This is a genomic window from Arthrobacter sp. 10T419, assembly GCF_056394105.1.
This window is the reverse complement of the sequence record NZ_JBFTHF010000008.1, coordinates 1-112,136: the sequence shown is the minus strand read 5'-3', so window position 1 is coordinate 112,136 and position 112,136 is coordinate 1. Positions and strand designations below refer to the sequence as shown.

Genomic DNA, 112,136 nt, shown 5'->3' with positions numbered 1-112,136 from the left:
CCGCGGCAAGCAGCGCAAGTCGAAGCGTGCCAAGCGCCAGGAGCTCGAGCAGATGAGTGCCCCGTCGCTGGGTGGCGTGAGCGTACCCCGCGGCGACGGCAACACCATTGTCCGGCTCCGCCGCGGCTCGTCCATCACGGACTTCGCCGACAAGATCGAGGCAAACCCCGCCGCACTGGTGACGGTCCTGTTCCACCTCGGCGAAATGGCCACGGCCACGCAGTCGCTGGACGAGGAAACCTTCGCCCTGCTGGGCGAGGAGCTTGGCTACAAGCTCCAGGTCGTCTCGCCGGAGGACGAGGAGCGCGAGCTGCTCTCCGGCTTCGACATTGACTTCGAAGCGGAGCTGGAAGCCGAAGGCGACGAGGAGCTCGAGGCTCGTCCGCCGGTAGTTACCGTCATGGGCCACGTTGACCACGGTAAGACCCGGCTGCTCGATGCCATCCGCAAGTCCGACGTTATGGCGGGCGAGCACGGCGGCATCACGCAGCACATCGGTGCGTACCAGGTCACGCACAACCACGAGGGCACCGATCGCAAGATCACCTTCATCGATACTCCGGGCCACGAGGCGTTCACCGCCATGCGTGCCCGTGGTGCGAAGGTCACCGATATTGCCATCCTCGTGGTGGCAGCGGACGACGGCGTTATGCCGCAGACCATCGAAGCGCTCAACCACGCCCAGGCGGCCAACGTGCCGATCGTCGTGGCCGTGAACAAGATCGACAAGGAAGGCGCCAACCCGGAAAAGGTCCGCGGCCAGCTGACCGAGTACGGCCTGGTTCCGGAAGAGTACGGTGGCGACACCATGTTCGTTGAGGTCTCTGCCCGCCAGAACCTCAACATCGACGAGCTGCTCGAGGCAGTCCTGCTCACCGCGGACGCCGCCCTCGACATGCGCGCCAACCCGAACAAGGACGCCCGCGGTATCGCGATCGAAGCCAACCTGGACAAGGGCCGCGGTGCGGTCGCTACCGTCCTGGTCCAGTCCGGTACGCTGCACGTCGGCGACACGATCGTGGCAGGCACGGCCCACGGCCGCGTCCGCGCCATGTTCGACGACGACGGCAGCGCGCTGACCGAGGCCGGCCCGTCCCGCCCCGTTCAGGTGCTGGGTCTGTCCAACGTCCCGCGCGCCGGTGACACCTTCTTCGTGACCGCTGACGAGCGCACCGCCCGCCAGATCGCCGAGAAGCGTGAAGCCGCAGACCGCAACGCCGCCCTGGCCAAGCGCCGCAAGCGCATCAGCCTGGAAGACTTCGACCAGGCCGTCGCCGAAGGCAAGATCGACACCCTCAACCTCATCCTCAAGGGTGACGTGTCCGGTGCGGTTGAAGCCCTCGAAGACGCGCTGCTCAAGATCGATGTCGGCGAAGGTGTCCAGCTCCGCGTTATCCACCGCGGTGTCGGTGCGATCACGCAGAACGACGTCAACCTGGCAACGGTCGACTCCGCCGTCATCATCGGCTTCAACGTCAAGCCCGCCGAGCGTGTTGCCGAACTGGCAGACCGCGAAGGCGTGGACATGCGCTTCTACTCCGTCATCTACGCAGCAATCGATGACATCGAAGCAGCCCTCAAGGGCATGCTCAAGCCGGAGTACGAAGAGGTCCAGCTTGGTACCGCCGAGGTCCGCGAAGTGTTCCGTTCTTCCAAGTTCGGCAACATTGCAGGCTCGATCGTCCGCTCCGGTGTCATCCGGCGCAACGCGAAGGCCCGCATCACCCGCGACGGCAAGATCATCGGCGACAACCTCACCGTTGAGACGCTCAAGCGCTTCAAGGACGACGCAACCGAGGTCCGCACGGACTTCGAGTGTGGTATCGGCCTTGGCTCGTACAACGACATCAACGAAGGTGACATCATCGAGACCTTCGAGATGCGCGAAAAGCCGCGCGTCTAAGTCGGTCCGCCTGATGGCGAGTCAGCAGTAACAGGTGCGGGGCCGTTGGATTCTTTCCGGCGGCCCCGCCCCTGCGCTGGGCGGCCAACGTCTGACGACGTCGGCCGCCCAGCTCCGGCAGGCCCGATGCCACTCCCAGGCCGCCGGAAAAAATCCAACGGGAGTCCGTCGTAGGCTTGACTTAGGCGCGTGGCACCAAACTTACCAATGTGCGGCATTCGTTTCGGCGTCGTCGTATATCCAAATTTTTTAGGAGTGGAAATGGCTGATCCCGCACGGGCTGCCAAGTTGGCGCAGCGGATTAAGGTTGTCGTCGCTGAGGCTTTGGGCCGGAGGGTGAAGGATCCCCGGTTGGAAGGCGTGACCGTAACCGACGCGCGTGTGACCAATGATCTGCAGCACGCGACCGTCTACTACACCGTCTTCGGCGACGAGGTGGCCCAGGCCGACGCGGCCAAGGGCCTGGAGAAGGCCAAGGGTGTGCTGCGCCAGGAAGTCGGCCGCAACGTCACCGTCCGGTTGACGCCGACGCTGGAATTCGTGGCCGACCAGATCCCCGTGGTGGCCTCGAACCTTGAGGAACTGCTGCGTGAGGCCAAGAAGCGCGACGCCGAGGTTGCGGCCCTGGCCGCCAGCGCCAAGCACGCCGGCGAGGCCGATCCGTACAAGAGCGACATCCCGGAGGACGTCGAGCTCGACGAAGACGACTTCGACGAAGAGGACACTGACCTCACCGCCGACGGCGACGTCGACGAGGACAGCAACAAGTAACCCCAGCACCGTCAGAACTGGCCGGACCCGGAAACGGGCCCGGCCAGTTCTGTGTCCGCCGGGGCTCCGGAGGACTTTGGACTCTATGCCCGGTCCCGGCCCGAGCGTCCCATGGAGGCATGACTGCGGGCAAGTGGAACGGCGGCGACCGGCCGTGACGACGACGCTGCTCAAGTGCCCCCAGTGCGGCACGACCAACCGCATACCGGCCGCTGCGGCCGGGCACCCGCGCTGCGGCAAGTGCCGCCGGGACCTGCCGTGGATTGTCGAGGCCGGCGACGCAGACTTTGCCGCCGTCGCGGAGCGGTCCCCGGTGCCCGCCCTGGTGGACTTCTGGGCGGCGTGGTGCGGCCCATGCCGGATGGTCAGCCCGGTACTGGACAAACTGGCGCAGGAACGGGCCGGCCGGGTCAAACTCGTCAAGGTGGATGTGGACAAGTCTCCGGAGCTTTCCCGGCGCTTCGATGTGCAGGCGATTCCCACCATGCTGGTGATCGCCAACGGCAAGGTCGTGGCACGGCAGGCGGGAGCCCCGCCGGCTGCTGCCCTGCGCAGTTGGCTGGACGGTGCGCTGGCAGCCCGGCCCGAAGGGAGCAAGCAATGACTGAAATCCTGCGCTACGAGGTCGGGTCGGGAACGGTGCTGGTGGAGGTCGAGGAAGGCAGCTTCGGCGTCGAACGGCCGGCGCGAAACGAACTCGGCATCCTCGACGCCGGCCGGCGGCTTGAAGACGCCCTTGCCGCGGTGAGGCCGGCAGCCAGGGCCGCTGCCGACGTGATGAGGGAGCTCGCTCCCGAACATCTCGAACTTCAATTCGGGGTGAAGCTGGCCGGCGAAGCGGGGGCCATCATCGCGAGGAACTGCTCCGAGGGACACTTCATCGTCAAGATGTCCTTCAGCGCGGCGCAGGCGCCGCTGCCGTTGCCGGAAGACGAAATCCGGCTTTGAGCCGGTAACCCTGATCCGGATCGGCCGGCGTCGCTGCCTCAGCGCCGCCGTCGGGCGCCCAGACCGCCCAGCAGCGGGGAGCCCATCCCCAGCAGGAAGCCGAAGTCATACCAGTTGCCGGCCCGCCCCATGTTGTAGAAGGGGAACTCCCGCCAGGCCCCGAAGACGTGGGCGATCAGCACAATCCAGGCCGTGAGCCCGTTCCAGATGCCCCACAACAAGTCCTGCCACCACATGAGGTCCTCCTCCCGGGCCAGCCGCGCACCCGCCGTGAATCCGCCCGCACCCGCGTTTGGTCAGGCTACTGCCTGGCGCGCCCGGGCGGTAGGACTAGACGGCCGGGTCGCGGGCAGGGAGCCGGCCCAGGCCTTCCACAAGCTCCGCCTGGCTGCCGCACAGGGCAATCCGGATCCAGCCTTCGCCGATGGAGCCGAATGCGGTGCCCGGGGCGAAGGACACTCCGGAGTCCGCGAGGAAGCGCCGCACCCAGGCCCGTACGTCGCCGCCGCTGACGTGCGAGACGTCGGCCCAGAGGTAGAAGGCGCCCTGCGCGGTAAGGAACGGGATGCCCTTGGACTCCAGCACGGCGGAGGCGGCGTCCCGATTGGCCCGGTAATGCGCGTGGGCGTGGCTGACGTAGTCCTGCGGGCCGGTCAGGGCTGCCAGCGCGGCATACTGCGAGGGCGACGCGACGCAGGAAACGATCGCCTCCATCACGTTGTTCATCTGCTGCTCGATCCCCGGCGGGCAGATCAGCGCACCGATGCGCAGCCCCGTAAGCCCGTAGGTCTTGGACAGGGTGAGGGAGGTGAACACCCTGGCCTCGCCGGGAACGTCGCTGTCGAAGCGGGCCGGGCTGACGTGCGGTACGTCATAGGTGAAGGCCTCGTAGCACTCGTCCGAGATTATCCAGAGATCGTGCCGCCGGGCCAGCTCCACAAGGCTGCGGGTGAGTTCCTCGCCCAGCACGGCCCCGAGCGGGTTGGACGGGGAATTGAGGATCAGAACCTTGGTCCGCGGCGTGATCAGTGCTTCGATGTCTTCGATCCGCGGCTGGAAGTCGTGGTCCGGGTAGAGCGGGTATCCGATCGGGACGGCATGCAGCAGGCTGGCCGTCATCGCAAAGGTCGGGTAACCCGGATTGGGGATCAGGATTTCGTCGCCGGGGGAGAGCAACAAGGTCATGGCAAAGTGCAGGCCCTGCTGCGCGCCGTCGACGACGTACACCCGTTCGGCGCCGACCGGCGTCGCATTGTGCTCGCGGAATCTGGCTGCGAAGGCTTCCCGCAGCGCCGGAATGCCGGCATTGGGGGTGTAGTTGGTCTCGTCACGGTCCAGGCAGGCCATCCCGGCCTCGAGGATGTGCCGGGGGAGGGCGAAGCCCGGCTCGCCGATGCTCAGCACGATCGCGCCGGGCGTGTGCCAGGCGGCCTCGGTGATTTCGCGGATCTGGTTGACGGGAACGTCGCGGACGTGGGCTGCAAGCTCGGGCATGTCTGCCATCCTAGCCGTGGCCGGCTGCCAGGCCCGGGCGTCCGCGCCGGGGGCCGTCCCGGCGCGGATATACTGGGAGGCGTGCTTTCTGGACTGGTAATAGTGGATAAGCCGCAAGGCTGGACCAGCCACGACGTGGTTGGACGGATGCGGCGGATCGCCGGTACCCGAAAGGTGGGCCACGCCGGAACCCTGGACCCCATGGCAACCGGGGTGCTGGTGCTCGGCATCAACAAGGCGACCCGCCTGCTGACCTACATCGTGGGCACCTCCAAGACCTACACCGCCACCATCCGCCTTGGCGAGTCGACTGTCACGGACGACGCCGAAGGCGAGGTCACCGCAACCCGCAGTGCCGCCGCGGTCACCGAGGAAGGCGTCCGGGCCGGCGTCGCCGCCCTGACCGGCGAGATCCAGCAGGTTCCCAGCAGCGTCAGTGCCATCAAGGTCAACGGTGAGCGTGCCTACGCCCGCGTCCGTTCCGGCGAAGATGTGAAGCTCGCCGCACGGCCTGTGACGATCTACCGCTTCGACATCCACGAACTCCGCCGCACGCAGGACGGCGAAGCCCTGGACTTGGACGTGACCGTGGAGTGTTCCTCCGGCACGTACATTCGTGCCCTCGCCCGGGATCTCGGCGAGGCCCTCGGTGTTGGAGGCCACCTCACCGCCCTGCGCCGGACCCAGGTTGGCCCCTACAGCCTGGAGCAGGCGCGCACCCTGGAGCAGCTGGCCGAGGAATTGGACGTCCTGGAGATGTCTCAGGCAGCCCGGGCGCTCATGCCCAACCGGGAGCTCACGGCGGAAGAAACCACGGAACTGTCCTTCGGCCGCAGGATCGCGGCGGGTGCCGCTGCCGGCACGCCGGACGCCGCAACGCCGGAGAAGCCCGCGGCCGCGTTCGCGCCGGACGGCTCACTCGTGGCGCTGCTGGCCGACGCCGGAAGCTATGCCAAGCCCGTGCTGGTCTTCGCGCCGGACAATGAAAAACCGGCCGCCGGGAAGACTGCCTCCGTGACGCCTTCCTCCGCGCCTTGCTCGGCGCCTTCCTCCGTGACGCCTTCCTCCGCAGAGCCGGCGGGCTAGCCGTGGACGCGTATTTCTACATCATCCTGGTGGTAGGGCTGCTCTCCACCCTCCTTTGCGTCGGTGCCGGCATCCTGAAGAAGGCCCCGAACGATGCGACAATCCTCTCGGTGGCCGCCGTCGAACTGTCCCTGCTGGTCTATCTGGTGGGTTCGATTGTCCGGGTCGCGTCGGGGGAGCACATCGCGGGGGAGCCCTGGGAGTTTTGGGGCTACTTGGTCACAGCGCTGATGCTCCCGGTCGGCGCGGTGTACTGGGCCATCCTGGAACGCACCCGGTGGAGCAATTTCGTGCTGGCGGCTGTCGGCGTCACCGCGCTGGTGATGGCGGCCCGAATGAACCAGATCTGGTACTGACGTGGAAGAGGCAAATAAGAACATGACGGCTTCACAGCACACTGGCGGCGACGCAGGGACCACCGCCGGGCAGCCGAGCGAAACCGCCGCCGGGACCGCCCGCCCGGCGTCGAAGGATACCCGCAACACCGGACCGGGCCGGCTGCTGATTGCTGTCTATGCGGTGTTCGCGCTCTCGGCAACCGCCCGGGCCGGGTACCAGATCCTCACCAAGTTCTCCGAGGCGCCGCTTGCCTACCTGCTGTCCGCCTTCGCCGCCGTCGTCTACATCGTGGCGACCGTGTCCCTCGCGAAGGCCGGCCGGACCTGGTTCAAGGTGTCCGTGACCGCCGTCCTGGTCGAGCTGATCGGGGTTCTGGTGGTCGGAGCGCTCAGTCTTTTCGACGCGGTCAACTTCCCGCACGAGACGGTTTGGTCCTTGTTTGGCCGCGGCTACGGCTTCATCCCGCTGCTGCTGCCGATCCTTGGCCTCATCTGGCTTTACCGCCGCCGCCCGGCGCCCAAGCAGGCCTGACCCGGTTTTCCGCCCAACCGATGGAGCCCCCGACGTGGGGCTACTTGCCGTGCCCCGGCGCCGCCGAATAGTAAGCAGACTTGCCAAATACATAGTAAGCATGCTTATGGTAGAACCGGAGTGCGGCGTGTGATAGCCGCGCACCTTAAGTTTGTCCACCGGAGCGAGGGAGGCATCATGAGCATTGTGAACGCCGTTCCCCGAGCAACATGGGAACCGAAAAGAGCAGGCAAAGGGCGCCGGTCCGGGTGCCGCGGATGAGCGAGAGCGCGGACAATAATCCGGCCACTAAGAGGTGGCGGACGGATCAGCTCTTGTCCATGGCCGCACGGGTGGTAGAGCGGCGCAAGGACCAGGCCCTGGCGGCGCTGGGCCTGTCGCACGCCGCCGTGATAGCCCTCCAGGGTTTGGCCGGGGGGCCGTTGAACCAGGAGCAGCTGGCGCGCCGGATCGCGGTCCAGAGCCAGTCCTTGGGGAAGGTGCTCGGCCGGCTCGAAGAGTCCGGCCTCGTCACCCGAACCAGGGACCAGCGCGACCGCAGGCAGTTCTCTGTGGCCCTGACGACGTCGGGTATCGCCGCGCTGGCGACTGCGCATCGGATCGAGCGCGACGCGCTTCCCGAGGACCTGGAGGGCTGGACCACGCTGCAGCAGGATCTTGCCAGGATACTGGCCGCCTTCGAGGTCCCGGGCCGGTACTGAGCGCTGCTCTTTCCTGCGGGAACACCCTGCTGTGATTGGCTGAGAGTCTTACTGGCCAGCTGCACGGCCCAGACGTCCGTTCGACGGCGGAGCCGCTGGCCTTAGCGCCACGTGGCGCCGCCGTCGTCGCTGGCGTTACTTGCCTGACGTGCCGGCTCCGTCACTATCGCGTCGGTCATCTTCGCGGGGAGCCTGAAGCCTGCGACGCAGCGCGGGCCACGCGGCCGCAAACCCCGGGTGAAGCTCTTTGTCGTCCACACCGTCAAGGCTGACCCACTGCAATTCAAGGCTTTCCGGGTCGCTAATGGCCGGTTCGAAGGGCTCGACGACCTGGGCGGCCACGGTCGTGTAGGACCAGTACCCGACGTCGAACACCGAGGTGAACAGCACGCGGACGGATTCGGGCGGTACCGCGGCCTCCTCGTTGGCCTCCCTGAGCGCGCCGTTGACGGCGTCCTCACCCTGATGCAGGGCGCCGCCGGGAAGTCCCCACGTTCCGCCCTGGTCGCTCCAGGTGGCGCGGTGCTGCAGCAGCACACCCTTAGCAGCATCATGGACGAGCAGTCCCGCGGAGCCGAAGCGGCCCCAGAAGCGGCCGTGTTCGCCTTCCACCCAGGCATCGCCGGGGTCCCGCGGGCCGAACGGCCGGCGAGGCTCGAGGTACGGGTTGCGCGCGGGCGTTTCCTGCTCTTCCGGCTCTGCGCTTGCGGCCGACAGATCTTCAGCGGGGTCCTGTTGGGCTGGCTGCGGGGAGACTGAGCTGTCCATCCGGCTAGTCTGTCATGCCGCCGTCTGGCGGATCCGGGCCGCGTGTGAGCTGTTTCAAATGTGTCCTACCCTCCTGCTTGGATTGGTCCATGGGAATCAGTGCAGCGGTCACCTTTGCTCCAGGCGGCCGGGTGGTGATGTCCGGGGGTTTTGCGTGGCCGGTCCCGTGCAGGTTCCGCGCCGCTGCCGCCCCCGTCCTAAGAGGGCGACGGCTGTTCCGGTGCGGGCAATAATGTCGTAGGTCCACGGCAGAATTGATTCATGGGAACCAGTGCAGCCCTCATTGCTCGGCCGGCCGGCCGGCCGGGGGATGGTGTCCGCCTTTTGTCAGTGGCCGGTCCCGCGCACGCCCGGTCCGATGCCGGCACTGGCTGTTTCGGTGCGGGCAATAATGTCGTAGGTCCACGGCAGGATTGATTCATGGGAACCAGTGCAGCGGTCACCTTATTTCCGGCCAGCCGGCCGGGTGATGATGTCCGCCGGGTTCCGTCACTGCGTAGCGTTCTGGGACAGTTACGGGAGTTGACCGCGACGGCGGTCGGGGATGCGGCGCTGTTCGGGTTCGGGGAGGCCGTGGAGTTCGCTGCCGGGGTTGAGGAGGCTGCCCGGGCCTTGGAGTACCTGCAGGTTGTTGCTGCCGGGGCGGTGGACCGGACCCGCAAGGAGGCCGCCGCCGAGAACGCCCCGGTCCTCGATGACGGTTACCGCAAGACCGGGGAGTTCCTGCGGGACCGGCTCCAGATCACCGCCGTCGAGGCCCACCGCCGGCTGGCCCTGGCCGGGGACGTGTTGCCGCGGACCGGGATCACCGGCCAGCCGCTCCCGCCCCTGCGCGAGGAGCTCGCCGCGGCCGTGGCCGCCGGTACGGTCCCGTCGCGGTCCGCGACCATCATCACCCTCGCCCTGGCCCGGGTCCGGCCACTGTGCGATGCGGAGACGGCCGCCCGGATGGAACATGCCCTGACCCGGACCGCAGTGGAGCACGACCCGGATTTCCTGGCCCGGGTCGCGAGGCGCTGGACGGACGCGATCGACCAGGACGGGGCCGAACCCTCCGAGGAGGTCCTCCGCCAGTTACAGGGCGCGTTCATCCGCAAACCCCGCCATGGCCTGCAGCATCTGGAAATCTTCGCCACGACCGAACAGTTCGAACACCTGCTGACCGTGATGAACACCGCCACCAACCCCCGCACCGGCACCCAAGCTCCCGGTGATGCGGCAACCGGGAGCGCGGGCAGCGAATCAGGCGGCGAGCCACGCGGCACGGCAGGCACCGAAGGAACACTGCTCGACCGGCGGTCGAGGCCGCAGAAATCCCTCGACGGCCTGGTCGGGGCCTGCAAAGTGGCCCTGGCTTGCGGCGCACTGCCCGCCACCGGAGGGCTCCGGCCCCAGGTCATGGTCACCATCGATTACCGCGACCTCCTCGAACGCCTCCAACGAGACACCGGCACGGCCGCCGACGGGGCCGGCCAGGTCAGCGGCGCCGGCCAGTTCGAGCGGGCCGGAACCACCGGACCGGGCCAGTTCGGCCGTGCGGGAGAAGCCACCGGACACGGCCCCGGGGCGGGATCGCTCGGGTTCACCGGCACCGGGACGCTGGCCTTCACCGGCCCCGTCACCGCCGCGACCATCCGCAAAATCGCCTGCGACGCGGACATCATCCCCGTCCTGCTCGGATCCCAGGGCCGGATCCTGGACATCGGCCGCACCACCCGGGTCTTCCCGCCCCACCTCCGCAAAGCCATCACCGCCCGCGACCAGGGCTGCGCCTTCCCCGGCTGCACCATCCCCGCACCCTGGTGCGAAGCCCACCACATCAACTACTGGTCCACAGGCGGCACCACATCCACCGACAACGGAACGCTCCTCTGCTCCCACCATCACCACCTGACCCACAAAGAACAATGGACCATCCAGATCCGTGCCGGGATCCCCTGGTTCATCCCGCCACCCCACCTCGACCCACGCCAAACACCCCGAAGAAACCACTACTTCAGAAGCTGAACGGCGCACCCGGAGTTGCTGAACGGCGCACCCGGCCGACCGGAATCCGAACAGTCACACGATAGGGGAGTCCAGCAGGACCGCCGCGTCCGGCCGTGACTGCAGCGAAGGTGTCATGCCGCTTGGGCTCCGAGACCGACGACCCGAGACCGAAGTCCGAGACGGAAGTCCGAGAGGGAAGGCCGACGGCCGAAGGTCTGCGGCCGGGTTCGAGTTGGAATCCAGGTGGGCGGACTGGGATGGCAGCGAGTTCACCGGAGAATCCCGCAGCCACGTCTCGGTGTACCGGCTTACTTCACCCTGAAGGACCGCTCAGCCGGTCTTGAAGGGGATCGGGGTGCCCGGCGGGAACGGGACAGTGCCCTGGTCCGGCGTCATCGTAAACCAACCGTCGTTTTGCTCGGTCAGGAAGAAGAGATGCCGGCCGCCGACGTCGAGCGGGTCGCCGTCGGGATAGGACTTTCCGCAAGTCACCGGCATGGACGCGATACGGACCGGGCCCTTGCCCAGGCTGCCTTTGAGCACTTTCTCCACTTCCACCACGTGGACATTGGCCTGGTAACCGTAGATCCGGATCTCACCGTCTCTCTGGAGGGGCGTGCCGACCAGGACCGCGCCGGCGTGGTCGAAGCGTTGTTGCATGGTCTCGAAGCGGACCCAGTCAACGCAGGCGTCCGTGCGGGTGACAGGCACCAGCCAACAGCCGCAAAGCAGCACGCCCAACACGACGCCGATCGTCGCTGTCCCCGCCAGTCTCCGCATGCTCGAACCTTAGCCGCCACGGGGAGTGCAGTCCATGAAAAGCGTTCTCCCAAGCGCCGCGACGGCAAGGGGCAATAGCCGCAGACCGGTGCTAGCGGATCAACGCGAAAACCCGCAACGGCTCAGGGCTGAAGTCAGCGCCTTCGGTGAAACCCAGGGCTTCGTAGAAGGCTCGCTGGCCCGGCTCGTTGTCGGTGAGGAGGACCGTCTGCCGGACGTGCCCGTACCGCGCCTGGACGGCTTCCAGCAGCGTCCTTCCCACACCGGTTCCTTGGAACGCCGGGTCCACGAGGATGTCCTGCAAGTAGCAGATGGTCGCATCGTCGGAGACGGCCCGGGCAAGCCCAACCAGTTCCCCTCCGACACTCCGGGCAGTGACCACAAACGAAGAATTCCGGATGGCCCGCACGAGCAGTCCCAGGTCCCGGGAGTAGGCGGCCCACCCGACGGATTCATAAAGCGCCAGCGCCTCGGCGTCGGTCACGTCGGCGCTGGCGGAGATAGAGAACTGGGGCATCGCACCAGTGTGGCATGCTGAACTTCGTGCACCCCCGGAATCCAACCGCTGCCCCCTCGCGAGTCCTCTTCTACGGCGTCACCGGGAGCGGGAAGTCCTCCGCCGCCCGTGCCTATGCGGCGAGAACGGGGCTCCCGGAGTTCTCTGCCGACGACGACATTGGCTGGCTTCCGGGCTGGCGGCAGCCGGACACCGCCGTGCAGCGGGAGCTCGCGGCGCGCATCGCCGGCCAGGATGAGTGGGTCCTGGACAGCGCCTATGGAGTGTGGCGTGACCTTGTTGTGCCGCGAGCGGAGCTGATTGTCGGACTGGACTATCCGCGCTGGCTTTCGCTGCTCCGGCTGCTCCGCCGCTCCTTTCGCCGGGTCATCGCCCGAGAGGAAGTCTGCAACGGGAACCGGGAAACGTTCGGCCGCCTGTTCGCCCTGGACTCGATCATCGGGTGGCATTTCCGCTCGTTCAGCCGCAAGCGACGGGTCATGCGCGAACTGGAGAGCAACCCTGGCACCGCCGAGGTCCGCATCTTCCGCCATCCGCGGGAACTCGAGGCGTGGCTCCAAGGGCTCCCGACAGCAGGCCCGCACCCAGCCGGGTAGTGCCAGCCCCGCTCCTGGAGGCCCAATCCAGCGTCAGCGGACGCTATTTCTTCCCGAACAGTCCGCCCAACAGTCCGCCGAGGCCGCCGTCGTTCTTCCGGGGCTCAGCGTCCTGCGGCGCCTCTTCCTGAGGCTGGCCCGGGAGGTCAATGTCGATCAGCTCACCCGGTCGCGGCTCACTGCCGGACGGCTGGACCTGCGGGACAGCCTGCGGCTGGAGCTCGGGCTCGGGGGCATTGCCGGCGTCCGGGGCTACAGCTTCATTGGCCGTCCGCTGCTGCCCGCCGCCAAGCATGCCCCCGAGGATGTCGCCCAGGCCGCCGCCGGCTGCGCCCCCGCCGCCGCCGAGAATTCCACCGAGGATGCCGCCCAGGTCAATGCCTCCGGCTCCGGCCCCGGTTCCGCCGCCGGCCTGGCCGCGACCGCCCAGGACCTTGTTGGCGAGGTAGGACATGACGATCGGCGCGAGCAGCGGCAGGAGCTTGCGGACCAGGTCCCCGCCCATGCCGCCGAGCTGCGCGGTTCCCGCCAGCTGGTTGGCGACCTGGTCCTGCCGGCCGCCAAAAACATGGTTGACGATCTTTTCGCCGTCGGCAGTGTCCACCTGCGCCGCATCGACGCCGCCGTCGACCAGCCCGTCGCGGTGCTGGCCGAGCGCGGACTCCAGCGAGGCCGCGCCCTCCGGAGCCTGTGCGTTGTTATGCAGTCCGGCGAGGAGCGTGGGCACGGCAGCCTCCACCGCGGCCTGGGCGGTCTGCCGGTCAGTCCCGAGCATGGCGGCAATTTGGTCTACCGGGATCTGCCCGAGGATGTCCTGAAGCTCAGTCATGGCGTTCTCCTTCAGCCGCGGGCCGGGCCGCGGACATTGTTGGCGGCGCCGGCAGCGTTGCCGTGGCCGAACTGGTGCCCTTGCATCGTAGCCCGGGGCGGGGGAGGCGGAAAGGCGTCCGCCGGGGCCCCGGGTGCCGTCCAAGAACCGGGGCGATAGCGGGTAATCTTAGAGAGTTCCGGAGCCGGTCCCAACCCTCCGGAGGAGTCAATGGCAGGCAGCAAAAGGCGAGGTAGATGGTCCACATCTGGAACGATCCGTCCGAAGTCCCGGCGGACTTCGGCCCGTCCGTGGTCACGTTCGGCAACTTCGACGGCGTGCACCGCGGCCACCAGCAGGTGCTCTCGCAGCTCATCCGTACCGCCCGCCTGAACCATGCCCGCGCCGTCGCCATCACCTTTGACCCGCACCCGGCGCAGGTCCACCGCCCCGAATCCGCCCCCGAGCTGATCATGGGCCTGGAGGACAAGCTCGTCGCCCTCGGCGAGGTGGGCCTCGACGCCGTCCTGGTGATGAAGTACTCGCTCGAACTGGCCAGCCTCACGCCGGAAGAGTTCGTCTCCTCCGTGCTGGTCGATGCGCTCAAGGCCAGCCACGTGGTGATCGGCCACGACGCCCGCTTCGGCCGCGGCAACTCCGGGGACCTGGACACCATGAAGGAACTGGGGGAGAAGCTCGGCTTCGAGGTCCAGGTCATCAGCGAGTTCGGTTCCGAAGGCTACCCGTTGCACGGACACCACGGCGACGACGACGGCGGCGCGAGCGACCGCCGTTGTTCCTCCACCTGGGTCCGGGAAGCGCTGCGGGAGGGCGACGTCGCCACCGCCGCCGCCGTCCTGGGCCGGCCGCACCGGATGCGCGGCGAGGTGGTCCATGGGGCAGCTCGAGGCCGCGACCTCGGTTTCCCTACGGCCAACCTCTCCTCCGATGCCAGCGGCTACATCCCCGCGGACGGCATTTACGCCGGCTGGCTCGTGGACCAGGCCGGCACGCGGTGGCCCGCCGCCATTTCCGTGGGCTCCAACCCGACCTTCGACGGCGTTAGCCGGCAGGTCGAGGCGCACGTGATCGACCGCCCGGAAGAGGCCGTCGAGGACTTCGATCTGTACGGCCAGACAGTGGTGGTCGAGTTCGTGGCCCGTTTGCGCGGCATGGTCGCGTACCGTGGCCCTGAGGCGCTGGTTGAGCAGATGCGGCTGGACGTCGTGCAGGCGCACGACATCCTTTTCACCGGCTAGCGCGCCCCGTTTGGCAAGGAAGGCAAGACGTGACGATTGAGAAGAACACGCGGGAGCTGGACAAGGACATAGTCCGCGACTTCAGCGCCCGGATGAGCTACGCCTCGTACCTGCAGTTGCCGACGCTGCTCAGTGCCCAGCAGCCGGTCAGCGAGCCGGAGCACCACGACGAGATGCTGTTCATCATCCAGCACCAGACCACGGAACTGTGGCTCAAGCTCGTGCTGCACGAACTCCGCAGCGCGGCCGCCTGGCTGCGGGCGGACGACCTCGGCTCCGCGCTCAAGGCGATCGCCCGGGTCAAACACATCCAGAAAACCCTGACCGAGCAGTGGTCCGTGCTGGCCACGCTCACACCCACCGAGTACTCCCAGTTCCGCGGCTTCCTCGGCAACTCGTCCGGGTTCCAGTCCAGCCAGTACCGGGCGGTGGAATTCCTGCTCGGCAACAAGAACCGCAAAATGTTGCCGGTGTTCGAATCGGACCCCGAAGCCCACCTGATGCTCCAGGAACTCCTCGAAGCCCCGAGCATCTACGACGACTTCCTCGCCTACCTCAAGCGCCAGGGCTTCGACGTGCCGGCCTCGGTGCTCAACCGGGACGCGAGCCAGGCCCACGAGTTCTGCCCCGAGCTCGTCCCGGTGTTCAAGTACATCTACGAAAACGCCGCGAGCAACTGGGGCGCCTACGAAGCCTGCGAAGAACTCGTGGACCTGGAAGACAATTTCCAGCTCTGGCGCTTCCGGCACCTGCGCACCGTGCAGCGCACCATCGGCATGAAGGCCGGCACCGGCGGATCCAGCGGCGCCGCGTTCCTGCAAAAAGCCCTCGAACTGACCTTCTTCCCCGAGCTGTTCGCGGTCCGCACGGAGATCGGCCAGTGAGCGCCGAACCGGCGGCCCAGTCCGGCACCGATGCTCTCTGGCAGCGCGCCCTCGACCTCGACGCCGCGGATCCCCTTGCCTCCTACCGCGAGCACTTCCTCGGCACCGATTCGGAGCTGTCCTATCTCGACGGCAACTCACTGGGCCGTCCGCTCAAACGGACCGTCACGGACATCAGCAGCTTCATCCAGGACAGCTGGGGCGGGCGCCTGATCCGCGGCTGGGACGAGGAATGGCTGGAGCTCCCGCAAGCAATCGGAGACCAGCTCGGCCGCGCCGTGCTCGGCGCCGCCCCTGGGCAGACCATCATCGCGGATTCCACCACGGTGGTGCTCTACAAGCTGATCCGCGCCGCGCTGGCCGCCGTCACCGACCCCAGCCGCACCGAGATCGTGCTGGATACGGACAACTTCCCGACCGACCGCTACCTCGTCGAAGGCATCGCGCGCGAAGAGGGCCTCACCCTGCGCTGGATCGAGGCGGACCCGGCCTCCGGCGTGACCGTGGAGCAGGTGCGCGCCGCCACCGGCCCGGCCACCGCCGTCGTGGTCCTGAGCCAGATCGCCTACCGCTCCGGATTCCTCGCGGACCTTCCGGGCATAACCGCCGCCGTGCACGACGCCGGCGCGCTTGTCGTGTGGGACCTGTGCCACTCCGCCGGTTCGGTGGAGATCGGCCTGGACGCCGCGGACGTGGACTTCGCCGCGGGTTGCACCTACAAATACCTGAACGGGGGACCCGGCTCGCCCGCGTTCGCCTACGTCAACGCCCGGCACCTGCCCGGGCTGCAGCAGCCGATCTGGGGCTGGATGGGGCGCAAGGACGCCTTCGAAATGGGGCCCGGCTATGAGGCCGCTGCCGGCATCCGGGGTTTCCTCAGCGGCACCCCGGCCGTCTTCGGCATGCTCGCCATGCGCGGCACGCTGGACCTGCTCGAGGAAGTCGGCATGGCCGCCGTGCGGGAGAAGTCCCGGCTGCTGACCGCGTTCGCCGTCGAACTCCATGACGCCTGGCTGGAACCGGCCGGCGTGCGGCTGGCAACTCCGCGGGACCCGGAGCTGCGCGGCAGCCACATCACCGTGGACCACCCGGCCTTCCGGGAGATGACGGCGGTGCTGTGGGAGCAGGACGTGATCCCCGACTTCCGTGCACCGCAGGGCATCCGGATCGGTCTGTCGCCGCTGAGCACCTCGTTCGCCGAGCTGTACCGGGGCGTCGCGGCGATCCGCGGGCTGCTGGCAGACTCCGAGTAACGGTGGACGGCCCGCGGACTGTTTAGACAACTTCGACGGCGTGCCAGTAAACTAAACGTTGGATCCGGCTGCAGTCCGTGGCGGCTGGCTCTTGTTGTGCTGTGGAAGCCTTCCCAAGGGCGGGGATTTCCGGCGCGGCACACCCGGCAGTGAATTACTGATTCGGGCCTCACGGCACATCTCTAGGAGTTAACGTGGCACTTGAAGCCGCTGTAAAGCAGTCCATCATGAAGGATTTCGCAACGTCTGAGGGCGACACCGGCTCGCCGGAGGTCCAGGTTGCAGTCCTGACCCAGCGGATCAAGGATCTGACGGAGCACATGAAGGTGCACAAGCACGATTACCACACCCAGCGCGGTCTGCTGGCCATGGTTGGTCGTCGCAAGCGCATGCTCACCTACCTCAAGAACACTGACATCAACCGCTACCGTGCGCTCATCGAGCGCCTCGGCCTGCGCCGCTAGTCAGCTCTAGGGGGCGGCCCTTTCCATCGGAAGGGGCCGCCTTCTGCAAAAAAACTCAACAGGAGGATCAACCGCATCACGCATTCGCGGTCCTCGGTAGTGATCTCCGGGAAAGGCTTCAAGGACTGAAGCCTTGGCCCGTGGGTCTCGATCGATGACCGGGTGCAGTGCAGTCCAGTAGACAGATGCTGGACTGGGTTGATGCGGCTGGACTCCGTAAATCAAGAAACGGAGGTGACTCTCTTGGAGGGTCCCGAAATCCAGTTCTCAGAAGCCGTCATTGACAATGGCCGCTTCGGCAAGCGGGTTATCCGCTTTGAAACCGGCCGTCTTGCCAAGCAGGCAGCCGGCGCAGCAATGGTCTACATCGATGAAGAGACCGCGCTGCTGTCCGCAACGACCGCCGGCAAGCACCCGCGCGAAGGTTTTGACTTCTTCCCGCTGACCGTCGACGTCGAAGAGCGCATGTACGCCGCGGGCCGCATCCCGGGCTCGTTCTTCCGCCGAGAAGGCCGTCCCTCGACGGAAGCCATCCTGGCCTGCCGCCTGATGGACCGCCCGCTGCGCCCCGCGTTCGTGAAGGGCCTCCGCAACGAGGTCCAGATCGTCGTCACCGTGCTGTCCATCAACCCGGACGAGCTGTACGACGTCGTCGCTATCAACGCGTCCTCGATGTCCACCCAGCTCTCCGGCCTGCCCTTCTCCGGCCCGATCGGCGGCGTCCGCGTTGCCCTCGTCGCCGACGAGCACGGCTCGCAGTGGGTTGCCTTCCCGAAGCACTCGCAGCTGGAGAACGCCGTCTTCAACATGGTTGTTGCCGGCCGCATCGCGGGCGACGACGTTGCGATCATGATGGTCGAAGCCGAAGCCACGGACAACTCCTGGAACCTGATCAAGGAACAGGGCGCCACCGCCCCGACCGAAGAGGTTGTTTCCGAGGGCCTCGAGGCCGCCAAGCCGTTCATCAAGGCTCTCTGCGAAGCGCAGTCCGACCTGGCAGCCCGCGCCGCCAAGCCGACCGTCGAGTTCCCGGTCTTCCTGGACTACCAGGACGACGTCTACGCCGCCGTCGAGTCCGCTGCCGCCGAGAAGCTGGCCGCTGTCTTCCAGATCGCCGACAAGCAGGAGCGCGACACCGCCTCCGACGAGCTGAAGGACGAGGTCACCTCTTCCCTGGCCGGCCAGTTCGAGGGCCGCGAGAAGGAACTGTCCGCAGCCTTCCGCTCCGTCACCAAGCAGGTCGTGCGCCAGCGCATCCTCAAGGACCAGATCCGCATCGACGGCCGCGGCCTGACGGACATCCGCCAGCTCACCGCCGAGGTCGAGGTCCTGCCCCGCGTCCACGGCTCGGCCATCTTCGAACGCGGCGAGACCCAGATCATGGGTGTCACCACGCTGAACATGCTCAAGATGGAACAGCAGATCGACTCGCTGTCTCCCGTGACGCGCAAGCGCTACATGCACAACTACAACTTCCCGCCGTACTCCACCGGCGAGACCGGCCGCGTCGGTTCGCCGAAGCGCCGCGAAATCGGCCACGGTGCCCTCGCAGAGCGCGCCATCATGCCGGTGCTGCCGTCCCGCGAGGAATTCCCCTACGCGATCCGCCAGGTATCTGAGGCTCTCAGCTCCAATGGTTCGACGTCGATGGGTTCCGTCTGCGCCTCCACGCTGTCCCTGCTGAACGCAGGCGTGCCGCTGAAGGCCGCCGTTGCCGGTATCGCCATGGGCCTGGTCTCCGACCAGGTTGACGGCCAGACCCGCTACGCAGCCCTGACCGATATCCTCGGCGCCGAAGATGCCTTCGGCGACATGGACTTCAAGGTTGCCGGTACCTCCGAGTTCGTCACGGCCATCCAGCTGGACACCAAGCTCGACGGTATTCCGGCGTCGGTCCTGGCCGCCGCCCTGAAGCAGGCCCGCGAGGCCCGCCTGCACATCCTGGACGTGCTGAACTCCGCGATCGACACCCCGGACGAGCTCTCCGAGTTCGCGCCGCGCGTCATCGCGGTCAAGATCCCGGTAGACAAGATCGGCGAGGTCATCGGCCCGAAGGGCAAGATGATCAACCAGATCCAGGAAGACACCGGAGCCGACATCTCGATCGAGGACGACGGAACTGTCTACATTGGCGCCACGAACGGCCCGTCTGCCGATGCAGCACGGTCCGCGATCAACGCCATCGCCAACCCGCAGGTCCCGGAAATCGGCGAGCGTTACCTGGGCACGGTCGTCAAGACCACGACCTTCGGCGCCTTCGTTTCCCTGACCCCGGGCAAGGACGGCCTGCTGCACATCTCCGAGCTGCGCAAGATCGCCGGCGGCAAGCGCGTGGACAACGTTGAAGACGTTGTTTCCGTTGGACAGAAGATTCAGGTGGAAATCACCAAGATCGACGACCGCGGAAAGCTCTCCCTCTCGCCCGTCGTGGCCGATGAGGAAGGGTCTGCGGACGCTGCCAACACTGAGGTCTCCGAGGAGTCTGCAGAGTAGTCTTTCCTGACCCAAGCAGCGGGGCCGGTGGATTCGTCCACCGGCCCCGCTGCCGTTAAAGGCAGGTAGGATTGCAGGCAGATTTGGCACGTTTCCGTGACGGTTTTATTGAAAGGCCTTAATGACTGTCGTACCCCTGCCGCTTGAGCAGAACCAGCACGCTGACACCCTCATCCACGGAGCCGACGGCGGCTCGCAGGTGCGTCGGTCGGTACTGCCCGGCGGCGTCCGGGTGCTGACCGAGGCAATGCCGGGGCAGCGCTCCGCGACCATCGGTTTCTGGGTCGGCGTCGGCTCGCGTGATGAGGCCCCCGGACAGCACGGCTCCACCCACTTCCTGGAGCACCTGCTGTTCAAGGGCACCAAGCGGCGCACCGCGCTGGAAATCGCCTCCGCCTTCGACGAGGTGGGCGGGGAATCGAACGCCGCCACCGCCAAGGAGAGCACCTGCTACTTCGCCCGGGTGCTGGACACGGACCTTCCGATGGCCATCGACGTCATCGCGGACATGATCACCGGCGCCGTGCTGGACCCGCAGGAGATGGAGCAGGAGCGCGACGTCATCCTTGAGGAAATCGCCATGGACAGCGACGATCCCACCGACGTCGCGCACGAACACTTCGTCGCCGCGGTCCTCGGCACGCACCCGCTCGGCCGCCCGATCGGCGGCACGCCGGATGCCATCCGCGCCGTTGCCCGCGACTCGGTCTGGGACCACTACCGCCGCTACTACCGACCGGACGAGCTGGTCATCACCGCCGCCGGGGGACTGGACCACGACGTCGTCTGCGAACTCGTGGTGCACGCTCTGCACTCCGCCGGCTGGGAACTCGAACACGACGCCGCCCCCGTGCAGCGCCGCTCCACCGAACGCGCCTCGATCACCGGCACCGCGGGATTGCACGTGGTCAAGCGCCCGGTGGAACAGGCCAACATCATCATGGGCTGCCCGTCCCTGGTAGCCACCGATGACCGGCGCTTCGTGATGAGCGTGCTCAACGCCGTGCTGGGCGGCGGCATGTCATCGCGGCTGTTCCAGGAGGTCCGCGAGAAGCGCGGCCTGGTGTACTCGACCTACTCCTTCGCCTCCTCCTACGCCGACGCCGGCTACTTCGGCATGTACGCCGGGTGCACGCCGTCAAAGGTCCGGCAGGTCCTGGAGCTCCTCGGCGCCGAGCTGGACAAACTGGCCGAGGGCGGCATCTCCGAAGAGGAACTGCGCAAGGCCGTCGGCCAGCTCAGCGGTGGCATCGTCCTGGCCCTGGAAGACACCGGTTCGCGGATGTCCCGGCTGGGCCGCGCCGAACTGGTCTCCGGCGAGTACCAGGACATCGATGAGACCCTGCGGCAGATCAAAGCTGTCACCGCGGCCGAGGTCCAGGAGCTGGCGCGCGAACTCGCGGCCGCCCCGCGGACCGTCACGGTGGTAGGTCCCTTCGAGGAAACCGAGACGTTCGGCCTCTAAGCCGGTCCTCCCGCAGCTCGGGAGGGGTAATTGCCGATCCTCCCGCAGCTCAGGCGGCGACGGGCGCGGGCTCCGGGACGCGGCGGCACACCGTGGTCATGAAAGGGCTGAAGTCGCTCGCGCTCCCTAGCCGCAGCCCGGCGGAGTGCGTCAGCTGGCCGTTCTCAACCCGCAGGGTGTGCCGGGCGGTACCGCGGTCGCTGCGCCGTTCGATGGTCAGGGTGCCGTCGTGCCAGCTGGCCCGGGCGGGCGCCTCCGGGGGCAGGCCCATGCTGTTGACGTGGTACCAAAGCGTATCGGGATGGTCGGGGTCCATGGTGAACACCCCGACGCCCTCGGTCTTGGCGCCGTCGGCGCCGGTATGGCGGTAGCTCATGGTCACAGCCAGGCCGGCTGCGGCGCGGGCGAAAACGACCTCGGCCGCGGCGGCCCGGGCGGGACCCCAGGCGGTGGCTTCCCACTGGGTGGTGCCGCTCCATTGCCCCAGGAATGCCTCAAGGGCCTCGTGTGCGCTGCCTGGCAGCGGTCGATCCATGCTTCCTCCGACTGGGCTTCGCTTCGGCTGGCCCCGCCACCATCATCACGCCGTGCCCCGCGGCTGTAAAGGATCGGACCCGATTGGGATCCGGGGGAGGGCTCGACGGTCCCGCTCCGGATCCGGGGGAGTGGCGGATGTTCCGCACCCTTCTGCGGGAGGGCCGTTGACGCACGCGGCGCCGGAAAGTTGCCGTTTCGTTACCGGGGCTGCCCCGAATCCCATTGACATGGTGTGAGCCGCATCATAGGTTTGCCGTAATCTGAATCACCTTTCAGGTTCAGCTGCTACCTCCTGTCGGATCTCCTGCTGAGATTCCGCGGATTCTCAACGAAAGGCATCCCGTGACGGATACAAAGAAGTTCCTGATGGCCGCCGTGATGGCCACGGGGCTCGCCCTCAGCGCCTGTGCGCCCACCGCCGGGTCGGCTGCGCCGGCGGGCTCCGGCGGTGCCGGCAAAGCCGAGCCCGTCAACGTCGGCATCATCTATTCCAAGACCGGACCGCTCGCGGCGTACGGGGCGACCTACTACGAGGGCCTCCAGGCCGGCATTGACTACGCGACCGGCGGCACCGGCGAGATCAACGGCGCCAAGATCAACCTGACCTACGCGGACGACGCCGGCGACCCGGACAAGGCCGTCACCGCCGCCAAGGACATGATCGGCAAGGGCTACAAGATTATTGGCGGCACCGCGTCGTCAGGAATCGCAGTGAAGCTCGCGGAGCAGGCCCAGCAGAACAAGGTGCTATACATCTCCGGGGCAGCGGCCACCGACGCCATCCAGGGCGTTAACAAGTACACCTTCCGTTCCGGCCGGCAGAGCCTGCAGGACGTCGCCACCGCCGGCACCTTTATCAACACCAACGGCAAGAAGGTCGTCGTCTTTGCACAGGACAACGCGTTCGGCCAGGGCAACGTCGCCGCCGTTAAGGCTGTCCTCGGAGCCAAGGGCGCCACTGTTGGCTCCGTCCTGGTCCCGGAAAACCAGGAATTGACCCCGTTTGCCCGTCAGCTCCTCGACACCAAGCCGGATATGGTTTTCGTGGCCTGGGCCGGGGCAACCACCGGCAGCATGTGGCAGGCACTGAGCCAGCAGGGCGTCTTCGACGCCGCCCCCGTCGTGACCGGCCTGGGAGACGCGTCCAGCTTCGGCGCCTACGGCCCGGCGAGCTCCAAGATCAGCTTCCTCAGCCACTACTTCCCGGGTGCCTCAGGCACCGAGGTGGAAAAGAAGATGATCGCCGCCGTCGAGAAGGCCGGCCACAAGGCCGACCTGTTCACCCCGGACGGCTTCGTCCTTGGCCAGCTGATCGCCCAGGCAATCAAGGAAGGCGGCGGGACGGACCCTGACGCCATGGTCAAGGCTCTCGAAGGCTTCAGCTTCGATGGCCCCAAGGGCAAGGAAACCGTGCGCGCGTCGGACCACGCCCTGGTCCAGGACATGTACCAGGCCAAGCTGGTCCAGAAGGGCGCCACCTGGGCTCCCGAGCTCGTCAAGGTGGTTCCCGGCGACACGGTCGCGCCGCCGGAAAAGAAGTAGCCGCCCGGCCCGTTGGGGCCAGGCACCCTTCCCCGGACCAGACCGCGAGAAACGAAGGAACCGTATGACAACCCCAGCCCTGCCCGCCCTTGCGGTGGATGGCCTTGGTCTGCAGATCGGCGGTGCGCGCATCCTCCAGGATGTGGGCTTCGCCGTCGGCGCCGGCGAGATGATCGGCGTCATCGGCCCCAACGGGGCCGGCAAGACCACCTTGTTCAACCTGATCTCCGGCGTGCTGCGGCCCACCGCGGGCAGCATTACGCTGAACGGCAGGGAGATCACGGCCGCGCCTATCCACCGCCGGGCCAAGGCAGGGCTGGGACGGACCTTCCAGACCTCCAACCTGTTTCCCCGGCTGAGCGTGCTGGAGAACGTCCGGCTCGCGGCCCAGGCGAAACTGGGCGGCAGCTTCAGCGTTCTGCGCTTTCCGTCGGCGTCGGACGAGGCCACCCGGATCGCGCGGGGCACCATCGCGGAGGTCGGCCTCACCGGCAAACTCACGACGGCGGCGGGGGACCTCTCGCACGGCGAGAAGCGCAAGGTCGAAATCGCCGTACTGCTGGCGACGGATCCCGCCGTCGTCCTGCTCGACGAACCGATGGCCGGGGTGGCGTCGGGGGACGTCCCGTCCCTCACCGCGATCATCCGGGGAATGCACCGGGACCGCGGCTGCACCGTGATGATGGTCGAGCACCACATGGACGTCGTGCTGGGCCTGGTGGACAGGGTGGCCGTGATGCACCACGGCAGCCTGTTGGCCCTGGACAGCCCGGCCGCCGTTATGGCCGATCCCACCGTGCAAAGCGCCTACCTCGGAGAACCCGTATGAGCCCCGCCACCGAACGCCCCGCCGCCGAAGCCCCGCCCATCCTGCGGGTCGAGGGCCTCAATGCCAGGATCGCCGGGCAGCAGGTGGTGGAGGATGTGTCCTTCACCGTCCCCGCGACCGGAATCACCGCATTGCTGGGCCGCAACGGCGTCGGGAAAACCAGCACCATCAAGGCCATCATCGGCCTGATCGACCGCGCGGGCATTGTCGAACTGGCCGGCGAACGGATAGAGAAGGAAGCGACCTTCAAGATCATTCAGCGCGGTGTTGGTTACGTCCCGGAGGACCGTGAGGTCTTTTCCGGGCTGACGGTCGCGGAGAACCTCCGGCTCGCCGAACGCGATGCCGCCCCGCGCCGGCAACTGGTAGAGGAACTCTTCCCGGACCTGCTGGCGCGCTCCGCCCAGATGGCCGGGACGCTGTCCGGCGGCCAGCAGCAGATGGTCTCGCTGGCACGGGCCCTGCTGAACACCAACAAGATCCTGCTGGTCGACGAGCCCACCAAGGGCCTCGCGCCCAAGATCGTCGGTGAGGTGGCGGAGACCCTGGCCGAGGCAGCCAGGACCGTCCCGATCCTGCTCGTCGAGCAAAACCTCCACGTGGTCCGCCAGCTGGCCGAGGGCGCCGTCGTGCTCTCCGGCGGACGCGTGGTCCACACCGGCCGCGCCCTCGACTTCCTCGATGACGCGGTGCTGATCCAACGGCATCTGGGTGTCTCCAGCGAGACCGCGTCTCACCGGGACCCCGCCATGGACCCCGCCATGGAACCCGCCGCGGACCCCGCCGAGAAAGGCGCTGCCCTGTGAGCACCCTCGTCCTGCTGTTGTTCACCGGCCTCGGCCTGGGTGCACTGTACTTCCTCGTTGCTGCCGGCCTGTCCCTGATCTACGGGCTAATGGGGGTGCTGAACTTCGCGCACGGCGCCTTCCTGACCCTGGGTGCCTTTACCGGCTGGGAAATGGCCCGCCGCGCCGGCTCTGACAACTGGGGAATCTTCCTGCTGTCACTCGTCGTCGGGGCCGCCGCCGGCGCTGCGTTTGCCGCGTTCACCGAGTTCGTCCTGATCCGCAGGCTCTACCAGCGCCACATCGAGCAGGTGCTCGTCACGCTGGGCCTGTCCCTCGCCGCCGTCGCGCTGTTTGACGGCACGTGGGGAACCGACCCGGTGTACATCCAGGGCCCTGCGTGGTTCAAGGACACTACCGACATCCTTGGCGCGCGGGTCCCCAACGACCGTTTCGTCTGCATCATCGCCGCCCTGTTGGTGCTGCTGGCGCTGGTGTTTTTCCTCAAAAAGACCCGCTACGGCATGATCATCCGCGCAGGCGTCGAAAACCGGTCCATGGTCACCGCCCTCGGCATCGACGTCCGCAAGGCCTTCACCCTCGTCTTCACCATCGGCGGGGCGGCGGCGGGCCTCGGCGGGGTTCTCGCCTCGCACTACTTCGGCTACGTCTCACCGATGCTCGGCGGCTCGCTGCTGATCTTCGCCTTCATCGTCACGGTGATCGGCGGCCTCGGCTCACTGACCGGCGCGGCCATCGCCGCCGTCGCCGTCGCTATCCTGCAGCAGTTCGCCAACTTCTACCTCGGCGGCACCGGTGACTTCGTCGTCGTACTGGCGCTGGCCCTCGTGCTGCTGTTCCGTCCCACCGGCCTGCTTGGGAGAACCGCATGACCACCGAAACTGACCCCAACAGCACCGACGGCACCAACATCGACGGCACCAACCCAGGACAGCCGGCGGCCGACGGCGCCGACGCCCGCCGGAGCCGGAAAGCCGCCGCGCAGGGAGGACCCCGCACCCCTTCCGACGGCGCACGCCCCGTCCCCGCGGGCCGCCGCCTCGCAGCGCGGGCCGCGGGCGCAGCCGGAGTGCTGCTCCTAGTCCTGCTCCCGCTGCTGAACATCTCCCTGCCAGGCGTGCTGCCCGGCCCCAGCTACACGCCCGGGTCCCTGCAGTTGCTGGCCATGTGCATGCTGATGGCAGCCGCCGCCCTGACCTACCACCTGCTCCTCGGCGTTGCCGGGCTGCTGTCCTTCGGGCACGCGCTCTACTTCGGCGCCGGGGTCTATGGCCTGGCGATCATTCTGCAGAACCTGGACATCCCGCTGCTGCCGGCCATGGGGCTCACGCTGCTGATGGTGGTCGTACTGGCCCACGTGGTGGGCAGCATCAGCCTCCGCGTCAGCGGCATCCCCTTCGCCATGGTCACGCTCGCGTTCGCCCAGGCCGGCTCGGTGATCGTCGGCCGTAACCCCGACGGCCGGACCGGCGGCGACGAGGGTATGACGCTGCGCACCGACAACCTGCCGGACTTCCTGGTGGGCGTGGTCAACACCCGCAACCTGTACTGGCTGGCACTGGCCGTGCTGGTTGCCGTGTTCGTCATCGTCACCTGGGTGCAGTCCTCCCGGGCCGGTCACACCGCGGCCGCCGTGCGCGAAAACGAACTGCGCGTCCGGGTCCTGGGCCTGCAGCCATACCTCGTGAAGCTGCTGATCTTCGTTCTCTCCGCGCTCCTGGTCTGCGTGATCGGCATGGTCTTCCTGCTGCTGCAAAGCGGGGCCGTGCCGCGGGCCATCTCCTCGGACCTCACCATCATGCTGCTGGTGATGGTGGTCCTGGGCGGCGTGGGCTCGCGCTGGGGCGCTGTGGTCGGCGGCGTGTTCTACACCATCCTCGACCAGCGGCTTACGACACTCGCCAACTCCGAGGCCGTGAAATCCCTTCCGGACATCCTGCGGGTACCGTTGTCAGAACCGTTGTTCATCCTCGGCACGCTCTTCATCCTGGTGGTGCTCTTCCTCCCCGGCGGCCTCGCCGGAACCGCCGAGCGGCTGGCGCAGCGCCGCAGGGGCACCCGTGCCGGCAGCAGCGGTATCGAGACGCCCCAAAACATCCTGGAGGACGCTGCATGAGCAACCCGACCGGTCCGAACCAGGCCGACGGCCTGCACACCCTGGGCCGCTGGACCACCGACCGCAGCCTTTCCACGCCGCACCGGGTCGCCATCGACGACCGCGGCTGCACCCTGCTCTACAGCGAGCTGGAACGCCGTGCCTCGGCTCTTGCTGCCGGGTTCCGTGCCGCCGGTTACGCGATCGGGGACCGGATCGCGAGCCTCACCGGCAACAGCTCGGACCATGTGGTGGCCTTCTTTGCCTGTGCCAAGGCCGGGCTGGTCCTGGTCCCGCTGTCCTGGCGGCTCTCGCCCCGGGAACTCGCGGCGCAGCTCGAACTCGCCGAGCCCCAGCTGCTGCTGGTGGAAGGCGAGCTCGACTCGCTCGCCGCGGCGGCGTGCGCACTGCTGCCGCACCGGCCGCGGACCGCTGCCCTGGGCCCCGGCGGCGTCGAAAGGGCCGTCCCGCTGCCCTCGCGCGTGCGGCCGGCGCCCTCGGCCGACGCCGGCGCGCCACGCCGCGACGTGCGCGACGACGACGCCCTGCTGATGATTTTCACCTCCGGCACCGAGGGGGCCAGCAAGGCCGCCGTCCTGACCCACGCCAACTGTTTCTGGAACAACCTCTCGCTCTCGCGGACCCTGGACATGGGCAGCAATGACGTGGTGCTGGCCGTGCTCCCGCAGTTCCATGTGGGCGGCTGGAACATCCAGCCGCTGCTGGCGTGGTGGGTCGGCGCCACCGTGGTGCTGGAACGCGGGTTCGATCCGGGCCGCGTGCTGCAGCTCATCGCCGAGCGGGGCGTGACCATGCTGATGGGTGTCCCCACCCAGTACCTGATGCTGGCCGAACACCCGGACTTTGCCCGGGCCGAACTCGGCAGCCTGCGCCACGCCGTGGTGGGCGGGGCGCCGATGCCGGCGCCGCTGCTGCGGATCTGGCACCGCCGGGGAGTGGCCCTGAGCCAGGGCTACGGCCTGACGGAGGCCTCGCCCAATGTGCTGTGCCTGCCGAACGAGGACGCCGAACGGATGGTGGGCTACTCCGGCAAGCCGTATCCGCACGTCGCCGTCGCCGTGGCGGACCCGGTCACCGGAGAAATCCTCGACGGCGCCGCCAGCGGCGAGCTGCTGGTCGGGGGCCCGGGCGTATTTGCCGGCTACTTCCGCGATCCCGCCGCCACGGCTGCCGTCCTCGCCGGCGGCTGGCTGCGCACCGGCGACCTGGTGGAGCGCGACGCCGAGGGGTACATCAAAGTCGTGGACCGGCTCAAGGACATCTACATCTCCGGCGGCGAGAACGTGGCCCCGGCCGAGGTCGAGGCCGCCCTGCTGGGCCACCCGGCGGTGGCGCAGGCCGCCGTCGTCGGGGTGGAGGACGCACGCTGGGGCGAAAGCGGCATGGGCTTCGTCGTGGTCCGTCCCGGGATGGCCACCGACGAGCAGGAGCTGCTGGAACACTGCGCCTCCCAGCTGGCCCGCTTCAAGGTCCCGGCCCGGATCGAGCTGGTCCCAGCGCTGCCACGCACCGCACTGAACAAGGTACTCCGCGCCAAGCTGCGCCAGGACTTGGCCGGTCGCGGCTCCGCGGCAGGGGGACGGGCATGAGCGCCGCGCCGCGCACCGCCCGCGGCACCCGCACCCGGGCCAAGCTGCTCGAGGCCGCGGAGTCCGTCTTCGCCTCAGTGGGCTACCACGAAGCCTCGATCGTCAAGATCACGGAGGCGGCCGGCGTCGGCCTCGGCACGTTTTACCTGTACTTTGACGGCAAACAGGCCATCTTCGACGAAGTGGTCGAGGACCTGAACCGGCGCGTCCGGCACGCCATGACCGATGCGGCCAAGAGCGCAGGTACCCGGCTCGAGGCGGAACGGGCCGGCTTCCGGGCCTTCTTCCGCTTCACCGCACAGCACCCCGCCCTGTACCGGATCATCCGGCAGGCCGAGTTCGTCTCGCCCGGCGCGCTGCGGCTGCACTACACCCGGGTCGTGAACGGCTACATCGAGGGCCTGAAGGCGGCACAGCTCAGCGGCGAGGTCCGGGAGATGGACCCCACCGTCGCGGCCTGGGCCCTGATGGGCATCGGTGAGCTGATCGGCATGCGCTGGGTCCTCTGGGACGAGGAGGGTGCCGAACCCGCCACCGGCGCCCGGCCCGACGTACCCGAAGAAGTCTTCGAGGAGATGATGCAGTTCATCGAACGGGCCCTTGCGCCCTCGCCCGGTTCCGCGCCAGGAACGGCCGCGAACCCCACACCGCCCCAGGAAGGGACAGCCCCATGACCCAGACAGCCAGCAAGGACACGTACCGCACCGCCGAAGTGGAGGTCCGCGGCGGCACGCTGCACACCGCCATCTGGGGCCCGGACGAACCCGACGCCCCGACCATCCTCGCCGTCCATGGGGTCACCGCCTCGCACAAGGCCTGGCCGTACCTGGCCGAGGCGCTGCCCGACGTCCGGATCATCGCCCCGGACCTGCGCGGACGCGGCCGCAGCAACAACTTGCCCGCCCCGTACGGGATGCCCTCGCACGCGGAGGACCTCGCCGCGGTGCTGGCGGCGCTGGCCCCGGGGCCGGTCGTCGTCGTGGGGCATTCGATGGGCGCCTTCGCCTCGCTCGTCCTGGCGAACCTGTTCCCGGAGCGCGTCCGCTCCCTGGTGCTGGTCGACGGCGGACTGCCGCTCCAGGTCCCGGAGGGGATTTCCGACGAGCAGCTCATCTCCTCGGTGCTCGGCCCGGCTGCCGAGCGCCTCAACGCCACGTTCCCTAGCCGCGAGGTGTACCGCTCCTTCTGGCGGCAGCACCCGGCGTTCAGCGCCGGCTGGGGGCCGCTCGTGGAAGCCTACGTTGACTACGACCTCACCGGCGAGGAGCCGGAACTGCGGCCCGCCACGCGCTATCAGGCGATGGCCGAAGACACCGCGGAACTGCACCGGGGCGCCTCGCTGCTCAAGGCGCTGGACGAACTCGCCGTGGACACCGTGGTCCTCCGGGCGCCGCGCGGGCTGCTGAACGAGCCGGCCGCCCTTTACGCGCCCGGCTACCTGGACGACTGGGCCGCGAAGCTACCGTCCCTGCGGGTCCGGGAGGTGCCGGATGTCAACCATTACACGATCGTGATGGGCGAGGCCGGCGCCGCGGCCGTGGCGGAAAGCGTGCGGGAGGCCCTGGCCGGCAGCTGAGGGAGCCTGTGGACGGCGCCTAGCCGCCGGCGAAGGGCGGCAGCCGCGCCTCAGCCGGCGGACTCGAGGATCCGGGTTGTTGGAGTCCCCTGCAGTGCCGGGGCCGCAGCGGGCGAATTCCAGACACGTTCCTGCAAGCTGGCGAGCAGGGCTTCCGCCTGGACCCGCTGCCCGAAGTCGAGCTCCACCACTACATACTGCGGATCGTCCACCGGCCGGCTGATGCGGTGCGCGGTAACCCCCGACTCCGTCCGGTTGACGGGGTCACGGTCGAACGCTGTCTTCCACAGGTCGAAATCCTTGATCTTGTGCTCAATCTGCAAGGTGTACATCTCGAGTCCTCCTAACGTCTCTTCTGTGGCTGCGGGATATTCCACGGTAGGAGCCGCGGGCCGGCCCGCGGTATCCCAGATATCTGGGAGGCCGCCAGGGCCGCGCCGGGGTCCGGAGCGCCCTTGAGCCGGTCGATTCAGAAGGCGATGCCCAAGGTACATACTGATGTCATGACCACCAGCTGGGCGCTGAGCCGGAGTCTGGAACGCATCGGCAACCTCTGCCGGGACGTGCTGGATGACCATGAGCTGCGCCGGGGATTACTGGCTGAACTCGGAAGGACTGTGCCATTCAGCGCCTATGCCTGGCCCTTGTCAGACCCGGAGTCGGCCACCGGTATCTCGCCGATGGCCAGGATTCCCTGCCCGGAAGAACTGCCCGAACTGATCCGGCTTAAATACCTGACGGCGGATGCCCGCTGGACCTCCTTAATGCGTCAGCGCCGGCCGGCGACGACCCTGCTGCTGGCCACGGGAGGGCAGCCGGCGCGGAGCCGGCTCTGGAATGGGCTACTGAGGCGCTACGGCGTGACGGACGTGCTGTCCGTGGTATTCGCCGATAAACAAGGGTGCTGGGGCTGGCTCGACTTGTGGCGTGGCGACGATGAAGGCGCGTTTTCCGAGCCGGAGACCGATTTCCTGGCCACGGCGGCTCCGCTGGTGGCAGCAGGCCTGCGGCGGAGCCGGGCGGCACAATGGCGGCAGGGCGTCGACGTCGGTGCCGCGGCCCGGGCGGGCGTCGCTAAGCCCTTGCCGCCCCAGGCCGTACTCGTCCTCGACGAGCGGCTCGCCGTGCGGGGCCAGACGGCTTCGGCCGCCGACTGGCTGGGGCTGCTGCAGCGCGGGCCCCGGCCCTACGAAGGGATCCCCGCCGAGGTCCTGAATGTCGCCGCCCAACTCCTGGCGGAGGAAGCCGGAGTGGACGACCACCCGGCGATGTCCCGCGTACCGGTGGGGCGCGGCGGCTGGGCTCTTTTGCGCTCCACCCGGATGGACCCCGGGACGGGGGCAACGCCTTCGCTCGCGGTGACCATCCAGGAATGCCCGGCGGCGGACCGACTGGAAGCGTTCGCGCGCTGCTATGCCCTGACGCCGCAGCAGCACCGGCTGCTGGGGCTCTCCGCGGGCGGCCTCAGTACCTCCGAGCTGGCAGCCGCACTGCAGATCCGCCCCTATACCGTGCAGGACCTTTTCAAGGCACTCTTCTTGGCCTGCGGTGTACGGAGCCGGGGCGCCCTGCTGGGGCTGGCCCTTGGAGCGGCGGCCGTGTCGCCTCCGGCTGCGGCAGCAGCTGACGGACAGTGATGACCAGGTGGGGCGCGCCTAGCCGCCGGCGAAGGGCGGCAGCACGTCGACGACGTCGTCCGGGCCCAGGACGGCGGCAGTATTGCGGACAGCCACCTCGTTGAGCAGGAAGCTGGAGCGGGAGAGGATGCGTGCCAGCGGCGGCGTGCCGGCGGGCGGTTCTGGGCGTTCGACGGCGAGGACCGCCTCGACCAGGGTGGCCACTGTGGCGCCGACGGGCAGCTCGAACTTTTCCTCGTCCATGCCGGCGGCAGCGCGCGCGGCAGCGAAGTAGCGTACGTTCACGGGTGGTTCAGCCTCCGATGGCGCTCATGCTGCGGTCCGGCTGGACGAAGTCCGGGGCGTCCAGTCCGACGTGGTCCATGCCGTGGGCCTTGGGCTTGAGCCACATGGCATCCTGCCAGCGCTCGGCGAGCTGTGCGTCGCTGGCACCGCCGCGCAGCAGCCCCAGCAGGTCGGTCTCCTCGCGGGAGAAGAGGCAGCTCATGATCTTGCCCTCCGCGGTGATCCGGGTGCGGCGGCAGTCCGCGCAGAACGGTTCGGTGACCGAGGCGATGATCCCCACGGTGCCCAGCACCGGGCCGGTGGCCTGGTCCGTGCCCGGCACGCGGGCGCGGACTTCGAATCGCTCGGCCGGGGCACCGTCGCGCTCCCGCGGATCGGCGCTGAGCACGTAGTCGACGGAGAGCAGGTCCCGGATCTCCGCGGCCGTGATCATGTTCCGGCGGGTCCAGCCGTGGTCGGCGTCGAGCGGCATCTGTTCGATGAACCGCAGTTCGTAGCCGCGGCCCAGGGCCCAGGCGAGCAGCGCGGGGGACTCGGCGTCGTTGATGCCGCGCATCAGCACGGCGTTGAGCTTCACGGGCCCCAGGCCGGCGGCCCAGGCGGCGTCGACACCGGCGAGGACTCGGCCCAGGAACGGGCGCCGGGTCAGCTGGGTGAAGGTTTCCTCGTGCAGCGAGTCCAGGGAGACGTTGATCCGGGTCAGCCCGGCTGCCTTCAGCCCGGCGGCCTTCTTGTCCAGCCCCACGGCGTTCGTGGTCATCGAGATCGGCAGATCCGGGTGCGCCTGGCGAAGGGCCGAAATGATGTCCAGCAAGTCCGCCCTGACCAGCGGTTCGCCGCCGGTGAGCCGGAGTTCGCGGACCCCCAGCTGTTCGACGCCGATCCGCACGATCCGCACGATTTCCTCCGCCGTCATGACGGCCTGCTTGGACAGCCATTCGAGGCCTTCGGCCGGCATGCAGTAGCTGCAGCGGAGGTTGCATTTGTCCGTCAGCGAGAGCCGCATGTCGGTGGCGCGGCGGCCGTACCGGTCCACCAGCCCGGGAGCCATTCCGGCCGGGCGCCCGGCCGGCTGCGGCGCCGGTACGTTCGGGCCGGGGCCGCTTTCCGCACGGGGCTGGGGCATGCCAAGCTGAACACTCATAAAGTCAGGCTACGCCACTGCGGGCCAGGCATCACGCCCCGGAGCCAACGAACTGACGCCTGCGAACTTATGCTGGAAGCGTGAACACGTCCCAGGCCGTTCCATCTTCGGCCCCCAGCGGAACGCCGCAGCCCGCCCCGCGGCGCACCCCGTGGTGGGCCGCCGCTGCCGGGGTGGCCGCCGTCGGGGCCGGCGTCGTCCTGGGCGAACTCGCGGCCGGGCTGCTCAGCCCCTCGGTTTCGCCGGTCACGGCGGTCGGCGGCGCGGTGATCGACGCCGTCCCGCCGGGCGTCAAGGACTGGGCCATCTCGCTCTTCGGCACGGCCGACAAGCTGGCCCTGCTCGGCGGGATGGCGCTGGTGATCGCGGCGCTGGCCGCACTGGCCGGGGTGCTGGAATGGCGCCGCCGCTTCGCCGGGCTGGCCGTGATCGCCGTCTTCGGCCTGGTGGGCGTCGCGGCCGTGCTGACCCGGGCCGAGGGGAGCGCCAATGCCGTTCCCGTCCCGCTGCTGGCCGCCGCGCTGGGCATGGTGCTGCTGCGGTGGCTGATCCGCCGGCTCAAAGACTGGTTCGACGCCGGCCCCGCAGCGGAAGGCCCCGCTGAGGCAGGCGCCGCAGATGGCGAACCGGCCGAGGTCACCAGGCACGAACCGGCCGGCCGCCCTGCCCGCCGCCGCTTCCTGCAGTCCCTTGCGGTTACGGCGGCGATCGCGGGCGTGGGCGGGGTGCTTGCGTCTACGCTGCGCGGCGCGGCGGCGGCCGTCGTGGAACTGCGCGGCAGGCTGGTCCTGCCCGGCCCGGCGTCCCGTGCGCAGCCGATACCCGCCGGAGCCGAGCTGTCCCTGGCGGGACTGGACCCCCTGGTCACCCCGAACAAGGACTTCTACCGGATCGACACCGCCCTGCGTGTCCCGCTCGTGGATCCGCACGAATGGAAGCTCAAAGTCACCGGCCTGGTGGACCACGAGATCGAGCTGGACTTCGACACCCTGCTGGCCAAGCCGCTGACCGAGCGGTACATCACCATCGCCTGCGTCTCCAACGAGGTGGGCGGTGACCTGATCGGCAACGCGCGCTGGCTCGGCTGGCCGGTCCGGGAACTGCTGGCGCAGGCCGGGCCGAAACCGGGAGCGGACATGGTGCTCTCCCGCAGCGCGGACGGCTGGACCGCCGGCACGCCGCTGGAGGTGCTCACGGACACCCGGGACGCACTGCTGGCGGTGGGCATGAACGGGGAGCCGCTGCCGCTCGAGCACGGCTTCCCGGTCCGGCTCGTCGTGCCGGGGCTCTACGGCTACGTCTCGGCGACCAAGTGGGTCACCGAACTGAAGATCACCCGGTTCGCGGACGACGTCGCCTACTGGACCCCGCGGGGCTGGAGCGAGCGCGGACCGATCAAGACATCGTCGCGGATCGACGTGCCGCGGGCCGGCCGGAGCGTGAACGCGGGGACGGTGGACTTCGGCGGCGTGGCCTGGGCCCAGCACCGCGGCATCGGCAAGGTGGAAGTGCGGGTGAACCGTGGTGAGTGGAAGCAGGCCGAACTGGCACCCGCGATCTCCACAGACACCTGGCGCCAGTGGAAGCTCTCCCTGCCGCTGGGCCCGGGACAGTACGAGGTGCAGGTCCGCGCCACCGACCTCGACGGCGTCCCGCAGGCGGAGGAGCGCGCCCCGGTGGCGCCCAGCGGGGCCACCGGCTACCACACCGTTACAGTGGACGTGAAGTCCTAGCCAGCCGAGCCAAAGGTCAACAACGTATGCGCCGCACCGCCAACAGGCCCGTAACCGTGGAAGCCCACCGGGACAAGGTCCGGGCGCTGCTGGCGCCGCTCTCCGCCCGCGTCGACACCGTGCCGCTCCGGGAGGCGCTGGGCCGCGGACTGGCCCTCGGGATCACTGCCCCGCTGGACCTCCCGCCGTTCGCCAACTCGCAGATGGACGGCTTTGCCATCCGCAGCGCCGACGTGCCCGACGGCGGCGCCGAACTGCGCGTCGCGGATCCCGTCCCGGCCGGCGCACAGCCCGCCGGACTGGCCCCCGGCACAGCCGCGCCCATCATGACCGGAGCCATAATCCCGGCCGGGGCAGACGCCGTCGTGCCCATTGAGCAGGCCGTTCCGGATTCCTTCCCCGCCGCCGGGGAAGCCGCCACCGTCCGCCTGCCCGCGACCCCGGCGGGCACCTTCGTCCGCGACGCCGGCAGCGACATTGCCGCCGGGCAGCCAGCCCTGGCCGCCGGAACCTTCCTGGGCCCCGGCCAGCTGGGACTGCTGGCCGCGTTGGGCCTGAGCCAGGTGCCGGTGCACGCCGTTCCGAGGGTCTTGCTGGTGACGACCGGCGATGAGGTGGTGGAACCGGGCAACCCGCTGCAGCCCGGCAAGATCTACGACGCGAACGGCACCTTGCTCGAGTCCGCCCTCCGCCAGGCCGGCCTCCACGTCACCCGCACCGGCATCTCCGCCGACAACCCCGAGGAGCTGGCATCCCTGCTGCGCCGGCACGCGGCCGAGGTGGATCTGATCATTACCACCGGGGGAGTCAGCAAGGGAGCGTACGAGGTGGTCCGGCAGGCACTGGCGGGCCACGACGTCGAGTTCGGCGGCGTGGCAATGCAGCCGGGCGGCCCGCAGGGCATCGGCACCTTCGAGGGCGTGCCGGTCCTCGGCTTCCCGGGGAACCCGGTGAGCTGCCTCGTCTCCTTCGAAATGTTCCTGCGGCCCGTGCTGGCCGAACTGTTCGGCTCGCCGGCGCCGCGGACCGTGGTCCGGGCCCGGCTGGCCGAAGCACTGACTTCCCCCGAGTCCAAGCACCAGGTCCGGCGTGGCACCCTCGGCGCGGACGGCACCGTCCGCTTGGAAGGCGGCGCGGGATCCCATCTGGTGCACGCCCTGGCACACTCCAATGCCCTCGTTCAGCTTCCGGTGGGAACCGCGGCGCTCGCCGAGGGCGACGAGGTGGAAGTATGGATGCTGTGAACGAAGCAGATACCCCAGACAAGCCCGTGCTGACCCATCTCCGGCAGGACGGCACCGCGCAGATGGTCGACGTGTCCAACAAGGCCGAGACCACGCGGGAGGCCACCGCCACCGCCACGGTCAACAGCACCGCGGAGGTCCTGGCCCTGCTCGGTGCAGGTGAATTGCCCAAGGGGGATGCGCTGGCCGTCGCGCGGGTCGCCGGAATCCTGGCTGCCAAGAAGACCCCGGACCTGATTCCGCTCTGCCACCCGCTGCCGATCACCAAGGTGACCGTCGATTTTGAGCTCGCAGCCGAGTCCGTCACCGTGTTCGCCACGGTCAAGACCCGCGGTGTGACCGGGGTGGAGATGGAAGCCCTCACCGCTGTCTCCGTGGCGGCCCTGAGCGTGTACGACATGATCAAGGCCGTGGACAAGCATGCAGTCCTGACGGACATCAAGGTGCTGGCCAAAAGCGGCGGCAAGAGCAGGGACTGGACACTGTGAGCAGCACCGAACCGCACCGCCACGGCGAAGCCACCGGCCGGAAGGCCGGCATCGTGATCGCCTCCACCCGCGCCGCGGCCGGGATCTATGAAGATCTCACCGGCCCCGTCATCGTCGACTGGCTGACCGAACACGGCTTCGAGACGTTTCCCGCGCTGGTAGTTCCCGACGGCGAGCCCGTCGGTGCAGCCCTGCGGGCGCTGCTGACCCAGCACCCCGCCGTCATCATCACCAGCGGGGGCACCGGCCTCAGCCCCACCGATGCCACCCCGGAACAGACGCTGCCGCTGCTGGACCGGGAGATCCCCGGCATCATGGAAGGCCTGCGGAGCGCGGGCACGGCCAAGACGCCGACCGCCATGCTGAGCCGCGGCCACGCCGGCGCCGCCGGCAGCACCTTCATCGTCAACCTCCCCGGATCCCCGAAGGGCGTCATGGACGGCCTGGGCGTGCTGGACCCGATCATCGGACACCTCTGCGACCAGCTGGAAGGCAGCCATGGACACTGAATCCGCCTTTGAAATCGTGCACGCCGTCCTCAGCGCCGAGCCCATCTCGGTGGACCAGGCCATCGCGGCGGTCGAATCGGACACGGCCGGAGCCGTGGTGAGCTTCAGCGGCGTCGTCCGCAACCACGACGGCGGCAAGCCCGTGCAGCGGCTCAGCTACAGCGCCCATCCCACGGCACACCAGGTGCTGGCCGACGTCGTCGCGCAACTCGTTGCCGAGCAGTCGGCGGCCGGGTCGGGCCAGCCCGGCCAGCCGGGCCAGCCGGTCCGGATCTGGGCCGCGCACCGGACCGGCCCGCTGGAGATCGGCGATCCCGCCCTGGTCTGCGCCGTCTCCGCGGCGCACCGCGGACAAGCCTTCGCGGTCTGCGCCGAACTGGTGGACCGGATCAAGGAGCAGGTTCCGATCTGGAAGGAACAATTCTTCGCCGACGGCACCGTCGAGTGGGTGGGCGCGGGCGGGTAGGAGCCGCGGTCGGGGCGGGTAATGCACGGGTCCCGGTTCCAGCCGGGAAGCGCCACGGCGGTAGGGTTGATGCCATGACCGAACAACTCGCCGTCGCCGTCCTGGGCGCCAACGGGCGCATGGGCGCCGAGGCCGTCAAAGCCGTGGAAACCGCCGAAGACTTGAAGCTCGTCGCCGCCCTGGGCCGCGGCGACTCCCTCGACGCCCTGGTGGACTCCGGCGCCCGCATCGTGATCGACCTGACCGTGCCCGAGAGCACCGAAGCGAACGTCCGCTTCGCCGTCGAACACGGCATGCACGCCGTGGTCGGCACCACCGGCTGGGACGCGGAACGGCTGGCACGGCTGGAAGCGAACCTCGCGGGCCAGCCCGGCGTTGGCGTCCTCATCGCCCCGAACTTCGCCCTCGGCTCGGTCCTGGCGTCCGCGTTCGCCGCGAAGGCGTCCCGCTATTTCGAATCGGTTGAAATCATTGAACTGCACCACCCGGAGAAGGTGGACGCCCCCTCCGGCACCGCCGTCCGCACCGCCCAGCTGATCGCCGCCGAGCGCGCCGGCGCCGGCGTCGCGTCCAGCCCGGATGCCACCACCAGCGAACGCCCTGGCGCGCGCGGCTGCGAGGTCGACGGCGTCCGCGTCCACAGCGTCCGGCTGCGCGGCCTCGTGGCGCACCAGGAGGTCCTGCTGGGCGGGCCGGGGGAGCAGTTGACCTTCCGCCACGACTCCTTCGACCGTGCCTCCTTCATGCCCGGCGTCCTGCTGGGGGTGCGCAACGTCGCGGCGCACCCGGGGCTCACCGTAGGCCTGGACGGCTACCTGGATCTGGGCCTCTGATGGCCAACCTCCTGGCGTCCTTCAAAGCCAACCGCACCAAGATCTGGGTGGGCGCGGTGACGCTCCTGCTGGTGTTCTACCTGGTGGTGTCCCTGCAGCGCTCGGTGCTGCTGCTTTCCGATTCGAACATGGTGGCGAAGGCCCTCGGTCTGGCCTATCTGCTGCTGCCGATCGTCGGGGCCTGGGCGCTGGTACGGGAGCTCTTGTTCGGGGCCCGGACCGAGCGGCTGGCCAAGATCCTGGAAGCCGAAGGCGGCCTGCCGGAGGACACCCTGCCGCGCACGCCTGCCGGCCGGATCATCCGCGAGGCGGCGGATCTGGAGTTCGAGAAATACCGGGCGGAAGCCGAGGCCGCCCCGGGGGACTGGCGTTCCTGGTTCCGGCTCAGCTGCGCCTACGACGCCGCGGGGGACCGCAAGCGCGCCCGCGCCTCGATGCGCGACGCCGTCCGCCTCTTCCGCGCCGGGTCACCGGACAACGGCGCCTAGCCGGGCGGACCTTGGCGGGTCGCTATCGGCCGGCGGACGACGGCGGCTAGCCGTTTCCCGGGCCTAGCGTGACCGTGCCCAGCGGCAGCGGCCCAGCTGGTTCGCGGCGTGGCCCACCCATTCCAGCGGTCCGCGCCAGGCCTGTGCCGCGAAAACGCCGCCAATGACCAGCGCGGCGACCGCCTGGGCCAAGTAAACGCCTTCCGTGCTCCACCCGGCGGGCAGCGGGTGTCCGTGCAGGGACGCCATCAGGCACACATGCGCCGTATACAGACTCAGGGTCAGGGTGCCGGCGCCGCGGAGCGGGAGCAGCGGGTCCAACTGCACCCAGTCGGCGAGCCGTGCCAGCAGCAGGCAGAAACCCACCACCGCGGCGGCGACCCCAGAGGTGTGCAGCAGGTCCAGCGTGGTGCCAGAATGCGGGGCGCTCGACGCCAGCCACCAGACGGAACCAGACTGGTCGATGCCCGCGAGGTTCACCTGCAGCAGGCTCGCCAGCGGATAGGCCGGATCGCCCACCTTCTCCTGCAGCGCCGCCCGGCCGCCCCAGTCCTCCATCAGCACCACGCTCAGCCACTTGGCGAGAACCGCGGCGATGGTTCCGGCGGCCAGCAGCAGCCAGGGAACGGCCGCCTTGGCCAGCGCCAGCCGACCGATCGCCAGGCCGATCAGCAGGTAGGCGAGCCATTGCAGCACAGGGTAGTACCCGGTCAGGAACACGTCGCCGAGCAGCCGCGCCGGAGTGGCCAGATCCTCCCAGCCGGGGTTGTGGCCGAGCCGGAGGGGCGGTTCGGCGGACAACAGCCATGGCCGCAGGAGATAGGCCAGGACCGGGGTTGCCAGCAGCCAGGCCGCCGCCAGGGTCCAGAGGCGTTTCGCGCGGAGGCCGACGAACGGCAGCACACAGAGAAACAGCAGGGCGTAGTTGATCAGGATGACCGCGATGTTGACCTCCAGGCCGCCGAGGGAAAGCCCGACGGCGCCCACGACGAGTGCCCGGAGCGCTATGCCGCGGCGGGCCGCCCATAACTCCGCGCCCTCCAGCGGGCGCTCCTTTCCGGTGGACAGCGCCAGGCCGATCCCCGCGAGCACGGCAAAGAGTGCGGCCGCGCGGCCGGAGAACGTGAGGCCGATCCAGGTGGGGGTGAGCTGCGGATCGGTTTCGAAGGTGGGGAGCACGTGGGTCGCCATCATGCCCAGCAGCGCCAGCCCCCGGGCTGCGTCGACGCCGGTAAGCCGGGGCGCCGCCGCCTTGGCACTGGCGGTCCTTGAAGTCGTAGCCATACCGCGCGAGGTCATCTTCTGATCGTCTCATGTACCGCCGGCCCCGGCCCGTCGCCGGGGCTGCGCCGGCCGGGGCGGCTGTTCGGGTACAGCGGCAAAGCAGTCCTTGTATTCGAATATATGTTCGAATAACATGGCCAGCATGAACAATGCATCAGAGCCGGGCCCCGAAGTCCGCCAGACGGCCGCATTCCACCAGACGGCCGGTTTCCACCAGACGGCCGGTTTCCACCAGACGGCCGGTTTCCACCAGACGGCCGGTTTCCATCAGACTGCCGCTCCTCTCAAGGCAGCTGGCGCCGTAGATACCACCGGCGTCCTCAAGGCCATGAGCCCGGGTGTGGTGGATTTCCTCTTCCGGCGCCTGGTCGCGGGGGAGGCCGCCGAAGACGTCCAGTGGCATCGTGAAGGGACGGCCCTGTCCGCCCAGGCGCCCGGCGCCGAACTGGCCCGCCGGCTCGCCGAGACCGACCTCGAGGCGCTCACCCCTACGGAGCTGTTCCACTACGTCCGTGCCGCGCAGCGGCTCTCGGCCTGGGCTGAGGCGTTGCGCGAGGAGGCTGTGAGCCGCTACTGCGCCGTTCCCCCGGGGCGTCCCGGAACCCCGGCAGACGCGGCGCGGGAGGGCTGAATTTGACGCGCATCACTCCGTCGCCATTGTCCTAACAAGCCACGGACAAGGTAACGTTTTTCCTATGGCTGACTCTGACATTCGCTCTTACACGTTTGGAACCCTTGTGACCGCCATGGTCACTCCGTTCACCAACGACGGTGAGGTCGACTATCAGCAGTCCGCAGAGCTGGCCAACAAGCTCGTCGACGACGGCAACGACGCCCTCGTAATCTCCGGCACCACGGGTGAAACCTCCACGCTGGAAGATGACGAAAAGGAAAAGCTGTTCCGCGTCATCGTCGAGGCCGTGGGGGACCGGGCCAAGGTCATCGCCGGCACCGGCACCAACCACACCTCGCACTCGATCGAGATGGCCAAGCGGGCCGCCAAGGCCGGCGCGCACGGCCAGCTGATCGTCACCCCCTACTACAACAAGCCGAGCCAGGCCGGGATCCAGGCCCACATCGAGGCCGTCGCCGACGCCGCGGACCTGCCCGTTATGGTCTATGACATCCCGGGCCGTGCCGGTGTGCCGATCCTGCCCGAGACTATGATCCGGCTCGCGGACCACCCCCGCATCATCGCCCTCAAGGACGCCAAGGCCGACTTCGCCGCGGTCACGCGCGTGATGGCGAACACCGAACTGGATGTCTACTCCGGAGACGACGGGCTGACCCTGCCGTGGATGGCGGCCGGCGCCGTCGGGCTGGTCAGCGTCTCGGCGCACGTGGCCACCAAGCAGTTCCGTGCGATGATCGATGCCGCACTTGCAGGCGATTTTGCCACCGCCCGCACCATACATTTCGAACTGGACCCAGTGGTCCGTGCAGTGATGACCCATATCCAGGGTGCTGTTGCTGCGAAGCAAGTTCTTAAGTGGCAGGGAGTCCTGCCCAACTCGGTTGTCCGTTTGCCCCTCGTGGAGCCGGGCGAAGCCGAGATCGAAACGATCCGCGAGGACTTGGCGGAAGCAGGACTCGTCTTCTCCTGATCCGGCCCTGCCTGATCGAACAGAAGATCCCTCCTGCTCCGCCTGGAAAGTAGTGCACTATGACCCAAACCGCCCTTCCCGGCCTTGTCACGCCGCCGAAACTGCCCAAGAACACCCTGCGGATCGTTCCGCTTGGCGGCCTCGGGGAGATTGGCCGCAACATGACTGTCTTCGAAATCGACGGCAAGCTGCTCATCGTTGACTGCGGCGTCCTCTTCCCGGAAGAGACCCAGCCCGGTGTTGACCTGATCCTGCCCGATTTCTCCTACATCGAGAACCGCATGGACGACATCGTCGCCGTCATCCTCACGCACGGCCACGAGGACCACATTGGTGCCGTCCCGTACCTGCTGCGCCTGCGCAACGACATCCCCATCGTCGGCTCGCAGTTGACGCTGGCCCTGATCGAGGCGAAGCTCCTGGAACACCGGATCAAGCCGAACACCCAGATCGTGAGTGAGGGCCAGGTCCAGAAGCTCGGGCCCTTCGAGTGCGAATTCGTAGCCGTCAACCACTCGATCCCGGACGCCCTCGCCGTCTTCCTGCGCACCTCCGGCGGCACCGTGCTGCACACCGGCGACTTCAAGATGGACCAGCTTCCCCTCGACGGCCGGATCACCGACCTGCGCCACTTCGCCAAGCTCGGCGAAGAAGGCGTGGATCTGTTCATGTCCGACTCCACGAACGCCGACGTCCCCGGCTTCACCACCGCGGAAAAGGAAATCGGCCCCACGCTGGACCGACTCTTCGGCCAGGCGTCCAAGCGCATCATCGTGGCGTCGTTCTCCTCGCACGTGCACCGCGTCCAGCAAGTCCTCGACGCCGCCGCGAACCACAACCGCAAGGTGGCCTTCGTCGGCCGCTCCATGGTCCGCAACATGGCCATCGCCGCCAAGCTCGGCTACCTCGAGGTGCCGGCGGGCATCCTCGTCGACATCAAGAACATCGACAACCTGCCGGATAACCGCGTGGTCCTGATGTCCACCGGCTCCCAGGGCGAGCCGATGGCGGCGCTGTCCCGCATGGCGAACGGCGACCACCGCGTCATCGTCGGCCAAGGCGACACCGTGATCCTCGCGTCCAGCCTCATCCCGGGCAACGAAAACGCCGTCTTCCGCATCATCAACGGCCTGCTCAAGCTCGGCGCGGACGTCATCCACAAGGGCAACGCCAAGGTACACGTCTCCGGCCACGCGGCCGCGGGCGAGCTTCTTTACTGCTACAACATCCTTGAGCCGCTCAACGCGATGCCGGTGCACGGGGAGACGCGCCACCTGATCGCCAACGGCAAGATCGCCCTCGAGTCGGGCGTCCCGGAGGAGAGCATCCTGCTGGCGGACAACGGCACCGTCATCGACCTCCGCGACCACCAGGCCGACGTCGTCGGCCAGGTCGAGGTCGGCTTTGTCTACGTTGACGGCTCCAGCGTCGGCGAAGTCACCGAAGCGGACCTCAAGGACCGCCAGACCCTGGGCGACGAGGGCTTCATCTCGATCATCACGGTCATCCACCGTGCCACCGGCAAGGTGGTCTCCGGGCCGGAGATCCACGCCCGCGGCGTGGCCGAGGACGATTCCGTTTTCGACGAGATCATCCCTAAGATCAACGCCGCACTCGAGGAAGCCGTGCAGAACCGGGACCACACCTCGCAGCAGCTCCAGCAGGTTGTCCGCCGCGTCGTCGGTACCTGGGTCAACCGCAAGCTGCGCCGCAAGCCCATGATCATCCCGGTGGTCCTGGAGGCGTAGGCCCGCGCCCGGCCAGGCAAAAGCACAGCCCGGCAACGAGCACGGCACACGATCTGCACCGAAACGGCCCTCCCCGCCGGCACCGCCTTCCCGGCGGCGCCGCCGGGGAGGGCCGTTTCCGTTGCCAGGAAGCCCCTTGGGCGCGGTGGCGGCGGGGAAACCAGCCGCCCGGGCGGTTCAACATGATCCCCGCCTGCCCCGGAAATCCGCGGTTTTCCGCCCGGCGTCCGGTACCGTTGCGGGTATGGCGACACGCACCTCCTCCGCGCCTAGAGGCAACTCCAGCGGCAACTCACGCGGCAATTCAAAGAGCACCACCGGCGGCTCTGCGGGCCGGGGCTCGGGCGCAGCTGCGTCCAAGACCAGCCGTCCGCAGGGAACCGCGCGCACCCGGCAGCTTGCCGCCGTCGAACCGCACCAGCCATGGCTGGTGCGGATTGTGGCCGGGGCCTGGCTGGGGGTAGGCCATGTGGTGGGCGCCGGTATCCGCCGGATCGGCCACGATGTCAGCGACCTCGACCCGGCCGACCGCCGCGACGGCGCCGCCCTGTTCAACCTCGCGCTCGGCGTCTTCATTGCCACCTTCGCCTGGTGGGGCTTCCAAGGCTGGCTCCCGGACCTGGTCTTCGGAGTCGTCAACGGCACCTTCGGCTGGATGTCCCTGCTGCTGCCGCTGATGCTCTTCGTCTGCGCCTTCCGGCTGTTTCGCCAGCCGGTCGACGGCCGCGGCAACAACCGGATCGGCATCGGCTTCCTCATCATGACCTTCGCCGGCAGCGGCCTGGCGCACATCATCGGCGGCCAGCCGACCGTCGCCGACGGCTTCGACGGGCTCCGCCGCGCAGGCGGCATGCTCGGCTACCTCGCCGCCGCCCCGCTGGCGACCATCCACGCCGCCGTGCCGGTCGCGCTCTACAGCTTGCTGGCCTTCACCTCGCTGCTCATCGTCACGGCCACACCTTTCGGCGCCATCCCGTCCCGGCTGCGCGGCGCCTACGAGCACCTGATGGGCATCGACCTGCAGGACTACCCGGACGAAGCCGGGAACGACGCCCACGACCGCAGCTACCTGTACGAGAACGACGCCCCCGCACCCAAGAAGAAGCGCAAGCGCCTGTTCGGCAAGGACGACGACGGCGACGCCCGGCTGGAAGGCTACGTCGGCGACGAAGCCTTCGAACACGCCGTCGTCGACGACGACGAAACGACCGCAGGCGCCGCCGGCACAAAGGCAGGCGGCAAGGCCGCCAAGGCCGTGGCGCCCGGCGTCCGGCGGCCCACGCAGGCCGAAATCGCCGTCGAAAAGATCAAGGCGGCCCAGGGCCTCGGCAGCACCGCGGCCGGCGCCGCGGCGGAGAACGCCACCGAGGCGATCCCGCTCGTCACCCCCGGCATGGTCGCCGCCGGATCCCTGAACCCCTCCCCGAACGCCGGCGCCGCCGCTCCCAAGGTCCCCGCGAACCCGGTTGCCCCGGCGCCGCCGCCCACCCCGATCCCGCAACGCACCGAACAGCTCTCGCTCGCCGGCGACGTCACCTACACGCTGCCGGCGTCGGACATGCTCACCCCCGGCTCCATCCCCAAGGAACGCACCGAGGCCAACGACGCGATCGTCGCCTCGCTGACCGAGACGCTCACCCAGTTCAACGTCGATGCCCAGGTCACCGGCTTCAGCCGCGGACCCACCGTGACCCGCTACGAAATCGAACTGTCCCCGGGCACCAAGGTGGAACGCGTCACCGCCCTGTCCAAGAACATCTCCTACGCCGTCGCGAGCTCGGACGTGCGCATCCTGAGCCCCATCCCGGGCAAGTCGGCCATCGGCATCGAGATCCCCAACACGGACCGCGAGACGGTGTCGCTCGGCGATGTGCTGCGCAGCCAGAACGCGCGCCGTACGGACCACCCCATGGTCATGGGCGTCGGCAAGGACGTCGAGGGCGGCTACGTCGTCGCTAACCTCGCGAAGATGCCGCACCTGCTCGTGGCCGGCGCCACCGGTGCCGGTAAGTCCTCGTTCGTGAACTCGATGATCACCTCGATCCTGATGCGCGCCACCCCGGACGAGGTCCGCATGGTCATGGTGGACCCCAAGCGGGTGGAGCTGACCGCCTACGAGGGCGTCCCGCACCTGATCACCCCGATTATCACCAACCCCAAGAAGGCCGCCGAGGCGCTGCAATGGGTGGTCCGAGAAATGGACGCCCGCTACGACGACCTCGCCAACTACGGCTTCAAGCACATCGACGACTTCAACAAGGCGGTCCGGGCCGGAAAGGTGCACCCGCCGGAGGGCTCCAAGCGCGTCATCCGCCCGTACCCGTACCTGCTGGTGATCGTGGACGAACTCGCCGACCTCATGATGGTGGCCCCGCGCGACGTCGAAGACTCCATCGTCCGAATCACCCAGCTCGCCCGCGCCGCCGGCATCCACCTGGTGCTCGCCACGCAGCGGCCCTCCGTCGACGTCGTCACCGGCCTGATCAAGGCCAACGTCCCGTCCCGCATGGCCTTCGCCACCTCCTCCGTGACCGACTCCCGCGTGGTCCTGGACCAGCCGGGCGCCGAGAAGCTGATCGGCCAGGGCGACGCTCTCTTCCTGCCGATGGGTGCCTCCAAGGCGATGCGCGTGCAGGGCGCCTGGGTGACCGAGTCCGAAATCCATAAGGTCGTCGAACACGTCAAGGGCCAGCTCAAGGCCGTCTACCGGGACGACGTTGCCCCCGAGGCGCAGAAGAAGCAGATCGACGACGACATCGGAGACGACCTCGAGGTCCTGCTGCAGGCCACCGAGCTCGTCGTCACCACGCAGTTCGGCTCGACGTCGATGCTGCAGCGCAAGCTCCGGGTCGGCTTCGCCAAGGCCGGCCGCCTGATGGACCTGCTGGAGTCCAGGGGAGTGGTGGGCCCCTCAGAGGGCTCCAAGGCCCGCGACGTCCTGGTCAAGCCGGACGACCTTGCCGCGGTCCTGGCCGCCATGAAGGGCCAGGACGGCCCGGTCGCCACCGATTCGCAGACGGCCGCGCTGAGCGAGAACGCAAACGCCAACATCGCCCAGGGCGGCTACGCGGAGGACCTGGTGGCCGCCGACCTGGACAACCGCACCCAGAGCGTCGACTACTACGACGGCGCCGACGGCCCCGGCGACGACGACGAGGGTTCCGAGGACGCCTGGTCGCTGACCGGACGGTAGCCGGCGGCGAGACGGTAGCCTAGGAAGGTGACTAGCGCCGAAACCAACGCCGGGTCCGCCCCGCGGATCTGGAACCTGCCCAACATCCTCACGATGCTGCGGATCGCGCTGGTGCCGTTTTTCGTCTGGTTCCTCCTCGCCGATGCCCCGGGCCTGGACGCGCAGAACGGCGCGTGGCGCTGGGCCGCCGTCGTCGTCTTCGCGGTGGCGATCTACACGGACAAGCTCGACGGCGACATCGCGCGCAGCCGCGGGCTAATCACCGACTTCGGCAAGATCGCGGACCCGATCGCGGACAAACTGCTGATCGGCTCGGCCCTGGTGATGCTTTCCCTGCTCGGCGAACTGCCCTGGTGGGTCACGGTCCTGATCCTCGTCCGCGAGTGGGGCGTCACGGCGCTGCGCTTCTTCGTGATCCGCTACGGCGTGATCCCGGCATCCCGCGGCGGCAAGCTCAAGACCGTCGTGCAGACCGCGGCGATCTTCCTGTACGTGATGCCGCTGGCCTCGATTGCGCCGTGGCTGGGATTCCTGGCCTTCGCGGTCATGATGGCCGCCCTGGCGATCACGGTCTGGACCGGCGCCGAATATGTCGTTGAAGCCCTCAAGCTGCGCGCCTGCGGCATCCGGGCCAAAAAGCAGCAGGTCCAGGAGGGGACGCCATGAGCAATCCGCAGCCAAACGCCCACCCGGGGCTGCACCCGAATCTGCACCGACTCGCCGAGCAGTCTGTGGCCCGCGCCATTGAGCGCGGGCTGACCGTGGCCACGGCTGAGTCGCTCACCGCCGGAATGGTGGCCGCCGTGCTGGCCGATACCCCCGGTGCGTCCGGCATGCTGCAGGGCGGTGTGGTCGCCTATGCGAACTCGGTCAAGGCCAGCATCCTGGGCGTGTCCCGCGAACTCCTCGACGCCGCCGGGTCGGTGGACGGTCAAGTTGCCGCGGCGATGGCCGCCGGTGCGCGCACCGCGTGCGGTACCGACGTCGCCGTGGCCACCACCGGGGTGGCGGGCCCGGAGGCGCACGACGGCAAGGATGTGGGAACCGTTTTCATCGGACTCGCCACGGCAGAAGGCGCGACGTCGTTCGCGTACCACTTCGAGGGGAGCCGCCAGGAGATCCGGGCTCTGGCGTGCGGCGCCGCCCTGGAGCGCCTGCTCGAAGCCCTATCGCCGGCAAGCTACCGCGGGTAAAGTTGCCGGGAACAAAAGTTGATTCCGAATAGTTGTTACATTGTGTCGCCCCCGAATAAGGGTGGCGCCTAGGATGAAATCATCACAACGTTCGCACTAAACCGCGAACAACACATACGAGGGAGCAAGGCGATACAGATGGTAAAGCAGCCCGTATCCGTAAACGGCGTTGTCCGCTGGAAGGATGTGGGCCTCGCCGATCAGGCAAAGAGCGAACAGAAGGAGCGCAAGATGGTTGTACTTCGTCACGAAATCGGTGATGTCCTGCGCGATGTCCGCCAACGCCAAGGCCGTACCCTCCGCGAAGTCTCGCACAGTGCCCGTGTATCCCTGGGCTACCTGAGTGAAGTGGAACGCGGCCAGAAGGAAGCCTCCTCGGAGCTGCTCTCCTCGATCTGCTCGGCCCTCGACGTCCCGTTGTCCAGCATGCTCCGCGAAGTCAGCGACCGCGTCGCCGTGGCCGAGGGCGTAGCGGTACCGGACACCGTGCCCCAGGAATTTGCGCAGCGCTACGGCCGTGACCTGGACCGTGAACTCAACACCGAGCTGAACGACGAGCTGGCCACAGGCCTGCTCTCCGGGGCCCGCTAGCCCCACTCCATTCGATCCAAAGGAAGGTCCCCGGCGGTGTGCCGGGGACCTTTTCCGTGTCCTGGAGCCATATGTTCTGGCCGGTGCTCCTTCGCCGGAGCGGCTTAGAGGCCTTCGTCGCGCGGGAAGCCGTCGCGTTCGTAGGTGGCGTTGAGCTTCGCCATGTAGCCGGCGAAGGCTTCCAGTTCCCCGGCCGGCCACTCTGCCAGCCGTTCGCGGAAGACCTCGCGGCGCGCATCCTGGACCAGGTGCATCTTCTCCTCGCCCTTGGCCGTCAGGCTGATGGCCTGGGCGCGGCCGTCCAGCGGGTCGGCTTCCTTTGATACCAGGCCGAGGCCTTCCAGGAAGGCGACCTGGCGGCTCACCGAGGGCTTGCCGACGCCGATGCAGGAGGCCAGTTCGGTCAGCCGGATGGGGCCCTTGGTCCGAAGGACCGACAGCAGCCCGTAGGCCGCAGGCTCCATCTCGGGATGGACTTGGCGGGAGAGCTGCTGCGACATGGAACGGGCACGCCGCCACAGCAGGCTCAACTGGCGCTCGACGGCGGCCAGCGCCTCCTCCGCGGCGGGTTCGCCGGTCCCGGAAATTGGCGCCGGATCCGGGGCGGCGTCGCTTGGGTTGCTCATAGCAACCATTCTAGGGTCCGCGCCCGTGAGAGACTTTATCGGTGAGAATCAGCGACTTCTGGCGGCTTATGGACGACGAGTTCGGGGCGGGATATTCCCGGGTCCTCAGCAGCTCCCTGGTGCTGGCGGGTGTGGGCGGACGCACCGCGGACCAGGCGCTGAGCGCGGGCGTACCGCCCAAACAGGTCTGGCTGGCGCTCTGCGATGTCCAGGATGTGCCCGCCGAACGGCGGCTCGGCCGCGACGTTAAGCCGCGCTGACCGGGCCCTCCCCGGCGCCGCGCCGGCACCGGTCCGGCACCGGTCCGGCACCGGACCGGCACCGGTCGTCGGGCATCGGACGACTGACACGCCGCTGCGATTGTTCGAATATCTGTTCGGGTCGGGCTATGCTTTTTTCAGAGCGTTATCCACATACGCGACGGCGGCGGCAACTTTGTCAGTGGCTGCCACTAGCGTCAGGGATGACATAACAACGGCCGCGACGGCCACTCTCCAGCGAGAAAGTATTAGAGGTGTGAATCATGGCCGCAGCCCCGGATCGCCAGAAGGCGCTCGACGCAGCGCTAGCCCAGATTGACAAGCAGTTCGGCAAGGGCTCCGTCATGCGCCTGGGCGACGAAGTCCGCGCACCCATCGAGGTCATCCCCACCGGCTCCATCGCACTGGACGTGGCCCTCGGAATTGGCGGCCTGCCCCGCGGCCGCGTCGTCGAGATTTACGGCCCTGAGTCCTCCGGTAAGACCACCGTCGCGCTGCACGCCGTGGCCAACGCCCAGCGCCAGGGCGGCATCGCCGCATTCATCGACGCCGAGCACGCCCTCGACCCGGAATACGCCGCCAAGCTCGGTGTGGACACCGACGCGCTGCTCGTCTCCCAGCCGGACACGGGTGAGCAGGCGCTTGAAATCATGGACATGCTGATCGGCTCCGGCTCGCTGGACGTGATCGTCATCGACTCCGTCGCCGCTCTGGTACCCCGCGCCGAAATCGAAGGCGACATGGGCGACAGCCACGTCGGCCTGCAGGCGCGGCTGATGAGCCAGGCGCTGCGTAAGATCACCGGCCGGTTGAGCCAGACCAAGACCACGGCAATCTTCATCAACCAGCTGCGCGAGAAGATTGGCGTGTTCTTCGGTTCCCCGGAAACCACCACCGGTGGTAAGGCGCTGAAGTTCTACGCCTCGATCCGCATCGACGTCCGCCGCATCCAGACCCTCAAGGAGGGCGCGGACTCTGTCGGCAACCGGACCAAGGCGAAGATCGTCAAGAACAAGATGGCTCCGCCCTTCAAGATCGCCGAATTCGACATCATCTACGGCCAGGGCATCTCCCGCGAGGGCGGCATCATCGATATGGGTGTCGAGCACGGCCTGATCAAGAAGTCCGGCTCGTGGTTCACCTACGACGGGGACCAGCTGGGCCAGGGCATGGAGAACTCCCGGCGATTCCTGCGGGACAACCCGGAACTCGCCGCCGAACTCGAGCGCCTGATCAAGGAAAAGCTCGGCGTCGGCGTCAAGGCCGCCGACCCGGAGGAATCACCGAAGCTGAAGGCCGTTGACGGCTTCTAACAGCCGGGCCTCCGCCGCACGACGCCGTAAGGGGTCAGGATTCTCTTCCCGGAATCCTGGCCCCGGCGTCGTTGACGGCCCCGGCGACCCGCACCGGACCGTGCAGCCGGCGCCCGAGCAGGATGCCGACGCTGATCCCGCCGCCGTGGCACGCGCCGTCGTGCTGCGGCAGCTGACCAACTCGCCCAAGAGCCGGCTGCAGCTTTCCCGCAAGCTGGCCGAGCGCAACATCCCGGACGACGTGGCCGAGGCCGTCCTTGACCGCTTCGAAGAGGTCCGCCTCATCGACGACGCCGAGTTCGCCGATATGTGGGTGCGGAGCAGGTCCCAGACGCGGAAGCTGGCCAAGGGCGCCCTGCGCCGGGAGCTGGCTGAGAAGGGCATCGACGAGGAGACCGCTGCCGGCGCCCTCGAACAGCTCAGTGACGAGGACGAGGAAACCGCGGCGCGGGAACTCGTGGAACGCAAGGTGCGGAACGCGAGGGGACTGGAAGACCGTGCCGAGCGGGACAAAACGGTGCGTCGGCTGGCCTCCATGCTCGCGCGAAAGGGCTACCAGCCGTCGCAGGCCTTCCGGATCGTGGGGGAGGTCCTGGACGCTGCCCTCGAAGAGCAGGACGGCGGCGCCTGAAGCGAGGTTCTTCGCGGCTTCGAAACGAGGCATCCGCGAATACGGCCACGCCGAACCGGTACCCTTAACAGGTGAGTTTGACCATTCCTTCCCCCGCCGCCGGCGGAGCCCCTTATCCGGATGAGACTGCCCCGGCCCGCACCTACCAGGTGCGGACCTTCGGCTGCCAGATGAACGTGCACGACTCCGAGCGGATGTCCGGAATGCTCGAAGCCGCCGGTTACGTCCGCTCCGAAGGCGAACTGGCCGACGTCGTCGTCTTCAACACCTGCGCGGTGCGGGAAAACGCCGACAACAAGCTCTACGGCAACCTCGGCATCCTCCGCCCGGTCAAGGAAGCCAACCCCGGCATGCAGATCGCCGTTGGCGGCTGCCTGGCGCAGAAGGACCGCGAAACCATCCTCAAGAAGGCGCCCTGGGTCGACGCCGTCTTCGGAACGCACAACGTCGGCGCCTTGCCGGCCCTGCTGGCCCGCGCACGCCACAATGACGAGGCGCAGCTGGAAATCCTGGAATCGCTCGACGTGTTCCCCTCGACGCTGCCCACCAAGCGTGACTCCGTCTATTCCGGCTGGGTCTCCATCTCGGTCGGCTGCAACAACACCTGCACCTTCTGCATCGTCCCCGCGCTGCGCGGCAAGGAAAAGGACCGCCGGCCCGGCGACATCCTCGCCGAAATCCAGGCCCTCGTCGACGACGGCGCCATCGAAGTCACACTGCTGGGCCAGAACGTGAACTCCTACGGCGTCGAGTTCGGCGACCGGCAGGCGTTCTCCAAGCTGCTGCGCGCCTGCGGCGAGATCTCCGGGCTGGAGCGCGTCCGGTTCACCAGCCCGCACCCGGCCGCCTTCACCGACGACGTCATCGACGCCATGGCCGAGACCCCCAATGTCATGCCGCAACTGCACATGCCGCTGCAGTCCGGCTCGGACAAGGTGCTCCGGGAGATGAAGCGGTCCTACCGTTCCACCAAGTTCCTCGGCATCCTGGACAAGGTCCGGGAGAAGATCCCGCATGCCGCCATCTCCACCGACATCATCGTCGGGTTCCCCGGTGAAACCGAGGAGGACTTCCAGGCCACGCTCGACGTCGTGGAGAAGTCCCGCTTCGCCACCGCCTTCACCTTCCAGTACTCCAAGCGGCCCGGCACGCCTGCCGCGGAACTCCCGGACCAGCTGCCCAAGGCCGTGGTCCAGGAACGCTTCGAACGGCTCACCGCCCTGCAGGACCGGATCGCCGCCGAGGAGAACGCCCGCCAGTTGGGCCGCCGCGTCGAGGTCATGGTGACTGCGCAGTCGGGCCGAAAGGCCGGGGAAACCCACCGCCTCTCCGGCCGCGCCCAGGACCAGCGCCTAGTGCACTTCTCCGTGCCGGACGGCGCCGAAGCACCCCGCCCCGGAGACCTCGTCACGGTGACAATCACCGAGGCCGCGGCGTTCCACCTCGTCGCCGACCCGGCCACTGCAGACGACTACAGCCTGCGCCGCTCACGCGCCGGCGACGCCTGGGACCGGTCCCAGGCCGATTCCTGCGGCGCTCCGGCCGCCGGCAGCGGCTCGGGAGGCACATCCGGCGTTTCGCTGGGCATGCCGAGCCTCCCGGTCCGCGGCCGCTAACCCCGTGCCCGCCCCCGCCCCTTACGACGGCCCCGACCCTGCCGGCGCCCCCGACGATTCCGCGGCACCGGGAAACTCCGGCGCCGCGGAACCGACACCGCCGGTCATCGCCGTCGTCGGGCCCACCGGCTCCGGAAAGTCGGATCTGGCTGTCTCGCTGGCACTGGCCCTCGACGGCGAGGTCGTCAACGCCGACGCCATGCAGTTCTACCGCGGCATGGACATCGGTACGGCCAAGATCACCGCCGCCGAACGCCGGGGAGTGCCGCACCACCTGCTGGACATCCTCGATGTGACCGAGGAGGCCAGTGTCTCGGACTTCCAGCAGCAGGCGAGGGCCGTGATTGCGGACATCCACGCCCGGGGCAAACGGGCCATCCTCGCCGGCGGCTCAGGCTTATACGTCCGCGCCGCCCTGGACGTGCTCGAATTCCCCGGAACCGACCCCGCCATCCGGCGCCGCCTGGAAGCGGAGGAAGCAGCGGCCGGCCTCGCGCCGCTGCGTACCCGGCTGGAACTCGTGGATCCGATCTCGGCCGGGCGGCTGGGTGATGCCCGCCGCGTCATCCGGGCACTGGAGGTCTTCGAACTGACCGGGCGGCCCTTCAGCTCCTTCATGCCCACGCGCGAGTACTTCCAGCCGGCCGTGCAGATCGGGCTCCAGGTGGACCGCGAACAGCTGCGGGCACGCCTAGCCGCCCGGGTCCACGCGATGGTGCAGCAGGGGCTGCTGGCGGAGGTCCGGCGCCTCGACGCCGAAGGGCTGCGCCGCGGCAAGACCGCCTCGCGGGCACTGGGCTACGCGCAGTTCCTGAAAGTCGTCGACGGCGCGGCGGACCAGGAGCAGGCCGCCGAAGAGACCATTGTCGCGACCCGGCAGTTCGCCCGGCGCCAGCTCACCTGGTTCCGCGCCGACCCCCGGATCAACTGGCTTGACTGGCAGGACCCCGGACTGCTGGCGAAGGCCGCTGCGCTCTCCCGCTGAAGATCTCCCGCTGAAGATCTCCCGCTGAAGCCACCGCCAAAGATCCATCGCTACGGATCCCGGCGCTGCGGCTTTTGACGGGGTGTCCGGTGTCACGGTTCCGTCCCGGCCTGGCCGGAACGGTAACCTTGGAGCATGGACGAAACCCTTGCCACGGCCGCTGACCACCATGCTGCTTCAGGCACTGCCGCGCTCGGCGGCCTGAAGTTCTCGAAGGGCCACGGAACCGGCAACGACTTCGTCCTGATCGCGGACCCCAACGGTGCCCTCTCCGTCACCCCGGAGCAGGTCGCCGCCCTCTGCGACCGCCACCGCGGCATCGGTGGCGACGGACTCATCCGCGCCGTTCCCTCCCGGCTGCTCGCCGAAGGCCGGGAGCTGCTTGCCGACCACCCCGCGGCCGAATGGTTCATGGACTACCGCAACGGTGACGGCTCGCTGTCGGAAATGTGCGGCAACGGCGTCCGCGTCTTCGTCCACTTCCTCATCAACGAGGGACTGGTCGACCTGCCGGCCGGCGAGTCGCTCACCATCGGAACCCGCGGCGGTGTGAAGACCGTGGTCCGCACCGCGGCCGGCTACGCCGTGGACATGGGCCCCTGGGAGTTCATCTTCCCGGGAGAAGCAACCGCGCGGGCCATGGATTCGCTGGTCAGCGCCGACGGTCTGGAAGTCGCCAGGCCCGCGCTGTCCGTAAGCATGGGGAACCCGCACACCGTGGTCGCGCTGGCGGAACTCGCGGAACTCGACGCCACGGACCTCTTCAGGGCACCCCGCGTCGACCCGGTGCCGCCGCACGGGACCAACGTTGAGTTCGTCGTGCCGTCCGAGCCGCTCGTTCACGACGGTGTCGGGACCATCACCATGCGCGTGCACGAAAGGGGAGTGGGGGAGACCCTGTCCTGCGGGACCGGCGCCTGCGCCGCCGCCGTCGCGATCCGGCACTGGGCCGGCCAGGGCGCCCCGGACACCTGGAACGTTGCGGTTCCCGGCGGCGTCGTCGGCGTGAAATTCTTCCTCGCCGCGGACGGCCACGAGCACGTGGAGCTTAGCGGCCCGGCCGTGATCGTTGCTAGCGGGACGCTTTCCTGACCCGCAGGATCCGGAAGGATTTTGACGTGCTCTCGCGGGTGACGCTGAAGCTGCTGTCGAGCTCCGCCGTCAGCCAGCGCTGAAGCGAATCCGAACCAAGGTTCTTCTGGACCACCAGCCAGGCCGACCCGCCCGGGGCAAGGCGCGGCAGCCAAAGCAGCAGCAGGGCGTGGAGTTCGTCCTTGCCGATCCGGATGGGCGGGTTGGACCAGATCGTGTCGAAGCGCAGTTCCGGGTCGACGTCCCCGGGTGCGCTGGCCGTGACATTCTCCAGCCCCAGCAGGGCTGCATTTTCATTCGTCAGCGCCACGCAGCGCTCATTGACATCCACCGCATAAACCCGGGCATGGGGCGCCCTCAGGGCCATGGTCAGCGCGATCGGCCCCCAGCCGCAGCCGATGTCCAGCAGGTTTCCCTGCGGTGCCGGGGCCGGGACGTCGGCCAGCAGGACGGCGGTCCCTTTATCGATTCCATCCGGGCTGAAGATTCCCGAGGACGTCTGCAGTTGCCGCTGCTCGCCGGCAAGCTCCACGGTCAGTGGCTTGCGGGTGAACGGCCCGGCGGGCTGGGCGCTGAAATAGTGTGCAGACTCCATAACTGGCCAGATTAGTTGGCGGTCCGGCGGTATGGGAAACCGGCCCGGACACGCCAGCGACCGGCACAGCCCCGCCGCGCCGTGGCCACCGCACGGTCTGCTAATCTTAAAAACATGATCCTTAACTTCAAGTAACCGGCACGGGCCTTCGATTCGTTGTCGAATGTCCCGTCCCCGCAGCGACGCAGGTAGTTACCTTCCGCTCAGTGCGCCCCCTCCGTGATGCAAACATCACCCGCTGGCGCCAGACCACTTGGAGTCAAGCCTTGAAGCCAAAGGGCTTTAAACCAAAGCAGTGCCCGGCAGCAGTTGCCGCAGTGCTGAACGGACCGTTTCTCCCCGCCACACGGCGCCATCAGACGCCATTCCCCTCCCATATCCACCGCCCCGCTCCCTTGTTTAGCGCTTTGCCAGGGAGCCCCGCCCGGCCAGCGGCGCCGCAGCCGCCAGGCAACCCAGGAGGCACGGATGACCAATAGTCGTCAGCCCAGCGCGAATACCGCGCCACGAAACACCGAACAGCACTATTCTGAAGTTGTAGACCCTTCAAAGGAGACCATGACCAGTCAGCCCAACACCGGACCCGATTCAGCCGCCCAGGACATGAGCCCTGCGGAAATCCAGGCTGTCATCGACCGGATCCTCTCCAAAGACGCCCCCGCCCCGAAGACCGGAAACAGCGCCGACGCCGGGCACCCCGGCGAGTCCAGGGCGGTGTTCGGCAAGGCCCAGGCGATTTCGCGGCTGGATGAGGAACACAGCAGCTACGACGGCGACCAACAGGACCTCGAGGAGCGCCACGCGCTGCGCCGAACCGCAGGCCTGTCGACGGAACTCGAAGATGTCACCGAAGTCGAGTACCGGCAGCTGCGCCTCGAGCGCGTTGTGCTTGCCGGGCTATGGACAGAAGGCACCCTCGCCGATGCCGAGAACTCCCTGCGCGAACTGGCAGCCCTCGCGGAAACGGCCGGTTCCGAGGTGCTCGACGGGCTCGTCCAGCGCCGCGCCAAGCCCGACCCTGGCACCTTCCTGGGCTCCGGCAAGGCCCAGGAGCTCAAGGACATCGTGATGTCCACCGGCGCCGACACGGTGGTGGTCGACGCCGAACTCGCCCCCTCCCAGCGCCGCAGCCTGGAAGACATCGTCAAGGTCAAAGTCATCGACCGCACGGCCCTGATCCTGGACATCTTCGCCCAGCACGCCAAGAGCCGCGAGGGCAAGGCCCAGGTGGAACTGGCGCAGCTCGAATACCTGCTCCCGCGCCTGCGCGGCTGGGGTGAGTCGATGTCCCGCCAGGCCGGTGGCCAGGTGGGCGGCGCCGGAGCCGGCATGGGTTCGCGCGGCCCCGGTGAAACCAAGATCGAGCTGGACCGCCGCCGGATCCGCACCCGGATGGCCAAGCTGCGGCGCGAAATCGCCGCGATGAAGCCGGCCCGGGAAACGAAGCGGGCCAACCGGCGTCGTAATGCCGTGCCGTCGGTGGCGATCGCCGGCTACACCAACGCCGGTAAGTCCTCGCTGCTGAACCGCCTGACCGACGCCGGCGTCCTGGTGGAGAACGCCCTGTTCGCCACCCTGGACCCGACGGTCCGCAAGGCCGAAACCTCGGACGGCCTGGGGTACACCCTCGCCGACACCGTGGGCTTTGTCCGCTCGCTGCCGACCCAGCTGGTGGAGGCCTTCCGCTCCACCCTGGAGGAGGTCGCCGACTCGGACCTGATCCTGCACGTCGTCGACGTCTCCCACCCAGATCCGGAGGGCCAGATTGCGGCCGTCCGCAAGGTGTTCAGCGAAGTCGACGCCCGCAAGGTGCCGGAAATCATCGTCCTGAACAAGGCCGACGCCGCCGACCCGTTCGTGATCGAACGGCTCAAGCAGCGCGAGCCGCGCCACGTTGTGGTCTCGGCCCGCACCGGGGAAGGCATCCCGGAGCTGCTCAAGGCCATCAGCGAGGGCATTCCGCGGCCCAGCGTCAAGATGGAACTGATGATCCCGTACAACCGCGGGGACCTGCTCAGCAAGCTGCACGAGACCGACGCCGAGATCATCAGCCTCGACCACGAGGAGACCGGCACCCGAGCCGTGGTGATGGTGCGCGAGGGGCTCGCGGCCGAACTGGATTCCTTCGTCAGCAATGACTGAACCAGCGGAGGCTGAAGGGGCGGCCGCGCCGTCCCAAAGCGGCCCGTCCGGCAGCAGCCCGTCCGAAAGCGGCCCGGCTAAAGACAAGGTTAAAAGCGGCCCGTCCGGCGAGCAGTTCGTGGTTGAACTGCTCGACCGGGCGGTCGCCGGCATGGGCGGCCAGAGCCGCGACGGCCAGCACGAAATGGCACGGCAGGTGGCGCGAGCGATCGAGACCGGCGACCACCTGCTGGTCCAGGCCGGCACCGGCACCGGCAAATCCCTGGCCTACCTGATTCCGCTGATCGCCCACTCGCTGGTCAGCGACAAGCCCACCCTTGTCTCCACCGCCACCCTGGCACTTCAGACCCAGATTGTCGGCAGGGACCTGCCCCGGCTGCTCAAGACCATCACCCCGGCCCTGGAGCGGCCGGTGAAGGTCGCACTGGTCAAGGGCCGGTCCAACTATGTCTGCCGCCATAAGCTCGAAGGCGGCTTCCCCTCCGAGGAACCGTCCGAGGGCCAACTGTTCTCCCTCGGCGAGGACACCTCGGTGCCGCACTTCGCAGCCGCGATGGGCGGCCCGTCCTCGCAACTCGGCAAGGAAGTGGTCCGGCTCCGCGAATGGGCCGAGGACACCCAGACCGGGGACCGCGACGAGCTCATGCCGGGCGTGACCGACCGTGCCTGGCGGCAGGTCTCCGTTACCTCCATGGAGTGCCTGGGCGCGCAGAAGTGCCCGCTCGCCGCCGAATGCTTCAGCGAACTCGCCCGCCAGAACGCAGCCGACGCCGATGTGGTGGTTACCAACCACGCCATGCTGGCCGTCAGCGCCTTCGAGGGCCTGGCCGTGCTGCCCGAATACGACGTCGTGGTGGTGGACGAGGCGCACGAACTGCAGGACCGGGTCACGGGCGCCGTGTCCGGCCAGCTCTCCGTGGCCATGGTCCACGCCGCCGCCTCCGGCGCCCGCAAGCACACCGGGATCACGGTGGATGCGCTCAACAACGCCGCGTCCAACCTTGAACTCGCCATCGAGGGCGTTCCCAGCGGCCTGATGCCGAACGGACTGAACAGCGAACAGCTCGACTGCGTGGACCAGCTGCGCGACGCCTGCCGCGCCGCGCTCTCCGACTCAAAGGGGGACAGCGCCAACACGGCCGACGGCGGCCGGCAGCTTGCGCGGTCCCGGCTGATGGTGATCCTGGAACTGTGCGAACGGCTCCTGGCCGCCAAGGAGAACCGCGAAGTGGTCTGGTTCTCCCGCAACAGCAGCTTCGACCCGCAACAGGGCTACTCGCAGCCCGATGACTCCGCGCCGGCCCTGATCAACATCGCCCCGCTCAGCGTCGCCGGTCGGCTCCGCGAGGGACTGTTCGCCGACCATACAGTCGTCCTGACATCGGCAACCCTGGCGATCGGTTCGGCTTTCGAGCCGGCGGCCGGAGGGCTCGGCCTAGTGGGCCCGGGCGCACCCAGCTGGACGGGCGTCGACGTCGGTTCGCCCTTCGAATATCCGAAGCAAGGCATCCTCTACGTTGCCAAGCACCTGCCCAAGCCCGGCCGGGGAACATCCCCGGAAGCCCTCGATGAGCTCGAGAAGCTGATCCGTGCCTCCGGCGGCGGCGCCCTGTGTCTCTTCTCTTCCCGGCGCGCCGCCGAGGAGGCGGCCGAAGCGATGCGTCCCCGGCTGGGCCTGAGCATTCTCTGCCAAGGCGAGTCGACCATGACCGCGCTCGTGAAGCAGTTCGCCGACGAGCCCGACACCTGTCTCTTTGGCACCATGTCGCTCTGGCAGGGCGTCGACGTGCCCGGGAACTCCTGCCGCCTGGTAGTGATCGACAGGATCCCGTTCCCGCGGCCAGACGATCCATTGATGACCGCCCGCTCCCGGGCTGTGGCCCAGTCCGGCGGCAACGGCTTCATGAGCGTCTCGGCGACCCACGCGGCCATCCGCCTCGCCCAGGGCGCCGGCCGGCTGATCCGTTCGACGTCGGACAAGGGCGTGGTGGCGGTCCTCGATTCCAGGCTGTCCACCGAACGGTACGGAGCGTTCCTGCGGGCCGCCCTGCCCCCCTTCTGGCCCACTACCGACACCTCGGTGGCCTTGGCCGCCCTGGAACGCCTCGCCAAGGAGAGCCCCGCCAAGCAGCCCGCCACGTAACCGGTGAAGCGGCCCGCCACGCAGGCTGCCGCCGGCCGTGGCCGGGCCGGGGGTATGTGGGCCGGCGCTTGCGTTCCCGCCCGCTTTTTCCGCGCCCGGGACCGGCACTGCCGGGTCACCGCGGCACCGCGCGGGCGGGCGCGCCGTCAGTGTGCCAAGAACCGGGCGGGAGCGCAGAAGGCCCCGTCCGGAACTGCGGACGGGGCCTTCGAGCTGCCGGGAGATGGGCCGGCCGGAGTGGTGTGGCAGGGGACTACAGGGAGCGCAGCACCGAGACGACCTTGCCCATAATGACGGCATGGTCGCCGAGGATCGGCTCGTACTGGGTGTTCTGCGGGAGCAGCCAGGTGTGGCCGTCCCGCTGGCGGAACGTCTTGACCGTTGCCTCGTCATCGAGCAGGGCGGCCACGATGTCCCCGTTGACGGCATCGTTCTGACGCCGGACGACGACCCAGTCGCCGTCGCAGATGGCGGCGTCGATCATCGAATCGCCTGCCACCCGGAGCATAAACAGTTCGCCGTGGCCCACCAGTTGGCGCGGCAGGGGCATCACGTCCTCCACCACCTGGTCGGCCAGGATCGGCCCGCCGGCGGCGATACGGCCCACGAACGGCACCATGGCCGTGTCCGTGGCGCTGGCAAGCTCCGAGACGGCGAGGCCGCCGACAGCCCGCAGGCCGCTGGACTTCTCCACGCCGGAAATCCTGGTCGTGCCTTCATCCAGTGTCAGCGGCATGAGGACTTCCATGGCGCGCGGCCGCTTGGGGTCCCGCCGCAGGTAGCCGAGCTTTTCCAGTTGCGAGAGCTGGTGGGTGACGCTGGAGAGGCTGGCGAGCCCGACCGTGTCGCCGATCTCGCGCATCGAGGGCGGGTAACCGTTGTCCGTCACGGAACGCTGGATGGTCTCCAGGATCTTTTTCTGCCGGACGGTCAGGCTTTTCGGCGCCCGGCCGGTTTGGGGGCTGCGCTGGGAAGCCCTCCCGCCGGCGGCTTGTGCTGCCATGTTCGCCATGCCTTTCCATTCCGCCCGGCCGCTGTGGCTACCGGGACCTGCCGAGCTGAAAATGTCAGACCCCGCTGATCAACTGATGTTCATCAACACAAGTGGTTGTCCTGTGATTCAAAAGTAGGCCAGCCAACAAGGTTTTTCAAACATTTGTTCTAGCGAGTCTCGACAATGTTCGTTCATAAGTGCTAAAACAGGAACAGCAAAGTTCGAATATGTGTTCGAAGCTTTACCCGTAGTCCGGTCCGCTGGTTTCGGTTCTGTGTTCGAAGTATCGGGTTCGAGGGTTCGCATTCAAGGGTTTTGCGTTTGAAGGTTAGGCCGGTTGGCGGCAGGTACGAGGAGTACGCCGGGCGGCACAGGTATTTCCAGTGGCACAGATAAGTCCAGGAGGGCTCAGCTCATGTCAGCAGTAAGCGCTATTTCCGGTTCGCTGGTTTCCATCCCCATGGAGGCCGCACCCGCGGCACCAGCCCGGCAGGCTCGGCTGCGGCTGACCCGCCGCGGCCGGTTCGTCTTCTTCGGGCTGCCGCTGGTTCTGTTGGCCGTGCTCGTCCTGTCACTGTCCGGATTCCTGAATGCTCCGGCCAAGGCCGCCGACTCGGCCGCGGAGCTCTCGCTCACCCCGACGGTCACCGTCACGGTCCAGCCGGGGGAGTCCCTCTGGGCCATCGCCGGTGCCGTCGCCCCGGAGCGCGACCCCCGTGACGTGGTCGCCGACATCGTTCAGCTCAACAACCTCGGAGCCGCCCGCGTCCTCCCCGGCCAGCAGCTCTACGTACCCTCCAAGTAAGCCCTACCCGGGCGAGTGGCGCGCCGGGCCATCGGTGCCGCCGGGCGGCCATTCGCGGTCACAGTTTCGGGGCGGGGCCGGGTCTCACTTAAACTGGGCAAGTGACTGACCAGCTAGAGCGCCTCAACCGACTGCCCCTCCGGACCAATCTGCGGGGACTGCGCCCCTACGGTGCGCCCCAACTGGATGTCCCCATCCTGCTGAACGTCAACGAAAACACCCACGGAGTCCCGGCGGACGTCCGCGCCGCCATCGCCGAAGCCGTGACGGAGGCCGCTGCGGGACTGAACCGGTACCCGGACCGCGAGTTCACCGAACTGCGGGAAGCCCTCGCCGAGTATCTCGGCCACGGACTGGATGCCACCAACATCTGGGCAGCAAATGGCTCGAACGAAGTACTGCAGCAAATCCTCCAGGCCTTCGGTGGCCCGGGACGCACCGCGCTCGGCTTCCCTCCCACTTACTCGATGTACCCGCTGCTCGCCGCTGGCACAGACACCGAATACATCGTCGGTGTACGCGCCGAGGACTACGGTCTGAGCGCCGAATCGGCGGCCCGCCAGGTCAGGGAGCTGAAGCCCAACGTCGTCTTCCTCTGTTCGCCGAACAACCCCACCGGTACAGGCCTGGGGCTTGACGTGGTCGAGGCGGTCTACGAGGCCGGAGAAGCAAGCCAGACCATCGTCATCGTCGACGAGGCCTACCACGAGTTCGCCCACGACGGGACGCCCAGCGCCCTGGCGCTGCTGCCCGGCCGGGAGCGGCTGATCGTCTCACGCACCATGAGCAAGGCCTTCGCCCTGGCCGGCGCCCGGCTCGGCTACATGGCGGCGGCGCCGGAGGTGACGGATGCCCTGCGGCTGATCCGGCTGCCGTATCACCTCTCCGCCATCACCCAGGCGACGGCGCTGGCCGCCCTGCACCACCGCGTCGCGCTGATGGCCGACGTCGAGGACATCAAGCGCCAGCGGGACCGGATCGTGACGGAGCTGACCCGGATGGGCCTCAAGCCGGCCGCTTCGGATTCGAACTACGTTTTCTTCGGCGGCCTCGAGAACCCGCACGAGACCTGGCAGGGTCTGCTCGACGCCGGCGTCCTCATCCGCGACGTCGGCATTCCCGGCCACCTCCGCGTGACCGCCGGAACTGAGACGGAAACCACAGCGTTTCTGGAAGCCCTGGAACGGATCCTGACCGGCCACGAAGTACAGTCCGCCTAGACTTAAGCCAGGACCCACGCACACCGCCCCGTTCGCCGGGCGCCCGCCACATCCAAAGGACACCCACATGAGCAACACCGGATCAGCCGCTGCCCGGACCGCACGCATGGAGCGGACCACCAGCGAATCGTCCGTCCTGGTCGAGATCAACCTGGACGGCACCGGCGTCTCGGACATCAGCACCTCGGTACCGTTCTACGACCACATGCTGACCGCGCTGAGCAAGCACTCGCTGATCGACATGACGGTCAAGGCCACGGGCGACACCCACATCGACGTCCACCACACCGTGGAAGACGTCGCCATCACCTTCGGCGAGGTCCTCCGCACGGCGCTGGGCAATAAGGCCGGCATCCGCCGCTTCGGCGAGGCCACGGTCCCGCTGGATGAGGCGCTCGCGCAGGCCGTCGTCGACGTGTCCGGCCGGCCCTACCTGGTACACGCCGGCGAACCGGCCGGCCAGGAATACCACCTGATCGGCGGACACTTCACCGGGTCCTTGACCCGGCACGTCTTCGAAGCCATCACCCTGCACGCCGGGATCTGCCTGCACATGAATGTCACTGCCGGCCGGGACCCGCACCACATCGTCGAGGCCCAGTTCAAGGCCTTCGCCCGTGCGCTCCGGGCCGCCGTGGAGCCGGATCCCCGCGTCGAGGGCATTCCCTCCACCAAGGGCGCACTGTGACCGGCAAGGTGCTCCGGGACGGCGCCATCATCGACCCCGACGCCGCGAGGAAGCCGGCTTCGCCGGAGGGCAAGCCCACCGTCACCGTGCTCGACTACGGTTCCGGCAACGTCCGCTCGGCCGTCCGCGCCCTGGAACGCGCCGGAGCCGAGGTCATCCTCAGCTCCAAGCCCGAAGACGTGCTCAACGCCGACGGGCTCGTTGTCCCCGGCGTCGGTGCCTTCGAAACCGTCATGAACGAGCTCAAGGCCGTTGACGCCGTACGCATGATCGGCCGCCGCGTCGCCGGCGGCAGGCCCGTGCTCGCGATCTGCGTCGGGCTGCAGGTCCTGTTCGAAGCCGGCGTGGAACACGGCACCGTCGCCGAAGGCATGGGGGAGTGGCCCGGCAAGGTCGAGCTCCTCCCGGCCGAGGTCGTGCCGCACATGGGCTGGAACACGGTCACCGTGCCGGAGGGCTCCCGGCTCTTCGCCGGCGTCGAGAACGAGCGCTTCTACTTCGTGCACTCCTACGGCGTCCAGCACTGGGACTTCGACGTGATCCAGCCGCGCATGGCGGCCCCGCTCGTCACCTGGTCCGAGCACGGCGCCCCGTTCATCGCGGCGGTGGAAAACGGCCCGTTGTGCGCCACCCAGTTCCACCCGGAGAAGTCCGGCGACGCCGGTGCGCGCCTGCTGCGCAACTGGGTCGACAGCCTGCGTGGCGGCGCCAAAGCCCGCACCGGCCAGGCCGGCACCCCGGAACAGACCGCCTAGATGTGGTCCCTAGTCCTGATGGGCCTCGCCGGCCTGCTGGTCGGCGGCGCCTTGTCCTTCCGCCAGCAGAAAAGCCCGCTGTGGGTCCAGATCGTCTTCTACTTCCTGGCCGGGATGTCGCTGCTGGCCGCCTGGCTCTTGACCTTGCCGGGAAACTGACCCCAGCCGGAAACTGGCCCCAGCCGGAAAACTGACCGGCCCGCAAGCACGCTCCCTATCCCGACCTGCCGCCCCAACACCGTGAGGACCCTACGATGACCACCGAAACCCCGCTGCCGGTACTCGAGCTGCTCCCCGCCGTCGACGTCGTCAACGGCCAGGCCGTGCGCCTGGTCCAGGGCGAAGCCGGCAGCGAAACCAGCTACGGCACGCCGCTGGAAGCCGCGCTCAACTGGCAGGAACAGGGCGCCGAATGGGTCCACCTCGTTGACCTCGACGCCGCCTTCGGCCGAGGCTCCAACGCCGAACTGCTGCGCGAAGTCGTGGGCCGGCTGGACATCAAGGTCGAGCTCTCCGGCGGCCTGCGCGACGACGAGTCCCTGGAAAAGGCCCTGGAGCTCGGCGTCGCCCGGGTAAACCTGGGCACCGCGGCGCTGGAGAATCCCGAGTGGACGCAGCGGGTGATCGAGCGCTTCGGCGACAAGATCGCCGTCGGCCTCGACGTCCGCGGCACCACCCTCGCCGGCCGCGGCTGGACCAAGGAAGGCGGCGACCTCTGGGAGGTCCTCGGCCGCCTCGAAGAGGCCGGCTGCGCCCGCTACGTCGTCACCGACGTCACCAAGGACGGCACCTTGCAGGGACCCAACGTGGAGCTGCTGCGCCAAATGGTGGAGAAGACCGGCAAACCCGTCGTGGCTTCCGGCGGCATCTCCAGCCTCGAAGACCTCAAGGTCCTGCGCTCCCTCGTGCCGCTCGGCGTCGAGGGCGCCATCGTCGGCAAGGCCCTCTACAACGGGAACTTCACGCTGCCCGAGGCCCTCGACGTCGCCGGCCGCCGCTAGGCACGTCCCAGCCATGGAGCACAGCACCCAGCCCGCCGGGCGGCCGTTGCCCGGGCATATCGCTGCCGCCCTCGCCGGTGCCGGCGGAGCGACGGACTCGGCCGGGCAGCCCTGGGCGGGCCGCAGCCTCAGCGGTGACGACGCCAGGATCCACAACTTCGAGGACGACGACGGCGCCGCCGACGCCGGCTACCTCGCGGCGCTGGCCGCGCTGGCCGCCGGCCAGGGCGACGAGGCATCGGTAGTGGCATCCCTGGCGACCGCACGTGTCTTCGTGCCGATCCTCGCCCGGCTCGCCGAAGAAGGCGAGGCTGTGATCGGCCAGGAAGGCAAGGAACAGCACGGCGGGGAACTGCACGGGGACAAGCAGGCGGATATGGCCCTGGTGACCCTCAAGGCGCCCGACGGCCGGACCGCGCTGCCGGTGTTCACCTCGGCCGAAGCGCTGGCCGCGTGGCACCCCGAGGCCCGGCCCGTGGCGGTGTACGCGGCACGTGCCGCGCTCTCCGCCGTTGCCGAGGACGCCGAACTGCTGGTGCTGGACCCCGGCTCCGCCGCCACCTTCGTGGTGCGCCGCCCGGCCGTGTGGGCGCTGGCCCGGCAGCACGCCTGGACGCCGAGCTACAGCGATCCGGCGGTGGCGGAGGCGGTCGAAGCGGCCGCGGCCGGTGTTCCGGCGCTCCGGCGCGTGGAAATTCATCCCGGCGGTGGCGTTGCGTCGGCGCAGGCCGGCGGCAGGCAGCTTCCCGGCGGTGGCGCCGGTCCGGAGCTGCGCGTTGTGCTGTACCTTGAAGACGGACTCGACGCCGCCGCGGTGCAGTCCATCGTGGCCGGCCTCAACGAAGCCTGGGCCCGGAATGAAACGTTTGCTGAACGGGTTGACTCGATCGAAATCAAGTTGCAGCGCGCAGCTCAATAGCCGACGGCCAGTTCGGAGACATCCCGGGGCTGCCGCAGGCAGTACTCAAAGGAATGCAGTTTCGTGAATTTCGCGCTTTACCGGGACCTGCTTGCCGTGAGGCCCATCAGGAACCTCCTGCTGGTCGGCATGGTCGCCCGCATCCCGCACTCCGCCGCAGGCGTGCTGTTGACCCTTCACATCGTCCTCACCCTGGGCCAGGGCTATGCCGCGGCCGGGGCGGCAGCCGCTGTCATGACGATCGGCATCGCCGTCGGCGCCCCGTGGCGCGGCCGCCGCGTGGATACCGTGGGTCTGCGGAGGGCGCTGATCCCGTCTGTCGTCTCCGAAACCGTCATCTGGTCGATCGTGCCGCACGTCAGCTATCAGCTGCTGCTGCCACTGGTCTTCGTGGGCGGCCTGCTGACGCTGCCGATCTTCAGCGTCGTGCGCCAGTCGCTGGGCATCCTGGCCAGCGGCGAGCAGCGGCGGACAGCTTTCGCCCTGGACGCGATCAGCACCGAACTGGTCTTCATGATCGGCCCCGCCGCAGGTGCCCTCGTCGCCACCGCGGGTTTCTCCGTGTTGGGCCTGACCGTGGTGGGGGTCGCCACTTCCCTGTCCGGCCTGTTCCTGATGTGGATCAACCCGCCCACCCGCAGTGCCGCGCCCGGCGTCGAACCGGATCCGGCCTTCGAAGCGGGCCAGCAGGAGGGTGCGGAGACGGCCCTCGTCGCCGCGGCACCCCATATCCAGGAGGCTGCAGCGGAACTGGCGCCGCTGGCCGGCGCGGAACAGCGGCGGCAGAGCAGGCCCGGCTTGCGGCACAAGGTCATCCACAACTTCGCCTGGTTCACGGCCGCCGTCGCGGCGGTCTTCGCCGTCGCAGCCGGGGCGGGCATGGTGCTGAGCGGCACCGACGTCGGCATTGTCGCCGCCCTGCAGACGGGTGGCCATCAGGCCGAAATCGGCATCGTGTTCCTGTTCTGGTGCGCGGCATCGGTGCTGGGCGGCCTGGTCTACGGCGCCATGCACCGGCCCGTCTCACCGGTCCTGCTGCTGCTGGGCATGTCCGCACTGACTCTTCCGATGGCGTTCGCCCAGGACACCTGGACGCTCGCACTGCTCTCGCTGCTGCCGGGCCTGCTGTGCGCACCGGTGCTGTCTGCCGCGTCCGAGAAGGTGGCGGAACTGGTTGAGGAGGGCCGCCGAGGCGAGGCGATGGGCTGGTATGGCTCCGCCCTTACCGGCGGGGTGGCACTCGGCGCCCCGCTGGCCGGGCTCTTCATCGACGGCGTGGGCCCGGGCGCGGGCTTCGTCTCGGTGGGGCTGGCCGGCGTCGTGCTGTGCCTCGTGGGCCTGGTGCTGCAGCACCGCCGCCGGCGGCGGCTGGCCGCAGCCTGACCTGCCGCAACCCTGATAACGGAGGGTTAACGACGACGGCGGCGGGCGGACCGATGTGGTCCGCCCGCCGCCGTGGTCGTTGCCCGTTGGCCGTGGATGCCCGGCAGGTGCCGGCAAACGGGGCCCTGTTGGCGGGCCCTGGTTGACTGGGCCTAGTTGACCGGTCCGGTGTACTTCTCGCCCGGACCCTTGCCCGGGGCGTCCGGAATGGCGGATTCCTCGCGGAAGGCCAGCTGCAGGGACCGCAGGCCGTCGCGCAACGGGCCGGCATGCTGGGAGCCGATCTCGGGGGCCGCGGCGGTGACCAGCCCGGCGAGGGCGGTGATCAGTTTGCGCGCCTCATCCAGGTCCTTGAGCTCCTCGGCGTTCTCCTCGGCGGCCAGGCCGAGCTTCACCGCGGCGGCACTCATCAGGTGCACGGCGGCGGTGGTAATGACTTCGATCGCGGGGACCTCGGAGATGTCGCGGATCTGCTGGGAAACATCGGCCTGGGCATCGGCCGGCTGGTAAACGTGTGAATTACTGTCTGGAGTGCTCATGCTGGTAAGCTTGTCACAGACCAACTGAATGTCGTTATTTCTGCAGAAGTCCACAAACGGAACAGAGACCCGGCGGCGCCACGTGCGTTGAGCCGGTATCTTTCTGTAGAATTGGTTTTCAGTTTGCAAGCGGAGTTCTCTCCCACCCGCGTCAGCCGCGAGTATTCCCTAGGAATCAAGGTTGCCGGGTACCTGGTCGGGCATTTTCTCCGGGCATTTAGCCTGGCGGGTATGCATGCCTCCTCCTCGCGGGGACGGCAGTACCGATCTTTGAGGCCTTCGATTGCTCCGGCAATTGGAGGCCTTCTTCATTTGCCGGCGGAGTACCCCTCACGAACACAGGAGCTTTAACATTAGCGAGCCAAGAATCAATGAGCGTATCCGCGTCCCCGAGGTGCGGCTGGTCGGCCCTGCAGGCGAACAAGTAGGCGTCGTCCGTATTGAGGATGCCCTGCGTTTGGCTGCCGAGTCCGATCTTGATCTCGTTGAAGTTGCACCGCAGGCCAAGCCTCCGGTGTGCAAGCTGATGGACTTCGGCAAGTACAAGTACGAAGCCGCCGTCAAGGCACGCGAAGCCCGGAAGAACCAGACCAACACGGTCCTGAAGGAAATCCGCTTCCGCCTGAAGATCGACACCCACGACTACGAGACGAAGCGCGGCCACGCGCTCCGCTTCCTCGGCGCCGGTGACAAGGTCAAGGCCATGATCCAGTTCCGCGGCCGTGAGCAGCAGCGCCCCGAGATGGGCATCCGCCTGCTCCAGCGCTTCGCTGACGACGTCGCCGAAGTGGGCGTCGTGGAGTCAAGCCCGCGCATCGACGGCCGCAACATGGTCATGGTTGTCGGACCGCTGAAGAACAAGGCAGAAGCCAAGGCAGAGGCCCGCCGTGCAACGCAGCGCGCAGAAGCCAAGGCCGAGAACGAAGCCAAGTCTTCGGGCGGAGGCCGCGTTGACACGTCCGCCCCCGAGGCACCCCTGACGCAGTCGCTTGCCGACCTGCTGCCGGAGGGCTACCAGGTCCGGACTGAGGCGCCCAAGGCTGAGGAAGCCGCGACGGAGGCTCCGGCAACGGAAGCCCCCGCCGCTGAGGCGCCCAAGGCTGAGGAAGCCGCGACGGAGGCTCCGGCGACGGAAGCCCCCGCCCAGGAAGAGCCGAAGCAGGAGGCACCCAAGGCCCCCAAGGCGGCTGCTCCGAAGCAGGCAGCTCCGAAGGCCGCCGCGAAGCCCGCAGTGACCAAGGCGCCGGCCGCTCCCAAGGCTGCAGCACCGAAGGCACCTGCGGCACCGGCAACGCCGGCGGCCGAGAAGCCTGCGCCGAAGCCGGCTGCGGCACCGAAGCCGGTCGCCCGGCCCGCGGCTCCGAAGCCTGCGGCACGGCCGGCGGCTCCCAAGGCCGCCCCGAAGCCGGGCAGCAAGAAGACCAACTAGTTCACGGCTGCCGGACAGCAATGTCCGGCAGCAAGCAACCAGCACGCCGCCCGCAGGGGCGGCTGCACGAAAGACTGCAGACCCCGTCTGCGGATACGTAAGGAGATCGGTTCCCATGCCGAAGATGAAGACCCACAGCGGTGCTAAGAAGCGCTTCAAGCTGACCGGTAGCGGCAAGCTGCGCCGCCAGCAGGCCAACCGCCGCCACTACCTCGAGCACAAGTCCTCCAGGCTGACCCGCCGCCTCGCCGGCGACAAGATCGTCTTCAAGGGCGACGCCAAGGTCATCCGGAAGATGCTCGGCATCTAAGTTCCAAGTTCTCGGATCGATTGCCACCTGGCAGCGGTCCACTACCAAAAAGGCTTCTCAGGCCAGCCGGGTTTTCCGGCAGTAGATGCTTGGGATCAGAATTCTGAAGGAGTACGCACGTGGCACGTGTGAAGAGGGCGGTCAACGCCCACAAGAAGCGCCGGGTTATCCTCGAACGCGCAAAGGGCTACCGTGGACAGCGTTCACGCCTGTACCGCAAGGCCAAAGAGCAGCTGCTGCACTCGTTTGTGTACAGCTACGGCGACCGCAAGAAGAAGAAGGGCGACTTCCGCCGCCTGTGGATCCAGCGCATCAACGCTGCTTCCCGCGCCAACGGCCTGACCTACAACCGTCTGATCCAGGGCCTCAAGGCCGCTGAGGTCGAGGTTGACCGCCGTATGCTGGCCGAGCTGGCCGTCTCCGACGCCAACGCCTTCGCCGCGCTGGTCAAGGTCGCCAAGGACTCGCTGCCTGCCGACACGTCCGCTCCGGCCGTCCAGGTCGAGGCTGCTGCGGCCCCGAAGGCTGCGAAGAAGCCTGCCGCGAAGAAGCCTGCTGCCAAGAAGGCTGACGCCGAGGCCGCAAAGTAGTTCCTCCCGCCGTCGAAAGACAGCGTCGTTCAAGAACTGCTCGCGAGAGCAACTAAGGTTCTTATATGAACGAAACCGGGCGCCCGCAAGACTTTCCACTTTCCAACCCTCGAGCCGATCGAGTGAGGAAGGTGGCACAGCTTGCCGGGCGCCCGGCCCGTTTAAAGCGCAGCGAGTTCCTGGCGGAGGGGCCGCAGGCCGTCCGGGAAGCCCTGGTCCTGCACCAGAAGAGGGTTGCCGCGGGGGAGCCCGGCATCGTCTACGAGGTCTACGCGAGTGAGGCCTGCCTGGACCGGCACCCGGACCTGGAGGCACTCGCGGAGGGCACCAGCGCGTACCTGGCCACCGACGAAGTGCTGGCCGCGATGGCGGACACGGTCACCCCGCAGGGCATCCTCGCGGTCTGCGGGTTCCTGGACGTCGGCCTCGATCAGGTGCTGGACGCGGACCCGCAACTGGTCGCGGTCCTGTGCCAGGTGCGCGACCCCGGCAACGCCGGAACCGTGCTCCGGGCCGCCGACGCCGCCGGGGCGGACGCCGTCATCCTGACTGCCTCCAGCGTTGATATCTACAACCCCAAAGCTGTGCGCTCTACGGCCGGATCCCTGTTCCACCTGCCCGTGGTGCTCGGCGCCGATGTAGAGGAACTGGTGGCACGCTGCAAGGAACGCGGCATCGGTGTCCTCGCGGCGGACGGCCAGGGCCAGCTGAATCTGGACCGGCTCCAGGACGAGAACGCGGCCCGGCGGCTCGGCGCGTCCGCGGCCGAATCAGAGTACGCCCTGGAACAGCCAACCGCCTGGCTGTTCGGCAACGAGGCCCAGGGGCTCTCCGAAGAGGAACTCGCCCTCGCAGACCACCGTGTCGCCGTACCGGTCTACGGAGCGGCGGAAAGCCTCAACTTGGGCACCGCGGCAACGGTCTGCCTTTACGCCAGCGCCCGGTCGCAGCAGCGCACGGCTTAGCCGGCAACACCTATAGAAGAACCAACGACGGCGGGGGCCCACCAATTGGTGAGCCCCCGCCGTCGTGCCTTCACCGCTGCGGCATTGCTGCCGGGCGGTGGCGTGAGAGATTTACGTGGTCCGGTTTCGCCCGGTGATGGCGCCGTAGATGCCTGCTACGACGAGGCCGCCGACTATGGCCAGGATCCAGGAACCCAGGTTCCAGAATTCCATCTTGCCGCCGCCGAACAGCAGGTCGCCGATCCAGCCGCCGACAACGGCCCCGACGACGCCGAGCACGAGGCTGGTGACCCAGCCGCCGCCGACCCTGCCAGGCATGATTGCCTTAACGATTGCACCTACAATGAGTCCGAGAATGATCCAGCCTAGAAAGCCCATGTCTCCTCCTACATATTCGTCGGCATTCACCTTAGGAATCCCGATTATGGCTTCAAGCTAACACAGGCGTGATCGCGTGTCAGCAACATCACACTCAATCGTTACGTACCGCAAACCGGCCCCGCCGCGGTGCGGTGGCGGGCCCTAAACGGGTACGGTGTTCCTTGCGGACACGGGCCCCAAGCGCCTTCCGCACGTTCCCCTGAAAAACCTCCAAAGGAGAAGCTCTCTTGGCTGCAAACGGCGGTACCAAGGCGATTGTCGCGGCGTTGGCCGCCAACCTGACGATCGCCGTCCTCAAGTTCGTCGCATTCATCCTGACGCTGTCCTCGTCGATGCTCGCGGAGGCCATCCACTCGCTCGCCGATTCGGGGAACCAGCTGCTCCTGCTGGTCGGCGGAAAGCGCGCCAAGAAGGAAGCAAGCCCTGAACACCCGTTCGGGTACGGCCGGGAACGGTACATCTACGCGTTCATCGTCTCGATCGTGCTCTTTTCCGTCGGCGGCCTGTTTGCGCTCTACGAGGCCTGGGGCAAGATCCAGCACCCGCACGGCATTGAAGGCGACTTCTGGTGGGTCCCTCTGGCCGTGCTGATCGGCGCCATCGTCGCCGAGTCCTTTTCGTTCCGGACCGCGATCCGGGAGTCCAACCCGCTGCGCGGCAACCAGAGCTGGGTCCACTTCATCCGCAACGCCAAACAGCCCGAGCTGCCCGTGATCCTGCTGGAGGACTTCGGCGCCCTGCTGGGCCTGGCCTTCGCCCTCTTCGGCGTGAGCATGACGCTGGTGACCGGCAACGGCATCTGGGACGCCCTCGGCACCGGGATGATCGGCCTGCTGCTGGTGGCGATCGCCGGGGTGCTGGCGGTGGAAACCAAGTCCCTGCTGCTGGGCGAGTCGGCGACCAAGGCCGACGTCGCAAAGATCCGCGGCGCCATCGAGTCCGACGGCACCAGCATCATCCACATCAAGACCATGCACCTCGGCCCCGAGGAACTGCTGGTGGCGGCCAAGATCGGCGTCGGCGCGGCCGACTCGGGCCGGGACATCGCGGCGGCCATCGACGCCACCGAGGTCCGGATCCGCGAAGCCGTGCCCACCGCACGGGTGATTTACCTGGAACCGGACGTGCAGCGCGTCAGCGCCAGCTAGTTCGCGCGTTCCACCCAGCCTGCGCCTTCCGCCCGTTCAACCCGAGGCCGCTGGGCCGGTACTGCTTCAGTCGGCTACCGGACCAGCGGCTTCCTGCGTTCGACCGCACCGCTGAGGGCGGCGACGCCGAGGCCCAGGATGGCCAGCACCGCCCCCACGAGGGCCGGCGCCACGTAGCCCCAGCCCCAAGCGATGACGAGACCGCCGAGGAAAGCGCCCAGGGCGTTCGCCACGTTGAGGGCCGCATGGTTCAGCGAGGACGCCAGCGACGGCGCGCCGGGGGAGGCATCGAGGAGCCGCGTCTGCAGCGCCGGGACGAGCATGGAACCGGCGGCCCCCACGACGAAGACCATCACGTAGGCGGACCAGGGCCAGTGCACGGCCACCGCGTAGACCACGAGCGCCACGGCAACGCCGGGCAGGACCCAGTAGATGGTGCCCATGACGGACTTGTCCGCAATCCGTCCGCCGACGATGTTTCCCACCACCATGCCCACGCCGTAAAGGGCGACGACGAGCGGCAGCCACTCCGAGGGAATGCCCGCCACTGAGGTCATGGTGTGCGCGATGTAGGTGTACGTGGCGAAGAAACCGCCGAAGCCGACCACGCCGATCAGGACGGCGAGCCAGACCTGCAGCCGCTTCAGCGCGCCGAGTTCACGGCGGATGCTCGCGTCAGCGTGGGGTTTCTGGAACGGCACGAACCTCCACAGCATGGCCATGGTGGCGATGCCGATCAGGCCGACCAGCAGGAAGAGCAGCCGCCAGCCGAAGTTCTGGCCCAGCCAGGTCCCGAACGGCACACCGATGACGTTGGAAACGGTGAGGCCCGCCATCACCATCGAAATGGCCCAGCCCCGTTTGGTCGGGGCGACCAGGGACGAGGCAATGACCGCGGCAACCCCGAAGAAGGCGCCGTGCGGCAGACCTGCGGCGAAGCGGGACACCAGCATGGTGCCGTAGTCCGGGGCGATGAAGGAACTGAGGTTGGCGAGGCTGAAGAACAGCATGAGCCCCAGCGCGAGGTACTTGCGCGGCAGTTTGGCTCCGACGGCGGCCAGCACCGGTGCGCCGACCACCACGCCCAGGGCATAGGCGGAGATGAGGTGCCCGGCCTCCGGGGTGCCGATGCCCAGGCCCTGTTCCACCTCCTTGAGCAGGCCCATCATGGTGAACTCGGTGGTGCCGATGCCGAATCCGCCCATCGCAAGGGAAATGATGGCGAGGGCAAGGTGGCGGCTGCCGGTTTTCGGCGTGGCGGGGGCGTCTTTGGTGGTTGTCATTCATCTACTTTTCGGGAATGATCCCGGCTGGAGCCAGGAGAATGCGGCGCAGTGGTTCGGCGTGGAGTCTCTGAGCAGGGAATGCGGGGCGCAGGCTCCGGTATTCCAATATTCCAACGGCGTACGCCAGGTCTCCCATCATTGTCCCCCGGCAACCACGGCCGCGGCGCCCCTAGACTGGTGGACGTGACTGAACTCATCAACGTCGTCGGCGGCGCAGTAGTGGATTCCCTGGCCGCCCCCCGGACCCTCCTGGTGGCGAGGCGGACCGCACCGCCCCAGTTTGCCGGCATGTGGGAGTTCCCCGGCGGCAAGGTGGACCCGGGTGAGGCTCCGGAGCGTGCACTGCACCGTGAACTGCTGGAGGAACTCGGGGTGGAAGTCCGGCTGGGGCCGGAGTTGCCCGCTGAGGCACCGGCCGGCTGGCCGCTCAACGACCGGGCCGCGATGCGCGTCTGGTTCGCCGAGCTGGCGGCCGGCACGCCGCAGCCACTTCAGGACCATGACGAACTCCGCTGGGTGGCGCTGACGGACCCGCAGGAAGTCCTGGAGCTGCCCTGGATCCCGGCCGACCTGCCGATCGTGGAAGCACTCCTGGCGGCGGTCGCGGCGGAACCCTCGCCAAACTAGGCGCTGTGTGCCTACGCTGGGGCGAACCGAGAGGAGCTTGGCGTGCAGGTGGGGGTCAGACGGGAACAGCGTGCGGGGGAACGCCGGGTTGCGGCCACCCCCGAGACGGTGCGGCAGCTCACGGGCCTCGGCTTGTCGCTGCTGGTGGAATGCGGTGCCGGCGTCGAATCCGGCTACGGCGACGCCGACTATGAGGCGGCCGGGGCCAGCCTCACACCGGAGCTCCCGCTGGACGCCGTGGATGTCCTGTTGCACGTCCGCCCGCTCTCCCCGGAAACAGCCGGCGCGCTGCGGCCCGGCACCGTCACCATCGGTTTCGCCTCACCGGCTTCGGAACTTCCGGCCGTGGGCGCCCTCGCCGCCGCCGGCGTGACGTCCTTTGCCTTGGAACTCGTGCCCCGGATCTCCCGTGCCCAGTCTATGGACGCGCTCAGCTCCCAGTCCCTGGTCGCCGGCTACCGCGCCGTGCTGGAGGCGGCCCTGCGCTACCCGAGGTTCTTTCCGCTGTACATGACCGCCGCCGGGACCATCCCGCCGGCGCGGGTGCTGGTGCTCGGCGCCGGCGTCGCAGGCCTGCAGGCGATCGGCACCGCGAAACGGCTCGGCGCGCGGGTCTCGGCCAACGACATCCGCGCCGCCTCCGCCGACGAGGTCGCTTCGATGGGCGGCACCTTCATTAACCTGGAGCTCGATACCGGAGCTGCGAACGCGTCCGCTGAGGGCAGCGGCGGCTACGCCCGTGAACTCGCGGAGGACCGCGCGGCCCGGCAGCGTGCCTTGCTGGCGCCACACGTCGCCGCGGCGGATGTGCTGATTACGACGGCGGCGATTCCGGGCCGGGCCGCCCCGCTGCTCGTCACCGCCGACATGGTGGCCGGGATGCGGGCCGGATCGGTCGTCGTGGATCTTGCCGCCGAATCCGGCGGCAACGTCGAGGGAGTCATCGCCGGCCGGGACATTTTGGTTCCGGTCCCGGGCGGCGCCGTGACGCTGGTCGGGATGAAGGACGCGGCGTCTGCCGTAGCTTCCGACGCGTCCCGGCTGTACGCCAAGAACGTCGCCAACCTCCTGGCCCTGATGACCCTGGACGGCAAGGTGGTCCCGGACTTCGACGATGACGTCGTCGCCGGGGCCTGTCTGACCCACGACGGCGCCGTACGGCACGCCGGCACGGCGGCAGCGATGGAGGCCCACAACTAATGGATGCTGTCACGTTACTCACGGTGGTGGTGCTCGCCGTCTTCGTCGGCTTTGAAGTCGTCTCCAAAGTCACCAGCAAGCTGCATACCCCGCTGATGTCCGGCGCCAACGCCATCCACGGCATCATCCTGGTCGGCGCGGTCATCGTGGCAGGCCAGGCCGACGACCCCTGGCTGCTCGCCGTCGCCTTGCTCGCGGTGGTCCTCGCGACAGTCAACCTGGTGGGCGGTTTTGTCGTCACGGACCGGATGCTGGAGATGTTCGGCCCGCGGAAGGCTGCGCGTCCCGGTGCCACTACGGTATCCGGCCCGTCTGCCGGCGCCGGTGCGGCGGGGGAGGAGGGCAAATGAGTGTCCTCGCCCCGGGCTGGACCGCGCTGTTCTACCTCGTGGCGGCCGTCTGCTTCATTCTCGCGCTTAAGGGCCTCAGCTCGCCCCGGACCGCCCGTCGCGGCAACGCCATCGGCGCGGCCGGTGCTGCGGTGGCCGTGGTGACCGTGTTCCTCTCCGCGCGGCTGGAGAACATTCCGCTGATCCTGGCCGCCATCGCCGTCGGCACCGCACTGGCCGTACCGGTGGCCCGGCGGGTGCAGATGACCCAGATGCCGCAATTGGTGGCCCTGTTCAACGGGGTGGGCGGCGGCGCGGCGGCGCTGGTAGCGGTGCTGGAACTCGGCCACAGCGCGGACTCCTGGGTGCGGCTGGCCGTCGTGTTCACCATGCTGGTCGGCGCGGTGTCCTTCGCCGGTTCGGCCGTCACGGTCGGGAAACTGCAGGAGCTGATCAGCACCCGACCATTGCTCTTCCCGGGTATGCCTGCCGTGATGGTGCTCGTCCTGGCGGGCGCCCTGACCGCGGGTGGACTCGTTGTGCTGACGGGGTCGGCGGCCTGGGCCGGGGTGCTGCTGGTGCTGGGCCTGGCCGCGGGGCTACTGCTGGTGCTCCCGGTCGGCGGGGCCGACGTGCCGATCGTGATCTCGTTGCTGAACGCCTTCACCGGCCTCGCCGTCGCGGCGTCCGGGATCGTGCTCGGCAACGTGCTGCTGCTCGTCGCCGGGACACTTGTGGGCGCCAGCGGCACCATCCTGACCAAGGTGATGGCCTCGGCCATGGGGCGCGGGGTGGCCGGCATCATGTTTGGCGCCTTCCGGGGCGGATCCACAGCGGGTTCGACCGCCCTCAGCGACCGGCCGGTGCGCTCCTCCTCGGCCGAGGACGTCGCCGTCCAGCTCGGCTATGCCCAGCGCGTCGTGATCGTGCCGGGCTACGGCCTCGCCGTCGCCCAGGGCCAGCACACGGTAGCCGAGCTTGCCACCGCCCTCACCGCCAGGGGAGTCGACGTCGTCTTCGCCATCCACCCGGTCGCGGGCCGGATGCCCGGGCACATGAACGTGCTGCTGGCGGAGGCAAACGTGCCGTACGAGTCGCTCCGGGAACTCGAGGAGGTCAACCCGGAGTTCGCCAACACGGACATCGCCCTGGTGGTGGGCGCGAACGACGTCGTCAACCCGGCCGCGAAGTCGTCCCCGGGGTCGCCGATCTACGGGATGCCGATCCTTGAGGTAGTCCAGGCGCAGCAGGTGGTGTTCCTGAAGCGCTCGATGCGGCCGGGCTTCGCAGGCATCGAGAACGAGCTCCTGCATGACCCCAAAACCACCCTGCTGTTCGGCGACGCCAAGGATTCGCTCTCCAAGGTCCTCGGAGCGGTCAAAATCCTCTAGGCGCCGGACTAGGCACCGGCGCCGGGCAGGCGCCCTGCCGGAGGACAGGAAGAGGCCGCGCCGGTCAGAAGAGCGTGGGCTGCGCTGTTCCGGCGTTGACGCCGGCACTGTAGGCCGCCGCTCCCGGCGCTCCCGGTCCGGGGATGCTGCCCGCCGGGTACTGGGCTTCCTCCTCCCGCGGATCATCGTTGAGGTCCCGGTGGCTGAACCCCGAGGATCCCAGGAAGCCGTGCCGGGACTTGAAATACCGGATGCGGCCCGCCAGCCACGCGCGGTATTCCTTGGAAGCGTAGGAACCGCTGCCATAGAGGCGGCGGTATTTTCCGGCGAGCTGGGGGTGCTCACGGGCGATCCACTGCATGAACCACTCCCGGGTGCCGGGCTTGAGGTAGAGCGCCCCTGCCGTGACGCCTGTGGCGCCAGCCGCTGCGAGCGAGCCGAAGAGCGAGTCCAACGCTTCGTCGGAGTCCGAGAGCCAGGGCAGGATGGGCATGGCCATCACGCCGCAGGGAAGCCCCGCGTCGCGCAGCCGGGAGACCAGCTTCAATCTGGCCCGCGGGCCCGGCGTTCCGGGTTCCACCGCCTCGGCGAGCCGCTCGTCGGTCATGGCCAGCGAGATCCCAACGCCCACCGGGACCTGGGCGGCGGCGTGCTTGAGCAGCGGGATGTCCCGGGCCAGCAGCGTGCCCTTGGTGAGGATGGACAGCGGAGTGCCGGAGTCGGCCAGGGCGCCGATGATGCCGGGCATCAGCTGGTAGCGGCCTTCGGCGCGCTGGTACGGGTCCGTGTTGGTGCCCAGGGCGACGTGGTGGCGCTGCCAGGAGGGCTTGGCGAGTTCCTTGCGCAGCACCTCGGCGGCGTTGATCTTGACTACTACCTGGCTGTCGAAGTCGAGGCCGGAGTCGAAGTCGAGGTAGGTGTGGCTCTTGCGGGCGAAGCAGTAGACGCAGGCGTGGCTGCAGCCGCGGTAGGGATTGACCGTCCACTCGAACGGCATGCGGGAACCGGCGGCCACCTTGTTGAGCACCGATTTGGCGGTGACCTCATGAAAAGTGACCCCGGCAAACTCAGGGGTGGAGACGGACCGCACGAGTCCGGCCAGCGGCAGCAGGGCCGGCGAGGCGGGCCCTGCGGCGGACCCTGCAGGGAGAGCTTCGCCGCTTGGCTTCAGTGCTTGCGCGTCCCATCTCATGGATACATTCGAATATATGTTCGATCTTAAGTCAAGGACCCGGGGCCAAAGAAACAGCGCCGGCACGGATCATAGCGTTGCTAGGCTGGGCGCATGATTCTCCTGACTGGCTTCGAACCGTTTGGCGGCGAAAGCACCAACCCGTCCTGGACCGCGGCGCGCGGTGCGGCGGCCCTGCTCGAAGCCGAAGGCCATGAGGTGACGGCGATCGAACTTCCCTGCGTCTTCGGGGAGGCCATCACGGTGCTGCACGCGGCCCTGTCGGAGCACCGCCCCGACCTCGTGGTCTGCGCAGGACAGGCCGGCGGCAGGGCACGCATTTCGCTGGAGCGGATCGCGATCAACTGCGATGACGCGCGAATCCCTGACAACGCGGGCAACGCCCCGGTCGACGAGCCTGTGGTGCCCGGCGCTCCAGCGGCCTACTTCAGCACGCTGCCGGTAAAGGCGGCGCTGGCGGCGCTGGGAGCGGCGGGCATTCCCGCCGAGGTGTCACAGACGGCCGGGACCTACGTCTGCAACCACGTCTTTTACGGCCTGATGCACGCCCTGCGGCTCACCCAGGGGGCGCGCGGCGGCTTTGTCCATGTACCGTACGGGCCGGACCAGGTCCCGCCGGGAAGCGGACTGGCCTCACTCCCGCAGGAGCAGATGGTGCAGGCGCTCGCCGTCGTCGTACGGACCGCGCTGGCGACGACGGCTGACCTCAAGCTCGCCGCGGGCGCCACCCACTAGCCCCGCCCCGCACGAAGTCCCGCCCGTCCGGCGAGCTCAGTCGAGCAGCTCCCAGACGACGTCGACAGTCGCCGTGACGCTCGAACCGCCCGCCTCGACGGTCAGCGGCTCGGATGCCGCCACGCGCTGCATCTTGGCCAGCGGGATGGGTGAGGCGGTCCCGGACTGCTGCGTTACCGAGAGTGTCCTGCCTAGCCGGGCGCCCGCCAGCGCGGCGAAGTGCTCGGCCGCGGTGCGGGCGTCGTTCCAGGCCGCCTCCCGGGCGCGCACCTCGACCGCCGACGGATCGGTAAAGCCGAGCTCCAGCCCGTTGAGGCGCACATCGTCCCCGCCTGCCGCGACCGCCGCGGCGATGAGCGCCGACGCGGCCGCCGGCTCGCGGAGCCGGACACTCAGCATGCTGGAGGCCAGGTAGCCGGAGACGAGCTGCCCGCGGCCCTCCTGCCAGCTGACCTCGGCCCGGACGTTCAGCCCCGACGTCGTGATGTCCGCGTCCGGCACGCCGTGCCTCCTGAGCACGGCCGTGATCGCGGACGAGGCGAGGGCGGCGTCGCCATACGCCGCCTCCACGCCGGGCCGGCGGCATTCGACGCCGATGCCGAGGGTCAGCAGGTCCGGCGCGGCTTCCGCGGTGCCGGATCCGGTGACCGCAATGGATCGGGGAGTTTCCGTCATGTCATGCCTCGTTCCGCTCGGGGGGCCTTGCTGGCCGGTTTTCCTGGGGCGCCTTTTCCTGGGGGCCGTCGTCGGGAAGCGCTTGGGGAGGGCAGGAGGGGGTAACCGCCGGCGCGGAGCCCGGCGTGCCGTTCAAAGGGGTTGGCCGATCCGGGATTGCCCGTCCGCCACAGGGACCAGGCAGCGGACAGGAAGTACAGCGGCAGGAACGGCATGCCCAGGCACCAGGCGTACTGGGTGCTGTGGCGTTCCTCGTGTCCCAGCAGCACCGGGTTGCCCAGGGCTTCGGCGGGACCGGCCCGGAACAGCACCACGTTGCCCACGGTGAACGCCGCCGCGAACGGCAGCCGCCAGCGGTAGCCGGTGGCGAGGATCAGGCCGCGGGGGCCGCGACGGACCCTGGTCCGGGCGCAGGCTGCCAGCAGCAACCCCAGCGGGGTAGATGCATTCAACAGATTGGCAAGCTGCCGCAGCCGCTGTCCGGAGGTCATGAGGCCATGGTAGCGGGGGAGCCGTGCTGCCCGGCGGTCCCTGTCCGTCACGTTCGGGCGCCCGGACGCGTTCAACTAGACTGGACGGGAGCGCCCGCCGGGAAGTTCCGGTGAGCCCTGACCTTTGTCCATGCACCGGTCCCTGCACCCGTTGAGGCCCTGCGTGCGTTGGCATCACCCGACTCGTAGCTAAGAACAGTAGATGACTGAAACTTTGCCGGGCGCCCCCGTCCCGAACCCTCTGGATGAAGCCGCCATCACCGCCGCCGTAGACCAGGCCGTCGCCGCCATTGCCGCCGCCTCGACGCTCGATGAGCTCAAGGCCGTGCGCCTCGCCCACACCGGGGAGAAATCCGCGCTGAGCCTGGCCAACCGTGAGATTGGCGCCCTGCCCAAGGACCAGAAGGCCGCCGCCGGCAAGCTCATGGGAGCCTCCCGCGGACGCGTCAACAAGGCGCTCGCGGACCGCACGGTCGAACTGGAGGCGGAGAACGACGCCCGCATCCTGGTCGAGGAAACCGTGGACGTCACGGCTGCTCCGCGCCGCCGTCGCGCCGGTGCCCGCCACCCGCTGTCCACGCTGCAGGACCGCGTCGCGGACATCTTCGTCGGGATGGGCTGGGAGATCGCCGAGGGCCCCGAGGTCGAGTCGGAGTGGTTCAACTTCGATGCGCTGAACTTCAAGCCGGACCACCCGGCCCGCGAAATGCAGGACACCTTCTTCGTGGAGCCGCCCGAGGCCCACCTGCTGATGCGCACCCACACCTCCCCGGTGCAGGTCCGCTCCATGCTGGAACGCGAGGTGCCGATCTACGTGCTGTGCCCGGGCAAGGTCTTCCGCACCGACGAACTCGACGCCACGCACACCCCGGTCTTCCACCAGTTCGAGGGCCTCGCGATCGACAAGAGCCTGTCCATGGCGGACCTGCGCGGGACCCTGGAGCACTTCGCCCGCCAGATGTTTGGCGACGAGGCCCAGATCCGGTTGCGCCCCAACTACTTCCCGTTCACCGAGCCGTCCGCGGAGCTGGACATCTGGCACCCCGGGGCCAAGGGCGGCCCGCGCTGGATCGAGTGGGGCGGCTGCGGCATGGTCAACCCCAACGTGCTGCGCGCCGCCGGCATCGATCCGGACGTCTATTCAGGTTTTGCCTTCGGCATGGGCATCGAACGCACCCTCATGTTCCGCAATGAGGTCGGCGACATGCGCGACATGATCGAAGGCGATGTACGTTTCAGCGAGCACTTCGGGATGGAGATCTAACAGTGCGTATCCCACTTTCCTGGCTGCGTGAATTCGCAGCGGTACCGGCCGGAGCGACGGCCGAAGACGTGATGGCCGATCTGGTCAAGGTCGGTTTTGAAGAGGAAGCGGTCCACCGCCCCACGGATGCGCTCCAGGGCCCCATCGTGGTGGGCCAGGTCCTGAGCCTGGTCAAGGAGCCGCAGTCCAACGGCAAGACCATCAACTGGTGCCAGGTCCGTGTGGTCCCCGAAGGCCAGGAGCAGACGCTCACCGGCGACGGCATCGACCCCTCCGGCGTGCAGGGCATCATCTGCGGCGCCCACAACTTTGTGGAAGGCGACAAGGTGGTGGTCACGCTTCCGGGCGCTGTCCTGCCCGGCGACTTCCGGATCTCCGCCCGCAAGACCTACGGGCACCTTTCCGCCGGCATGATCGCCTCGGTCCGCGAACTCGGCATCGGCGAGGACCACGACGGCATCCTGGTGCTGTCCCGGATCGGCCTGGACCCGGAACTGGGTACCGACGCCATGGAACTGCTCGGCCTCTACGACCAGGCCGCGGAAATCAACGTCACTCCGGACCGGGGCTATGCCTTCTCGATCCGCGGCGTGGCCCGGGAATACGCGCACGCCACCGGCACGCCCTTCACCGACCCCGCGTCCAAGGTGCAGGCCCCCGCCGCCCTGGCCGGCGGCTACCCGGTCAAGCTCAACGACGACGCACCGATCTACGGCAAGCCCGGCTGCGACCGCTTCGTGGCCCGCACCGTGCACGGTGTGGACGCCACCCGGCCCACCCCGCCCTGGATGTCCGCCCGGCTGCGCCTCGCCGGCATCCGCTCCATCTCGCTGCCGGTGGACATCTCCAACTACGTCATGCTGGAGCTCGGCCAGCCGCTGCACTTCTACGACCAGGACAAGCTTTCCGGCGAGATCGTGGTCCGCCGCGCCGTCTCCGGCGAGAAGCTCAAGACCCTGGACGGCAAGGACCGCGCGCTCGACGCCGAAGACCTCCTGATCACGGACGGCTCCGGCCCGATCGGCGTCGCCGGTGTGATGGGTGGCGCCGCCACCGAAGTCAGCGACGCGACGTCGACCATCCTGATCGAAGCGGCGCACTTCGAGGAAGTCTCGATTGCCCGTTCGCGCCGCCGCCACAAGCTGCCCTCCGAGGCGTCCAAGCGCTTCGAGCGCGGCGTGGACTGGCACGTTGCCCACGTGGCCGCCCAGCGCGCCGTCGACCTCCTCGTTGAACTCGCCGGAGGCACCGATGCGGCCGAGGGCACCGACGTTGGCACCGCGCCCGCTCCGGTTACCGTGCAGTTGCCGGCGGCCTTCGCCGCCGAGCGGATCGGCATCGACTTCACCGAGGAACAGATCCTGACCTCGCTCCAGGACCTCGGCGCCGTCGTCGAAAAGACCAGCACCGGCTACAGCGTCACGGCCCCGAGCTGGCGCAACGACCTGGAAACGAAGGAAGACCTCTCCGAGGAAATCGCCCGGCTGGTCGGCTACGACAAGATCCCCGCGACCCTCCCGGTGGCGCCCCCGGGACGCGGCCTTACTCGAGTCCAGCAGCAGCGCCGCCGGCTCGTGCAGGCCCTGGCCGACGCCGGCCTCACCGAGGTGATGGCGTACCCGTTCGTCTCCAAGGCGGCCAACGACACCTTCGGGGTTCCCGTTGCCGGCGCGGAGCGCAAGGCGCTCAAGCTGGCCAACCCGATCAGCGAAGAGCAGGGCTACCTGCGGACCTCCATCCTGCCGGGCCTGATCGAGGTCGCCAAGCGCAACCACTCCCGCGGCTTCCGCGACCTCGCGCTCTTCGAGTCCGGGCTGGTCTTCCTGCCCGGCGACACGCTGGGCACCGCCTCGATTCCGCCGCTGGGCGCCAAGCCCTCCGACGAGGTGCTGGACGGTCTGTACGACGGCGTCCCGGACCAGCCGCTGCATCTCGGCGCCGTGCTGACCGGCCACGATTCCCCGGCTGCGCCGGCACACACGCCCCGCGCCTGGGACTGGGCCGACGCGCTGGACATCGCCCGGCTCGCCGGCGATGTGCTCGGCGTCGAACTGGTGGTCAGCAAGGGCCAGCACCAGGCGTTCCACCCGGGCCGTGCCGCGCAGCTGGCGCTGCGCAGCGGCGAGGTCGTGGGCTACGCCGGCGAACTCCACCCGAAACTGCTCGCAGCGCACGACATGCCGGCCCGCTCGGTGGCGCTGGAGCTGAACGCCGAGGCGCTCTTCGAAGCCGCCGCCGACGTGATCGTCGCCCGGCACATCTCCAGTTACCCCGTGGCGACCCAGGACGTCGCCCTCGTGGTCGCGGCCGACGTTGCGGCGGACGAGGTGCTGGCCGCCCTGCGCGAGGGCGCGGGGGAGTTGCTTGAGGAGGTGTCCCTGTTCGACGTCTACGCCGGCAAGGGCATCGAGGAGGGTAAGAAGTCGCTCGCCTTCAACCTGCGCTTCCGGGCCGAAGACCGGACGCTGACCGCGGACGAGGCCTCGGCTGCCCGCGACAGCGCGGTCGCTGCCGCCCACGAGCGTTTCGGCGCCGTGCAGCGCTAGCGGCCCGGAGGGAAGCCCCTGGCGGGAGAGCCTGAAATATAGGAGGGCGGGACCATGGCATCGCAGCTGATTGTGCGGTCGGTCCCGCCCTTTGGCGTACCTGGCGCACCCGGGTTACCGGACGCCGACGCCCGCGAACTGCTGGACGACGTCGAGCTCGGGCGCGCCCTGGGACTGGAGCCCGGTCCGCGGGCGGCGTTCCTGGCCGGCCGGCTGGCTCAGCGGCAGCTTGCCGCCGAACTGCTGGACGTGCCGCCGTCGGAGCTCATAGCCGCCTACGACTGTCCGCACTGCGGTCCCGGAAGCCCGCACGGCAGGCCCGGCTACACCCTGGCCGGCGCGCCGGCTCCGCTTCTGCTCAGCCTGTCCCGCAGCGCGGGCTGGGTCCTGCTGGCCGCCGTGCTGAATCCTGACGCGGGGCTGCGCCTTGGCGTCGACGTGCAGGACCCGGCGGGTGCTGATTTTGACGGCTTCGATCAGGTGGCGCTGGGCCCGGCAGAACGCCAGAGCCTTCGCGGCCTCTCCGGCGCGGAGCTGTTGCACGGACGTGCCCGGCTCTGGGCACGCAAGGAGGCCTGGCTCAAGCTGTGCGGCACCGGGTTGCGCACCGCGCCCGAGACCGTGGAGGTGCTGCACCAGCCCGGCATCCGGGACCTGCCACCCGATGAATCCGGACTGCCCGCGCAGTTCGCTGCCGCCGTCGCCCTTTCCGCGCTCCCGGCCCGGGATTAGCGCGGTCCCGGGGTCAGCTTTCAGGCGGTCAGCTGGCCGGAAGGGGCGGCAGCGCCTCTTGATAAAGCCAGGGGTGCAGCACAGCCTCGGCGTCCATCCCGGTGACGCGGTCCGCCGCCACGATGAAATCCTCGGTGGTGACGGAGCCGTGCCGGTGGCTGCCGGTCCACTCGTGCAGGAGCGCGAAGAAGGCAAGATCGCCGCAGTGGAGGCGGACCGCGTGCAGTGCGAGGGCGCCGCGCTTGTAGACGCGGTCATCGAACATCAATTCCGGCCCCGGGTCACCGACCAGCAGGTCCTGGCCCTCGCGGTTGAGCATCCGCCAGGCCGCCCGGGCGCGGTCGGCCACACTCATGATCCCGGCCTCCTCGGACCAGATCCACTCGGCGTAGCAGGCGAAGCCTTCGTGCAGCCAAATGTCCTTCCACGACGCTGCCGTCAGCGAATTCCCGAACCATTGGTGGGAGAGCTCGTGCGCGATCAGCCGCTGGGATTCCCAGTCCGGCGTCAGGTGGTTGCGCCCGAAAATGGACAGGGACTGGGCCTCCAGCGGGATCTCCAGGACGTCCTCGGTCACCACAACGGTGTAGTCGGCGAACGGATAGGGCCCGAAGCGGCTGGTGAAGGTACGCATCATCTGCGGCTGGCGGGCGAGCCCGGCGCGGGCCTCGGCCGACAGTTCGGCCGGCACCGCGGCGGTCTGGGCGACGTCGCCGGCCGTCCGGTCCGGGTTCAGCGACAGCAGTTCGTACCGGCCGATCTGGACCGTGGCGAGGTAGCTGGCCATGGGTTCGGACTGCTCGTAGACCCAGGTTTCGCGGCTGGAACGGGCCTGGTGCGAGACCAGTACCCCGTTGCAGACGGCCCGGTAGTTGGCATCGGTGGTGACCGCGATGCGGTAGCTGGCCTTGTCCCGCGGATGGTCGTTGCAGGGAAACCACGACGCCGCGCCGTTGGGCTGCCCGGCGACCAGGACGCCGTCGCTCAGTTCCTCCCAGCCCACCTCTCCCCAGAGCCCGCGGCGGGGCGCCGGGTTGCCCTCATAGCGGATGTCCAGGGTGAATTCGTCACCGGGCAGCAGCGCCGTGTCCGGCACCACGACCAGCCGCTCAGCCCGCTGGTTGAACTTGCGCACCTTCCGGCCGGGCATCAGCACCTTCGTGGCGCGGAGCCCGGTCAGGTCCAGGACAATCGCGGAGCTCTGGCGCCGGGCGACGGCGTGCAGCGTCGCCCGGCCGCCCAGATGGTTGCTGCTGATGCGGTAGTCGAGCTCCAGTTCGTAGCGCGTGACGCGGTAGACGTCGGTGCCATGGCCCGGCATGTACGGATCCGGAGCGGCTGCGGGCGTTGCGGGCGGCAATTCAGCGGGGAATTCCTCGGCAGCGGCTGAGGCGATGGGACTCATGGCACGGCTTTCGGTCGTTGCGGTGGACGGGAGGCGTCTTCCGGGCGGGGAACTACCAGGGCGGGGCTACTTGGGCTTGGGCGCCGGAACATCCGGGCCGACCCACGGGCTGACCGGATTTCCCATCCAGTATGTGGCGGCCGGGACCGTTTCGCCCCGCATCACGAGTGATGCAGGGCCCACCGTCCCGCCGTTGCCGATCCGGGCCCGCGGCAGGATGACCCCGTGCGGACCCATCGTGGCCCCGTCTTCGAGCGTAACAGTGTCGATGCTCATGACCCTGTCGTGGAAGAGATGGGTTTGGACCACGCAGCCGCGGTTGACCGTGGCGCTGCGGCCCAGGGTGACGAGGTCCGCCTCCGGCAGCCAGTAGCTCTCGCACCAGGTGCCAGCCCCGATCTTGGCGCCCAGGGCGCGCAACCACCAGACGAGGGCCGGGGTGCCGGATGCCGCGCGCGCGAACCATGGGGCGCTGACCATCTCGATGAAGGTGTCCACCACTTCGTTCCGCCAGATGAACGAACTCCAGAGCGGGTGCTCACCGGGGCGGATGCGTCCCACCAGGAGCCACTTCGCGACGACGGCGCTGCCGGCAGCGGCCGCGCCGGCCAGCAGGACCACGACGCCGCCCAGGAGGGCGGCTACGGCGTAGTTGAAGGTGCCGGCCAGCCAGTCCAGGGCCACGAGCACGGCCGCGGCGACGGCGACCGTGAGGACCACCGGGACAAAGCGGCAGAGCTCCCACAGGGCGCGGGCCAGTTTGAGCCGCAGGGGCGGCTGGAAGGTGCGGGTGTCATCGGAGGCGATGGCGGTCCTGCGCAGCCGCACCGGCGGGCTGCCCAGCCAGGAGGTCCCTGATTTCGCCTTCGCGGGGGTCGCGGAGAGGACCGCCACGAGGGAGTTCTTGGGCACGCTGCGCCCTGCGGCGGTCATGCCTGAGTTGCCGAGGAAGGAGCGTTTGCCCACCTTTGCCGGCGCGATCCTCATCCAACCGCCGCCGAGCTCGTAGGACGCGATCAGGGTGTCGTCGGCCAGGAAGGCACCCTCGCCCACGGTCGTCATTTTCGGGATCAGCAGAACCGTGGAGGCCTCCACGTTCCGGCCGACCCTGGCGCCGAGCAGGCGGAGCCAGACCGGCGTGAAGAGGCTGGCGTAGACCGGGAAGAGCAGGTCGCGGGCCAGGTCGAGGACCCGTTCCGTCGCCCACACCTGCCAGCCGATCCGGCTGCGCACCCGGTAGTAGCCGGGGCGCAGCCCGGCGCCGAGCAGGCGCGTGGTCGCGAGAACCAGGACCAGGTTGGCGCCGAACCACGCGAGCGCGGCCGGCGGGAGTGAGACGGCCAGCTGCGGCAGGGCCGCGGCCAGCGAGTCGCGGCCCTGGATGAAGAGGAACATCACCAGTCCGGCCGCAGCGGCGGACAGGTAGGGGATCAGGGCCAGGAGAGCCGAGGCGGAGGCGAAACCGGCAAACCAGAGCCGGTCGATCAGATGGTGCTCCGGTGGCGTCGCGGGCCAGCCCTGTTTGGCTTTGCCCCGGCGTTCTGCCGGGGAGCCGGCCACCAAATGGCCGGCCTTGACCCGGCCAAGGACGGCCGAACCCGGCTCCACCTGCGCCCCGGCGCCGATGCTGGCACCAGGCATGAGCGTGCTGCGGGCGCCGACGACGGCACCGGCGCCGATCCGGATCGCGCCGATGTGGACGGAGTCGCCGTCGATCCACCAGCCGGAAAGATCGACTTCGGGTTCGATGTTGCAGCCGTTGCCGAGCGTGAGCAGCCCGGTCACCGGCGGCAGCGAATGGAGCTGGACGTTGTTGCCTATCGTGGCGCCCAGAGCCCGGGCGTAGTAGGGCACCCACGGGGCGCTGGCGAGGCTGACGGCCCCGGCCAGGTCCTGGATTTGTTCGGCCAGCCACAGGCGCAAATGCACTCGGCCGGACCGAGGGTAGCTTCCGGGGGAGACATTGCGCAGCAGGAGCCGGGCCGCGGCCACCGAAATAGCCATCCGCCCGGCCGGGCTGACGAACACCAGCCAGGAGGCTCCCACCCACCACCAGGACAGGGTCGGCGCCGCGGTGAACCCGGCGAGGGACGCGAGCAAATTGTTCGCCACCATCAGGTAAGTCAGCCAGCGCATCCCGACGAGGATGTGCAGCGGGACACCCAGCAGCGTCTGGACCCACTGGGCGCGGCGGGACGTGGGACGGACCGAACGCTGGCCGGCCGCCGGGGCCCCGCCTTCCGGGAGGGACTGGCGTGCGGTGTCGATCAGGGCGCCGATCCGGGGCGTGGCGTAGATATCCGCCACCGTGATCGTCGGGTAGCGGACCCGCAGCGCGGAGACCAGCTGGGCCGCGGCCAGCGAGCCGCCGCCGAAGGCAAAGAAATCGGCATCGAGGTCCGAAACGGTCCCGCCCAGGACAGCGCTCCACTGCTCGACGATCCAGCGGGCGTCCTGCGGGAGGTCCATGGGCGCCGCCGCAGTGTCCGCCGCCCCCGGGCCGGTCAGCGGCCACGGCAGTGCTTGCCGGTCCACCTTGCCGCTGGTTTTGGTCGGTAAGGCGTCCACGACGGTGAGCAACGGGATCAGCGGGGCGGGCAGGGTGGACGCGAGCAGCAGCCGGGCGGCTGCCAGGTCCAGTTCCCTGCCGTCGGCCGGTGCGAGGTAGCCGACCAGCACCTGGTTCCCGGCCGCCGTCGTCCGCACCGCTGCCGCCGCCCCGGCGACGTCGGGCAGCGACTGGAGGGCGGCGTCGATTTCGCCGAGCTCGATCCGGCGCCCACCCAGTTTGACCTGTTCGTCCGCGCGGCCGACGAAGAGCAGTCCCGCCCGCTCGTAGCGCACCAGATCGCCGGAGCGGTAGGCGCGGGACCAGCCCAGCGCCGGCAGGGGAGCATACTTCTCCGCGTCCTTGGCCGGATCGAGATAGCGGGCAAGCCCGACTCCGCCGATGATCAGCTCACCGATTCCGCCCTCGGAGACCGGCACCCCGTCGGAGTCGACGACAGCGAGGTCCCAGCCGTCGAGCGGTAGCCCGATCCGGACCGGTCCCGGGCCGCCCAGCGGCGCGGCGCAGGCGACGACGGTGGCCTCGGTGGGTCCGTAGGTGTTCCAGACTTCGCGTCCGTCCACGGCCAGCCGCTCGGCGAGTTCGGGCGGGCAGGCTTCGCCGCCGAAGATCAGCAGTCGGACGCTTTCGAGCGACTCCACCGGCCACAGCGCCGCGAGAGTGGGCACCGTGGAGACCACCGTGATGCCGTGGTTGATGAGCCAGGGGCCCAGGTCCATGCCGGTCCGGACCAGGGCGCGCGGCGCCGGGACCAGGCACGCACCGTGCCGCCAGGCGAGCCACATTTCCTCGCAGGAAGCATCGAAGGCCACCGAAAGCCCGGCCAGCACCCGGTCCTGGGGCCCGATCGGTTCGGCCTGGAGGAAGATCCGAGCCTCGGCGTCGGCGAAGGCGGCAGCCGAACGGTGCCGGACGGCGACGCCTTTGGGCGTGCCGGTGGATCCGGAGGTGAAGATGACCCAGACATCGTCGCCTGGGACCGGCTCCCTGGCGGCCGGGAAGGGCCGGGGACGGCCGGAGTCCGTGACGATCGTCCCACCGGCACGCAGCACGCCGGCAACGCCGGCCTCGCCGAACACCAGCGAGGCCCGCTCCTCGGGGTCGTCGGCGTCCACCGGAACATAGGCGGCCCCGACGAACAACACCGCCAGGATGGAGATGTAAAGCTCGTTGGTGCCCGAGGGGATCCGGACGCCGATCTTGTCGCCCGCGCCCAGCCCGGCCAGGTGCAGCTTCCTCGCGGTGGCCCGGACCTCGTCCATCAGCTGGGCATAGCTCAGGGAGCGTCGGCCGTCGTCGAGCGCGGAGGCGTCCGGAAAGCGGTCGGCGGTCTCCCGCAGGACGTCGACCAGGGTCCGCTCCGGCGGCGCCGCGAAGGCGCCCGGCAGCTGCGGCTGATAGGCGGCGCCGGCCGGGCGGCCGCCGCCCAAGGGAACGCCGACGGCCGGCGTTTGCTGCTCAATCACAGGGTGATTCTCCCTGCAGCAGATGAACGGAAGACATCGGTGCCACTCCAGGGCCGATTCAGGGGACCAGGATGACCTTGCCGGTGGTGCGGCGCTGCTCCAGGTCGGTGTGGGCTGCGGCGGCGTCGGCGAGATCGTAGCGGGCGCCGATCCGGACCTTGAGGCTGCCGTCCGCCACTGCGGCGAAGAGTTCGTCGGAGCGCCAGCGGCGTTCCCGCGCGTCGCGGAGGAAGTGCGTGATGGTCGGCCGGGTCAGGTAGAGCGAGCCGCCGGCGTTGAGCCGCTGCGGGTCGAACGGCGGCACCGGACCGGACGCGGCGCCGAAGAGCACAAGGGTGCCGCGGATCCGGAGCGCCGCCAGGGAATCGTCGAAGGTGTCTTTTCCGACGCCGTCGTACACCACGTGCGCGCCGGCGCCGTCCGTCAGCTCGCGCACCTTTGCGGCGAAGCCGTCATAGCGCAGCACGTGGTCCGCGCCGGCGCCGCGGGCCAGCGCCTCCTTCTCATCGGTGGAGACGGTGGTGATGACGTTCGCGCCCTTGGCCTTGAGCAACTGGATCAGCAGCAGGCCGACGCCGCCGGCGCCGGCGTGCAGCAGCACGGTCTGGCCCTCTTCCACCTTGAAGGAGGAGTTGATCAGGTAGTGCGCGGTGATGCCCTGCAGGGGGAGGGCAGCGGCGGTGTAGTCGTCGACGCCGCGGGGCACCGGCAGCGCCTTGTCCGCGTCCACGAGGGCGTACCCGGCGTAGCAGTTGACACCCTCAGCGGTCGCGACCCGGTCGCCGGCGGAGAAGTTGCTCACGCCGTCGCCCAGCTCCTCCACGGTCCCGGAGGCCTCGGAGCCCGGAGTGAAGGGGTACTGCACCTTGTAGACGCCGCTGCGCTTGTAGGTGTCGATGAAGTTCACGCCCGCGGCGGCGACCTCGATCAGCAGCTGGCCGGGCCCCGGAACCGGCCGGTCGACTTCTGCCAGCTCGAGGACCTCCGGTCCGCCGGCCTGCCGGGCGAGGATTGCGTGCGTCATGTGTCTCCTTCTGAAGTGTCAGGGCCTTTTGAAGCGCCAGCGCTCCGGGCGAGGAAGCTTCCTCGGCGCGGATCCTGAGACCATCCTAGGGACACCGGCGCGCCGGGCGCAGTATGCCCGGCGTGCCGCTAGTAACGGCGGGTAACGGTGGCCATTGGGCACTCGAAGTGGCGGCCCGCGGCGAGGCCGACGTCGTTGAGGTAGCGCACGATGATGCCGTAGGACTGCAGCAGGGTGGTTTCGGTGTACGGGACCTGGTGCTTGGCGCAGAACTCGCGGACGATCACGGCGGCCTTGTCCAGCTGGGGGCGTGCCATGTCCGGGAAGAGGTGGTGCTCGGCCTGGCGGTTGAGGCCGCCGAGCAGGATGTCCATGAAGCGGCCGCCGGAAATGTTCCGGGACGTGAGGACCTGGCGGCTGAAGAAGTCCACCCGGCTGTCAGCCGCAAGCACGGGCATGCCCTTGTGGTTCGGTGCGAAGGAGGCGCCCATGTAGAAGCCGAAGACGGCGAGCTGCACGCCGATAAACGCCAGTGCCATGCCCCAGGGCAGGAACGCGAAGGCGAGCACGGGCAGCAGGCTCAGCCGGGCCGCGAGGATGGGGATCTCCACCCAGCGGTGCGTGACCTTGGCGCGGCGGACGATGAACCTGACCGAATCGATCTGCAGGCCCAGGCCCACGAGGAACAGCAGCGGGAAGAAGAACCAGCCCTGCTTGCGGGTCAGGAAGGAGAACCGTCCCTGCCGGGTCGCCGCGGCTTCGGGGAAGAAGGCGATCGCGCCGGTGGCGATGTCCGGATCCTTGGAAATCACGTTCGGGTGGTTGTGGTGCGCGCCGTGCTTCTGCTCCCACCAGGAGTAGCTGATGCCGGCCACCGACGTGGCCAGCAGCCGTGCGGCCCAGTCGTTGGCGCGGCGGGAGGCGAAGATCTGGCGGTGCCCGGCCTCGTGGGCCAGGAAGCTCAACTGGGTGCAGAGGATACCCAGGGCTGCCGCGATGAGGAGCTGGAACCAGCTGTCCCCGATCAGCGCGAAGCCGAACCAGGTGGCGGCCATCAGCAGGGCCAGGATGGAAAACACCGTCACGTAGAACCCGGTGCGGCGTTCCAGCAGGCCTTCGGCCTTGACGCGCTTCAGCAGTTCCGAATAGCTCAGGACGACGGCGTTGGGCTGCCGGACCCGCGGCTGCGGGTGCGCCGGGGAGTCGGCGGAAAGTGTGGTGGAGGGGGTCATGAAACGCATGCCTCGTAACTGTTACGGGCAACGCTGCAGCCGACATTTGCGGCCGCACGGTCTGGATCACCCTCTACCCAGCATACGCTGACGGTTTCGTCCGCGTCCGGACACGGACTTGGACATGGCCGCGCGCATGCATAAATATCGGGCTCTATGCATAGTCTTGCTGTACACTCGGTGCTATGACTATTTCTGTTGCCGTCTCCGGCGCAAGCGGCTACGCCGGCGGCGAGGTATTGAGGCTCCTGGCCGGTCATCCCGACGTCACCATCGGGGCCATTACCGCGCACAGCAACGCCGGTTCCAGACTAGGGGAATTGCAGCCGCATCTCCATGGCCTGGCGGACCGCATCCTCGAAGACACCACCGTGGAAAACCTGGCCGGACATGACGTCGTGTTCCTTGCCCTCCCGCACGGGGCGTCCGCCGAGATCGCGGCGCAACTGCCCGCCGGCACGGTCGTGATCGACGCCGGCGCGGACCACCGGCTGGAGGATCCGGCGGCGTGGGAGAAGTTCTACGGATCGCCGCACGCCGGCACCTGGCCCTACGGGCTGCCCGAGCTGCCGGGCCAGCGCGAGGCACTGCGCGGCGCCACCCGAATCGCCGTGCCCGGCTGCTACCCGACGTCGGCCCTGCTGGCCCTCACCCCGGGCTTCAGCAACCACCTGCTACAGGCCGACGACGTCGTGATCGTTTCCGCTTCCGGTACGTCCGGGGCCGGCAAGGCCGCGAAGGTGAACCTGATCGGCGCCGAGGTGATGGGTGCGATGAGTCCCTACGGCGTCGGCGGCGGGCACCGGCACACCCCGGAGATCGAGCAGGGGCTGTCCAAGGCGCTGAACGGGCCGGTGACGGTGTCCTTTACCCCCACGCTGGCCCCGATGAGCCGCGGCATCCTCACCACGGCCACCGCGAAAGTCCGGCCGGGCGTGACTGCTGAGGAACTGCGCCGCGCCTGGGCCGAGGCGTACGACGAGGAGCCGTTCGTGCACCTGCTGCCGGAAGGCCAGTGGCCCTCCACCAAGTCCGTGCAGGGCTCCAACCACGCCGTGATGCAGCTGGCCCTCGACGGACACACCGGCCGCGTGATCGTCACCTGCGCCATCGACAACCTCACCAAGGGGACCGCCGGCGGCGCCGTGCAGTCCATGAACATTGCCCTCGGCCTGGCGGAAACCGCCGGCCTCGACCTCCAGGGAGTCGCACCGTGAGCATCACCGCCCCCAAGGGATTCCGCGCTGCCGGGGTCAAGGCCGGCCTCAAGGCCTCCGGAAACCCGGACCTGGCCCTCGTGGTCAACGACGGCCCCAACAAAGCCGCCGCCGCCGTCTTCACCTCGAACCGGGTGGCCGCCGCGCCCGTGCACTGGTCCCGCGAAGTCATCAAGGACGGCCGGGTGGACGCCGTGATCCTCAACTCCGGCGGCGCCAACGCCTGCACCGGCCCGCAAGGCTTCCAGAACACCCACACCACCGCCGAAAAGACCGCCGAGGCACTCGGGGCCTCAGCGACGGACATCTTCGTCTGTTCCACCGGCCTGATCGGCGAACAGCTTCCGATGGACAAGCTCGTCCCCGCGATCGGCGTCGCAGCCGCGGAATTGAACGCCGACGGCGGCCCGGCAGCGGCTGCCGCAATCATGACCACCGACTCGGTGTCCAAGCAGGCGGTCTTCACCGGCGCCGACGCCGAGGGCCGGGAATTCACCATCGGCGGCATGGCCAAGGGAGCCGGCATGCTTGCCCCGGGCCTGGCCACGATGCTCGTGGTCCTCACCACGGACGCGGAGGTCCAGCCCGAACTGCTCGACGTCGTGCTCCGCGACGCCACCCGCGTCACCTTCGACCGGGCCGATTCGGACGGCTGCATGTCCACCAATGACACTGTGGTGCTGCTCGCCTCCGGCGCCACGGGCGCCGTGCCCTCCGCCGTCGACTTCGGCAAGGGGCTCACCCAGGTGTGCGCGGAACTGGCCCGCAAACTGATCGGCGACGCCGAGGGTGCCAGCCACGACATCGCCATCCGTACCTTCAACGCCGCGAGCGAGAAGGACGCCGAAGTGGTCAGCCGGGCCGTGGCCCGCTCCAACCTCTTCAAGACGGCGATCTTCGGCAAGGACCCGAACTGGGGCCGCGTGCTGTCCGCCGTGGGCACCACGGACGCGGCCTTCGAACCGGACCAGCTGAATGTCTCGATGAACGGTGTGCAGATCTGCCGCAACGGCAGCATCGGCGAGGACCGCGGCCTGGTGGACCTGGAGCCGCGCGAAGTCCTGGTCGAGATCGACCTGCAGGCTGGCGCCGCCGAGGCCACGATCTGGACCAACGACCTGACGCACGAGTACGTCCACGAAAACAGCGCCTACTCCAGCTAAGGGAATGACGAACGACATGAGCACCCAGACCCGCGAGACCACTTCCATGGCCGACGCGCAGGGCAAGGCCGGCACCCTGATCGAGGCGCTGCCCTGGATCCAGCGCTTCGCCGGAACCACCATGGTGATCAAGTATGGCGGCAACGCCATGGTCAACGACGAACTCCGCCGCGCCTTCGCCGAGGACGTCGTCTTCCTGCACCACGTCGGCATCCACCCCGTCGTGGTGCACGGCGGCGGCCCGCAGATCAACGCCATGCTCAGCCGGCTCGGCATCGAATCCGAGTTCAAGGGCGGCCTGCGCGTCACCACCCCCGAGGCCATGGACGTGGTCCGGATGGTCCTTACCGGCCAGGTGGGCCGCGAGCTCGTGGGCCTAATCAACTCGCACGGGCCCTACGCCGTCGGGATGTCCGGCGAAGACGGCGGACTGCTGCGCGCCGTCCGCACCGGCACCGTGGTGGACGGCGAAGAGGTGGACCTGGGCCTCGTCGGCGAAGTCGTCGGGGTGAACCCGGAAGGCATCCTGGACATCGTGGCGGCCGGCCGGATCCCGGTGATCTCGACCGTCGCGCCGGAGATCTCCCCGGACGGGTCCACCACCGGGCAGGTACTCAACGTCAACGCGGACACGGCTGCGGCGGCGGTCGCGTCGGCCCTGGGTGCCTCCAAGCTGGTCATCCTGACCGATGTCGAGGGCCTCTACGCCAACTGGCCGGACAGGTCATCGCTCATCTCGTCGCTGACGGCGTCGGAGCTGCGCGAGATGCTCCCGCGTCTTGAATCCGGCATGATCCCGAAGATGGCGGCCTGCCTGAAAGCGATTGACGACGGCGTCGAGCGCGCGCACATCGTGGACGGCCGGCTGCCGCACTCGATGCTGCTGGAAACCTTCACGACCGCCGGCATCGGCACCCAGGTCGTCCCGGACGAGGAAGTGAACGCATGAACGAAACTGTAGGCGCGAGCCCGACCGGCGATGGGGCCCCCGCCCGCTTCGCGGTGCCCGACCACACCCGGGCCCCCATCGCCGGCCGGGCTCCGACAGCTTCCGTTATGACTGGCGAAAGTAGCGGCGCGCAGTGGCTGTCCCGCTACTCGTCCTCGCTGCTTGGCGTCTTCGGCACCCCGCAGCGCGTACTGGTCCGCGGCGCCGGCTGCCTCGTCTGGGACGCGGACGGCAAGGAATACCTGGACCTGCTTGGCGGCATCGCGGTCAACGCGCTGGGCCACGCCCATCCCTTCGTCACCTCGGTGATCTCCAGCCAGTTGGCCACCCTGGGCCACGTCTCCAATTTCTTCACCAGCCCCACCCAGATTGCCTTGGCGGAGAAGCTGCTGGAAATTTCCAAGGCACCGGCCGGGTCCAAGGTGTTCTTCGCCAATTCCGGCACCGAGGCGGTCGAAGCGGCGTTCAAGCTGGCACGGCGGAATGCTGGCGTCAGCCAGACAGACACGGACGCGCAGCCGCGGACAAAGATCATCGCCCTCGAAGGCGCCTTCCACGGCCGCACCATGGGCGCCTTGGCCCTCACCTCGAAGGAAGCCTACCGGGCGCCGTTCGCGCCGCTGCCCGGCGGCGTCGTCCACGTCCCCTTCGGTGACATCGACGCCCTCCGCGCCGAGATCGACGACACCACCGCCGCGGTCTTCCTCGAACCCATCCAGGGCGAGGCGGGCGTCCGCCCGCTGCCCGCCGGCTACCTCCGGGCCGCCCGCGAAGCCACCAGCGCCGCCGGCGCCCTGCTGATCCTGGACGAGGTCCAGACCGGCATCGGCCGCACCGGCAAGTGGCTGGCCAGCGAAGACGCCGGAATCGTTCCCGACGCCGTGACCCTCGCCAAGGGCCTGGGCGGCGGGTTCCCGATCGGCGCCCTGCTCACCTTCGGCCCCGAGGTGTCCGCACTGCTGTCCGCCGGCCAGCACGGGACGACATTTGGCGGCAACCCGGTCGCCACCGCGGCCGCCCTGGCCACCCTGCACGTGCTGGAGAACCAGCAGGTGCTCGCCCACGTCCGGGAGGTGGGGGAGCACCTGCGCACCGGGCTCGCCGGAATCGCCGGCGTCACCGAAGTCCGCGGCGAAGGCCTGCTGATCGGCTTCGACCTCGACGCCGACGTCGCCCCCGCCGTCGTCACCGCCGGACTCGACGCAGGATTCATCGTCAACAGCCCCGGCCCGCACACCATCCGGCTCGCGCCGCCGCTGATCCTCACCGAGGCCCAGGCCGACCGCTTCCTCGCCGCCCTGCCGGCCCTCCTCCAGACCGCAAAGGACGCCCAGTGACCGCCTCCATGACCGCATCCGTGCCGACCCGCCACTTCCTCAAGGACACGGACCTCACCCCGGCCGAGCAGGCCGAGGTCCTGGACCTCGCCCTCCGGATGAAGGCGGCCCCGTACAGTGTCCAGCCCTTCGCCGCGGAAGGCAGCGGCCGCAAGACCGTGGCCGTGATCTTCGACAAGACCTCCACCCGGACCCGTGTCTCCTTCGCCACCGGCATCGCGGACATGGGCGGCAACGCCCTCATCATCAACCCGGGCGAAGCCCAGATCGGCCACAAGGAGTCGGTTGAGGACACCGCCAGGGTCCTCGAACGCATGGTTTCCACCGTCGTGTGGCGGACCGGGGCGCACGCCGGCCTCGTCGCGATGGCCGAACACTCGCGCGTCCCGGTGATCAACGCCCTGTGCGACGACTACCACCCCTGCCAGCTCCTGGCCGACCTGCTGACCGTCAAGGAGCACAAGGGCACGCTGGCCGGCCTCACCATGAGCTACCTCGGCGACTCGGCCAACAACATGGCCAACTCCTACCTGCTGGCCGGCGTCACCGCTGGCATGCACGTGCGCATCTCCGGCCCGGAGGGCTACCTGCCCGCGGCGGAGATCGTCGCCGCCGCGGAGGAGCGCGCCGCGGAGACCGGCGGCTCGGTGCTGGTCACCGTGGACGCCGCGGAGGCGCTCCGCGGAGCCGACGTCGTCGCCACCGACACCTGGGTGTCGATGGGCCAGGAGGACGAGAAGGAGGCCCGGCTGCAGCTGTTCCGCGACTACTCCGTGGACGAGGACGCGATGACGCTTGCCGCGCCGGACGCCGTCGTGCTGCACTGCCTCCCGGCCTACCGCGGCTACGAAATCTCCGCCGGCGTGATCGACGGCCCGCAGTCCGTGGTCTGGGATGAGGCCGAGAACCGGTTGCACGCGCAGAAAGCCCTGATGGCCTGGCTCATGCACCGCTCCGGCCTGGCAGTTGTTGACGGGCTCGCGCCGGTTGACGGGCTGGGCTGATGTCCGTCCAGCCCGCCGCCCAGGGGGCCAGCCCGGCCACCAAGACGGCCCGGCAGGCGCGGATCACCGCGATCCTGACCGGCGAATCCGTCCGCTCGCAGGCCGAGCTGGCGGCCCTGCTCGCGGACGACGGCGTCCAGGTCACCCAGGCCACGCTGTCCCGCGACCTCGTGGAGCTCGGCGCCGTCCGGGTCCGCGGCAAGGAAGGCGTGCTCGTGTACGCCGTGCCGGGGGAGGGCGGGGAACGCGCGGCCAAAAGCGGCGTGACGCAGGAAATCCTCGACGCCCGGCTGGCGCGGCTCTGCGGCGAACTGCTCGTCACGGCCGAGGCCTCCGCGAACCTTGTGGTGCTCCGCACCCCGCCGGGCGCCGCGAACTTCCTGGCCCTCGCGATCGACCACTCGGTGATGCCCTCGATCCTCGGCACCATCGCCGGGGACGACACCGTGCTGCTGGTCACCCGCGACCCGGCCGGCGGCGCCGCGGTCGCCGCCCGTTTCCTGTCACTGGCCGAAGAGGCCGGCCAATGACCCCCACCCGTGAACTTTCACCAGAGACCCCAAGAACCCAACAACTAAGGAGCATTTGAAGTGACTGAGCGTATTGTGCTGGCCTACTCCGGTGGCCTGGATACTTCCGTAGCCATCGGCTGGATCGGTGAAGCGACCGGCGCCGAGGTCATTGCCGTGGCGGTCGACGTCGGACAGGGCGGCGAGTCGCTGGAGACCATCCGCCAGCGTGCCCTCGGCTGCGGCGCCGTCGAAGCCTACGTGGCCGACGCGTCCGACGAGTTCGCGAACGAGTACTGCATGCCCACCCTGAAGGCGAACGCCCTCTACCAGGGCCACTACCCGCTGGTCTCCGCAATCTCCCGCCCGGTGATCGTCAAGCACCTGGTCAAGGCCGCCCGCGAATTCGGCGCCACCACTGTGGCCCACGGCTGCACCGGCAAGGGCAACGACCAGGTTCGTTTCGAGGTCGGCATCCAGACCCTCGGCCCGGACCTGAAGTGCATCGCCCCGGTCCGCGACCTCGCCCTGACCCGCGACAAGGCCATCGCCTTCGCCGAGGAGAAGGGACTGCCGATCGAGACCACCAAGAAGAACCCGTACTCGATCGACCAGAACGTCTGGGGCCGCGCCGTCGAGACCGGCTACCTTGAGGACATCTGGAACGCCCCCACCAAGGACATCTACGACTACACCGCCACCCCGGAGTTCCCGCCGGCCCCGGATGAAGTCACCATCTCCTTCGAAGCCGGCGTGCCGGTCGCAGTCGACGGCGTCAAGGTCACCCCGCTGCAGGCCATCAAGGAACTGAACCGCCGCGCCGGCGCCCAGGGCGTCGGCCGGATCGACGTCGTCGAGGACCGCCTGGTCGGCATCAAGTCCCGCGAAATCTACGAGGCCCCCGGCGCGATGGCGCTGATCACCGCGCACAAGCACCTCGAGGACATCACGATCGAACGCGAGCAGGCCCGCTTCAAGGCCACGGTCGGCCAGCGCTGGTCCGAGCTGGTCTACGACGGCCAGTGGTTCTCCCCGCTCAAGCGCTCCCTGGACGCCTTCATCGAAGACACCCAGCGCTACGTCTCCGGCGACATCCGCATGGTGCTGCACGGCGGCCAGGCGATCGTCAACGGACGCCGCTCAGAGACCTCGCTCTACGACTTCGACCTCGCCACCTACGACACCGGCGACACCTTCGACCAGTCGATGGCCCGCGGCTTCATCGAGCTGTGGGGCATGTCCGCCAAGGTTGCCTCCGGCCGCGACATCCGCGTCGCAGGAAAGTAGCCCCTGTGGCTGAGTCGGAATCCACCAAGTCCGAGGCTACGAACACGGGTGCGTTGTGGGGCGGCCGGTTCGCCGGCGGCCCCGCCGACGCCCTCGCGGCGTTGAGCAAGTCCACGCACTTTGACTGGCGGCTGGCCCGCTACGACATTGCCGGGTCCCAGGCGCACGCCCGCGTGCTGCACAAGGCCGGTCTGCTGGACGACGCCGAGCTTGAAGGCATGCTGGACGCCCTGGGCCGGCTGGATGCGGACGTCGCCTCCGGCGCCTACACCCCGGCCGAGTCCGACGAGGATGTGCACGGTTCGCTGGAACGCGGCCTGATCGAGCGTGCCGGCAGCCAGCTGGGCGGCAAGCTCCGCGCCGGCCGGTCCCGCAACGATCAGGTGGCCACGCTGGGCCGGATGTTCCTGCGCGACCACGCCCGGATCATCGCCCGCGGCGTCCTCGCCACGATCGACGCGCTGATCGGCCAGGCCAAGGAGCACCGCGGGGTGGCCATGCCCGGCCGCACCCACCTCCAGCACGCCCAGCCGGTCCTGCTCAGCCACCACCTGTTGGCCCACGCCTGGGCGCTGCTGCGCGATGTGCAGCGGCTGGCCGACTGGGACAAGCGCGCCGGGGTCTCGCCCTACGGCTCCGGCGCCCTCGCCGGTTCCTCGCTGGGCCTGGACCCGGAGGCCGTCGCGGCGGACCTTGGCTTCAACTCGGCCACGCACAACTCGATCGACGGCACCGCCTCCCGCGACGTCTTTGCCGAGTTCGCGTGGGTGTCGGCGATGATCGGCGTGGACCTGTCCCGGGTCTCGGAGGAAGTGATCCTGTGGGCCACCAAGGAGTTCTCCTTCGTGACCCTGCACGACTCCTACTCCACCGGCTCCTCGATCATGCCGCAGAAGAAGAACCCTGACGTGGCCGAACTGGCCCGCGGCAAGGCCGGCCGGCTGATCGGCGACCTGACCGGGCTGCTCGCCACGCTCAAGGGCCTGCCGCTCGCGTACAACCGCGACCTGCAGGAGGACAAGGAACCGGTCTTCGACGCCGCCGACACCCTGGAGCTGCTGCTCCCGGCCGTGTCCGGCATGATCGCGACCCTGAAGTTCAACACCGAACGGATGGAAGCGCTGGCACCCCAAGGCTTCGCACTGGCCACGGACATTGCCGAATGGCTGGTCCGGCAGGGAGTTCCGTTCCGCGAGGCGCACGAGCTCTCCGGCGCCGCCGTGAAGCAGGCCGAAAGCCGCGACGTGGAACTCTGGGACCTGACGGACGAGGAATACGCCGCCATCTCGGAGCATTTGACCCCGGAGGTCCGCACGGTGCTGTCAACCGAGGGCTCGCTCAACAGCCGCAACTCGCAGGGCGGCACCGCGCCGGCCGCCGTCGAACGCCAGCTGCTGGCGCTCGAGGCGGAGCTCGACGGCGTGCGCGCGTACGCGGGGTAGCACTTCGACACCCGCGAGATGGGGCCCACACCCGCAGGGTCCCCTGACCGAGCTTGCGAGGTTAGGGGGCGGGTGGGGACACTTCGCGGCAATGTTTTTCGTAAACACTGCCGCGAAGTGTCATCTCGTGGCGCTTAAGGTGGGTGCATGAGCGAATCGTTCCGCCAGTTCCTGCGTGCCCTGCCCGACTTCCCGGACGTGCTCCCGGACTTCGACCCGGCGACGGCACCCGAGGACCCGGGGGAACTGTTCCGGCAGTGGCTCGCCGAAGCCCTGGCGGCCGGAGTTCCGCAGCCCAACGCCTGCAGCCTGGCCACCGCCGACGCACTCGGACGTCCGTCCTCGCGGATGCTGATCCTCAAGGACATCGACGACGACGGCTGGCACTTCGCGACGTCCCGCCAGTCGCGCAAGGGCCGGGAACTGGCAGAGAACCCGAGCGCTGCGCTGAACTTTTTCTGGCAGCAGCAGGGCCGCCAGGTCCGTGTGGCCGGCCAGGTTGTGGCGCTCTCCGCGGAAGCCTCCGCCGCCGACTGGCACGATCGGCCCGGCGCCGACGGCAGCGAGAACCCCAGCTGGCAGCTCTACGCGCTCCGGCCCCGCGAACTCGAATTCTGGCAGGCCCGGCATGACCGGCGGCACATCCGGCACCGCTACGGGGCGCGCTGAGACGGCTCAGCCCAGTTAATCACCGTTAATCCGGAGGCTCCGTTAGGATGGGCGCCATGACCTCAATCACCCCTGAAAACCTGCTGGAGGAACTCCGCCGCGCCGCGGACGTCGTGACCGGAATCGCCGCCAAACTCAACGACCAGGACGTCCTGGCCGCGTCCGAACTCCCTGGCTGGACCCGCGGGCACGTGCTGGCCCACCTGGCCGGAATCGCCAACGCGATGGCCCGCCAGGTTGAGTACGCCGGCCGCGGCGAAAGCATCGAACTCTACGACGGCGGCTTCGAGGGACGCACCCGCGCCATCGAACTGGCGGCCGGCCACAGCGCTGAGCAGCACCGGGCCGCGCTGGCCGCGGCCTTCGAGCGGGCCCTGGGCGCCTTCGGTGCGCTGGAGGCGGCGGGCTGGCGGGAGCCGATCAGTTACCGCGGCGGCGTTGTGTTCGACGGCGGCCTGGCGCTCTGGCGCGAACTCACCATCCATGCCACGGACCTGGGCACCGGCCGCGGCCCCGAAACGTGGAGCAAGCCGTTCTGCGGGCATCTCTTCGAGTTCCTGGCCGCCCGGGTGCCTGAGGGCGAGCGTTTTGTGCTCCAGCCGCTCGGCCTGCCCTCCGTCGCGATCGGCGCCGCCGGCGGACGCTCCACCGCCATCAACGGCATGCTCACCGACATCGCGGCGTGGCTGGCCGGCCGCACCCCCACCCTGGGGAGCCTGCGCGCCACGGCAGCGGCCGACGGCGTCGAGCTGCCCGCGCTGTTGCCGTGGCCCGCGGGCGTTCCAGTGACGAACTAGGCCCGCACGGCCAGGGCCAGCTGCCGTTCGCGGTCCAGCAGGCTCTTTTTGATGGCGAGTCCCCAGCGGAACCCGCCCAGGCTCCCGTCGGTGCGGATCACCCGGTGGCATGGCACGAATAGAGCGGCCGCGTTGAAGGCGCAGGCGCTGGCCGCCGCCCGGACGGCCTTCGCGTTGCCGGACAGTTCCGCGTACTCGGTGTACGTCACCGGATGCCCCGGCGCCACGGTCCGCAGCATGTCCCAGGCATGGCTGCGGAAGGGGCCCGATTTCTGCAGCACCGGGACTTCCATCGCGGCTCGCGGGTTGCCGGCGTAGAACTCCTCGACGGCGGCCGAGATGCCGCGCAGTTCCGACACTGGTTCGTAGCCGCCGGGCAGCAGGTCCGGGTGGATCTGGCCCGTGAGTTCGCCGGGCACCGCGGTCCAGCCCGAGGCCAGCACCGCGCCGTCCCGGGCAATGATGGTGAACGGACCGTCCGGGGTGGAGATGGTCAAAAGCTGGGCTTTCATGTCGTCACTTTCTTCGAAGCTGCTGTCTTGGGCCGGGCTGACTTGGTCCGGGCTGCCATGGTCCGCGCTGCGGACTGGGCCGCTGCGGCCGCACGCCAGAGGTGCATGGTGGCGTAGGAGCGCCAGGGACTGACCTCCCGAAAATCGGGAGAGAGCGAATCGGGGGCGATCGGGTCGGCGGGCAGGCCATCCGCAGCCGCGGCGGCGCCACCGGCGTTATCGTCTGACGCCTGCGCCAGCGAGCGGATACCATTGCGGACCGCGGCGTCGTTGGCCAGGAAAACGTCCGGGGCGCCGATCACGCGCATCGCGACATAGCCCACAGTCCAGGGCCCGACGCCGGCCAGCGGCAAGAGCTTGGACTGCAGGCCGGCGAGGTCGTCGCCGTAGCCAAAATCCAGGTCACCGGCGGCCATTGCCGCGGCGGCGGCACGGACCGAGTCGATGCGGCGCTGAGGTCCGCGCAGCAACTGGAACCCGGTGTCCGCGATGTCCGCCGCCGTCGGGAAGAGCCGGTGCAGGCCGTCCGCCGGAACCAGGCTCTCGCTGCCGCACGCGGAAAGCTGGACCAGGGCCGTCCTCGCAGCCGCCACGGTGATCTGTTGGCCGATCATGGCGCGAATCAGCAGCTCCTGCGGATCCACGGCCCCGGGCATCCGCATGCCGGGGGCGGCGGCAACGCTGGCCGCCAGCCGCGGATCGGCGGCGAGGGAGGTATCGATCGCGACCGGGTCGGCGTCGAGATCCAGCAGGCGCCGCACCCGGCTGAGCAGCGAGGCCAGGTCCCGCAGGTCCACGGCCCCAATCGTCAGCCTCAGGGGCCGGCCCGGGGAGCCGGCGTCGTAGTCCACCCGGAAGCGGGCGTCCCCGTGCGCCAACCGCAGGGTCCGGGCATAGGAGGTGGAGCTTCCTTCCTCGATGCCCGGAATGGCTCGGACGGCCAGGAATGCGAACACCCCAGGATCGAACGGCTCCCGGTACGGCAGGTTCAACGTAAGCGCCGTGGAGGCCACCGCCGTCCGGGCCGTCGCCTGCTGGTGCCGCGCCGTGGCCCGCAGTGCCGAGGGGGTCATGGCAAAGACCTCGGTGATGGTCTCGTTGAACTGGCGGACGCTGCTGAAGCCCGAGGCGAATGCGATGTCGGCGGCCTTCATTGAGGTGGAGACCAGCAGGGTCCGGGCGGTCTGCGCACGGCTGGCCCTCGCCAGCGAGAGCGGGCCGGCACCGAGTTCGTGGCTGAGGATGCGGTTGAGCTGGCGCGAGGAGTAGCCGAGCTGCGAGGCGAGCCCTTCCACGCCGTCGCGGTTGATCACGCCGTCGTTGATCAGGCGCATGGCCCGGCCGGCGATGTCCGAGCGGACATTCCACGCCGGGGTGCCCGGCACGGCTTCGGGGAGGCAGCGTTTGCATGCCCGGTAGCCTGCGTCATGCGCGGCGGCGGACGTCTCGTAAAAGGTGACATTGCCGGCCTTCGGGGTCCGCGCCGGGCAGGAGGGCCGGCAGTAGATGCCGGTGGTGCGGACAGCGGTATAGAACTGCCCGTCGAAACGGGGGTCCCGGGCATCGATTGCCCGGTAGCGCTGCCAAAAGTCCATGGCTCCATCCTGCCAGCTTCCGGCGGACCTCTGCTAGCGGAAATCGGACACGGCCGTGAGGGGCCGCTATGCCGCGATTCAGGGGTTTGTTAAAGTCGGAGGATGGATTCCAGCCTGACGCCAGACGCCCTGCGCGGGCTGCTGTCCGCCGACGCCCGAACCGTGGCCCCGCTGCTGCTCGGCGCAGTGCTGACGCACAGCAGCCATGGTGGGCCGGTAGCGGTGCGGATCACCGAGGTCGAGGCCTATCTGGGGCCGGAGGACTCGCTGCACCCTGATCCCGGCTCGCACACTTTCCGCGGCCAGACCCGGCGGAACGCCCCGATGTTCGGCCCGGCGGGGCACCTCTACGTCTACTTCACCTACGGGATGCACCATTGCGCCAACATCGTCTGCGGCCCCGAGGGGGTGGCCTCCGCCCTGCTCCTGCGCGCCGGTGAAGTCGTGGTCGGGGAGGAAGTGGCCCAGGCGCGGCGGCCGACGTCGAAAGCCCCGAAGGACCTCGCCAGCGGTCCGGCCCGCTTCGCCACCGCCCTGGGACTGACGACGGCGGACAGCGGCCGCGACGCGCTCAGTGCACCGTTCCGGCTCGAGCTCCCGGCCGTGCCGGCGGCCGCGATCAGTTCCGGGCCGCGGGTGGGCGTCTCCGGCGCCGGCGGCACCGACGACTACCCGTGGCGCTTCTGGCTCAGCGGCGACCCGACTGTATCCCGTTACAAGGCCGCGAAGGTCCGAACGGCTTAGCCGGCAATCATGGGCGAAGGCAAGCGCGGGAAGCCAGGCAGCGAGCTCGAACGGCTGGTGATCTTTGAGCAGCTCGCCGCCGAGTACTTCCGGATGGTGGCGCTGTTCCAAGCCGACGCGGAGCCGCCGGCGGTGCCCTCCAGCGCGGGTGGGACAGAGGGGGAGCGCCGGCATTGGATCGAGCTTTTTCGGGCCGCACTGCTGCGCAAATTCATCGTGCGCGACGAACACGTTTCACTCAAGCTGGTGGTGAGGGCACTCCGCCTCTGCAACTACTCGGCGGACCGACACCTGACGGAAGGCACGGAACACGTGGTTGAGCTGTTCACCGCGGAGATGGTCCAGGGACGTCAACGTGTGCTGCCAGGGCCCGGCCATGACGAAGTGCCGGCCCCGGATGAAGGGCCGGACCGCTTCGAGGACGTTCTCTATGGACGGCTTTTGCACGGCGACGCCGACCGCTTCCGCCGGTCCGGTTGGGCAAACGACTACGCCCGCCTCAGCGCCGCAGCGGACAGCCGGTTCGACGCGGAGCACGCGCTCGCCAAGGCGCTGGAACTCGTCAGGTACGGATTTGCCCATGACCTCTTGCGGTCCCCGGAAGCAGCGAGTGACGCGGCCGGGCCCCCGACGCCCGGGCCCCCGACGGCCGGAGGGTAGGCCGGTAGCCCGCGGCCGGAACGGCCGTTTGCTACCAGCCAGTAAGATTGATGGGTGAAACAAAGCGAGCAGGGCCAGCCCCAGACCAGCAACGCAATCCCGGTGGACGAGCTGATCGCCAGCCTGTGCGCCACCGTCCCTGACTACCCCAAGCCGGGAATCATCTTCAAGGATCTGACCCCGGTCTTCGCCGACGGGGCCGCCCTCAAGGCTGTAGTCGATGCGCTGGTGGCGCCCTTCCACGGCCAGTTCGACGCCGTCGCCGGGGTGGAAGCCCGGGGCTTCCTGTTGGCTGCGGCCGCCGCCTACGCCACGGACACCGGCGTCGTCACCGTCCGCAAGGCCGGCAAGCTGCCGCGCGAAGTGGTCTCCGAGGACTACTCGCTGGAATACGGCACCGCCACCCTGGAACTGCACAGCTCGGACCTGGCGCCGGGTACCCGGGTGCTCATCCTCGATGACGTCCTCGCCACCGGCGGCACTTTGGGCGCAGCCTCCCGGCTGTTCGAACGCTGCGGCGTCGAGGTGGCTGGCGTCGGCGTCGTGATGGAGCTCGGCGACTTGAACGGCCGCGCGGCCCTGGCCGGCCACCGCATCCACTCCCTGCTGAACCTCTAGCGGCCGGCAAACGCCTCGGTAGAATGCCTGCAAAAAGTCCAGTCTGATGAAAACTGACATATTTCGGGAGCGAACACCGAAATGGTTGTAGAATGGTTGGTCTGTCTTTTTCGATAGGGGAACGTTCGATGCACGACGCTGATTTGGCCCATGAACGCGACTATGTAGCCGGACTGTATGCCCGGCTGGATGAGCTGCGGGCGGAGAAGCGCGCCCAGCTCGCCCAGGTTCGCCGCGCCGGTGCCGTGGGCACCATGCAGAACGTCTCCGAGCGGGACGCGTTCGCCGCACTCTACGAGGACCGCCTCGCCCAGCTCGACGCCGTCGACGACCGCCTCGTGTTCGGCCGCCTCGACCTCGACTCCGGGGAAGCCCAGTACATCGGCCGCATCGGCCTGACCACCGAGGACCTGCAGCGGCTGATGGTGGACTGGCGGGCGCCCGAAGCCGGCCACTTCTACCAGGCCACCGCCTTCGACCGTCAAGGTGTACGCCGACGCCGGCACCTGATCCTGCAGGGCCGCGAAGTCAAGGCCATCGAGGATGACGTGCTCGACGCCGACATGCTGGCCGACAACGCCTCCCTGCAGGGCGAAGGCGCGCTGCTCGCGGCCCTGAACTCCAAGCGCACGGGCCGGATGTCGGACATCGTGGGCACCATCCAGTCCGAGCAGGACCGGATCATCCGTTCGTCCATCTCCGGGGCCCTCGTGGTCCAGGGCGGACCGGGTACCGGCAAGACCGCCGTCGCCCTGCACCGTGCCGCCTACCTGCTCTACACCCACCGGGACCGGCTCAAGACCGCCGGCGTGCTGCTGGTGGGCCCGTCGTCGTCGTTCATGAACTACATCGAACGGGTGCTGCCGTCCCTGGGCGAGACCGGCGTCGTGATGGCCAGCCTGGGCCGGCTGATGCCCGGCATCCACGCCGTTGCCGAAGACGATTCAGACGTCGCGGCGATCAAGGGCCGGCTCGACATGGCCGAGGTCGTCGCCAACGCGGTCGCCAACCGGCAGCGGATCCCGGCCGAAAACCGTGTCCTCGAAGTGGACGGCCGCAAGCTGGTGCTGACGCCGAGGCAGGTCCGCCGTGCCCGCGAAAAGGCGCGCGCCACCGGGAAGCCGCACAATGAGGCCAGGGTCTCCTTCGTCAAGATCCTGCTGCGCGAACTGACCGAGCAGATGACCGAACTGGTCGAGGCCAGCAGCATCGGCAACAACGCCGACCGTTCCTACCTCGCGGAGGACGTCCGTTCGGCGCGGGACGTGCGTGTGGCCCTGAACCTGTGCTGGATGCCGATGACCCCGGAGAAGCTGGTGGGCGAGTTGCTGAGCAAGCCCGCCATCCTCGAGGCCTGCACCCCGAACCTCAGCGCGGCCGAACGCGCCCGACTGCTCCGGCCGGCCGGTTCGCCGTGGACCGAGGCCGACGTGCCGCTGCTGGACGAGGCCGCCGAACTGCTCGGCGAACTGGATCCGGCTGCCGGCCGTGGCCTGGCCCAGCAGGAGCACGACCGGGCCCGCGACCTCGCCAACGCCAAGCAGACCCTGGTCAACATGGAAACGGCCGGGGTGGATGTCCTCATCTCAGCCGAAGAACTTGTGGACCAGAACCAGGAACGCGAGGCGCGGCTGACCGCGGCGGAGCGGGCCACGAGCGACCGCAGCTGGGCGTTCGGGCACATTGTGGTGGACGAGGCGCAGGAGCTCTCGCCCATGCAGTGGCGGCTGCTGGTCCGCCGCTGTCCGCTGAAGTCCTTCACGATTGTCGGCGACATCGCCCAGACGAGTTCGGTGGCCGGGGCGAAGTCCTGGCAGAGCGCGCTGGCCCCGATGTTCGGGGACCGCTGGCAGCTTGAGGAACTCACCGTCAACTACCGCACCCCGTCGCAGATTGCCGAGGCGGCGGCCCGGATGGCCAATGCCGCCGGACTCGTCGTCTCCGCGCCAAAGGCAGTCCGCGAGGGACGCTGGTCGCCGGTGATTGATCGCGTCGAGCCCGGGGCGATCGTGGACCGGCTCCTTGAGGTGCTCCCCGAGGAACTGGACGCGCTCGACGGCGGCCTGCTGGCCGTGATCGCCGACGGCGGGCTCCTGCCGGAGGCCACCGCCGCGTTGCGCGCAGCGTACGGCCGCCGCGTCGGCACGGGCGCCGGCAGCTACGAGCAGGACATTGTGGTGATCAGCCCCCGCGAGGCCAAGGGCCTGGAGTTCGACGGCGTCGTGGTGCTGGAACCGTCTGCCATGCTCAACCACGAGCACGGCCGGGTAGGCGATCTGTACGTCGCGATGACCCGCCCCACCCAGCGCTTGCGGCTCATCGCGGCTGCTCCCGTACCGGCAGGCATCGAAGACTGAGGCTCCCCTCCCCGGTGGCGGCGGCCTGGGTTGCCGCCCCGGACGCTGCGGCTGTGCCGGGCCCGTCACGACGGCGCCGTCGCGCCCGGCGCCGTCACGAGCTGGAGCGGGGCCGTCCGGCCCTGTCGATCCTGCTAACTTAGATTCCGTGTCCCAGCTAAATGATCTTCAGTCCCAGCAGAACGACCCCGGCTTCGCCAACATCTGGCAGGAGCTGAAATGGCGCGGCCTTGTCCACGTTTCGACGGACGAGGCGGAGCTGGAGAAACTGCTCGCCGGCGCCCCCGCAACGTACTACTGCGGCTTCGACCCCACCGCGCCAAGCCTGCACCTGGGCAACCTCGTGCAACTGCTGCTGATGCGCCGGCTCCAGCTGGCCGGGCACAAGCCCCTCGGGTTGGTGGGAGGTTCCACCGGACTGATCGGTGACCCCCGGCAGACCGCCGAGCGGGTGCTCAACACTCCGGAGACCGTGGCGGAATGGGTCGGCCGGCTGCAGGGCCAGGTCCAGCGCTTCCTCAGCTTCGAGGGCGATAACGCGGCCCGGATGGTCAACAATCTCGACTGGACCGCCCCGCTGAGTGCCATTGATTTCCTGCGCGGCATCGGGAAGCACTTCCGCGTCGGCACGATGATCAAGAAGGACATCGTTGCCACCCGCCTGAACTCGGATGAGGGGATCAGCTACACCGAGTTCAGCTACCAGATCCTGCAGGGCATGGACTACCTGCAGCTGTTCCGCGACTACGGTTGCGTGCTGCAGACCGGCGGCTCGGACCAGTGGGGCAACCTCACCAGCGGCACGGACCTGATCCGCAAGGTGGAGGGCAAGCACGTCCACGCGCTGGGCACGCCGCTGATCACCAACTCGGACGGCACCAAGTTCGGCAAGAGCGAGGGCAACGCGATCTGGCTGGACGCGGAGATGTGCAGCCCGTACGCCTTCTACCAGTTTTGGCTCAACACCGCCGACGCCGACGTCGCGGCCCGCCTCAAGGTCTTCACCTTCCTCAGCCGCGCCGAAATCGAAGCCCTCGAAACCTCGGTTGCCGAGCGCCCGTTCGCACGTGTTGGCCAGCGGAAGCTTGCCTACGAGGTGACCTCGCTGGTGCACGGCGTCGAGGCCACCGAAAAGGTCATTGCCGCCTCGGCAGCCGTGTTCGGCGGCGGGGACCTGACCGCACTGGACGCAGAGAGCCTCAAGGCCGCGACGGCGGAACTGCCCTCCGCCACCGTGGACGGCTCCGGGCTCGGCATCATTGACCTGCTGGTGGCTACCGGGCTCTCCGAAAGCAAGTCCGCGGCCCGGCGGACCGTGGGGGAGGGCGGGGCTTACGTGAACAACACCAAGATCTCCGACCCCGACGCCGTCATCGCGGCCGACGAACTGCTGCACGGGCGCTACCTGTTGCTGCGCCGCGGCAAGAAGAACCTGGCAACCGTGGAGGTTTCGGGAGCCTAGCCGGCACTGCACGGCTAAGCAGCGGTTCAGCCTCATGCACGCTCCCCTCCGGTCGATTTGCACGGCCGCAGGGGAGCGTGTATTGTTTTCTGAGTCGCCGCCGTTGAGCGGTGACCAACCCCCAACAAAAAAGAAGCAATTCTTCCTGCGCAAGATGTGGGAAAGCGAAATTGCTTCGCATTTTGGTGGGCGGATTCGCTTCTTCGGAGTGAATTTCGGAAGAACTTCCGGGTTTGCAAAGTGGAAATGAATGAAATAAGCTAAATACATCGCAGCGAAGAAATGCGGAACAAAAAGAAATTCACTGATGTGAATTGTTTCGAGAAGTATTCGAATGTGCCTGTTGTTTGAGAACTCAATAGTGTGCCAAGTTTGTTGATACCAATTTTGTATTGAATTGGTTGATTGTGCCGGGCCTGCCACCCCGTGGTTGGGTCCGGTGTTTTTAGCTGGTTTCAAATTTTGTGCATTGTGTTTATCCCGTTTTCCGGGGTTGCATGGTGTGTCTGTTTTACTTCAACGGAGAGTTTGATCCTGGCTCAGGATGAACGCTGGCGGCGTGCTTAACACATGCAAGTCGAACGATGATCCGGTGCTTGCACCGGGGATTAGTGGCGAACGGGTGAGTAACACGTG

The 112,136-nt window shown here is 68.7% G+C and carries 109 protein-coding genes and 1 rRNA gene (1 of these 110 running past the window's edge); 84 read left to right on the top strand and 26 right to left on the bottom strand.

From position 1 onward, the window contains the following. From infB to AC1DBD_RS13830, 4 genes are all read left to right on the top strand, one after another. Window positions 1-1,903 carry the 3' portion of a translation initiation factor IF-2 gene (gene infB / locus AC1DBD_RS13845; RefSeq protein WP_441419359.1) on the top strand. It extends 974 nt beyond the left edge of the window, so the window shows 1,903 of its 2,877 coding nt (coding positions 975-2,877); its start codon lies beyond the left edge, outside the window; the stop codon is at window positions 1,901-1,903. Window positions 1,904-2,164: 261 nt separating this feature from the next. Continuing rightward, entirely contained in the window at window positions 2,165-2,674 is a 510-nt protein-coding gene (rbfA, locus tag AC1DBD_RS13840; protein WP_476982345.1) for a 30S ribosome-binding factor RbfA, read from the top strand. Window positions 2,675-2,807: 133 nt separating this feature from the next. Next, complete coding sequence (gene trxA, locus AC1DBD_RS13835) at window positions 2,808-3,278, top strand: thioredoxin (RefSeq protein WP_476982344.1); 471 nt, start codon at window positions 2,808-2,810, stop codon at window positions 3,276-3,278. Continuing rightward, window positions 3,275-3,622: a CU044_2847 family protein gene (locus AC1DBD_RS13830; protein WP_441419362.1), complete on the top strand. Its 348-nt coding sequence runs from the start codon at window positions 3,275-3,277 to the stop codon at window positions 3,620-3,622. The genes trxA and AC1DBD_RS13830 overlap by 4 nt, the downstream gene beginning before the upstream one ends. Window positions 3,623-3,660: 38 nt before the next feature. Here AC1DBD_RS13830 and AC1DBD_RS13825 read toward each other — a convergent pair whose 3' ends face one another. Together AC1DBD_RS13825 and AC1DBD_RS13820 are read right to left on the bottom strand one after the other, a co-directional pair. Next, window positions 3,661-3,858, bottom strand: coding sequence for a hypothetical protein (locus AC1DBD_RS13825; RefSeq protein ID WP_175323187.1), 198 nt, complete (start codon window positions 3,856-3,858; stop codon window positions 3,661-3,663). A 94-nt stretch (window positions 3,859-3,952) separates the two neighbouring features. After that, window positions 3,953-5,116: a pyridoxal phosphate-dependent aminotransferase gene (locus AC1DBD_RS13820; RefSeq protein WP_476982343.1), complete on the bottom strand. Its 1,164-nt coding sequence runs from the start codon at window positions 5,114-5,116 to the stop codon at window positions 3,953-3,955. 81 nt (window positions 5,117-5,197) lie between these two features. Here AC1DBD_RS13820 and truB point away from each other — a divergent pair, with 81 nt between their 5' ends. From truB to AC1DBD_RS13800, 4 genes are all read left to right on the top strand, one after another. Continuing rightward, complete coding sequence (gene truB / locus AC1DBD_RS13815; RefSeq protein WP_476982342.1) at window positions 5,198-6,202, top strand: tRNA pseudouridine(55) synthase TruB; 1,005 nt, start codon at window positions 5,198-5,200, stop codon at window positions 6,200-6,202. A gap of 2 nt (window positions 6,203-6,204) precedes the next feature. Then, entirely contained in the window at window positions 6,205-6,558 is a 354-nt protein-coding gene (locus AC1DBD_RS13810; RefSeq protein ID WP_441419365.1) for a hypothetical protein, read from the top strand. 22 nt (window positions 6,559-6,580) lie between these two features. Beyond that, window positions 6,581-7,072, top strand: a complete 492-nt coding sequence (locus AC1DBD_RS13805) for a hypothetical protein (protein WP_441419366.1) — start codon at window positions 6,581-6,583, stop codon at window positions 7,070-7,072. 320 nt (window positions 7,073-7,392) lie between these two features. After that, complete coding sequence (locus AC1DBD_RS13800; protein WP_441419367.1) at window positions 7,393-7,773, top strand: MarR family winged helix-turn-helix transcriptional regulator; 381 nt, start codon at window positions 7,393-7,395, stop codon at window positions 7,771-7,773. A gap of 135 nt (window positions 7,774-7,908) precedes the next feature. Here the strand turns inward: AC1DBD_RS13800 and AC1DBD_RS13795 are convergent, their stop codons facing one another. Then, entirely contained in the window at window positions 7,909-8,385 is a 477-nt protein-coding gene (locus AC1DBD_RS13795) for an NUDIX domain-containing protein (RefSeq protein WP_476982365.1), read from the bottom strand. 576 nt (window positions 8,386-8,961) lie between these two features. On the opposite strand from AC1DBD_RS13795, the gene AC1DBD_RS13790 reads away from it, so the two are divergent. Then, window positions 8,962-10,548, top strand: coding sequence for an HNH endonuclease signature motif containing protein (locus AC1DBD_RS13790; protein ID WP_476982341.1), 1,587 nt, complete (start codon window positions 8,962-8,964; stop codon window positions 10,546-10,548). Window positions 10,549-10,860: 312 nt separating this feature from the next. On the opposite strand, the gene AC1DBD_RS13785 is transcribed toward AC1DBD_RS13790, so the two are convergent. Together AC1DBD_RS13785 and AC1DBD_RS13780 are read right to left on the bottom strand one after the other, a co-directional pair. Next, window positions 10,861-11,310 (bottom strand): MBL fold metallo-hydrolase, encoded by a 450-nt coding sequence (locus AC1DBD_RS13785; RefSeq protein ID WP_476893617.1) that lies wholly within the window; start codon window positions 11,308-11,310, stop codon window positions 10,861-10,863. A 91-nt stretch (window positions 11,311-11,401) separates the two neighbouring features. Beyond that, on the bottom strand, window positions 11,402-11,827 hold the full coding sequence (locus AC1DBD_RS13780; RefSeq protein WP_441419375.1) for a GNAT family N-acetyltransferase: 426 nt from the start codon (window positions 11,825-11,827) through the stop codon (window positions 11,402-11,404). Between the two features lie 14 nt (window positions 11,828-11,841). Here AC1DBD_RS13780 and AC1DBD_RS13775 point away from each other — a divergent pair, with 14 nt between their 5' ends. Continuing rightward, the gene (locus tag AC1DBD_RS13775) at window positions 11,842-12,423 is read left to right on the top strand and encodes a P-loop NTPase family protein (protein WP_441419376.1); all 582 of its coding nucleotides are present in this window, start codon (window positions 11,842-11,844) and stop codon (window positions 12,421-12,423) included. 43 nt (window positions 12,424-12,466) lie between these two features. Here AC1DBD_RS13775 and AC1DBD_RS13770 read toward each other — a convergent pair whose 3' ends face one another. After that, on the bottom strand, window positions 12,467-13,252 hold the full coding sequence (locus AC1DBD_RS13770) for a DUF937 domain-containing protein (protein ID WP_476982340.1): 786 nt from the start codon (window positions 13,250-13,252) through the stop codon (window positions 12,467-12,469). Between the two features lie 236 nt (window positions 13,253-13,488). On the opposite strand from AC1DBD_RS13770, the gene AC1DBD_RS13765 reads away from it, so the two are divergent. The 6 genes from AC1DBD_RS13765 to AC1DBD_RS13740 all read left to right on the top strand — a co-directional run bounded on the left by AC1DBD_RS13765 (window position 13,489) and on the right by AC1DBD_RS13740 (window position 21,049). Continuing rightward, on the top strand, window positions 13,489-14,490 hold the full coding sequence (locus AC1DBD_RS13765) for a bifunctional riboflavin kinase/FAD synthetase (protein WP_476982339.1): 1,002 nt from the start codon (window positions 13,489-13,491) through the stop codon (window positions 14,488-14,490). A 29-nt stretch (window positions 14,491-14,519) separates the two neighbouring features. After that, entirely contained in the window at window positions 14,520-15,374 is an 855-nt protein-coding gene (gene kynA, locus AC1DBD_RS13760; protein ID WP_476982338.1) for a tryptophan 2,3-dioxygenase, read from the top strand. Beyond that, window positions 15,371-16,627, top strand: a complete 1,257-nt coding sequence (gene kynU, locus AC1DBD_RS13755) for a kynureninase (protein ID WP_476982337.1) — start codon at window positions 15,371-15,373, stop codon at window positions 16,625-16,627. Before kynA ends, kynU begins: the two co-directional genes overlap by 4 nt. A gap of 194 nt (window positions 16,628-16,821) precedes the next feature. Beyond that, window positions 16,822-17,091, top strand: a complete 270-nt coding sequence (gene rpsO / locus AC1DBD_RS13750; RefSeq protein ID WP_290258342.1) for a 30S ribosomal protein S15 — start codon at window positions 16,822-16,824, stop codon at window positions 17,089-17,091. Between the two features lie 243 nt (window positions 17,092-17,334). Next, on the top strand, window positions 17,335-19,584 hold the full coding sequence (locus AC1DBD_RS13745; protein ID WP_441419447.1) for a polyribonucleotide nucleotidyltransferase: 2,250 nt from the start codon (window positions 17,335-17,337) through the stop codon (window positions 19,582-19,584). Window positions 19,585-19,705: 121 nt separating this feature from the next. Further along, entirely contained in the window at window positions 19,706-21,049 is a 1,344-nt protein-coding gene (locus tag AC1DBD_RS13740) for a M16 family metallopeptidase (protein ID WP_441419381.1), read from the top strand. A 49-nt stretch (window positions 21,050-21,098) separates the two neighbouring features. Here the strand turns inward: AC1DBD_RS13740 and AC1DBD_RS13735 are convergent, their stop codons facing one another. Beyond that, complete coding sequence (locus tag AC1DBD_RS13735) at window positions 21,099-21,584, bottom strand: DUF1579 domain-containing protein (RefSeq protein ID WP_441419382.1); 486 nt, start codon at window positions 21,582-21,584, stop codon at window positions 21,099-21,101. Between the two features lie 344 nt (window positions 21,585-21,928). Between AC1DBD_RS13735 and AC1DBD_RS13730 the strand changes: the two genes are divergently transcribed. The 8 genes from AC1DBD_RS13730 to AC1DBD_RS13695 all read left to right on the top strand — a co-directional run bounded on the left by AC1DBD_RS13730 (window position 21,929) and on the right by AC1DBD_RS13695 (window position 30,044). Continuing rightward, the gene (locus AC1DBD_RS13730; protein WP_476909767.1) at window positions 21,929-23,128 is read left to right on the top strand and encodes a substrate-binding domain-containing protein; all 1,200 of its coding nucleotides are present in this window, start codon (window positions 21,929-21,931) and stop codon (window positions 23,126-23,128) included. A gap of 64 nt (window positions 23,129-23,192) precedes the next feature. Next, window positions 23,193-23,957, top strand: a complete 765-nt coding sequence (locus AC1DBD_RS13725) for an ABC transporter ATP-binding protein (RefSeq protein WP_476893609.1) — start codon at window positions 23,193-23,195, stop codon at window positions 23,955-23,957. After that, window positions 23,954-24,763: an ABC transporter ATP-binding protein gene (locus AC1DBD_RS13720; RefSeq protein WP_476893608.1), complete on the top strand. Its 810-nt coding sequence runs from the start codon at window positions 23,954-23,956 to the stop codon at window positions 24,761-24,763. The genes AC1DBD_RS13725 and AC1DBD_RS13720 overlap by 4 nt, the downstream gene beginning before the upstream one ends. Next, entirely contained in the window at window positions 24,760-25,635 is an 876-nt protein-coding gene (locus tag AC1DBD_RS13715) for a branched-chain amino acid ABC transporter permease (protein WP_476909765.1), read from the top strand. The genes AC1DBD_RS13720 and AC1DBD_RS13715 overlap by 4 nt, the downstream gene beginning before the upstream one ends. After that, window positions 25,632-26,879: a branched-chain amino acid ABC transporter permease gene (locus AC1DBD_RS13710; RefSeq protein WP_476982336.1), complete on the top strand. Its 1,248-nt coding sequence runs from the start codon at window positions 25,632-25,634 to the stop codon at window positions 26,877-26,879. The genes AC1DBD_RS13715 and AC1DBD_RS13710 overlap by 4 nt, the downstream gene beginning before the upstream one ends. Next, window positions 26,876-28,468 carry a class I adenylate-forming enzyme family protein gene (locus tag AC1DBD_RS13705; protein WP_476909763.1) on the top strand — a complete coding sequence of 531 codons (1,593 nt, stop codon included), beginning with the start codon at window positions 26,876-26,878 and terminating at the stop codon, window positions 28,466-28,468. The genes AC1DBD_RS13710 and AC1DBD_RS13705 overlap by 4 nt, the downstream gene beginning before the upstream one ends. Then, a complete protein-coding gene (locus AC1DBD_RS13700; RefSeq protein WP_441419383.1) occupies window positions 28,465-29,142 on the top strand; it encodes a TetR/AcrR family transcriptional regulator in 678 nt (225 codons plus the stop codon). Before AC1DBD_RS13705 ends, AC1DBD_RS13700 begins: the two co-directional genes overlap by 4 nt. After that, a complete protein-coding gene (locus tag AC1DBD_RS13695; protein ID WP_476982335.1) occupies window positions 29,139-30,044 on the top strand; it encodes an alpha/beta hydrolase in 906 nt (301 codons plus the stop codon). Before AC1DBD_RS13700 ends, AC1DBD_RS13695 begins: the two co-directional genes overlap by 4 nt. A 50-nt stretch (window positions 30,045-30,094) precedes the next feature. Here AC1DBD_RS13695 and AC1DBD_RS13690 read toward each other — a convergent pair whose 3' ends face one another. Continuing rightward, window positions 30,095-30,376 (bottom strand): hypothetical protein, encoded by a 282-nt coding sequence (locus tag AC1DBD_RS13690; protein WP_476982334.1) that lies wholly within the window; start codon window positions 30,374-30,376, stop codon window positions 30,095-30,097. A gap of 171 nt (window positions 30,377-30,547) precedes the next feature. Between AC1DBD_RS13690 and AC1DBD_RS13685 the strand changes: the two genes are divergently transcribed. Next, window positions 30,548-31,681, top strand: a complete 1,134-nt coding sequence (locus AC1DBD_RS13685) for a helix-turn-helix transcriptional regulator (RefSeq protein WP_476982333.1) — start codon at window positions 30,548-30,550, stop codon at window positions 31,679-31,681. Between the two features lie 18 nt (window positions 31,682-31,699). Here AC1DBD_RS13685 and AC1DBD_RS13680 read toward each other — a convergent pair whose 3' ends face one another. Together AC1DBD_RS13680 and moaA are read right to left on the bottom strand one after the other, a co-directional pair. Then, the gene (locus AC1DBD_RS13680; RefSeq protein WP_476982332.1) at window positions 31,700-31,966 is read right to left on the bottom strand and encodes a MoaD/ThiS family protein; all 267 of its coding nucleotides are present in this window, start codon (window positions 31,964-31,966) and stop codon (window positions 31,700-31,702) included. A gap of 7 nt (window positions 31,967-31,973) precedes the next feature. Further along, a complete protein-coding gene (gene moaA, locus AC1DBD_RS13675; protein ID WP_441419388.1) occupies window positions 31,974-33,110 on the bottom strand; it encodes a GTP 3',8-cyclase MoaA in 1,137 nt (378 codons plus the stop codon). A gap of 80 nt (window positions 33,111-33,190) precedes the next feature. Between moaA and AC1DBD_RS13670 the strand changes: the two genes are divergently transcribed. The 7 genes from AC1DBD_RS13670 (at window position 33,191) to AC1DBD_RS13640 (ending at window position 38,871) form a co-directional block, all read left to right on the top strand. Continuing rightward, on the top strand, window positions 33,191-34,843 hold the full coding sequence (locus AC1DBD_RS13670; protein WP_476982331.1) for a molybdopterin-dependent oxidoreductase: 1,653 nt from the start codon (window positions 33,191-33,193) through the stop codon (window positions 34,841-34,843). Window positions 34,844-34,869: 26 nt separating this feature from the next. Continuing rightward, the gene (locus tag AC1DBD_RS13665) at window positions 34,870-36,087 is read left to right on the top strand and encodes a molybdopterin molybdotransferase MoeA (RefSeq protein ID WP_476982330.1); all 1,218 of its coding nucleotides are present in this window, start codon (window positions 34,870-34,872) and stop codon (window positions 36,085-36,087) included. Next, complete coding sequence (gene moaC, locus AC1DBD_RS13660; RefSeq protein ID WP_476982329.1) at window positions 36,075-36,575, top strand: cyclic pyranopterin monophosphate synthase MoaC; 501 nt, start codon at window positions 36,075-36,077, stop codon at window positions 36,573-36,575. Before AC1DBD_RS13665 ends, moaC begins: the two co-directional genes overlap by 13 nt. Then, window positions 36,572-37,084: a MogA/MoaB family molybdenum cofactor biosynthesis protein gene (locus tag AC1DBD_RS13655; protein ID WP_476982328.1), complete on the top strand. Its 513-nt coding sequence runs from the start codon at window positions 36,572-36,574 to the stop codon at window positions 37,082-37,084. The genes moaC and AC1DBD_RS13655 overlap by 4 nt, the downstream gene beginning before the upstream one ends. Then, window positions 37,074-37,550, top strand: a complete 477-nt coding sequence (locus AC1DBD_RS13650) for a molybdenum cofactor biosynthesis protein MoaE (RefSeq protein WP_476893598.1) — start codon at window positions 37,074-37,076, stop codon at window positions 37,548-37,550. Before AC1DBD_RS13655 ends, AC1DBD_RS13650 begins: the two co-directional genes overlap by 11 nt. A gap of 74 nt (window positions 37,551-37,624) precedes the next feature. Then, a complete protein-coding gene (gene dapB, locus AC1DBD_RS13645) occupies window positions 37,625-38,383 on the top strand; it encodes a 4-hydroxy-tetrahydrodipicolinate reductase (protein WP_441419393.1) in 759 nt (252 codons plus the stop codon). Then, window positions 38,383-38,871 (top strand): hypothetical protein, encoded by a 489-nt coding sequence (locus tag AC1DBD_RS13640; RefSeq protein WP_476982327.1) that lies wholly within the window; start codon window positions 38,383-38,385, stop codon window positions 38,869-38,871. The genes dapB and AC1DBD_RS13640 overlap by 1 nt, the downstream gene beginning before the upstream one ends. 63 nt (window positions 38,872-38,934) lie before the next feature. Here AC1DBD_RS13640 and AC1DBD_RS13635 read toward each other — a convergent pair whose 3' ends face one another. Further along, window positions 38,935-40,170 carry a heparan-alpha-glucosaminide N-acetyltransferase domain-containing protein gene (locus AC1DBD_RS13635; protein ID WP_476982326.1) on the bottom strand — a complete coding sequence of 412 codons (1,236 nt, stop codon included), beginning with the start codon at window positions 40,168-40,170 and terminating at the stop codon, window positions 38,935-38,937. A 127-nt stretch (window positions 40,171-40,297) separates the two neighbouring features. Here AC1DBD_RS13635 and AC1DBD_RS13630 point away from each other — a divergent pair, with 127 nt between their 5' ends. The 7 genes from AC1DBD_RS13630 to AC1DBD_RS13600 all read left to right on the top strand — a co-directional run bounded on the left by AC1DBD_RS13630 (window position 40,298) and on the right by AC1DBD_RS13600 (window position 48,484). Next, the gene (locus AC1DBD_RS13630) at window positions 40,298-40,786 is read left to right on the top strand and encodes a hypothetical protein (protein ID WP_476982325.1); all 489 of its coding nucleotides are present in this window, start codon (window positions 40,298-40,300) and stop codon (window positions 40,784-40,786) included. 64 nt (window positions 40,787-40,850) lie between these two features. Further along, entirely contained in the window at window positions 40,851-41,759 is a 909-nt protein-coding gene (dapA, locus tag AC1DBD_RS13625) for a 4-hydroxy-tetrahydrodipicolinate synthase (protein ID WP_476982324.1), read from the top strand. Between the two features lie 59 nt (window positions 41,760-41,818). After that, entirely contained in the window at window positions 41,819-43,507 is a 1,689-nt protein-coding gene (locus tag AC1DBD_RS13620) for a ribonuclease J (protein WP_476893593.1), read from the top strand. Window positions 43,508-43,751: 244 nt separating this feature from the next. Beyond that, window positions 43,752-46,700, top strand: a complete 2,949-nt coding sequence (locus tag AC1DBD_RS13615) for an FtsK/SpoIIIE family DNA translocase (protein ID WP_476982323.1) — start codon at window positions 43,752-43,754, stop codon at window positions 46,698-46,700. A gap of 27 nt (window positions 46,701-46,727) precedes the next feature. Beyond that, the gene (gene pgsA, locus AC1DBD_RS13610; RefSeq protein WP_476982322.1) at window positions 46,728-47,366 is read left to right on the top strand and encodes a CDP-diacylglycerol--glycerol-3-phosphate 3-phosphatidyltransferase; all 639 of its coding nucleotides are present in this window, start codon (window positions 46,728-46,730) and stop codon (window positions 47,364-47,366) included. Next, complete coding sequence (locus tag AC1DBD_RS13605; protein WP_476982321.1) at window positions 47,363-47,893, top strand: CinA family protein; 531 nt, start codon at window positions 47,363-47,365, stop codon at window positions 47,891-47,893. The genes pgsA and AC1DBD_RS13605 overlap by 4 nt, the downstream gene beginning before the upstream one ends. A 138-nt stretch (window positions 47,894-48,031) precedes the next feature. Beyond that, window positions 48,032-48,484 (top strand): helix-turn-helix domain-containing protein, encoded by a 453-nt coding sequence (locus AC1DBD_RS13600; protein ID WP_138769747.1) that lies wholly within the window; start codon window positions 48,032-48,034, stop codon window positions 48,482-48,484. Between the two features lie 104 nt (window positions 48,485-48,588). Here AC1DBD_RS13600 and AC1DBD_RS13595 read toward each other — a convergent pair whose 3' ends face one another. After that, window positions 48,589-49,110 carry a MarR family winged helix-turn-helix transcriptional regulator gene (locus tag AC1DBD_RS13595; RefSeq protein ID WP_441419401.1) on the bottom strand — a complete coding sequence of 174 codons (522 nt, stop codon included), beginning with the start codon at window positions 49,108-49,110 and terminating at the stop codon, window positions 48,589-48,591. Between the two features lie 41 nt (window positions 49,111-49,151). On the opposite strand from AC1DBD_RS13595, the gene AC1DBD_RS13590 reads away from it, so the two are divergent. The 6 genes from AC1DBD_RS13590 (at window position 49,152) to dapF (ending at window position 55,007) form a co-directional block, all read left to right on the top strand. Then, window positions 49,152-49,370: a DUF3046 domain-containing protein gene (locus AC1DBD_RS13590; RefSeq protein WP_056740635.1), complete on the top strand. Its 219-nt coding sequence runs from the start codon at window positions 49,152-49,154 to the stop codon at window positions 49,368-49,370. 263 nt (window positions 49,371-49,633) lie between these two features. Next, window positions 49,634-50,683, top strand: a complete 1,050-nt coding sequence (recA, locus tag AC1DBD_RS13585) for a recombinase RecA (protein WP_138769744.1) — start codon at window positions 49,634-49,636, stop codon at window positions 50,681-50,683. A 145-nt stretch (window positions 50,684-50,828) separates the two neighbouring features. Next, a complete protein-coding gene (locus AC1DBD_RS13580) occupies window positions 50,829-51,314 on the top strand; it encodes a regulatory protein RecX (protein WP_476893624.1) in 486 nt (161 codons plus the stop codon). 71 nt (window positions 51,315-51,385) lie between these two features. Continuing rightward, the gene (gene miaB, locus AC1DBD_RS13575; RefSeq protein WP_476982320.1) at window positions 51,386-52,930 is read left to right on the top strand and encodes a tRNA (N6-isopentenyl adenosine(37)-C2)-methylthiotransferase MiaB; all 1,545 of its coding nucleotides are present in this window, start codon (window positions 51,386-51,388) and stop codon (window positions 52,928-52,930) included. A 106-nt stretch (window positions 52,931-53,036) separates the two neighbouring features. After that, window positions 53,037-53,915, top strand: a complete 879-nt coding sequence (miaA, locus tag AC1DBD_RS13570) for a tRNA (adenosine(37)-N6)-dimethylallyltransferase MiaA (protein ID WP_476909773.1) — start codon at window positions 53,037-53,039, stop codon at window positions 53,913-53,915. 135 nt (window positions 53,916-54,050) lie between these two features. Next, entirely contained in the window at window positions 54,051-55,007 is a 957-nt protein-coding gene (gene dapF / locus AC1DBD_RS13565; RefSeq protein WP_441419403.1) for a diaminopimelate epimerase, read from the top strand. Here the strand turns inward: dapF and AC1DBD_RS13560 are convergent. After that, window positions 54,988-55,602 (bottom strand): class I SAM-dependent methyltransferase, encoded by a 615-nt coding sequence (locus AC1DBD_RS13560; protein ID WP_441419404.1) that lies wholly within the window; start codon window positions 55,600-55,602, stop codon window positions 54,988-54,990. The two genes, dapF and AC1DBD_RS13560, sit on opposite strands and share 20 nt — an antisense overlap. A gap of 558 nt (window positions 55,603-56,160) precedes the next feature. On the opposite strand from AC1DBD_RS13560, the gene hflX reads away from it, so the two are divergent. Continuing rightward, complete coding sequence (gene hflX / locus AC1DBD_RS13555; protein ID WP_476982319.1) at window positions 56,161-57,744, top strand: GTPase HflX; 1,584 nt, start codon at window positions 56,161-56,163, stop codon at window positions 57,742-57,744. After that, the gene (locus AC1DBD_RS13550) at window positions 57,737-59,887 is read left to right on the top strand and encodes an ATP-dependent DNA helicase (RefSeq protein ID WP_476982318.1); all 2,151 of its coding nucleotides are present in this window, start codon (window positions 57,737-57,739) and stop codon (window positions 59,885-59,887) included. The genes hflX and AC1DBD_RS13550 overlap by 8 nt, the downstream gene beginning before the upstream one ends. Window positions 59,888-60,140: 253 nt before the next feature. Here AC1DBD_RS13550 and lexA read toward each other — a convergent pair whose 3' ends face one another. After that, the gene (gene lexA / locus AC1DBD_RS13545) at window positions 60,141-60,890 is read right to left on the bottom strand and encodes a transcriptional repressor LexA (RefSeq protein ID WP_175323240.1); all 750 of its coding nucleotides are present in this window, start codon (window positions 60,888-60,890) and stop codon (window positions 60,141-60,143) included. A 451-nt stretch (window positions 60,891-61,341) separates the two neighbouring features. Between lexA and AC1DBD_RS13540 the strand changes: the two genes are divergently transcribed. The 8 genes from AC1DBD_RS13540 to AC1DBD_RS13505 all read left to right on the top strand — a co-directional run bounded on the left by AC1DBD_RS13540 (window position 61,342) and on the right by AC1DBD_RS13505 (window position 67,652). Next, a complete protein-coding gene (locus tag AC1DBD_RS13540; protein WP_441419453.1) occupies window positions 61,342-61,686 on the top strand; it encodes a LysM peptidoglycan-binding domain-containing protein in 345 nt (114 codons plus the stop codon). A 101-nt stretch (window positions 61,687-61,787) separates the two neighbouring features. Further along, window positions 61,788-62,906, top strand: coding sequence for a histidinol-phosphate transaminase (locus tag AC1DBD_RS13535; protein WP_476982317.1), 1,119 nt, complete (start codon window positions 61,788-61,790; stop codon window positions 62,904-62,906). Between the two features lie 67 nt (window positions 62,907-62,973). Further along, window positions 62,974-63,594: an imidazoleglycerol-phosphate dehydratase HisB gene (hisB, locus tag AC1DBD_RS13530; protein WP_175323243.1), complete on the top strand. Its 621-nt coding sequence runs from the start codon at window positions 62,974-62,976 to the stop codon at window positions 63,592-63,594. Continuing rightward, complete coding sequence (hisH, locus tag AC1DBD_RS13525; protein ID WP_441419408.1) at window positions 63,591-64,349, top strand: imidazole glycerol phosphate synthase subunit HisH; 759 nt, start codon at window positions 63,591-63,593, stop codon at window positions 64,347-64,349. Before hisB ends, hisH begins: the two co-directional genes overlap by 4 nt. After that, window positions 64,350-64,508, top strand: coding sequence for a hypothetical protein (locus tag AC1DBD_RS13520; protein WP_441419409.1), 159 nt, complete (start codon window positions 64,350-64,352; stop codon window positions 64,506-64,508). Between the two features lie 95 nt (window positions 64,509-64,603). Next, complete coding sequence (gene priA / locus AC1DBD_RS13515; protein ID WP_441419410.1) at window positions 64,604-65,350, top strand: bifunctional 1-(5-phosphoribosyl)-5-((5-phosphoribosylamino)methylideneamino)imidazole-4-carboxamide isomerase/phosphoribosylanthranilate isomerase PriA; 747 nt, start codon at window positions 64,604-64,606, stop codon at window positions 65,348-65,350. A gap of 13 nt (window positions 65,351-65,363) precedes the next feature. Then, window positions 65,364-66,269 carry an SseB family protein gene (locus tag AC1DBD_RS13510; protein ID WP_476982316.1) on the top strand — a complete coding sequence of 302 codons (906 nt, stop codon included), beginning with the start codon at window positions 65,364-65,366 and terminating at the stop codon, window positions 66,267-66,269. Window positions 66,270-66,332: 63 nt separating this feature from the next. Next, window positions 66,333-67,652 carry an MFS transporter gene (locus AC1DBD_RS13505; RefSeq protein ID WP_476982315.1) on the top strand — a complete coding sequence of 440 codons (1,320 nt, stop codon included), beginning with the start codon at window positions 66,333-66,335 and terminating at the stop codon, window positions 67,650-67,652. Between the two features lie 152 nt (window positions 67,653-67,804). On the opposite strand, the gene AC1DBD_RS13500 is transcribed toward AC1DBD_RS13505, so the two are convergent. Next, entirely contained in the window at window positions 67,805-68,191 is a 387-nt protein-coding gene (locus tag AC1DBD_RS13500) for a DUF1844 domain-containing protein (protein ID WP_476893583.1), read from the bottom strand. A 394-nt stretch (window positions 68,192-68,585) separates the two neighbouring features. Between AC1DBD_RS13500 and infC the strand changes: the two genes are divergently transcribed. The 4 genes from infC (at window position 68,586) to AC1DBD_RS13480 (ending at window position 71,485) form a co-directional block, all read left to right on the top strand. Further along, the gene (gene infC / locus AC1DBD_RS13495; RefSeq protein WP_441419414.1) at window positions 68,586-69,620 is read left to right on the top strand and encodes a translation initiation factor IF-3; all 1,035 of its coding nucleotides are present in this window, start codon (window positions 68,586-68,588) and stop codon (window positions 69,618-69,620) included. A gap of 115 nt (window positions 69,621-69,735) precedes the next feature. Further along, window positions 69,736-69,930: a 50S ribosomal protein L35 gene (gene rpmI, locus AC1DBD_RS13490; RefSeq protein ID WP_009358635.1), complete on the top strand. Its 195-nt coding sequence runs from the start codon at window positions 69,736-69,738 to the stop codon at window positions 69,928-69,930. Window positions 69,931-70,049: 119 nt separating this feature from the next. Further along, the gene (gene rplT / locus AC1DBD_RS13485) at window positions 70,050-70,520 is read left to right on the top strand and encodes a 50S ribosomal protein L20 (RefSeq protein WP_175323251.1); all 471 of its coding nucleotides are present in this window, start codon (window positions 70,050-70,052) and stop codon (window positions 70,518-70,520) included. Between the two features lie 65 nt (window positions 70,521-70,585). Next, window positions 70,586-71,485: a TrmH family RNA methyltransferase gene (locus AC1DBD_RS13480; protein WP_441419415.1), complete on the top strand. Its 900-nt coding sequence runs from the start codon at window positions 70,586-70,588 to the stop codon at window positions 71,483-71,485. A 111-nt stretch (window positions 71,486-71,596) separates the two neighbouring features. Here the strand turns inward: AC1DBD_RS13480 and AC1DBD_RS13475 are convergent, their stop codons facing one another. Further along, window positions 71,597-71,863, bottom strand: coding sequence for a GlsB/YeaQ/YmgE family stress response membrane protein (locus AC1DBD_RS13475; RefSeq protein WP_441419416.1), 267 nt, complete (start codon window positions 71,861-71,863; stop codon window positions 71,597-71,599). Window positions 71,864-72,093: 230 nt separating this feature from the next. Here AC1DBD_RS13475 and AC1DBD_RS13470 point away from each other — a divergent pair, with 230 nt between their 5' ends. Then, complete coding sequence (locus AC1DBD_RS13470) at window positions 72,094-73,014, top strand: cation diffusion facilitator family transporter (protein ID WP_441419417.1); 921 nt, start codon at window positions 72,094-72,096, stop codon at window positions 73,012-73,014. A gap of 74 nt (window positions 73,015-73,088) precedes the next feature. On the opposite strand, the gene AC1DBD_RS13465 is transcribed toward AC1DBD_RS13470, so the two are convergent. Continuing rightward, on the bottom strand, window positions 73,089-74,297 hold the full coding sequence (locus tag AC1DBD_RS13465; RefSeq protein WP_476982314.1) for an MFS transporter: 1,209 nt from the start codon (window positions 74,295-74,297) through the stop codon (window positions 73,089-73,091). A gap of 186 nt (window positions 74,298-74,483) precedes the next feature. Here AC1DBD_RS13465 and AC1DBD_RS13460 point away from each other — a divergent pair, with 186 nt between their 5' ends. From AC1DBD_RS13460 to AC1DBD_RS13445, 4 genes are read left to right on the top strand one after another with little or no spacing between them, the layout of a single operon-like run. Then, window positions 74,484-74,927, top strand: coding sequence for a (deoxy)nucleoside triphosphate pyrophosphohydrolase (locus AC1DBD_RS13460; RefSeq protein WP_476982313.1), 444 nt, complete (start codon window positions 74,484-74,486; stop codon window positions 74,925-74,927). A 42-nt stretch (window positions 74,928-74,969) separates the two neighbouring features. Next, on the top strand, window positions 74,970-76,127 hold the full coding sequence (locus tag AC1DBD_RS13455; protein ID WP_476982312.1) for an NAD(P) transhydrogenase subunit alpha: 1,158 nt from the start codon (window positions 74,970-74,972) through the stop codon (window positions 76,125-76,127). Next, window positions 76,127-76,477, top strand: a complete 351-nt coding sequence (locus tag AC1DBD_RS13450; protein WP_476982311.1) for an NAD(P) transhydrogenase subunit alpha part 2 — start codon at window positions 76,127-76,129, stop codon at window positions 76,475-76,477. Before AC1DBD_RS13455 ends, AC1DBD_RS13450 begins: the two co-directional genes overlap by 1 nt. Beyond that, window positions 76,474-77,847, top strand: a complete 1,374-nt coding sequence (locus AC1DBD_RS13445; protein WP_476982310.1) for an NAD(P)(+) transhydrogenase (Re/Si-specific) subunit beta — start codon at window positions 76,474-76,476, stop codon at window positions 77,845-77,847. Before AC1DBD_RS13450 ends, AC1DBD_RS13445 begins: the two co-directional genes overlap by 4 nt. 64 nt (window positions 77,848-77,911) lie before the next feature. On the opposite strand, the gene AC1DBD_RS13440 is transcribed toward AC1DBD_RS13445, so the two are convergent. Beyond that, window positions 77,912-79,039, bottom strand: coding sequence for an Rv2578c family radical SAM protein (locus AC1DBD_RS13440; protein WP_441419423.1), 1,128 nt, complete (start codon window positions 79,037-79,039; stop codon window positions 77,912-77,914). 93 nt (window positions 79,040-79,132) lie between these two features. Here AC1DBD_RS13440 and pcp point away from each other — a divergent pair, with 93 nt between their 5' ends. Then, complete coding sequence (gene pcp / locus AC1DBD_RS13435; protein WP_441419424.1) at window positions 79,133-79,774, top strand: pyroglutamyl-peptidase I; 642 nt, start codon at window positions 79,133-79,135, stop codon at window positions 79,772-79,774. A gap of 36 nt (window positions 79,775-79,810) precedes the next feature. Here pcp and AC1DBD_RS13430 read toward each other — a convergent pair whose 3' ends face one another. After that, window positions 79,811-80,449, bottom strand: a complete 639-nt coding sequence (locus tag AC1DBD_RS13430; RefSeq protein ID WP_476893577.1) for an SIMPL domain-containing protein — start codon at window positions 80,447-80,449, stop codon at window positions 79,811-79,813. Continuing rightward, window positions 80,446-80,940, bottom strand: a complete 495-nt coding sequence (locus AC1DBD_RS13425; RefSeq protein ID WP_441419426.1) for a hypothetical protein — start codon at window positions 80,938-80,940, stop codon at window positions 80,446-80,448. Before AC1DBD_RS13425 ends, AC1DBD_RS13430 begins: the two co-directional genes overlap by 4 nt. A gap of 202 nt (window positions 80,941-81,142) precedes the next feature. On the opposite strand from AC1DBD_RS13425, the gene pheS reads away from it, so the two are divergent. From pheS to AC1DBD_RS13410, 3 genes are read left to right on the top strand one after another with little or no spacing between them, the layout of a single operon-like run. Next, window positions 81,143-82,204 carry a phenylalanine--tRNA ligase subunit alpha gene (gene pheS, locus AC1DBD_RS13420; protein ID WP_476893576.1) on the top strand — a complete coding sequence of 354 codons (1,062 nt, stop codon included), beginning with the start codon at window positions 81,143-81,145 and terminating at the stop codon, window positions 82,202-82,204. A gap of 2 nt (window positions 82,205-82,206) precedes the next feature. After that, window positions 82,207-84,750, top strand: coding sequence for a phenylalanine--tRNA ligase subunit beta (gene pheT / locus AC1DBD_RS13415; RefSeq protein ID WP_476982309.1), 2,544 nt, complete (start codon window positions 82,207-82,209; stop codon window positions 84,748-84,750). Window positions 84,751-84,804: 54 nt separating this feature from the next. Beyond that, window positions 84,805-85,482: a 4'-phosphopantetheinyl transferase family protein gene (locus tag AC1DBD_RS13410; protein ID WP_476982308.1), complete on the top strand. Its 678-nt coding sequence runs from the start codon at window positions 84,805-84,807 to the stop codon at window positions 85,480-85,482. 28 nt (window positions 85,483-85,510) lie between these two features. Here the strand turns inward: AC1DBD_RS13410 and AC1DBD_RS13405 are convergent, their stop codons facing one another. The 4 genes from AC1DBD_RS13405 to AC1DBD_RS13390 all read right to left on the bottom strand — a co-directional run bounded on the left by AC1DBD_RS13405 (window position 85,511) and on the right by AC1DBD_RS13390 (window position 93,178). After that, window positions 85,511-86,887, bottom strand: coding sequence for a M1 family metallopeptidase (locus tag AC1DBD_RS13405; RefSeq protein WP_476982307.1), 1,377 nt, complete (start codon window positions 86,885-86,887; stop codon window positions 85,511-85,513). Window positions 86,888-86,953: 66 nt separating this feature from the next. Continuing rightward, window positions 86,954-90,886: a Pls/PosA family non-ribosomal peptide synthetase gene (locus AC1DBD_RS13400; RefSeq protein WP_476982364.1), complete on the bottom strand. Its 3,933-nt coding sequence runs from the start codon at window positions 90,884-90,886 to the stop codon at window positions 86,954-86,956. Window positions 90,887-90,980: 94 nt separating this feature from the next. Next, window positions 90,981-91,946 (bottom strand): quinone oxidoreductase family protein, encoded by a 966-nt coding sequence (locus AC1DBD_RS13395; protein WP_476982306.1) that lies wholly within the window; start codon window positions 91,944-91,946, stop codon window positions 90,981-90,983. Window positions 91,947-92,074: 128 nt separating this feature from the next. Next, window positions 92,075-93,178: a fatty acid desaturase family protein gene (locus AC1DBD_RS13390; RefSeq protein WP_476909771.1), complete on the bottom strand. Its 1,104-nt coding sequence runs from the start codon at window positions 93,176-93,178 to the stop codon at window positions 92,075-92,077. Window positions 93,179-93,363: 185 nt separating this feature from the next. Here AC1DBD_RS13390 and argC point away from each other — a divergent pair, with 185 nt between their 5' ends. From argC to AC1DBD_RS13340, 10 genes are all read left to right on the top strand, one after another. After that, window positions 93,364-94,395: an N-acetyl-gamma-glutamyl-phosphate reductase gene (argC, locus tag AC1DBD_RS13385; protein ID WP_476982305.1), complete on the top strand. Its 1,032-nt coding sequence runs from the start codon at window positions 93,364-93,366 to the stop codon at window positions 94,393-94,395. Continuing rightward, entirely contained in the window at window positions 94,392-95,558 is a 1,167-nt protein-coding gene (gene argJ, locus AC1DBD_RS13380) for a bifunctional glutamate N-acetyltransferase/amino-acid acetyltransferase ArgJ (RefSeq protein WP_441419433.1), read from the top strand. Before argC ends, argJ begins: the two co-directional genes overlap by 4 nt. A gap of 16 nt (window positions 95,559-95,574) precedes the next feature. Next, window positions 95,575-96,507, top strand: coding sequence for an acetylglutamate kinase (gene argB, locus AC1DBD_RS13375; RefSeq protein WP_441419434.1), 933 nt, complete (start codon window positions 95,575-95,577; stop codon window positions 96,505-96,507). Between the two features lie 107 nt (window positions 96,508-96,614). After that, window positions 96,615-97,844, top strand: a complete 1,230-nt coding sequence (locus tag AC1DBD_RS13370; RefSeq protein WP_476982304.1) for an acetylornithine transaminase — start codon at window positions 96,615-96,617, stop codon at window positions 97,842-97,844. A gap of 8 nt (window positions 97,845-97,852) precedes the next feature. Continuing rightward, window positions 97,853-98,848, top strand: a complete 996-nt coding sequence (gene argF, locus AC1DBD_RS13365; protein WP_441419456.1) for an ornithine carbamoyltransferase — start codon at window positions 97,853-97,855, stop codon at window positions 98,846-98,848. Beyond that, window positions 98,848-99,378 (top strand): arginine repressor, encoded by a 531-nt coding sequence (locus AC1DBD_RS13360; RefSeq protein WP_441419436.1) that lies wholly within the window; start codon window positions 98,848-98,850, stop codon window positions 99,376-99,378. Before argF ends, AC1DBD_RS13360 begins: the two co-directional genes overlap by 1 nt. 60 nt (window positions 99,379-99,438) lie before the next feature. Beyond that, window positions 99,439-100,644, top strand: coding sequence for an argininosuccinate synthase (locus AC1DBD_RS13355; RefSeq protein WP_476893570.1), 1,206 nt, complete (start codon window positions 99,439-99,441; stop codon window positions 100,642-100,644). Between the two features lie 5 nt (window positions 100,645-100,649). Beyond that, window positions 100,650-102,086 carry an argininosuccinate lyase gene (gene argH / locus AC1DBD_RS13350; protein WP_441419437.1) on the top strand — a complete coding sequence of 479 codons (1,437 nt, stop codon included), beginning with the start codon at window positions 100,650-100,652 and terminating at the stop codon, window positions 102,084-102,086. Between the two features lie 147 nt (window positions 102,087-102,233). Further along, window positions 102,234-102,755, top strand: a complete 522-nt coding sequence (locus tag AC1DBD_RS13345; protein WP_441419438.1) for a pyridoxine/pyridoxamine 5'-phosphate oxidase — start codon at window positions 102,234-102,236, stop codon at window positions 102,753-102,755. A 56-nt stretch (window positions 102,756-102,811) separates the two neighbouring features. Beyond that, window positions 102,812-103,552: a maleylpyruvate isomerase family mycothiol-dependent enzyme gene (locus AC1DBD_RS13340; RefSeq protein WP_476982303.1), complete on the top strand. Its 741-nt coding sequence runs from the start codon at window positions 102,812-102,814 to the stop codon at window positions 103,550-103,552. Here AC1DBD_RS13340 and AC1DBD_RS13335 read toward each other — a convergent pair. Then, complete coding sequence (locus tag AC1DBD_RS13335) at window positions 103,549-104,064, bottom strand: methylated-DNA--[protein]-cysteine S-methyltransferase (RefSeq protein ID WP_441419440.1); 516 nt, start codon at window positions 104,062-104,064, stop codon at window positions 103,549-103,551. The two genes, AC1DBD_RS13340 and AC1DBD_RS13335, sit on opposite strands and share 4 nt — an antisense overlap. After that, the gene (locus tag AC1DBD_RS13330) at window positions 104,061-105,659 is read right to left on the bottom strand and encodes a DNA-3-methyladenine glycosylase 2 family protein (protein WP_476893568.1); all 1,599 of its coding nucleotides are present in this window, start codon (window positions 105,657-105,659) and stop codon (window positions 104,061-104,063) included. Before AC1DBD_RS13330 ends, AC1DBD_RS13335 begins: the two co-directional genes overlap by 4 nt. Before the next feature lie 102 nt (window positions 105,660-105,761). Between AC1DBD_RS13330 and AC1DBD_RS13325 the strand changes: the two genes are divergently transcribed. From AC1DBD_RS13325 to AC1DBD_RS13300, 6 genes are all read left to right on the top strand, one after another. After that, a complete protein-coding gene (locus AC1DBD_RS13325) occupies window positions 105,762-106,403 on the top strand; it encodes a DNA-3-methyladenine glycosylase (protein ID WP_476893567.1) in 642 nt (213 codons plus the stop codon). Window positions 106,404-106,412: 9 nt separating this feature from the next. Then, window positions 106,413-107,063 carry a hypothetical protein gene (locus tag AC1DBD_RS13320; RefSeq protein WP_476893566.1) on the top strand — a complete coding sequence of 217 codons (651 nt, stop codon included), beginning with the start codon at window positions 106,413-106,415 and terminating at the stop codon, window positions 107,061-107,063. Window positions 107,064-107,117: 54 nt separating this feature from the next. Then, window positions 107,118-107,681, top strand: coding sequence for an adenine phosphoribosyltransferase (locus tag AC1DBD_RS13315; RefSeq protein WP_476893565.1), 564 nt, complete (start codon window positions 107,118-107,120; stop codon window positions 107,679-107,681). Between the two features lie 128 nt (window positions 107,682-107,809). Next, complete coding sequence (locus AC1DBD_RS13310) at window positions 107,810-110,038, top strand: HelD family protein (RefSeq protein ID WP_441419445.1); 2,229 nt, start codon at window positions 107,810-107,812, stop codon at window positions 110,036-110,038. A gap of 148 nt (window positions 110,039-110,186) precedes the next feature. Continuing rightward, window positions 110,187-111,500 carry a tyrosine--tRNA ligase gene (gene tyrS, locus AC1DBD_RS13305; protein ID WP_476893564.1) on the top strand — a complete coding sequence of 438 codons (1,314 nt, stop codon included), beginning with the start codon at window positions 110,187-110,189 and terminating at the stop codon, window positions 111,498-111,500. Window positions 111,501-112,016: 516 nt separating this feature from the next. Continuing rightward, window positions 112,017-112,136, top strand: a 16S ribosomal RNA gene (locus AC1DBD_RS13300); the annotation flags it as partial.

Excerpts from the sequence above, each read along its gene's own strand:
- AC1DBD_RS13360 (WP_441419436.1), top strand. The coding sequence starts at position 98,848 with ATGTCCGTCCAGCCCGCCGCCCAGGGGGCCAGCCCGGCCACCAAGACG.
- priA (WP_441419410.1), top strand. The coding sequence starts at position 64,604 with ATGACCACCGAAACCCCGCTGCCGGTACTCGAGCTGCTCCCCGCCGTC.
- AC1DBD_RS13475 (WP_441419416.1), bottom strand. The coding sequence starts at position 71,863 with ATGGGCTTTCTAGGCTGGATCATTCTCGGACTCATTGTAGGTGCAATC.
- AC1DBD_RS13785 (WP_476893617.1), bottom strand. The coding sequence starts at position 11,310 with ATGCGGAGACTGGCGGGGACAGCGACGATCGGCGTCGTGTTGGGCGTG.
- AC1DBD_RS13550 (WP_476982318.1), top strand. The coding sequence starts at position 57,737 with ATGACTGAACCAGCGGAGGCTGAAGGGGCGGCCGCGCCGTCCCAAAGC.
- moaC (WP_476982329.1), top strand. The coding sequence starts at position 36,075 with ATGGATGCTGTGAACGAAGCAGATACCCCAGACAAGCCCGTGCTGACC.
- pcp (WP_441419424.1), top strand. The coding sequence starts at position 79,133 with ATGATTCTCCTGACTGGCTTCGAACCGTTTGGCGGCGAAAGCACCAAC.
- AC1DBD_RS13325 (WP_476893567.1), top strand. The coding sequence starts at position 105,762 with ATGGATTCCAGCCTGACGCCAGACGCCCTGCGCGGGCTGCTGTCCGCC.
- AC1DBD_RS13615 (WP_476982323.1), top strand. The coding sequence starts at position 43,752 with ATGGCGACACGCACCTCCTCCGCGCCTAGAGGCAACTCCAGCGGCAAC.
- AC1DBD_RS13480 (WP_441419415.1), top strand. The coding sequence starts at position 70,586 with ATGAACGAAACCGGGCGCCCGCAAGACTTTCCACTTTCCAACCCTCGA.
- rbfA (WP_476982345.1), top strand. The coding sequence starts at position 2,165 with ATGGCTGATCCCGCACGGGCTGCCAAGTTGGCGCAGCGGATTAAGGTT.
- AC1DBD_RS13540 (WP_441419453.1), top strand. The coding sequence starts at position 61,342 with ATGGAGGCCGCACCCGCGGCACCAGCCCGGCAGGCTCGGCTGCGGCTG.
- AC1DBD_RS13740 (WP_441419381.1), top strand. The coding sequence starts at position 19,706 with ATGACTGTCGTACCCCTGCCGCTTGAGCAGAACCAGCACGCTGACACC.
- AC1DBD_RS13425 (WP_441419426.1), bottom strand. The coding sequence starts at position 80,940 with ATGACCTCCGGACAGCGGCTGCGGCAGCTTGCCAATCTGTTGAATGCA.
- AC1DBD_RS13700 (WP_441419383.1), top strand. The coding sequence starts at position 28,465 with ATGAGCGCCGCGCCGCGCACCGCCCGCGGCACCCGCACCCGGGCCAAG.
- AC1DBD_RS13765 (WP_476982339.1), top strand. The coding sequence starts at position 13,489 with ATGGTCCACATCTGGAACGATCCGTCCGAAGTCCCGGCGGACTTCGGC.
- AC1DBD_RS13395 (WP_476982306.1), bottom strand. The coding sequence starts at position 91,946 with ATGACGCACGCAATCCTCGCCCGGCAGGCCGGCGGACCGGAGGTCCTC.
- AC1DBD_RS13770 (WP_476982340.1), bottom strand. The coding sequence starts at position 13,252 with ATGACTGAGCTTCAGGACATCCTCGGGCAGATCCCGGTAGACCAAATT.
- AC1DBD_RS13720 (WP_476893608.1), top strand. The coding sequence starts at position 23,954 with ATGAGCCCCGCCACCGAACGCCCCGCCGCCGAAGCCCCGCCCATCCTG.
- recA (WP_138769744.1), top strand. The coding sequence starts at position 49,634 with ATGGCCGCAGCCCCGGATCGCCAGAAGGCGCTCGACGCAGCGCTAGCC.
- AC1DBD_RS13830 (WP_441419362.1), top strand. The coding sequence starts at position 3,275 with ATGACTGAAATCCTGCGCTACGAGGTCGGGTCGGGAACGGTGCTGGTG.
- AC1DBD_RS13405 (WP_476982307.1), bottom strand. The coding sequence starts at position 86,887 with ATGAGTCCCATCGCCTCAGCCGCTGCCGAGGAATTCCCCGCTGAATTG.
- AC1DBD_RS13370 (WP_476982304.1), top strand. The coding sequence starts at position 96,615 with ATGACTGGCGAAAGTAGCGGCGCGCAGTGGCTGTCCCGCTACTCGTCC.
- AC1DBD_RS13335 (WP_441419440.1), bottom strand. The coding sequence starts at position 104,064 with ATGAAAGCCCAGCTTTTGACCATCTCCACCCCGGACGGTCCGTTCACC.
- AC1DBD_RS13650 (WP_476893598.1), top strand. The coding sequence starts at position 37,074 with ATGGACACTGAATCCGCCTTTGAAATCGTGCACGCCGTCCTCAGCGCC.
- AC1DBD_RS13345 (WP_441419438.1), top strand. The coding sequence starts at position 102,234 with ATGAGCGAATCGTTCCGCCAGTTCCTGCGTGCCCTGCCCGACTTCCCG.
- pheS (WP_476893576.1), top strand. The coding sequence starts at position 81,143 with ATGACTGAAACTTTGCCGGGCGCCCCCGTCCCGAACCCTCTGGATGAA.
- argF (WP_441419456.1), top strand. The coding sequence starts at position 97,853 with ATGACCGCATCCGTGCCGACCCGCCACTTCCTCAAGGACACGGACCTC.
- lexA (WP_175323240.1), bottom strand. The coding sequence starts at position 60,890 with ATGGCAGCACAAGCCGCCGGCGGGAGGGCTTCCCAGCGCAGCCCCCAA.
- AC1DBD_RS13780 (WP_441419375.1), bottom strand. The coding sequence starts at position 11,827 with ATGCCCCAGTTCTCTATCTCCGCCAGCGCCGACGTGACCGACGCCGAG.
- AC1DBD_RS13600 (WP_138769747.1), top strand. The coding sequence starts at position 48,032 with ATGGTAAAGCAGCCCGTATCCGTAAACGGCGTTGTCCGCTGGAAGGAT.
- AC1DBD_RS13310 (WP_441419445.1), top strand. The coding sequence starts at position 107,810 with ATGCACGACGCTGATTTGGCCCATGAACGCGACTATGTAGCCGGACTG.
- dapB (WP_441419393.1), top strand. The coding sequence starts at position 37,625 with ATGACCGAACAACTCGCCGTCGCCGTCCTGGGCGCCAACGGGCGCATG.
- argC (WP_476982305.1), top strand. The coding sequence starts at position 93,364 with ATGACTATTTCTGTTGCCGTCTCCGGCGCAAGCGGCTACGCCGGCGGC.
- AC1DBD_RS13640 (WP_476982327.1), top strand. The coding sequence starts at position 38,383 with ATGGCCAACCTCCTGGCGTCCTTCAAAGCCAACCGCACCAAGATCTGG.
- AC1DBD_RS13825 (WP_175323187.1), bottom strand. The coding sequence starts at position 3,858 with ATGTGGTGGCAGGACTTGTTGTGGGGCATCTGGAACGGGCTCACGGCC.
- AC1DBD_RS13510 (WP_476982316.1), top strand. The coding sequence starts at position 65,364 with ATGGAGCACAGCACCCAGCCCGCCGGGCGGCCGTTGCCCGGGCATATC.
- AC1DBD_RS13440 (WP_441419423.1), bottom strand. The coding sequence starts at position 79,039 with ATGAGATGGGACGCGCAAGCACTGAAGCCAAGCGGCGAAGCTCTCCCT.
- dapA (WP_476982324.1), top strand. The coding sequence starts at position 40,851 with ATGGCTGACTCTGACATTCGCTCTTACACGTTTGGAACCCTTGTGACC.
- AC1DBD_RS13320 (WP_476893566.1), top strand. The coding sequence starts at position 106,413 with ATGGGCGAAGGCAAGCGCGGGAAGCCAGGCAGCGAGCTCGAACGGCTG.
- AC1DBD_RS13410 (WP_476982308.1), top strand. The coding sequence starts at position 84,805 with ATGGCATCGCAGCTGATTGTGCGGTCGGTCCCGCCCTTTGGCGTACCT.
- AC1DBD_RS13465 (WP_476982314.1), bottom strand. The coding sequence starts at position 74,297 with ATGACAACCACCAAAGACGCCCCCGCCACGCCGAAAACCGGCAGCCGC.
- AC1DBD_RS13445 (WP_476982310.1), top strand. The coding sequence starts at position 76,474 with ATGAGTGTCCTCGCCCCGGGCTGGACCGCGCTGTTCTACCTCGTGGCG.
- AC1DBD_RS13340 (WP_476982303.1), top strand. The coding sequence starts at position 102,812 with ATGACCTCAATCACCCCTGAAAACCTGCTGGAGGAACTCCGCCGCGCC.
- AC1DBD_RS13390 (WP_476909771.1), bottom strand. The coding sequence starts at position 93,178 with ATGACCCCCTCCACCACACTTTCCGCCGACTCCCCGGCGCACCCGCAG.
- moaA (WP_441419388.1), bottom strand. The coding sequence starts at position 33,110 with ATGAGTGTTCAGCTTGGCATGCCCCAGCCCCGTGCGGAAAGCGGCCCC.
- AC1DBD_RS13735 (WP_441419382.1), bottom strand. The coding sequence starts at position 21,584 with ATGGATCGACCGCTGCCAGGCAGCGCACACGAGGCCCTTGAGGCATTC.
- AC1DBD_RS13500 (WP_476893583.1), bottom strand. The coding sequence starts at position 68,191 with ATGAGCACTCCAGACAGTAATTCACACGTTTACCAGCCGGCCGATGCC.
- hflX (WP_476982319.1), top strand. The coding sequence starts at position 56,161 with ATGACCAGTCAGCCCAACACCGGACCCGATTCAGCCGCCCAGGACATG.
- AC1DBD_RS13725 (WP_476893609.1), top strand. The coding sequence starts at position 23,193 with ATGACAACCCCAGCCCTGCCCGCCCTTGCGGTGGATGGCCTTGGTCTG.
- AC1DBD_RS13705 (WP_476909763.1), top strand. The coding sequence starts at position 26,876 with ATGAGCAACCCGACCGGTCCGAACCAGGCCGACGGCCTGCACACCCTG.
- AC1DBD_RS13695 (WP_476982335.1), top strand. The coding sequence starts at position 29,139 with ATGACCCAGACAGCCAGCAAGGACACGTACCGCACCGCCGAAGTGGAG.
- hisB (WP_175323243.1), top strand. The coding sequence starts at position 62,974 with ATGAGCAACACCGGATCAGCCGCTGCCCGGACCGCACGCATGGAGCGG.
- AC1DBD_RS13620 (WP_476893593.1), top strand. The coding sequence starts at position 41,819 with ATGACCCAAACCGCCCTTCCCGGCCTTGTCACGCCGCCGAAACTGCCC.
- dapF (WP_441419403.1), top strand. The coding sequence starts at position 54,051 with ATGGACGAAACCCTTGCCACGGCCGCTGACCACCATGCTGCTTCAGGC.
- AC1DBD_RS13685 (WP_476982333.1), top strand. The coding sequence starts at position 30,548 with ATGACCACCAGCTGGGCGCTGAGCCGGAGTCTGGAACGCATCGGCAAC.
- AC1DBD_RS13665 (WP_476982330.1), top strand. The coding sequence starts at position 34,870 with ATGCGCCGCACCGCCAACAGGCCCGTAACCGTGGAAGCCCACCGGGAC.
- AC1DBD_RS13800 (WP_441419367.1), top strand. The coding sequence starts at position 7,393 with ATGGCCGCACGGGTGGTAGAGCGGCGCAAGGACCAGGCCCTGGCGGCG.
- AC1DBD_RS13430 (WP_476893577.1), bottom strand. The coding sequence starts at position 80,449 with ATGACGGAAACTCCCCGATCCATTGCGGTCACCGGATCCGGCACCGCG.
- AC1DBD_RS13690 (WP_476982334.1), bottom strand. The coding sequence starts at position 30,376 with ATGTACACCTTGCAGATTGAGCACAAGATCAAGGATTTCGACCTGTGG.
- AC1DBD_RS13710 (WP_476982336.1), top strand. The coding sequence starts at position 25,632 with ATGACCACCGAAACTGACCCCAACAGCACCGACGGCACCAACATCGAC.
- AC1DBD_RS13790 (WP_476982341.1), top strand. The coding sequence starts at position 8,962 with ATGGGAACCAGTGCAGCGGTCACCTTATTTCCGGCCAGCCGGCCGGGT.
- AC1DBD_RS13820 (WP_476982343.1), bottom strand. The coding sequence starts at position 5,116 with ATGCCCGAGCTTGCAGCCCACGTCCGCGACGTTCCCGTCAACCAGATC.
- AC1DBD_RS13450 (WP_476982311.1), top strand. The coding sequence starts at position 76,127 with ATGGATGCTGTCACGTTACTCACGGTGGTGGTGCTCGCCGTCTTCGTC.
- AC1DBD_RS13330 (WP_476893568.1), bottom strand. The coding sequence starts at position 105,659 with ATGGACTTTTGGCAGCGCTACCGGGCAATCGATGCCCGGGACCCCCGT.
- AC1DBD_RS13560 (WP_441419404.1), bottom strand. The coding sequence starts at position 55,602 with ATGGAGTCTGCACACTATTTCAGCGCCCAGCCCGCCGGGCCGTTCACC.
- AC1DBD_RS13805 (WP_441419366.1), top strand. The coding sequence starts at position 6,581 with ATGACGGCTTCACAGCACACTGGCGGCGACGCAGGGACCACCGCCGGG.
- rpmI (WP_009358635.1), top strand. The coding sequence starts at position 69,736 with ATGCCGAAGATGAAGACCCACAGCGGTGCTAAGAAGCGCTTCAAGCTG.
- AC1DBD_RS13775 (WP_441419376.1), top strand. The coding sequence starts at position 11,842 with ATGCTGAACTTCGTGCACCCCCGGAATCCAACCGCTGCCCCCTCGCGA.
- AC1DBD_RS13630 (WP_476982325.1), top strand. The coding sequence starts at position 40,298 with ATGAACAATGCATCAGAGCCGGGCCCCGAAGTCCGCCAGACGGCCGCA.
- argB (WP_441419434.1), top strand. The coding sequence starts at position 95,575 with ATGAGCACCCAGACCCGCGAGACCACTTCCATGGCCGACGCGCAGGGC.
- AC1DBD_RS13595 (WP_441419401.1), bottom strand. The coding sequence starts at position 49,110 with ATGAGCAACCCAAGCGACGCCGCCCCGGATCCGGCGCCAATTTCCGGG.
- AC1DBD_RS13520 (WP_441419409.1), top strand. The coding sequence starts at position 64,350 with ATGTGGTCCCTAGTCCTGATGGGCCTCGCCGGCCTGCTGGTCGGCGGC.
- AC1DBD_RS13635 (WP_476982326.1), bottom strand. The coding sequence starts at position 40,170 with ATGACCTCGCGCGGTATGGCTACGACTTCAAGGACCGCCAGTGCCAAG.
- AC1DBD_RS13605 (WP_476982321.1), top strand. The coding sequence starts at position 47,363 with ATGAGCAATCCGCAGCCAAACGCCCACCCGGGGCTGCACCCGAATCTG.